The organism is Cellulomonas sp. P4_D11 (assembly GCF_056401915.1).
Window position 1 is genome coordinate 225,362 of record NZ_JBFUIK010000001.1, and the last position, 108,507, is coordinate 333,868.

At 72.3% G+C, this 108,507-nt stretch carries 86 protein-coding genes and 1 rRNA gene (1 of these 87 running past the window's edge); 35 read left to right on the forward strand and 52 right to left on the reverse strand.

What is annotated here, in order from left to right; genetic code table 11:
* The 3 genes in view from AC1DT4_RS01040 to AC1DT4_RS01050 are tightly spaced (at most 42 nt apart) and all read left to right on the forward strand, a layout consistent with a single transcriptional unit that may run on beyond the window.
* Window positions 1-158, forward strand: partial view of a DEAD/DEAH box helicase gene (locus AC1DT4_RS01040; RefSeq protein ID WP_477087901.1) — the 3' end only. The gene continues 2,413 nt to the left of window position 1, outside the view; the window shows 158 of its 2,571 coding nt (coding positions 2,414-2,571); the start codon falls outside the window, past its left edge; its stop codon occupies window positions 156-158.
* Window positions 159-161: 3 nt separating this feature from the next.
* Complete coding sequence (locus AC1DT4_RS01045; RefSeq protein ID WP_477087902.1) at window positions 162-554, forward strand: MmcQ/YjbR family DNA-binding protein; 393 nt, start codon at window positions 162-164, stop codon at window positions 552-554.
* A 42-nt stretch (window positions 555-596) separates the two neighbouring features.
* On the forward strand, window positions 597-869 hold the full coding sequence (locus AC1DT4_RS01050; RefSeq protein ID WP_477087903.1) for a hypothetical protein: 273 nt from the start codon (window positions 597-599) through the stop codon (window positions 867-869).
* 3 nt (window positions 870-872) lie between these two features.
* Here AC1DT4_RS01050 and AC1DT4_RS01055 read toward each other — a convergent pair whose 3' ends face one another.
* Window positions 873-1,271: a YccF domain-containing protein gene (locus AC1DT4_RS01055; RefSeq protein ID WP_477087904.1), complete on the reverse strand. Its 399-nt coding sequence runs from the start codon at window positions 1,269-1,271 to the stop codon at window positions 873-875.
* Window positions 1,272-1,343: 72 nt separating this feature from the next.
* Between AC1DT4_RS01055 and ybaK the strand changes: the two genes are divergently transcribed.
* The 7 genes from ybaK (at window position 1,344) to AC1DT4_RS01090 (ending at window position 4,990) form a co-directional block, all read left to right on the forward strand.
* A complete protein-coding gene (gene ybaK / locus AC1DT4_RS01060) occupies window positions 1,344-1,841 on the forward strand; it encodes a Cys-tRNA(Pro) deacylase (protein WP_477087905.1) in 498 nt (165 codons plus the stop codon).
* 20 nt (window positions 1,842-1,861) lie between these two features.
* Window positions 1,862-2,593, forward strand: a complete 732-nt coding sequence (locus tag AC1DT4_RS01065) for a YggS family pyridoxal phosphate-dependent enzyme (protein ID WP_477087906.1) — start codon at window positions 1,862-1,864, stop codon at window positions 2,591-2,593.
* 265 nt (window positions 2,594-2,858) lie between these two features.
* Window positions 2,859-3,665, forward strand: a complete 807-nt coding sequence (locus tag AC1DT4_RS01070) for a CPBP family intramembrane glutamic endopeptidase (protein WP_477087907.1) — start codon at window positions 2,859-2,861, stop codon at window positions 3,663-3,665.
* Entirely contained in the window at window positions 3,662-3,856 is a 195-nt protein-coding gene (locus tag AC1DT4_RS01075) for a helix-turn-helix transcriptional regulator (RefSeq protein WP_477087908.1), read from the forward strand. The genes AC1DT4_RS01070 and AC1DT4_RS01075 overlap by 4 nt, the downstream gene beginning before the upstream one ends.
* Entirely contained in the window at window positions 3,843-4,298 is a 456-nt protein-coding gene (locus AC1DT4_RS01080; protein ID WP_477087909.1) for a hypothetical protein, read from the forward strand. The genes AC1DT4_RS01075 and AC1DT4_RS01080 overlap by 14 nt, the downstream gene beginning before the upstream one ends.
* 15 nt (window positions 4,299-4,313) lie before the next feature.
* A complete protein-coding gene (locus tag AC1DT4_RS01085) occupies window positions 4,314-4,685 on the forward strand; it encodes a YidH family protein (protein WP_477087910.1) in 372 nt (123 codons plus the stop codon).
* Window positions 4,682-4,990 (forward strand): DUF202 domain-containing protein, encoded by a 309-nt coding sequence (locus tag AC1DT4_RS01090; protein WP_477087911.1) that lies wholly within the window; start codon window positions 4,682-4,684, stop codon window positions 4,988-4,990. The genes AC1DT4_RS01085 and AC1DT4_RS01090 overlap by 4 nt, the downstream gene beginning before the upstream one ends.
* 1 nt (window position 4,991) lies before the next feature.
* Here AC1DT4_RS01090 and AC1DT4_RS01095 read toward each other — a convergent pair whose 3' ends face one another.
* From AC1DT4_RS01095 to cimA, 3 genes are all read right to left on the reverse strand, one after another.
* The gene (locus AC1DT4_RS01095) at window positions 4,992-6,050 is read right to left on the reverse strand and encodes a lipoate--protein ligase family protein (RefSeq protein WP_477087912.1); all 1,059 of its coding nucleotides are present in this window, start codon (window positions 6,048-6,050) and stop codon (window positions 4,992-4,994) included.
* 39 nt (window positions 6,051-6,089) lie between these two features.
* Window positions 6,090-6,962, reverse strand: a complete 873-nt coding sequence (locus AC1DT4_RS01100; RefSeq protein WP_477087913.1) for a hypothetical protein — start codon at window positions 6,960-6,962, stop codon at window positions 6,090-6,092.
* Between the two features lie 87 nt (window positions 6,963-7,049).
* Window positions 7,050-8,672: a citramalate synthase gene (gene cimA / locus AC1DT4_RS01105; RefSeq protein WP_477087914.1), complete on the reverse strand. Its 1,623-nt coding sequence runs from the start codon at window positions 8,670-8,672 to the stop codon at window positions 7,050-7,052.
* Between the two features lie 369 nt (window positions 8,673-9,041).
* Between cimA and AC1DT4_RS01110 the strand changes: the two genes are divergently transcribed.
* Entirely contained in the window at window positions 9,042-9,668 is a 627-nt protein-coding gene (locus tag AC1DT4_RS01110) for a hypothetical protein (RefSeq protein ID WP_477087915.1), read from the forward strand.
* Between the two features lie 6 nt (window positions 9,669-9,674).
* Here the strand turns inward: AC1DT4_RS01110 and AC1DT4_RS01115 are convergent, their stop codons facing one another.
* The 11 genes from AC1DT4_RS01115 to AC1DT4_RS01165 all read right to left on the reverse strand — a co-directional run bounded on the left by AC1DT4_RS01115 (window position 9,675) and on the right by AC1DT4_RS01165 (window position 21,771).
* Window positions 9,675-10,679, reverse strand: a complete 1,005-nt coding sequence (locus AC1DT4_RS01115; protein ID WP_477087916.1) for a serine hydrolase domain-containing protein — start codon at window positions 10,677-10,679, stop codon at window positions 9,675-9,677.
* Window positions 10,679-11,800: a branched-chain amino acid aminotransferase gene (locus tag AC1DT4_RS01120; RefSeq protein WP_477087917.1), complete on the reverse strand. Its 1,122-nt coding sequence runs from the start codon at window positions 11,798-11,800 to the stop codon at window positions 10,679-10,681. Before AC1DT4_RS01120 ends, AC1DT4_RS01115 begins: the two co-directional genes overlap by 1 nt.
* Before the next feature lie 87 nt (window positions 11,801-11,887).
* Window positions 11,888-12,952, reverse strand: coding sequence for a 3-isopropylmalate dehydrogenase (locus tag AC1DT4_RS01125; protein WP_477087918.1), 1,065 nt, complete (start codon window positions 12,950-12,952; stop codon window positions 11,888-11,890).
* 53 nt (window positions 12,953-13,005) lie between these two features.
* Window positions 13,006-13,548 (reverse strand): ASCH domain-containing protein, encoded by a 543-nt coding sequence (locus AC1DT4_RS01130; RefSeq protein ID WP_477087919.1) that lies wholly within the window; start codon window positions 13,546-13,548, stop codon window positions 13,006-13,008.
* Between the two features lie 222 nt (window positions 13,549-13,770).
* Window positions 13,771-14,799, reverse strand: a complete 1,029-nt coding sequence (ilvC, locus tag AC1DT4_RS01135) for a ketol-acid reductoisomerase (protein ID WP_477087920.1) — start codon at window positions 14,797-14,799, stop codon at window positions 13,771-13,773.
* 44 nt (window positions 14,800-14,843) lie between these two features.
* Window positions 14,844-15,368 carry an acetolactate synthase small subunit gene (gene ilvN, locus AC1DT4_RS01140; protein ID WP_477087921.1) on the reverse strand — a complete coding sequence of 175 codons (525 nt, stop codon included), beginning with the start codon at window positions 15,366-15,368 and terminating at the stop codon, window positions 14,844-14,846.
* Window positions 15,369-15,371: 3 nt separating this feature from the next.
* Window positions 15,372-17,219 (reverse strand): acetolactate synthase large subunit, encoded by a 1,848-nt coding sequence (locus AC1DT4_RS01145; protein WP_477087922.1) that lies wholly within the window; start codon window positions 17,217-17,219, stop codon window positions 15,372-15,374.
* A gap of 248 nt (window positions 17,220-17,467) precedes the next feature.
* Window positions 17,468-18,049, reverse strand: a complete 582-nt coding sequence (locus tag AC1DT4_RS01150) for a pyridoxamine 5'-phosphate oxidase family protein (RefSeq protein ID WP_477087923.1) — start codon at window positions 18,047-18,049, stop codon at window positions 17,468-17,470.
* Window positions 18,050-18,057: 8 nt separating this feature from the next.
* Entirely contained in the window at window positions 18,058-18,816 is a 759-nt protein-coding gene (locus AC1DT4_RS01155; RefSeq protein ID WP_477087924.1) for a DUF2306 domain-containing protein, read from the reverse strand.
* A gap of 76 nt (window positions 18,817-18,892) precedes the next feature.
* Entirely contained in the window at window positions 18,893-20,605 is a 1,713-nt protein-coding gene (locus AC1DT4_RS01160; protein WP_477087925.1) for a glycoside hydrolase family 13 protein, read from the reverse strand.
* Complete coding sequence (locus AC1DT4_RS01165) at window positions 20,602-21,771, reverse strand: ROK family protein (protein WP_477087926.1); 1,170 nt, start codon at window positions 21,769-21,771, stop codon at window positions 20,602-20,604. Before AC1DT4_RS01165 ends, AC1DT4_RS01160 begins: the two co-directional genes overlap by 4 nt.
* 112 nt (window positions 21,772-21,883) lie before the next feature.
* On the opposite strand from AC1DT4_RS01165, the gene AC1DT4_RS01170 reads away from it, so the two are divergent.
* The 4 genes from AC1DT4_RS01170 to AC1DT4_RS01185 are packed head-to-tail and all read left to right on the forward strand — an operon-like array spanning window position 21,884 to window position 27,222.
* Complete coding sequence (locus AC1DT4_RS01170; protein WP_477087927.1) at window positions 21,884-24,055, forward strand: alpha-galactosidase; 2,172 nt, start codon at window positions 21,884-21,886, stop codon at window positions 24,053-24,055.
* A gap of 31 nt (window positions 24,056-24,086) precedes the next feature.
* The gene (locus AC1DT4_RS01175) at window positions 24,087-25,376 is read left to right on the forward strand and encodes an ABC transporter substrate-binding protein (protein ID WP_477087928.1); all 1,290 of its coding nucleotides are present in this window, start codon (window positions 24,087-24,089) and stop codon (window positions 25,374-25,376) included.
* Between the two features lie 2 nt (window positions 25,377-25,378).
* Window positions 25,379-26,314, forward strand: coding sequence for a carbohydrate ABC transporter permease (locus AC1DT4_RS01180; protein WP_477087929.1), 936 nt, complete (start codon window positions 25,379-25,381; stop codon window positions 26,312-26,314).
* Window positions 26,314-27,222 carry a carbohydrate ABC transporter permease gene (locus AC1DT4_RS01185; protein WP_477087930.1) on the forward strand — a complete coding sequence of 303 codons (909 nt, stop codon included), beginning with the start codon at window positions 26,314-26,316 and terminating at the stop codon, window positions 27,220-27,222. The genes AC1DT4_RS01180 and AC1DT4_RS01185 overlap by 1 nt, the downstream gene beginning before the upstream one ends.
* A gap of 68 nt (window positions 27,223-27,290) precedes the next feature.
* On the opposite strand, the gene ilvD is transcribed toward AC1DT4_RS01185, so the two are convergent.
* The 7 genes from ilvD to AC1DT4_RS01220 form a co-directional block, all read right to left on the reverse strand.
* The gene (gene ilvD / locus AC1DT4_RS01190; RefSeq protein WP_477087931.1) at window positions 27,291-29,021 is read right to left on the reverse strand and encodes a dihydroxy-acid dehydratase; all 1,731 of its coding nucleotides are present in this window, start codon (window positions 29,019-29,021) and stop codon (window positions 27,291-27,293) included.
* A gap of 75 nt (window positions 29,022-29,096) precedes the next feature.
* Complete coding sequence (locus tag AC1DT4_RS01195) at window positions 29,097-30,095, reverse strand: LacI family DNA-binding transcriptional regulator (RefSeq protein ID WP_477087932.1); 999 nt, start codon at window positions 30,093-30,095, stop codon at window positions 29,097-29,099.
* Between the two features lie 130 nt (window positions 30,096-30,225).
* Window positions 30,226-31,779 carry a glycoside hydrolase family 43 protein gene (locus AC1DT4_RS01200; RefSeq protein ID WP_477087933.1) on the reverse strand — a complete coding sequence of 518 codons (1,554 nt, stop codon included), beginning with the start codon at window positions 31,777-31,779 and terminating at the stop codon, window positions 30,226-30,228.
* A complete protein-coding gene (locus AC1DT4_RS01205; RefSeq protein ID WP_477087934.1) occupies window positions 31,776-34,223 on the reverse strand; it encodes a beta-xylosidase/alpha-l-arabinosidase in 2,448 nt (815 codons plus the stop codon). Before AC1DT4_RS01205 ends, AC1DT4_RS01200 begins: the two co-directional genes overlap by 4 nt.
* A 97-nt stretch (window positions 34,224-34,320) precedes the next feature.
* Window positions 34,321-35,208: a carbohydrate ABC transporter permease gene (locus tag AC1DT4_RS01210; protein ID WP_477087935.1), complete on the reverse strand. Its 888-nt coding sequence runs from the start codon at window positions 35,206-35,208 to the stop codon at window positions 34,321-34,323.
* Window positions 35,208-36,224 carry a carbohydrate ABC transporter permease gene (locus AC1DT4_RS01215; RefSeq protein ID WP_477087936.1) on the reverse strand — a complete coding sequence of 339 codons (1,017 nt, stop codon included), beginning with the start codon at window positions 36,222-36,224 and terminating at the stop codon, window positions 35,208-35,210. The genes AC1DT4_RS01210 and AC1DT4_RS01215 overlap by 1 nt, the downstream gene beginning before the upstream one ends.
* An 8-nt stretch (window positions 36,225-36,232) precedes the next feature.
* Window positions 36,233-37,528: an extracellular solute-binding protein gene (locus tag AC1DT4_RS01220; RefSeq protein ID WP_477087937.1), complete on the reverse strand. Its 1,296-nt coding sequence runs from the start codon at window positions 37,526-37,528 to the stop codon at window positions 36,233-36,235.
* Between the two features lie 503 nt (window positions 37,529-38,031).
* Between AC1DT4_RS01220 and AC1DT4_RS01225 the strand changes: the two genes are divergently transcribed.
* Window positions 38,032-42,537, forward strand: coding sequence for an endo-1,4-beta-xylanase (locus tag AC1DT4_RS01225; protein ID WP_477087938.1), 4,506 nt, complete (start codon window positions 38,032-38,034; stop codon window positions 42,535-42,537).
* Window positions 42,538-42,617: 80 nt separating this feature from the next.
* Here the strand turns inward: AC1DT4_RS01225 and AC1DT4_RS01230 are convergent, their stop codons facing one another.
* Window positions 42,618-43,280 carry a VOC family protein gene (locus tag AC1DT4_RS01230; RefSeq protein ID WP_477087939.1) on the reverse strand — a complete coding sequence of 221 codons (663 nt, stop codon included), beginning with the start codon at window positions 43,278-43,280 and terminating at the stop codon, window positions 42,618-42,620.
* A 40-nt stretch (window positions 43,281-43,320) separates the two neighbouring features.
* Entirely contained in the window at window positions 43,321-44,883 is a 1,563-nt protein-coding gene (locus AC1DT4_RS01235; RefSeq protein WP_477087940.1) for a peptide MFS transporter, read from the reverse strand.
* Between the two features lie 86 nt (window positions 44,884-44,969).
* Between AC1DT4_RS01235 and AC1DT4_RS01240 the strand changes: the two genes are divergently transcribed.
* A complete protein-coding gene (locus AC1DT4_RS01240; protein ID WP_477087941.1) occupies window positions 44,970-46,307 on the forward strand; it encodes a cryptochrome/photolyase family protein in 1,338 nt (445 codons plus the stop codon).
* Here the strand turns inward: AC1DT4_RS01240 and AC1DT4_RS01245 are convergent.
* Window positions 46,304-47,293 (reverse strand): sigma-70 family RNA polymerase sigma factor, encoded by a 990-nt coding sequence (locus tag AC1DT4_RS01245; RefSeq protein WP_477087942.1) that lies wholly within the window; start codon window positions 47,291-47,293, stop codon window positions 46,304-46,306. The genes AC1DT4_RS01240 and AC1DT4_RS01245 overlap by 4 nt on opposite strands.
* 149 nt (window positions 47,294-47,442) lie before the next feature.
* On the opposite strand from AC1DT4_RS01245, the gene AC1DT4_RS01250 reads away from it, so the two are divergent.
* Window positions 47,443-48,234: an SDR family NAD(P)-dependent oxidoreductase gene (locus tag AC1DT4_RS01250; protein ID WP_477087943.1), complete on the forward strand. Its 792-nt coding sequence runs from the start codon at window positions 47,443-47,445 to the stop codon at window positions 48,232-48,234.
* A gap of 93 nt (window positions 48,235-48,327) precedes the next feature.
* On the opposite strand, the gene AC1DT4_RS01255 is transcribed toward AC1DT4_RS01250, so the two are convergent.
* Window positions 48,328-49,344, reverse strand: a complete 1,017-nt coding sequence (locus AC1DT4_RS01255; RefSeq protein WP_477087944.1) for a hypothetical protein — start codon at window positions 49,342-49,344, stop codon at window positions 48,328-48,330.
* A gap of 103 nt (window positions 49,345-49,447) precedes the next feature.
* Between AC1DT4_RS01255 and AC1DT4_RS01260 the strand changes: the two genes are divergently transcribed.
* Complete coding sequence (locus AC1DT4_RS01260; RefSeq protein ID WP_477087945.1) at window positions 49,448-50,041, forward strand: TetR/AcrR family transcriptional regulator; 594 nt, start codon at window positions 49,448-49,450, stop codon at window positions 50,039-50,041.
* Between the two features lie 15 nt (window positions 50,042-50,056).
* Here AC1DT4_RS01260 and AC1DT4_RS01265 read toward each other — a convergent pair whose 3' ends face one another.
* The 11 genes from AC1DT4_RS01265 to AC1DT4_RS01315 form a co-directional block, all read right to left on the reverse strand.
* Complete coding sequence (locus tag AC1DT4_RS01265; RefSeq protein ID WP_477087946.1) at window positions 50,057-50,602, reverse strand: GNAT family N-acetyltransferase; 546 nt, start codon at window positions 50,600-50,602, stop codon at window positions 50,057-50,059.
* Window positions 50,603-50,754: 152 nt separating this feature from the next.
* Window positions 50,755-52,251 (reverse strand): Asp-tRNA(Asn)/Glu-tRNA(Gln) amidotransferase subunit GatB, encoded by a 1,497-nt coding sequence (gene gatB / locus AC1DT4_RS01270; RefSeq protein ID WP_477087947.1) that lies wholly within the window; start codon window positions 52,249-52,251, stop codon window positions 50,755-50,757.
* Entirely contained in the window at window positions 52,248-53,762 is a 1,515-nt protein-coding gene (gatA, locus tag AC1DT4_RS01275) for an Asp-tRNA(Asn)/Glu-tRNA(Gln) amidotransferase subunit GatA (protein WP_477087948.1), read from the reverse strand. The genes gatB and gatA overlap by 4 nt, the downstream gene beginning before the upstream one ends.
* Window positions 53,759-54,058, reverse strand: coding sequence for an Asp-tRNA(Asn)/Glu-tRNA(Gln) amidotransferase subunit GatC (gatC, locus tag AC1DT4_RS01280; protein WP_456846127.1), 300 nt, complete (start codon window positions 54,056-54,058; stop codon window positions 53,759-53,761). Before gatC ends, gatA begins: the two co-directional genes overlap by 4 nt.
* 80 nt (window positions 54,059-54,138) lie before the next feature.
* Window positions 54,139-54,552 carry a pilus assembly protein CpaE gene (locus tag AC1DT4_RS01285; RefSeq protein WP_477087949.1) on the reverse strand — a complete coding sequence of 138 codons (414 nt, stop codon included), beginning with the start codon at window positions 54,550-54,552 and terminating at the stop codon, window positions 54,139-54,141.
* Window positions 54,549-63,281: a hypothetical protein gene (locus tag AC1DT4_RS01290; RefSeq protein WP_477087950.1), complete on the reverse strand. Its 8,733-nt coding sequence runs from the start codon at window positions 63,279-63,281 to the stop codon at window positions 54,549-54,551. The genes AC1DT4_RS01285 and AC1DT4_RS01290 overlap by 4 nt, the downstream gene beginning before the upstream one ends.
* Before the next feature lie 90 nt (window positions 63,282-63,371).
* Entirely contained in the window at window positions 63,372-64,373 is a 1,002-nt protein-coding gene (locus tag AC1DT4_RS01295; RefSeq protein WP_477087951.1) for a sugar phosphate isomerase/epimerase family protein, read from the reverse strand.
* Window positions 64,374-64,375: 2 nt separating this feature from the next.
* On the reverse strand, window positions 64,376-65,521 hold the full coding sequence (locus tag AC1DT4_RS01300) for a Gfo/Idh/MocA family protein (RefSeq protein ID WP_477087992.1): 1,146 nt from the start codon (window positions 65,519-65,521) through the stop codon (window positions 64,376-64,378).
* 100 nt (window positions 65,522-65,621) lie between these two features.
* Window positions 65,622-66,686: a substrate-binding domain-containing protein gene (locus tag AC1DT4_RS01305; RefSeq protein ID WP_477087952.1), complete on the reverse strand. Its 1,065-nt coding sequence runs from the start codon at window positions 66,684-66,686 to the stop codon at window positions 65,622-65,624.
* 56 nt (window positions 66,687-66,742) lie between these two features.
* On the reverse strand, window positions 66,743-67,792 hold the full coding sequence (locus AC1DT4_RS01310) for an ABC transporter permease (RefSeq protein WP_477087953.1): 1,050 nt from the start codon (window positions 67,790-67,792) through the stop codon (window positions 66,743-66,745).
* Window positions 67,789-69,318, reverse strand: a complete 1,530-nt coding sequence (locus tag AC1DT4_RS01315; RefSeq protein WP_477087954.1) for a sugar ABC transporter ATP-binding protein — start codon at window positions 69,316-69,318, stop codon at window positions 67,789-67,791. Before AC1DT4_RS01315 ends, AC1DT4_RS01310 begins: the two co-directional genes overlap by 4 nt.
* 108 nt (window positions 69,319-69,426) lie before the next feature.
* Between AC1DT4_RS01315 and AC1DT4_RS01320 the strand changes: the two genes are divergently transcribed.
* Both AC1DT4_RS01320 and AC1DT4_RS01325 read left to right on the forward strand, forming a co-directional pair.
* Window positions 69,427-70,596 carry an ROK family protein gene (locus tag AC1DT4_RS01320; RefSeq protein WP_477087955.1) on the forward strand — a complete coding sequence of 390 codons (1,170 nt, stop codon included), beginning with the start codon at window positions 69,427-69,429 and terminating at the stop codon, window positions 70,594-70,596.
* Between the two features lie 11 nt (window positions 70,597-70,607).
* Window positions 70,608-71,264, forward strand: a complete 657-nt coding sequence (locus AC1DT4_RS01325; RefSeq protein ID WP_477087956.1) for a ThuA domain-containing protein — start codon at window positions 70,608-70,610, stop codon at window positions 71,262-71,264.
* Between the two features lie 39 nt (window positions 71,265-71,303).
* Here AC1DT4_RS01325 and AC1DT4_RS01330 read toward each other — a convergent pair whose 3' ends face one another.
* Complete coding sequence (locus AC1DT4_RS01330; RefSeq protein ID WP_477087957.1) at window positions 71,304-72,233, reverse strand: alpha/beta fold hydrolase; 930 nt, start codon at window positions 72,231-72,233, stop codon at window positions 71,304-71,306.
* 81 nt (window positions 72,234-72,314) lie between these two features.
* Here AC1DT4_RS01330 and AC1DT4_RS01335 point away from each other — a divergent pair, with 81 nt between their 5' ends.
* Window positions 72,315-73,001: a TetR/AcrR family transcriptional regulator gene (locus AC1DT4_RS01335; RefSeq protein ID WP_477087958.1), complete on the forward strand. Its 687-nt coding sequence runs from the start codon at window positions 72,315-72,317 to the stop codon at window positions 72,999-73,001.
* Window positions 73,002-73,015: 14 nt separating this feature from the next.
* Here AC1DT4_RS01335 and AC1DT4_RS01340 read toward each other — a convergent pair whose 3' ends face one another.
* Genes AC1DT4_RS01340 through AC1DT4_RS01365 form a run of 6 tightly spaced genes read right to left on the reverse strand, consistent with a single transcriptional unit; the run spans window position 73,016 to window position 80,216 of the window.
* A complete protein-coding gene (locus tag AC1DT4_RS01340) occupies window positions 73,016-74,314 on the reverse strand; it encodes a GNAT family N-acetyltransferase (RefSeq protein ID WP_477087959.1) in 1,299 nt (432 codons plus the stop codon).
* A 1-nt stretch (window position 74,315) separates the two neighbouring features.
* Window positions 74,316-76,493 (reverse strand): NAD-dependent DNA ligase LigA, encoded by a 2,178-nt coding sequence (gene ligA, locus AC1DT4_RS01345; RefSeq protein ID WP_477087960.1) that lies wholly within the window; start codon window positions 76,491-76,493, stop codon window positions 74,316-74,318.
* 39 nt (window positions 76,494-76,532) lie between these two features.
* Window positions 76,533-76,892: a hypothetical protein gene (locus AC1DT4_RS01350; RefSeq protein ID WP_477087961.1), complete on the reverse strand. Its 360-nt coding sequence runs from the start codon at window positions 76,890-76,892 to the stop codon at window positions 76,533-76,535.
* Between the two features lie 2 nt (window positions 76,893-76,894).
* Complete coding sequence (locus tag AC1DT4_RS01355; protein WP_477087962.1) at window positions 76,895-77,926, reverse strand: uroporphyrinogen decarboxylase/cobalamine-independent methonine synthase family protein; 1,032 nt, start codon at window positions 77,924-77,926, stop codon at window positions 76,895-76,897.
* A complete protein-coding gene (mnmA, locus tag AC1DT4_RS01360) occupies window positions 77,923-79,026 on the reverse strand; it encodes a tRNA 2-thiouridine(34) synthase MnmA (protein WP_477087963.1) in 1,104 nt (367 codons plus the stop codon). Before mnmA ends, AC1DT4_RS01355 begins: the two co-directional genes overlap by 4 nt.
* On the reverse strand, window positions 79,026-80,216 hold the full coding sequence (locus AC1DT4_RS01365) for a cysteine desulfurase family protein (RefSeq protein WP_477087964.1): 1,191 nt from the start codon (window positions 80,214-80,216) through the stop codon (window positions 79,026-79,028). The genes mnmA and AC1DT4_RS01365 overlap by 1 nt, the downstream gene beginning before the upstream one ends.
* Window positions 80,217-80,302: 86 nt before the next feature.
* Between AC1DT4_RS01365 and AC1DT4_RS01370 the strand changes: the two genes are divergently transcribed.
* Window positions 80,303-81,304, forward strand: a complete 1,002-nt coding sequence (locus AC1DT4_RS01370) for a phosphotransferase family protein (protein ID WP_477087965.1) — start codon at window positions 80,303-80,305, stop codon at window positions 81,302-81,304.
* Here the strand turns inward: AC1DT4_RS01370 and AC1DT4_RS01375 are convergent, their stop codons facing one another.
* The 4 genes from AC1DT4_RS01375 to AC1DT4_RS01390 form a co-directional block, all read right to left on the reverse strand.
* Window positions 81,305-81,691, reverse strand: coding sequence for a PLD nuclease N-terminal domain-containing protein (locus AC1DT4_RS01375; RefSeq protein WP_477087966.1), 387 nt, complete (start codon window positions 81,689-81,691; stop codon window positions 81,305-81,307).
* A 151-nt stretch (window positions 81,692-81,842) separates the two neighbouring features.
* Window positions 81,843-83,321 (reverse strand): outer membrane protein assembly factor BamB family protein, encoded by a 1,479-nt coding sequence (locus AC1DT4_RS01380; RefSeq protein ID WP_477087967.1) that lies wholly within the window; start codon window positions 83,319-83,321, stop codon window positions 81,843-81,845.
* Window positions 83,322-83,357: 36 nt separating this feature from the next.
* A complete protein-coding gene (locus AC1DT4_RS01385; protein ID WP_477087968.1) occupies window positions 83,358-84,338 on the reverse strand; it encodes an electron transfer flavoprotein subunit alpha/FixB family protein in 981 nt (326 codons plus the stop codon).
* 23 nt (window positions 84,339-84,361) lie between these two features.
* Window positions 84,362-85,150: an electron transfer flavoprotein subunit beta/FixA family protein gene (locus AC1DT4_RS01390; protein ID WP_477087969.1), complete on the reverse strand. Its 789-nt coding sequence runs from the start codon at window positions 85,148-85,150 to the stop codon at window positions 84,362-84,364.
* 132 nt (window positions 85,151-85,282) lie between these two features.
* On the opposite strand from AC1DT4_RS01390, the gene glgX reads away from it, so the two are divergent.
* Complete coding sequence (glgX, locus tag AC1DT4_RS01395) at window positions 85,283-87,469, forward strand: glycogen debranching protein GlgX (RefSeq protein ID WP_477087970.1); 2,187 nt, start codon at window positions 85,283-85,285, stop codon at window positions 87,467-87,469.
* Here the strand turns inward: glgX and AC1DT4_RS01400 are convergent.
* Window positions 87,454-87,879 (reverse strand): GNAT family N-acetyltransferase, encoded by a 426-nt coding sequence (locus AC1DT4_RS01400; protein WP_477087971.1) that lies wholly within the window; start codon window positions 87,877-87,879, stop codon window positions 87,454-87,456. The two genes, glgX and AC1DT4_RS01400, sit on opposite strands and share 16 nt — an antisense overlap.
* 52 nt (window positions 87,880-87,931) lie before the next feature.
* Between AC1DT4_RS01400 and AC1DT4_RS01405 the strand changes: the two genes are divergently transcribed.
* From AC1DT4_RS01405 to AC1DT4_RS01420, 4 genes are all read left to right on the forward strand, one after another.
* Window positions 87,932-89,578, forward strand: a complete 1,647-nt coding sequence (locus tag AC1DT4_RS01405) for an FAD-binding dehydrogenase (RefSeq protein WP_477087972.1) — start codon at window positions 87,932-87,934, stop codon at window positions 89,576-89,578.
* Window positions 89,579-89,728: 150 nt separating this feature from the next.
* Window positions 89,729-91,750 (forward strand): alpha-1,4-glucan--maltose-1-phosphate maltosyltransferase, encoded by a 2,022-nt coding sequence (locus AC1DT4_RS01410; protein WP_477087973.1) that lies wholly within the window; start codon window positions 89,729-89,731, stop codon window positions 91,748-91,750.
* Complete coding sequence (gene treS, locus AC1DT4_RS01415) at window positions 91,747-93,522, forward strand: maltose alpha-D-glucosyltransferase (RefSeq protein WP_477087974.1); 1,776 nt, start codon at window positions 91,747-91,749, stop codon at window positions 93,520-93,522. The genes AC1DT4_RS01410 and treS overlap by 4 nt, the downstream gene beginning before the upstream one ends.
* Window positions 93,519-94,790, forward strand: a complete 1,272-nt coding sequence (locus AC1DT4_RS01420) for a maltokinase N-terminal cap-like domain-containing protein (RefSeq protein WP_477087975.1) — start codon at window positions 93,519-93,521, stop codon at window positions 94,788-94,790. The genes treS and AC1DT4_RS01420 overlap by 4 nt, the downstream gene beginning before the upstream one ends.
* A 15-nt stretch (window positions 94,791-94,805) precedes the next feature.
* On the opposite strand, the gene AC1DT4_RS01425 is transcribed toward AC1DT4_RS01420, so the two are convergent.
* Window positions 94,806-96,047 (reverse strand): ROK family transcriptional regulator, encoded by a 1,242-nt coding sequence (locus AC1DT4_RS01425; RefSeq protein ID WP_477087976.1) that lies wholly within the window; start codon window positions 96,045-96,047, stop codon window positions 94,806-94,808.
* Between the two features lie 205 nt (window positions 96,048-96,252).
* On the opposite strand from AC1DT4_RS01425, the gene AC1DT4_RS01430 reads away from it, so the two are divergent.
* The 3 genes from AC1DT4_RS01430 (at window position 96,253) to AC1DT4_RS01440 (ending at window position 99,462) form a co-directional block, all read left to right on the forward strand.
* On the forward strand, window positions 96,253-97,584 hold the full coding sequence (locus AC1DT4_RS01430; protein WP_477087977.1) for an ABC transporter substrate-binding protein: 1,332 nt from the start codon (window positions 96,253-96,255) through the stop codon (window positions 97,582-97,584).
* 130 nt (window positions 97,585-97,714) lie between these two features.
* Window positions 97,715-98,644: a carbohydrate ABC transporter permease gene (locus tag AC1DT4_RS01435; RefSeq protein ID WP_477087978.1), complete on the forward strand. Its 930-nt coding sequence runs from the start codon at window positions 97,715-97,717 to the stop codon at window positions 98,642-98,644.
* Window positions 98,641-99,462, forward strand: coding sequence for a carbohydrate ABC transporter permease (locus tag AC1DT4_RS01440; RefSeq protein WP_477087979.1), 822 nt, complete (start codon window positions 98,641-98,643; stop codon window positions 99,460-99,462). The genes AC1DT4_RS01435 and AC1DT4_RS01440 overlap by 4 nt, the downstream gene beginning before the upstream one ends.
* A gap of 36 nt (window positions 99,463-99,498) precedes the next feature.
* Here AC1DT4_RS01440 and AC1DT4_RS01445 read toward each other — a convergent pair whose 3' ends face one another.
* Window positions 99,499-101,637, reverse strand: coding sequence for an alpha-galactosidase (locus AC1DT4_RS01445; RefSeq protein ID WP_477087980.1), 2,139 nt, complete (start codon window positions 101,635-101,637; stop codon window positions 99,499-99,501).
* A gap of 229 nt (window positions 101,638-101,866) precedes the next feature.
* On the opposite strand from AC1DT4_RS01445, the gene AC1DT4_RS01450 reads away from it, so the two are divergent.
* The 4 genes from AC1DT4_RS01450 (at window position 101,867) to AC1DT4_RS01465 (ending at window position 108,133) form a co-directional block, all read left to right on the forward strand.
* Window positions 101,867-104,392, forward strand: a complete 2,526-nt coding sequence (locus AC1DT4_RS01450; RefSeq protein WP_477087981.1) for a glycoside hydrolase family 2 protein — start codon at window positions 101,867-101,869, stop codon at window positions 104,390-104,392.
* An 82-nt stretch (window positions 104,393-104,474) separates the two neighbouring features.
* The gene (locus tag AC1DT4_RS01455) at window positions 104,475-105,329 is read left to right on the forward strand and encodes a LacI family DNA-binding transcriptional regulator (RefSeq protein WP_477087982.1); all 855 of its coding nucleotides are present in this window, start codon (window positions 104,475-104,477) and stop codon (window positions 105,327-105,329) included.
* Between the two features lie 60 nt (window positions 105,330-105,389).
* Window positions 105,390-107,570 (forward strand): 1,4-alpha-glucan branching protein GlgB, encoded by a 2,181-nt coding sequence (gene glgB / locus AC1DT4_RS01460; RefSeq protein ID WP_477087983.1) that lies wholly within the window; start codon window positions 105,390-105,392, stop codon window positions 107,568-107,570.
* A gap of 116 nt (window positions 107,571-107,686) precedes the next feature.
* Complete coding sequence (locus AC1DT4_RS01465; protein ID WP_477087984.1) at window positions 107,687-108,133, forward strand: AAA family ATPase; 447 nt, start codon at window positions 107,687-107,689, stop codon at window positions 108,131-108,133.
* Between the two features lie 175 nt (window positions 108,134-108,308).
* Here the strand turns inward: AC1DT4_RS01465 and rrf are convergent.
* Window positions 108,309-108,425, reverse strand: a 5S ribosomal RNA gene (gene rrf / locus AC1DT4_RS01470).
* Window positions 108,426-108,507: the final 82 nt, after the last annotated feature.

Sequence of the window (108,507 nt, forward strand, 5' to 3'; positions counted from 1 at the left end):
GCCGCGGCACGTGGCAGGTCCGCCAGCTGCTCGACGACCCCGAGGACGACCACGACTGGCGCATCGACGCGGTCGTCGACCTCGCGGGCTCGGACGAGACCGGCGAGGTCCAGCTCCGGATCACCGCCGTGGGTCCGCTGGGGGATCTGGCAGGCTGAACCATGGCCACGTGGGACGACGTGCGGCGCGAGGTCGCGGACCTGCCCGAGACCTCCGAGGGGCCGGGGCCGGGCTGGGGCGTGCGTGGCAAGCCGCTCGCCTGGGACCGGCCGCTGCGCGCGAAGGATCTCGAGGCGCTCGGCTCGTCGGCACCGCGGGGCCCGATCCTGTGCGCGCGCGTGCCCGGCCTGGAGGCCAAGGACGAGCTGATCGCCCGGCTGCCGGACGTCTACTTCACGACGCCGCACTTCCACGGCTACCCGGCGATCCTCGTGCGCCTCGACGTCATCGACGTGCCCGAGCTGCGCGACCTGCTGACGGAGGCGTGGCTGGCGCAGGCGCCGAAGCGGCTGGCCGCCCGGTGGCTCGCGGAGCATCCCGACGGTCCCGCCTGAGACGGCACCCGGCCGGCCCGGTGGGCGCGTTACCGTTCGCGCATGGCGACAGACCCGCAGGACCAGACGACCGAGCCGCCCGCGCGGCGGACCCGGTCGCCGCGCTTCGTCTTCCTCATCTGCCTGGTCGCAGCGCTCGCGTCGTCGTTCCTGCTGCAGAACCTGCTCGCGCTCGTGGTCGCCGTGGTCCTGGTCGTCACCGCGATGGTGCTCCAGGCTCGCGGCAAGAACCCCGCCACCTGGTTCGCCGCGGGCTCGGGCGTCGCGGCCGGGACGCTGATCTTCCTCGTCGCGATCTTCGTCCTCGGCCAGTAGGCCTCAGTGCCCGTAGGCCGCCATCATGCGGTCGGACGGCACGATCTGCTTGCCCAGCGGGAACAGCGAGATGGGCACCATCTTCCAGTTCGCCAGCGCCAGCGGGATGCCGATGATCGTGATCGCCTGCGCGATGCCGGTGACGATGTGCCCGAGCGCCAGCCACCAGCCCGCGACGATCACCCAGATGATGTTGCCGATCACCGAGAACGCGCCTGCCGTCGGCTTGTCGACGACCGTGCGCCCGAACGGCCACAGCGCGTAGCTCGCCATCCGGAACGACGCGATGCCGAACGGGATCGTGATGATGAGGATGCAGCAGATGATCCCGGCGACCACGTAGCCGAGGGCGAGCCAGAGCCCGGCGAGCACGAGCCAGATGAGGTTCAGCAGGGTCTTCACGACGCCAGCGTGCACCCTGCGCGACCGCGGGCGATATCCGGGACCACCCTGACCGGCCCCTAGGGTGGTTGCGTGGCGAAGAAGGAGCATGCCCCCACCGGCACCCAGGCGCTCGTCGCACTGACGGCGGCGGGCGTGCCGCACACGGCGCACGCGTACGAGCACGACCCCGCGAGCACCCTCGGGTACGGGCTCGAGGCCGCCGCCGCGCTCGGCGTGCCGGCCGAGCAGGTGTTCAAGACGCTCATGACCGTGGTGGACGGCACGCTCACGGTCGCGGTCGTGCCGGTCACCGGTCAGCTGGACCTCAAGGCGCTCGCGCACGCGGTCGGCGGCAAGAAGGCGTCCATGGCCGCGAAGCCCGAGGCGGAGCGCGCGACCGGGTACGTGGTCGGCGGCATCTCGCCGCTGGGCCAGCGCACGGCGCACCCGACCGTCGTGGACGAGACCGCCTGGCTGTTCGACACCGTCCTGGTCTCCGGCGGACGCCGCGGCCTCGACGTCGAGCTCGCGCCCGACGACCTGGTCCGGCTCACCGCGGCGACGGTCGCGGACATCGCGCGGAGCTGACCGCCGGTAGGTTCTGCGGCATGGGCGACGACGCGGCTGACCGGCTCACCCTCGCCGGCCGGCTGGCGGACGTGCGGCGGCGGGTGGCCTCCGCCGCGTCCGTGGCCGGCCGCGACCCGCACGACGTCCGGCTGCTCCTGGCGACCAAGACGCAGCCCGCGTCGCTGGTGCGGGCCGCGCTCGACGCGGACCGCGAGGCCCGCGCCGCCGACCCGACGCTGACCGCGGTGCTGGTCGGCGAGAACAGGGTGCAGGAGCTCGTCGCCAAGGGTCCGGAGCTCGCCGGGCTGGCGGGTCTCCACCTCATCGGGCCGCTGCAGTCCAACAAGGTCAACGCCGCCCTGCGCTGGGCGTCGTGCATCGAGTCGGTGGCCTCGCTTGACCTGGCGGAGCGGCTGTCGGCGCGCGCGACCGACCCGCTCGACGTCCATCTCCAGGTGAACGTGTCGGGCGAGGAGTCGAAGCACGGCGTGGCGCCGGGCGACGCCGTCGCGCTCGCGCACGGGGTCGCGGCACTGCCCAGGCTGCGCGTGGCGGGTCTGATGACCGTGGGCGCGCGGTCCGACGACGACGGCGTGGTCCGGGCCGGCTACGCGCTGCTGCGGTCGCTGCGGGACGAGATCGTCGCGGCGGGGACTCAGACGGCGACGGAGCTGTCCATGGGGATGAGCGGGGACCTCGAGCTCGCGATCGCCGAGGGCGCCACGCTGGTGCGGGTCGGGAGCGCGGTCTTCGGCGCGCGCCCGACGTGACCGCCGCGCAGCAGCACCACCTGCGCGGTCCGGACGGAGGCACGACGCCGGGTGCTCGCGAGCTCGCGGGCGTGCAGCACGGTGAGGCGGCGCAGCTGGCGGTCCAGATCGAGGTCCATGTCTCTCCTTCGTCGCGGGTCAGGAGCACGCGGCCGGTCGCCTGATACGTCCCGGGGTGACAAGTTCGCTTGACACGGTCGCCAATGTCAAGCACGCTTGTCACGTCAAGCACCCTTGACACCTGACGACGACGGAGGCGCGGCTCGTGACGGACACGCTCGACACCCTGCACACCCTGGACGTCCCCGCGGTGACCGCGGCTGTCCTCGTGCTCGCGGCGGCGACGCTCGTCGCCCTCGACCCGCTGCTCGGTCGACGCCAGCACCGGCGGCTCGTCGGCGACCTCGACGCCGCCGCGGACGATGCTGCGCGGGACGTGGTGCGGCGGCGCTTCTACCGGAGCTGGACGTGGCAGGGCTGGCTCGCGGGAGCGACCGCGATCGCCCTGGTGCTCGCGCTGCCGGGCGTCGGCATCGCTGACCTGGGGCTCCGCCTGCCCGACCTCGGCCGCCTGGTCCCGGGCGGTGCCTCCGACGACGCCGTGGCCATGCTGGTAGGTGCCGCGGTCGGGCTGGCGCTGTCGGCCGGCGCTCTCGCACTGATCCTGCGACGGTCCGCGGCCGGGCACCGTCCGACGGTCGCCACCGTCGAGGTCATGCTCCCGACCTCCCCGGCGGCCCGCCGCGGCTGGGCCGGCCTCGCCCTCTCCGCCGGCGTGACCGAGGAGATCACGTACCGCGGGCTGCTCGTGCTCGCCCTGGCCGTGGGCCTGCCGGCACTGGGTCACGGCGCGGTCGTCGCCGTCGCCGCGGCGCTCTTCGGGCTCGCCCACTGGTACCAGGGGCGCCTCGGCATGGTGGCCACGGGCGCGCTCGGCGCCGTGTTCGCCCAGCTGTACCTCGCGACGGGCAGCCTGCTGCTGCCGATCGTCCTGCACCTGCTGGTCGACCTCCGGCCGCTGCTGACCCGCGCCCCCGCCGTCGCGTCGCCCGTGTCCGTCGGCTCCCGATGAGGAACGACATCCGTCGGCTGCGCGAGGAGGCCGGCCTCTCCCAGGCCGCGCTCGCCGAGGCGCTCGCCGTCTCACGGCAGACCGTCAACTCGCTCGAGAACGGCCGCTACGACCCCTCCCTGCCGCTGGCGTTCGCCGTGGCCCGCTACTTCCGCACCACGATCGAGGAGATCTTCCATGACGACGTCTGAGCCCGAGAGCACCCGACGGACGCCACAGCGGACGCTGTCCGACCGCCGGTTCCTGGTCGCCTGCGCGTGCGGGCTCGTCGCCGTGGGCGTGCTCTGGCTGGTGTTCACGCTGGCCGGCCAGAGCGACACCGCCGCGGGCGCGCTCGTCGGCGGCGTCGCCGTGATCGCGCTCGCCGCCGTGGTGCGGTGGCGCGCGCGGCGCCGGGGACCGTCCGCCGACGGGGGCTTCGGCCGCACCGTCCTGGGGACCGCCGACGAGCGCGACCGGACGATCCTCACGGCCTCGCTCGCCTGGGTGGGCCTGGCCGCGTTCCTCGCCAACGCGCTCGGCCTCGCGGCAGTGGCGCTCGGTGCCGACGGGTCGACCGTGATCGGCGCCATCGAGGCCGCGCTCCTCGTCGTCCTCGTCACGGCGTTCCTGGTGCTCTCCCGCCGACTCTGACGAGAGGATGTGCCCATGGACGACGAGCGGGACGGCCGGTTCCCCCGGTGGGTGTACGGGGCGGGCACGGAACCCGACGCGCGGTTCTCCCTGGCGAACGAGCGGACGTTCCTCGCCTGGATCCGCACCTCGCTGGCCCTGCTCGCCGGCGGCGTGGCGCTCGAGGCCCTCGACCTGCCGGTCCAGCCCGACCTGCGGTTCGCGGCGGCCATGGTGCTCGTCGCGATCGGCGTCGTCGCGCCGGTGCTCGCCTGGTTCGGCTGGGCCCGCGCGGAGCGCTCCGTGCGCACCGGCACACCGCTGCCCGCACCGTCGGCCTTCGGCCTGCTGGTCATCGGGGTGTGCGTGGCGGGCGGGCTCGTGCTCGTCGGCCTGGCGCTGGCATGACCGACGCGGCGCCGACGACGCTGGCCGTCGAGCGCACGCACCTCGCGTGGCGTCGCACGTCGCTGGGGCTCTTCGGCGGCGGGATCGCGGCGGCCCACCTGCTCCAGCAGTACGTCGGCGCCTCGGCGTGGAGCATCGCGGGGATCGGGCTGGTCGCCGCCGTCGCGCTGGCCATCACCTCGCACCGACGCCATCTCGTCGGGCGTCACGTACCGCCGGGCGGCCGCCTCGTGACCGCGTGCGCGCTCTCGCTCGTCGTGATGGGGATCGCCGCCGTGGCGTTCGTGCTCCTCCACGGCGCCTGAGTCACGGCACCCGCGCGGTCCACCCCGGGTCGGCGAACTTGGTCCGCATCAGCTCGCCGGCCCGCTCCAGCTCCTCCGGGCGCAGCGTGCCGTCGACGGTCGGGTAGCGGCTGCGGAAGTGCGCGGCGAACGCGGCGATCACGGCCTCGCGCGGCAGCTGGGTCTGCGAGCGCACCGGGTCCACGCGCTTGTTCGCGCTCGTCGTCCCCTTGTCGGACAGCTTCTCGCGGCCGATCCGGAGCACCTCGAGCATCTTGTCGGCGTCGATGTCGTAGGACATGGTCACGTGGTGCAGCACCGCGCCGCCCACCATCCGCTTCTGCGCGGACCCCGCCAGCTTGCCCGCCGGTGAGGCGATGTCGTTCAGGCCGCTGGTGAAGGCCTGCACGCCGACGTCCGCGAGCGCTCCCAGCACCCACTGGTTGAGAAACCCGTAGGACTCCTCGAACGTCATGCCGTCCACCAGGGAGGCCGGGACCACCAGCGAGAACGTGATGCAGTTGCCCGCCTCCATGAACATCGCCCCGCCGCCGGAGATCCGCCGGACCACCGTGATGCCGTAGCGCTCGGTGGCCTCCAGGTCGACCTCGTTGCGCAGCGACTGGAACGACCCGATGATCACGGCCGGCTCCACCCACTCCCAGAACCGCAGCGTCGGGCCGCGCCGGCCGGCGGTCAGCTCCTCGGTCAGCACCTGGTCGAGCGCGGTGTGCAGCGCGGGCGGCAGCGGACCCGGATGGATCAGCTCGAACGTGTGGTCGGTCCAGGCGGTCGACAGCCCCAGCGCCCGCCGCACCGCCACGGCCACCGCGTGCGCGTCGAAGCCGACCATGGTGACCGGCTGCTCCTCGTGCGCGAGCGCCGAGGTCACGGCATCGGCCAACCGGCTGACCGGCGCGTCCCGGGGCAGACCGTCGAGCGCCGACGAGAGCACCTCGAGCGCCTCGTCTGGCTCGAGGAAGAAGTCCCCGCTCACGCTGACGCCGCTCAGCAGCCCGTCCACCACGTCGAGGTCGACCGCGACGAGCTTGCCGCCGGGAACCTTGTACTCACCGTGCACGGGCCCAGCGTAGGTGCATGGGCCAGGCCACGTGGGTCGTCAGCCCAGCGCCTGCACGGCCGACTGCGCCCGGCCCTGGACCATCGCCGAGAGGCTGGCCGGGTCGCCGAGCGTCGCCAGCGCCGCGTCCTGGTCGCCCGTCGCGAGCGACTCGGCGGTCCAGGTGACGATGGTGTTGCCGACGAGCATGTGGCCGCGGTACGTGGGCTGCGTCGTGCCCTCGGCGGCGTGCGTGATCTCCTGCACGATCGACGGATAGACGCCCTGGCCCTCGATGGCGGGCTCCGCGGTCCAGGTCGCGCCGTCGACGCCCGCGTTCACCTGGCTGTACTTGGGGCACGCGTCGACCGTGGTCACCAGCGCGCGGAACGCCTCGCGCGCGGCGGCCGGGTCGGGCAGCAGGACGATCTCCTGGTCGAACGTGAACGCGGTGTTCCCCCACATGCGGGTGTCGTACCAGGTGGGCGGCTGCTGAACGACCGTCACCGCGGTCACGCACTGCTCCGGCTCGATGTTCGATCCGACCGGGAGGCCCCAGGTCCCCGTGGTGATCAGCGGCTGCACTCCCGGCTTCGCGGCGGGGACGTCGGTGACGAGCTCCTCCGGCGTGACGAACAACCCGGTGGCCGTCGTGGCGTCGAAGACCGCGTCCGCACCGGGCGGCCCGACGGAGGCCGACGGTGGCGGTGTGCTCGGCGCCGTCGTCTCCGACGGCGTCACCGTGACGGTCTCGGTCGGCGTCGGCTCCGTCTCCACGGGCTGCCAGGGCTGCGCCACCAGGACGGTGACGACGGCGATCGCGAGCACCGCGACCAGCAGCCACCACCACCCGCGGCGCGACCGACCGGGTGCCCCTGCCGGCGGCTCGTCCCCGGGACCCGGGACCACGGGCTGCGGCACACTGCCGGACACGACCGCTCCTTCTCACGTCGGCGGCCGCACTGCAGCGGCCGTTGGTCCGAGGCTAAGCCGCTGCGGCCGACTGTGCAGGGATGAACTTCAGCGCGGCACGACGCCGCGGTTGCGCAACCCCCAGATGGCGGAGTCGGTGAGCGCCTCCCACGACGCCTCGAGCAGGTTGGGACCCACTCCGACGGTGCTCCACGACCGCTGGCCGTCGGTCATCTCGATGAGGACGCGGGTGACCGCGTCGGTCCCGTGCATCGAGTCGAGGATGCGCACCTTGAAGTCGATGAGCTCGAAGTCCTCGAGCTCCGGGTACACCCGGACCAGCGCGAGCCGCAGCGCGTGGTCGAGCGCGTTCACCGGGCCGTTGCCCTCGCCGGTGCTGACGATCCGCTCCCCGCCCGCGTGCAGCTTGACCGTGGCCTCCGCGGTCGCGGGGGTGCCCCGGCCGCCGCTGCGCTCGACGATGGTCCGCCACGACTCGACGCGGAAGTACTGCGGCCGCTGGCCGTCGATCTCCTCGAGCAGGAGCAGCTCGAAGGACGCGTCCGCCGCCTCGTAGGTGTAGCCGTTCGCCTCGGCGTCCTTGACCCGGTCCGTCACGCGGCCCAGGAGCTCCGGGCGGCCGGACAGGTCGAACCCGAGCTCGCGGCCCTTGAGCTCGATCGACGCGCGGCCGGCCATGTCGGAGATCAGCATGCGCATGTCGTTGCCGACGTTGGCCGGGTCCGTGTGCTGGTAGAGGTCGGGATCCACCTTGATGGCCGACGCGTGGATGCCGGCCTTGTGCGCGAACGCGCTGGCGCCCACGTACGGCGACCGGGCGAACGGCGAGATGTTCGTGATCTCGCTGATCGCGTGCGCGATGCGCGTGAGCTCGCCGAGCCCGCCCGGCAGGCCCTCGTCGACCTTGAGCACGGGCAGCCCGTACTTCAGCTGCAGGTTGGCGACGACCGCCAGCAGGTCGGCGTTGCCGGTGCGCTCGCCGTACCCGTTGACCGTCCCCTGCACGTGGGTGCAGCCGGCCTCGACGGCGGCCAGGGTGTTGGCGACAGCGCAGCCGGAGTCGTTGTGCGCGTGGATCCCCAGGACGGCGTCGGGCCCGACGGCGCCGCGGATCTCGTGCACGATCTCGGCCACCCACGTGGGCACCATGCCGCCGTTGGTGTCGCACAGCGCGACCACCTCGGCGCCGGCCTCGAAGCCGGCGAGGACGGCCGCGCGCGAGTACGCCGGGTCGAAGCGGTAGCCGTCGAAGAAGTGCTCCGCGTCCACCACCACCCGGCGGCCCTCGCGCACCAGGAACGCCACGGTGTCCGCGATCATCGCGATGTTCTCGTCGCCGGTGGTGCGCAGCGCCCGCTCCGCGTGCCGGAGGTCGTGCTTGGCGACGAGCGCGACGACGGGTGCCTCGGAGTCCACGAGCGCACGGACCTGCGGGTCGTCGACCGCGCGCGTCCCGGCCTTGCGGGTGCTGCCGAAGGCCGCCAGCTCGGCGTTGCGGAAGTCCAGCTCCTTGGCGGCCCGCTTGAAGAACTCCGTGTCCTTGGGCACCGCGCCCGGCCAGCCGCCCTCGATGAAGCCCACGCCGAGCTCGTCGAGCAGCGGGGCGATGGCCAGCTTGTCGGAGACGGAGAGGTTGATCCCCTCCTGCTGGGCACCGTCGCGCAGGGTCGTGTCGTAGACCTGGAACGGGGTGCTGACGGGGACGGACACGATGGGCTCTCTTCGGTGCTGGGACGGGCGACGTCATTACTGCGGAGAACGATCCGCCGGCGGGGGTGTGCCGGTGCAGTCGACGGTAGTCGGGGCGGGGGTGGTGCTCCGACCAACAAAAAGACCCCCCGGGGTACGGGAGGTCTGCGCGTCAGCTGGTGGGCCGACGCGCTACTCGATAATGAGGAAGGAGCGGGTCACCCGTGCATCGTGGCACACGTCACCATCCGTGGTCACGCGTTCCACGCCTTGGACACAGTGCCCACGGCGTGGCTGCCCGACCACGCGTGTCCGAGGTGTCCGGTTCGCTACCGTGGACACGTGCCGTCACCGGCGGCGTGCAGGTGGGTCGACCTACCAGGAGGCAGCATGTCCACCCCTACTCCCCCTCCGGAGCGCCAGTCCGCCTACCCGCACTCGACACCGGCCCCGCCGCCGGCACCGTCGCCCGCCCCGCCGCCGCCAGTGTCGGACCCCACGGTCGTCTTCCCGGCGGCGCTGCAGCCCGCGCAGGTCCCGCCTGCAGCCGCTCCCGCGCCCGCACCGGCCCCCGCACCGTCCCGCCCGGCAGGTCCGTCCGTGGACGCCGGGCGCTACTGGGCCGGGGTCGTCGCGACGGCCCTGGTGGCGGCGCTCGTCGGCCTGGTCGGGGTCGTGATCGTCGACCAGATCCTCTCCATCGAGCTGGCCGTGAAGGACATCTTCGGCACCAACTCCACCGGGGCCGCCTACGTGGTCGGCGCCGCCGTCTTCGCGGTGCTCGCCGGTGGGCTGCTGCACCTGCTGGTACTCACCACGCCGAAGCCCAAGGCGTTCTTCGGCTGGATCATGTTCCTCGGCACCCTCACGGCCGCGCTCCTGCCGCTCACCTGGACCGACGTCCTCGAGTCGTCGATCTCGGCGGGCATCGTGAACGCGCTCATCGGCATCGCGATCTGGTCGCTGCTCGTCGGCGTCCTGGGTCGGACGCTGCGCCCGGGGTCGTCGGTCGACTGACTCCCGTCAGCCGATCAGCTCGGCCGCGAGCGCCCGGACCACCGGCCACGCGGCGTCCGCCGTCGTGCCGACGACCGTCACGGTGAGCCCGTCGGCCGGGTCGTGCAGGCTCCGGAACGAGACTCCGGCGTCGTAGCCGTCGAGCTGGACCACGTCCTTGGTGGGGTGCACCCAGAACCCCAGGCCGTAGCGCCGGTCGTCCTCGGGCGCCTTGCTGCGGGGCCGGACCATCTCGGCGACCGACTCCTTGCTCACGATCGCGCCCGCGAAGAGCGCGGTCCAGAACCGGTGCACGTCCGCGCCCGTGGTGTAGATCCCCCCGTCCCCCGTACCGAGCACCGGCAGGTGAAACACGTTGGTCCGCCACTCGCCGTCCATCTCCACGTAGCCGAGGGCCGCACGGCCCGGCAGCGCGTCCGACCGCAGGAAGTCGGTGTCGGCCAGGCCGGCCGGCGCGCAGACGCGCTGCCGGACCAGGTCGTGGAACGGCACCCCGGAGGCACGCTCCGCCAGGAGGGCGAGCACGACGTACCCGCCGTTGCAGTAGAAGAACCGCTCCCCCGCGACGAACGACGTCGGGAAGCCGTCGAGGACCGCGAGGAACTGCTCCGTCGTCGCCAGCTCCTGCACCGGGACCGGCATCGCGTACGCGCTGATCGGGGTGTCGTCGTCCTCGTCGAGGTAGTCGCCGATGCCCGACCGGTGCGCGAGCAGGTGCTCGACCGTGACGTCGTCGGCGATCAGCGGCAGGTCGGTGCCGAGCAGCGAGCGCGCGGTCGTGCCCAGCGAGAGCGTGCCGTCCTCGACGAGGCTCATCACGGCGAGCGCGGTCATGGCCTTGGACCCGCTCGCGATCGCCACCTGGGAGTCCGGCGTCATGGCGATGCCGTGCCGCCGGTCCGCCAGGCCGTACGCGGCGGAGAGCTCCGTCGTGCCGGCGCGGTCGACCCGCACCACGCCCGCGAAGCCGGTCTCGGTCGCGATGCGGTCGACGTCCTCCTCGAGCGACATCAGACGAGGCGGTGCAGCCAACCGTGCCGGTCGGTGGCCCGCCCGTACTGGATGTCCGTCAGCTCCGCGCGGATGCGCGTGGTGACCGGTCCGGCCTCGCCGTCCCCGACCGTGAGGTCGAAGTCGTCGCTGGCCATGCGGCCGATGGGCGTCATGACGGCGGCCGTCCCGCACGCGAAGACCTCGCGCACCGAGCCGTCGGCCAGGCCCGCCTGGAGCTCGGCCAGCGGGATCGGGCGCTCCGACACCTCGTGCCCCGCGTCCGTCAGCAGCCGCAGGATCGACATGCGCGTCACGCCCTCGAGGATCGACCCCGAGACGGGCGGCGTGGCCACCGAGCCGTCCGCGTAGACGACGAAGACGTTCATCCCGCCGAGCTCCTCCAGCTGGGTGTTCGTCGACGCGTCGAGGAAGCAGACCTGCTCGAAGCCCTTGGCGTACGCCTCCTGCTGCGGGAGCAGGCTCGCGGCGTAGTTGCCGCCGCACTTGGCGGCACCGGTGCCCCCCGCGCCAGCGCGGTGGTACTCCTGGTCGACCCAGATGGACACCGGGCGCACGCCGCCCGCGAAGTACGGGCCCACGGGCGACGCGATGACGAGGAACTCCGCCTCCAGCGACGGCCGCACCCCGAGGAAGCTCTCCGACGCGTACATGAACGGGCGCAGGTAGAGGCTGGTCTCCTCGCCGGACGGCACCCACGCCCGGTCCGTCGCGACGAGCGCGTGGATGGCGCCGAGGAAGTCCGCCTCGGACAGCTCCGGCAGCGCCAGGCGTCGGGCCGACCGCGCGAACCGCGCGGCGTTGGCGCGCGGGCGGAACGTCCACACCGAGCCGTCGGCGTGCCGGTACGCCTTCATGCCCTCGAAGATCTCCTGCGCGTAGTGCAGGACCGCGGTCGCGGGGTCGAGCAGGAGGGGGCCGTACTTCTCGATGCGGCGACCGGTCCAGCCGCTCTCCTGCGAGTACGAGATGCGGGCCATGTGCTCGGTGAACACCGTGCCGAACTTCGGCGACGCCAGCGCGGCCTCGCGCTGCTCGTCGGGGACGGGGGTGTCCGTGCGCGTCACCTCGAAGAGGTCGGCAGAGGTGGGGGTGGTCGTGGGGTTCGTCGTAGTGCTCATCTGCGGGGGCCTTTCACCAGAGTCAGGTTTGACGGTACCGGTGAGGACGGCCGGGTGGATATCCGAGGGCTCTCCCCCGGACCTGGATCAGCCGGCGATGCGCGCGGCGAGGTCCTTGCCCACCTCGGCCGTCGACCGTACTCGCTCGGCCTGGCCGCGCTCCGCGATGTCGTCGGCGACCGCCTTCTCCACGCGCGCGGCCTCGTCGGCGAGGCCCAGGTGCTCGAGCAGGAGGGCGACCGACAGCACCGTGGCGGTCGGGTCGGCCTTGCCCTGGCCCGCGATGTCCGGGGCGGAGCCGTGCACGGGCTCGAACATGCTCGGCGCCGTGCGGTCCGGGTTGATGTTCGCCGAGGCCGCCAGGCCGATGCCGCCGGTGATCGCGGCGGCGAGGTCCGTGAGGATGTCGCCGAAGAGGTTGTCGGTGACGATCACGTCGAACCGCGACGGGTTGGTGACCAGGAAGATGGTCGCCGCGTCCACGTGCAGGTAGTCGACGGTCACGTCGGGGAACTCCGCGTTCACGGCCTCGACCGTGCGACGCCACAGGTGACCGGCGTGCACGAGCACGTTGTGCTTGTGCACCAGCGTGAGCTTCTTGCGCGGGCGGGCCGCGGCACGGGCGAACGCGTCGCGGACCACACGCTCGACGCCGAACGCCGTGTTCACGGACACCTCGTTGGCGACCTCGTGCGGGGTGCCGACGCGGATCGCGCCGCCGTTGCCGACGTACGGGCCCTCGGTGCCCTCGCGGACCACCACGAAGTCGATCTCGCCGGGGTTCGCCAGCGGAGAGGCGACGCCGGGGTACAGGCGGCTCGGGCGCAGGTTGACGTAGTGGTCCAGCGCGAAGCGCAGCTTGAGCAGCAGCCCGCGCTCGAGCACGCCCGACGGGACGCTCGGGTCGCCGATGGCGCCGAGCAGGATGGCGTCGTGCGCGCGGATCGCGTCGAGGTCGGTGTCCGTCAGCGTCTCGCCCGTGGCGTGCCAGCGGCGCGCGCCGAGGTCGAAGTCGGTCGTCGACACCGTGACGGACCCGCCGTGCAGAGCGGTGTCGAGGGCCAGCAGGCCCTGCTCGACGACCTCCGTGCCGATGCCGTCACCGGCGACGACAGCGAGGCGGATGTCCCTTGCGGAGGAGGTGTCGACCATGGATCGAGCCTAGACCCCGTCCCACCGCTCGGGACGGATGTCTCACAGTGCGGTCAGTCGACCGCGGGGGTCGGGCCGCTCGTCGGGTAGATCAGCTCGAAGCGCTCGAGGAGCACGTCGGTGCTCGGGGAGAACCCGTCCCCCAGCACCCGGCGCCACGACTCCTCGTGGTGCGTCCGCCAGAACTCCAGCGACCCGTCGCCCTCCGCCTCGGCGGCGGCGTGGTCCGCGTCGACCTGGTCGAACGGCACCACGGCGACCTCCGTCGTGCGCAGCAGCGCCCGGGGGGTTCCCGCGTCGTCCACCACGATCGACAGGTCACCCACGCGCGGGAGCTCCAGGCCGACCTGCTCGAGCTCGGCCACGGCCAACGCGTGCGCCGTGCGCCGGCCGTCGAGCACCCGGGCCAACAGCTCCGCCGCCTCGGCGTCGTCGCCGTACGACCACGACGGCGGGGGGACCACGTCCTCGGGCGACTCACCGAGCACGCTGTCCAGCTTGCCGAACCCCACGTGCCCTCGGGCCGCCTGCCAGAACGCGGCGATGCGCACGTCCTCGACCGCGCCCTCGACGCCCTCCACCTGCTCGTCGGTCATCGTCGTCCCTCCGTCGTCGTGCGCCCATCCTTGCGTACGCGCAGCCCAGCGGCACATCCCCGCCGCCGAGGGACGGCGCGCCGCGACACGGACGTGGGTCCGGCACACGACGACGCGAGCGCACGTCCTCGTGCTGAGCACACGTGCTCAGCAGCTCGGCCGGCGGCCGAACGCAGGACGGCACCCCCGGCCGGGGCCAGGGTGCCGTCCGGGGAGGTCGCGTCAGCGCGCCGCGCTGCCCTCGACGTAGTCGGTCTCCGACGGCTTCACCCAGGCGAACAGCTTGCGCAGCTCGCGGCCGACGGGCTCGATCGGGTGGTTCTGGCCCTTCTCGCGCAGGGCCTTGAACTCCGGCGCGCCGGCGTCCTGGTCGGTGATGAAGCGCTCGGCGAAGGCACCCGACTGGATGTCCCCGAGGACCGCCTGCATGTTCGCCTTCACGTCGGGCGTGATGACGCGCGGGCCGGACACGTAGTCGCCGTACTCGGCGGTGTCGGACACGGACCAGCGCTGCTTGGTGATGCCGCCCTCGAAGATGAGGTCGACGATCAGCTTGAGCTCGTGCAGGACCTCGAAGTACGCGACCTCGGGCTGGTAGCCGGCCTCGGTGAGGGTCTCGAAGCCGTACTGGATCAGCTGCGAGACGCCGCCGCACAGGACGGCCTGCTCGCCGAAGAGGTCGGTCTCGGTCTCCTCGGTGAACGTGGTCTTGATGCCGGCTGCGCGCAGGCCGCCGATCGCCTTGGCGTAGGACAGCGCCAGGTCCCAGGCGGAGCCCGAGGCGTCCTGCTCGACGGCGACGATGACCGGCACGCCGCGCCCGTCGACGTACTCGCGACGGACCAGGTGACCCGGGCCCTTGGGCGCGACCATGAGGACGTCGTGGCCCGCGGCGGGCTTGATGTAGCCGAAGCGGATGTTGAAGCCGTGTCCGAAGACGAGCGCGGCGCCATCCTTCAGGTTGGGCTCGATCTCCTCGCGGTACACGATGCGCTGGACCTGGTCGGGCGCCAGGATGACGACGACGTCGGCCTCGCGGACCGCGTCGGCCACCGAGGCGACCTTGAGGCCCTGGTTCTCGGCCTTGGCACGCGACGCGGAACCCTCGCGCAGGCCGACGGTCACGTCGACGCCGGAGTCGCGCAGGTTCAGGCTGTGCGCATGCCCCTGGCTGCCGTACCCGACGACGGCGACCTTCTTGGACTGGATGATCGACAGGTCGGCGTCGTCGTCGTAGAACAGCTCGGCCACGATGGGTCTCCTCGGTGTGTGTTTCTGCAGTGGTGAAAAGTCGGTCAGGCGGAGCGGTTGACGCGCTCGAGGGCGCGGTCGGTGATCGAGCGCGACCCGCGGCCGATGGCCACGGTGCCGGACTGCACGATCTCCCGGATGCCGAACGGCTCCAGGGCGGCGAGCAGGGCGTCGAGCTTGCCCGGTCCGCCGGTCGCCTCGATGACGACCGTGTCGGGCACGACGTCGACGACGTGCGCCCGGAACAGCTGGACGACCTCGAGGACGCTGGTGCGCTGCGTGGTGTCGGCCTTGACCTTCACCAGCACGAGCTCGCGCTGCACGGAGGCCGCGTCCTCGAGCTCGACGATCTTGATGACGTTGATCAGCTTGTTCAGCTGCTTGGTCACCTGCTCGAGCGGCAGGGCGTCGACGTCGACGACGACCGTGATGCGCGAGATCTCGTCGTGCTCGGTGGGACCGACCGCGAGCGAGTGGATGTTGAACGACCGCCGCGCGAACAGGCCGGCGACGCGCGTGAGCACGCCGGGCTTGTTCTCGACGAGGACCGACAAGGTGTGACGGGACATGGCTCAGTCCTCCCGGTCCCACGCCGGGGAGATGCCCCGGGCGTACTGGATGTCGTCGTTGCTGACGCCGGCCGCGACCATCGGCCAGACCATCGCGTCGCGCGACACGGTGAAGTCGATGACGACCGGCTGGTCGTTGATCTCGAGGGCGCGCTTGATCGTCGCGTCGACGTCACCGAGCGTCTCGCAGCGCAGGCCGGCGCAGCCGTAGGCGTCGGCGAGCTTGACGAAGTCGGGGATGCGCGCGGTGCCGTGCCCGGTGTTCAGGTCGGTGTTGGAGTAGCGGGACTCGTAGAAGAGCGTCTGCCACTGCCGCACCATGCCGAGCGACGAGTTGTTGATGATCGCGACCTTGATCGGGATCTCGTTGATCGTGCAGGTGGCCAGCTCCTGGTTGGTCATCTGGAAGCAGCCGTCGCCGTCGATCGCCCAGACGGTCCGCGACGGGTCGCCCACCTTCGCGCCCATCGCCGCCGGAACCGCGTAGCCCATGGTGCCCAGGCCGCCCGAGTTGAGCCAGGAGTTGGGCCGCTGGTACTTGATGAACTGCGCGGCCCACATCTGGTGCTGACCCACGCCCGCGGCGAAGATCGACTCCGGCCCGGACAGCTCACCGATCCGCTGGATGACGTGCTGCGGGGCCAGGTGGCCGTCGGCCGGCACGTCGAAGCCGAGCGGGAACGTCGAGCGCCAGTCGTCCAGCTGGCGCCACCACTCCTCGAGGTCCGGCCGGCCGTGCTGCGTGTGCTCGCGGGCGAGCTCGGGCAGCAGGTCGGCCATGACCTCCTTGAGGTCGCCGACGATGGGCACGTCGACGTGGCGGTTCTTGCCGATCTCGGCCGGGTCGATGTCCGCGTGCACGATCGTGGCGTTCGGCGCGAAGCTCGACAGCTGGCCGGTCACCCGGTCGTCGAACCGGGCTCCCAGGGCGACGATGAGGTCCGCCTTCTGCAGAGCCGCGACCGCGGGCACGGTGCCGTGCATGCCGGGCATGCCGACGTGCTGCGGGTGCGAGTCGGGCAGCGCGCCGCGGGCCATCAGCGTGGTCACCACCGGGGCGCCGGACGCCTCGGTGAGCGCGCGCAGCTCGGCCGCCGCGCGGGCCCGGATGACACCGCCGCCGACGTACAGGACGGGGCGCCGCGCGGTGGCCAGCAGCCGGGCCGCCTCGCGGATCTGCTTGGCGTGCGGCTTGGTGACCGGGTGGTAGCCCGGCAGCGTGAGCTCCTGCGGCCACGAGAACGTGGTCTGCGACTGCATCGCCGACTTCGCGATGTCGACGAGCACCGGTCCCGGGCGGCCCGTCGAGGCGATGTGGAAGGCCTCGGCGATGACGCGCGGGATGTCGTCCGGGTTGGTGACCAGGTAGTTGTGCTTGGTGACCGGCAGCGTGATGCCGACGATGTCGGCCTCCTGGAACGCGTCCGTGCCGATCATCGACGCCGAGACCTGCCCGGTGATCGCGACGAGCGGCACCGAGTCCATGTGGGCGTCGGCGATGGGGGTCACCAGGTTCGTCGCGCCCGGCCCGGAGGTCGCCATGCAGACCCCGACGCGACCGGTGGCGGCGGCGTAGCCGGCGGCCGCGTGGCCGCCGCCCTGCTCGTGCCGCACGAGGATGTGGCGGACCCGCGTGGAGTCCATCAGCGGGTCGTACGTCGGGAGGATCGCGCCGCCGGGGATGCCGAAGACGACCTCGACGCCGGCCTCCTCGAGCGAGCGGACGATCGACTTCGCGCCGGTGACCTGCTCGGGCCCGATCGCGCTCGTCGTCGCCGGGGCGGTGACGCGCGGGGTCGCAGACGTGGGCGTGGGCGTTCGCGGCGGTGCCGGGTGAGGGCCCTGGACCATCGATGTCTCCCTGACTTGCTGCTGGGGTGCTGCCTGGGTGGTGCGGTGCTCCGAACACAGAAAAGCCCCTCGAGCCACGTACGGGCTGGACGAGGGGCGAGCGCGCTGACGGGGCCTGTGCGGGAGGCCTCTAGCCGGCGCGCTCAGGAAGTACTACGAGGAGGATCGTCTGCACGCGTTGGACACTACGCCCACGTCTCCGATGTGTCACGCCACCACTCGTCCGTCTCACATCGTGGTTCACGGGATCAAGGGGCGGACGGCGCGCTGTCGGCGACGGGGTCCATGTCGAACGCCGGCAGCCCGTCGATGCTCGTGCGGTTCTTGAGCCGCCGGTAGTCGGCCTGGCCCTCGACGCCCTTGCGCTCCATGTACGGAGGCAGCAGGTCCCGCTCCCCCTCGAGAGCCATCAGCGGGACGCCGTAGCCGCACGAGTCGGAGACCCGGTCCACCTCGACCACGATCACGGCGCGGGCCCCGCGCGTCTCCGGGAACAGCGCGGCGAGCTCGTCGAAACCCTCGTCGTAGAGCGTGACGAACCGGCCGCGGCCGTAGAGGCGGACGATGTTCGGCGGACCCTGGAACGCGCAGAACATCAGGGTGATGCGGCCGTTGTCTCGCAGGTGGGCGATCGTCTCCGACCCGCTCGCCGTGAGGTCGATGTACGCGACGGTGTGCTCGTCGAGCACGACGAACGACCCGGCGATGCCCTTGGGCGACAGGTTCACGTGCCCGTCCGGACCGCTCGGGGCGGTCGCGACGAAGAACATCGGCTGCGCCTCGACGAACGCGCGCAACCGACCGTCGATGCTCTCGTGCACCTTGCCCACGCCTGCTCCTACCCCTCGCCGACCTCCCTCCGAGCGTAGCCATGGCCGACCGGGCGGTCGTCGACGATCCGCAGTGCGGGCAGCCCGCGGCGACGGACGAGGACCTCGGCGAGCACGAGGTTCGGGATCCAGGCGAGGAACGGGACGACGGCGTAGGCGTTGGTGAACGCGGCGTCGGCGTCGGCGCCCGTCACGATCCACGGCGACTGCGCCGCCACGAGCACCCCGGTCCAGAGGCGGAGCGTGACCGCCGCGTAGGTCAGGGAGAAGTTGCGGATCATCCACGCCTGGTGGCTGCGGACGTCGCCTGACCGGATCGCCCGGTACCCGCGCCACGCGGTCCCGATCCACAGCACGGCGAGGGTGCCGAAGCCCGCGAAGCCGACCATCCCCGCGGAGTTCACCGGAGCCAGCGCGAGCGACGCCACGCCGCCGACCAGCACCGCCACCAGATAGACGCGGCCGACCGCGCGGTGCACGACGCGAGCACGCTCGCGCAGCCACCGCCAGAACTGCAGCGGGCCGACCAGCAGCGCGACACCACCGCCGACGATGTGCACGTAGAAGGCGGCGTGCACCCACGCCGGCTGGTCCTCGTAGGCGCCCGCCAGGCCCACCGCGTCGCCTGCCAGCTCGTGCAGCGGCGTCGTGAGGTACGGGGTCACGGCGTAGACGGCGATCGCGAGCGACGACAGCGCGACCCACGTCCACCCGACGCGGGACCGTGGCCGGGTGCGGGGTCGGGGCGGCGCGTCGACGAGGCTCATGCCTCGACGCTAGGGAGCGCGGTACGCCCGGTCTGTCACGCCTGCCCACCGACGGACCCGGGGGCTCACCCCCGGCTCAGGACCGGTAGACCCGCGCCTCCCACGCCCGCAGCCGTATCCGGCCCCCGTCGCTGAGCGGGTCGGCGTCCGCGTAGTTGCCCAGCACGAGCTCGCCCTCGGCCCGCACCTCGGCCTGGTCGACCTCCTGCACGTCGCCCGAGAAGTTGCCCATGACCGTCAGCGTGACGTCCCCGAGCCGGCGCGTGAACGCGTACACGTGCTCGTGGTCGGGCAGGAGCATCGTGAAGTCGCCGAGCGCCACGACGGGGTCGTCGTGCCGCAGCGCGATGAGCGCCCGGTAGTAGTGGAAGACCGAGCCGGCGTCGGCGCGCTCGATCTCCGCGTTCAGCGAGGGGTAGTTCGCGTTCACCTCGATCCACGGCGTGCCCGTGGTGAACCCCGCGTGCGGCGAGCCGTCCCACTGCATCGGCGTGCGGGCGTTGTCGCGGCCCATGGCGGCGATCCCCGCGAGCAGGTCCTCGTCGGTCCCGTGCCCCTCGGTCCGGGCCACCGCGACGTGGTTGAGCGTCTCGATGTCGCGGTACTGGTCGAAGCGCGTGAAGTGCGCGTTCGTCATCCCGAGCTCCTCGCCCTGGTAGACGTACGGCGTGCCCCGGTGGAGGTGAAGAACGGTGGCGAGCATGGTCGCGGACTCTCGTCGGAACGCGCCGTCGTCCCCGAACCGCGACACCACGCGCGGCTGGTCATGGTTGTCCCAGTAGAGGCTGTTCCACCCGAGGTCCGCCAGGCCGGCCTGCCAGCGCCCGAACGACGCCTTGAGGTCGAGCAGCCGCAGCGGCCGGACGTCGAACTTGCCGCCCGGGCCGTGGTCGAGGCCGACGTGCTCGAACTGGAACACCATGTCGACCTCCTCCCGTGCCGGGTCGGTGAAGTCGCGCGCCTGCTCGACCGTGACGCCGGGCATCTCCCCCACCGTCAGCAGCCGGTCGGGCCGGCCGGCGAAGACCGCCTTGTGCATCTCCGCCAGGAACTCGTGGATGCGCGGCCCGCAGACGTAGAACGGCGAGCCGTCGGCGAGCAGCCCGTCGCTGACGATGCCGTCGGGCAGCGTGGTGTCCTTCGAGATGAGGTTGATGACGTCCATCCGGAAGCCGTCGACCCCACGGTCCAGCCACCAGCGCATCATCGCGTAGACGGCGTCGCGGACCTGCGGGTTCTCCCAGTTCAGGTCCGGCTGCTTGCGGCTGAACAGGTGCAGGAAGTACTCGCCGGAGCGCTCGTCGAGCTCCCACGCCGACCCCTCGAAGAACGAGCGCCAGTTGGTGGGCTCCGCCCCGGGGGCACCGGCCGCCATCCCGCCGCGCGGCGGCCGCCACCAGTACCAGTCCCGCTTCGGGCTCGCGGGGTCGCGGGACTCGACGAACCACGGGTGCTCGTCGGAGGTGTGGTTGACGACGAGGTCCATGACCAGCCTCATGCCGCGCGCGTGCAGCGCGGCCACCAGCTCGTCGAGGTCGGCGAGCGTGCCGAACACCGGGTCGACCGCCTGGTAGTCGCTGATGTCGTACCCGTTGTCGTCCTGCGGCGACGCGTAGATGGGCGACAGCCAGACCACGTCGACACCGAGCGCGACGAGGTGGTCGAGCCGCCCGAGGATGCCGCGCAGGTCGCCGATGCCGTCGCCGTCCGAGTCCGCGAACGAGCGCGGGTACACCTGGTACACGACGGCTCGGGTCCACCACGGGGCGTCCTGGGTCGTCCACGTCATGCGAGCGCTCCTCTCGTGGGGGCGGGGGTGGGCAGCAGCTCCTGGTCCACCTGGTCGAGGTCGATGCGGTCGACGGCGTCCTGGATGGCGACCGTCGCGGCTCCACGGGCCCACGCGGAGAAGCCGGACTCGTCGACGTACAGCCCGACGGGCTCGGCGCGCGGGTCGCGGTCGGCGGCGACGGCGGCCCGCACGCGCTCCTCGGCGACCGAGAACAGCCCGATGCCCTCGCCGGCGAGGACGGCCGCCGGCTGCAGGGTCAGGTTGACCGACAGGGCGACGAGGCGCCCGAGGGCGGCCGCGGCCTCGTCGACCACCGTCGTCGCCGCCGGGTCGCCGTCGCGGGCGAGACGCAGCACCTCGCCGTAGTCGACAGGTCTCTGCAGGGCGGCCGACACCTGGGCCGCGATCGACCCGGACGTCAGCATGGCCTCGGCGCACCCCCGGTGGCCCGCGTGGCAGACCGGCCCGGTCGTGCCGAGCGGGATGTGGCCGCCCAGGCCGACGCCCGCCTCCCGGGAGCGCACGACCTCGCCGTTCACCACCAGGGCGTACCCGATGCCGGCGCCGATGGTGATGACGACGAATCCCGGGATGCCGCGACCCAGACCGAACCAGCGCTCGGCCTCGGCGAGCGCGACCAGGTCGTTCTCGAGCGATGCGGGGACACCCAGCTCGGCCTCGACCAGCTGGGCGAAGGGCACGTCGGTCCAGTCGAGGAACGGGGCGAACTCCACGCGCCCGTCCCGCACGGCGCCGCCGAGCGACACCCCGACGCCCGCGATGCGGTCGACACCGAGGCCCCGGACCGCCCGCGCGATCTCCGCGGCGACACTGTCCGGGTCGTGGGTGCCCAGAGGGTGCTCCTCGTACGCAAGGAGCCCGGCACGCACGTCGGTCGCGACGACGTGCAGACAGTCGCCCGTGACCTTGACGCCAGCGAACTGGGCGAGTCCGGGCCGGACGTCGAGCGGACGGACGGGGCGGCCGACCGACCCGTCGGAGCGGTCGTCGAGCTCGACCAGGAGCCCGCGGTCGAGGAAGGGCTTCGCGAGGCGGGTGAGGCTGGGCGGCGACAGACCGAGCCGGCTGGTCAGCTCGCTGCGGGAGATCGGCCCATGGATCAGCACCGCGCGCGCGAGAGCCCGCTCGCTCTCGCTCAGCATGCGTTCGCTTCGTTCATTGATTCCATCATGGCATGAACGAGGCCCCAAACGACGGCGATCTCTCGATCCAGAGCACTTGTGTCAGTTGTTTCTTCCGTGTTAGAACTAAAGCATGCTCTTCCACGACGAGGTGACCGCCGGCGACCGGCACGCCGCGACCCTCACCGCGGGGCGGGTCCTGCACCTGCATCGCGGCGGCACGAGCGTCGTGATCGACGTCGATGCAACCCCGCACCCAGCGATCGTGCACTGGGGCGAGGAGCTGGTCGGCTCGAGCGAGCAGACGCTGCGCAGCCTTGCCGTGGCGGCACGACCGCAGCGCGTCTCCGGCGGTCTCGACGAGCCCGCGCGGGCGACTCTGGTCTCCTCGCAGGCCGGCGGATGGCTGGGCACCCCCGGCCTCGAAGGGCACCGCGACGGCGCCTCGTTCAGCGTCCGGCTGGAGCTCGTCGACGTGCAGGCCAACGACCACCGCGCCCAGCTGTCGCTCGTCGACCGTGAGGCTCGGCTCAGCGCGCAGCTCGAGCTGCGCGTCGGGACCTCCGGGCTCCTGCACCAGCGGATCACTGTGCGCAACGCCGGCGAGTCCCCCTACACCGTCCAGGCGCTGCACCTCGCGTTCCCCGTCCCGTGGGACGCCACCGAGATCCTCGACACCACGGGCCGCCACCTGCGGGAGAGGTCGCCGCAGCGGCATCCCTTCGCCTACGGGACGTACCTGCGCGAGAGCCGCCGGGGCCGACCGGGCGCGGACGCCACGCTGGTGCTCGCCGCCGGGCGCCCCGGGTTCGGCTTCGAGCGCGGTCGCGTCCACGCGGTCCACGTCGCGTGGAGCGGGAACCACCGCCTCCTCGCCGAGCGCTCGGTGTCGGGCGAGGCGTTCCTCGCGGGCGGAGAGCTGTTCGCGCCCGGCGAGGTCGTCCTGGCCCCCGGCGCGTCGCTCACGTCGCCCGAGGTCGTCGGGTCCTGGGGCGACGGGCTGAGCGAGCTCGCGCACCGCTTCCACGACGAGTGGCGCCGCCGCCCAGCGCACCCTCGCCGGCCGCGGCCGATCACCCTCAACACGTGGGAGGCGGTCTACTTCGACCACTCGCTCGAGCGCCTCACGGCGCTGGCGGACTCCGCCGCGTCGGTCGGCGTCGAGCGCTTCGTGCTCGACGACGGGTGGTTCGCCGGTCGGCGCGACGACACCGCGGGTCTGGGCGACTGGTACGTCGACGCGACGATCTGGCCCGACGGCCTGCACCCGCTCGTGGACCACGTCCTGGCCCGCGGGATGGAGTTCGGACTGTGGGTGGAGCCCGAGATGGTGAACCCGGACAGCGAGGTCGCCCGGCGGCACCCCGACTGGATCCTGCGGGGGCGGATGTCGCTGCCGCCCGCCGCCCGCCAGCAGCAGGTGCTCGACCTCGCGCACGAGGACGCCTACGCCTACGTCGCGGCCCGCCTGCGTGCGCTGCTCGACGAGTACCCGATCGCGTACCTCAAGTGGGACCACAACCGGGACCTGCTCGACGCCGGCAGCGGCCCCGAGGGGGTCGCACGGGTCCGTGAGCACACCCTGGCCCTCTACCGGCTGCTCGACGAGCTCAAGGCGGCGCACCCCCGCCTGGAGATCGAGAGCTGCGCCTCCGGTGGCGCTCGCGTCGACCTCGGCATCCTGGCGCGCACCGACCGGATCTGGACCAGCGACACCCTCGACCCGCTCGAGCGCCTCGTGAACCAGCGGTACACCGCGCTCGTGGTGCCCCCCGAGCTGATGGGCATGCACCTGACCAGCCCCGTCGTGCACTCGACCGGCCGGACCGTGGACCTCGACTTCAGCGCCGCGGTCGCCCTGTTCGGCCACTTCGGGATCGAGTGGGACCTGACCGCCACCGACGACGACACCCGGCGCCGGATCGCGGCGTGGGTGGAGTACGCCAAGCGCATCCGCCCGCTGGTCGCCACCGGCCGCACCGTCGACGTCGACGACACCGAGCCCGGGATCGACGTCCGCGGCGTCGTCGCCCCGGACGGCACGTCGGCCGTGTTCACCCTCACGCAGACCGACACGACCGCCGCGTACCCGCCGGGCCGGGTCCGGATCCCCGGGCTCGACCCCGCCCGGCGCTACACGCTCCGGCTCGTCGGGGGCGCGACGAACGCCGCCGCTCAGTCGGAGCTCCAGTGGCTGGACTACGACACCACGCTGACGGGTCGTGAGCTCGACGCCGTCGGCCTGCGCCCCCCTGTCCAGTACCCCCAGAGATCCACCGTCATCGAGCTGGTCGCTCAGGACTGAGCAGCCAGAACCCGGCGCAAGGAGGCGCACGATGAGACACCGAGACCCGCGACGAGTTCGCCTGGCAGCAGCGGCCGCAGCGGTCGTCCTGCTGGCCGCCATCAGCGGCTGCGCGAACGAACCGTCCGACGGCGTGACCACCCTGAACTTCTTCCAGTTCAAGGGTGAGGCGCTCGAGGACTTCGACACGATCATCGCCGACTTCGAGGCGGAGAACCCCGACATCCGCGTCGTGCAGAACCAGGTCGCCGATGCCGACACCGTCATCCGGACGCTCCTGGTCAAGAACAAGGCGCCCGACGTCATCACCCTCAACGCGAGCGGCAACTTCGGGCGCCTGGCGCAGGCCGGGGTGTTCTACGACTTCTCCGACGAGCCCGTGCTCGACACCATCAACCCGGCGGTGCAGGAGATCCTCAAGGACCTCGGCACGTACGGGGACGAGGTCAATGGCCTCGGCTACGTCAACAACGCCAACGGGATCATCTACAACCAGGAGATCTTCGCCGAGCAAGGCCTCGAGGTTCCCGAGACGTGGGACGAGCTGATCGCCGTGTGCGACGCGCTCAAGGGTGCGGGGATCACCCCGTTCTACGGCACCCTCGCCGACTCCTGGACCGGGCTGCCCTCGTTCAACGCGCTCGGCGCCTACCCGGCGCAGGACGGCTTCTTCGACAAGATGCGCGCCCAGGGCGAGAACACCGGACCGAACTCCGAGGTCTCGTTCCAGAAGAACTTCGCCGAGGCGATGGACCAGCAGGCCCAGCTGTTCGACTACATGCAGGACGGCTACCGAGGGGCGACCTACGACGACGGCAACGCCGCGTTCGCCAACGGCGACGTCGCGATGCTCCTGCAGGGCATCTGGGCGCTGAGCCCGATCAAGGGGATCAACCCCGACATCAAGGCCGGGATCTTCCCGTACCCGGCCACCGACGACCCCGCCGACCGCATGCTCGTCTCCGGCGTCGACGTCGCGGTCACCATGCCCAAGGACTCGAAGCACCCGGCGGAGGCGCTGCGGTTCATCAACTACCTGTTCGAGAAGGACGTCATCGAGGAGTTCGCCGCCTCGCAGAACATGGTTCCGTCGGTCAAGGGCGCCCAGCTCAGCGACGAACCCGCGATCCAGTCGGTCAAGCCGTACTTCGACGAGGGCCGCATCGCGGGCTTCATCGACCACCAGATCCCGCCCAGCATCCCGCTCGCCGCGATCGACCAGCAGTTCCTGTTCAGCGGCGACGCGGACGCCGCGCTCGCCACCCTCGACAGCGAGTGGAGCAAGGTCGCCGCTCGCACCATCCCCGTGACGGGAGAATGACGATGACGTCCTCCACGCAAGTCCTGCCCGCGGCGCCCGGGGCCGACCGCTCCGACCCGCCCGCGCTGCGCAAGGTCAAGGTCGGCCGGGCACAGTCCACCTTCTACTGGATGGTCTGGCCCGCGGTCATCGCCTTCGCGCTGTTCCACACCGTCCCGGTGCTGGTGGGCGTCTTCTACAGCCTGACGAACTACGCCGGCTACGGCGCCTGGAACTTCGTCGGCCTGTCCAACTACGTCAACCTGTTCAAGGACGACCGCGTCCTGGCCGCCTACGGGTTCTCGTTCCTGTTCGCCATCGCCGCGACCGTGCTCACCAACGCCATCTCGCTGGCCATCGCGATGGGCCTCAACGCCAAGATCATGGCGCGCAACTTCTGGCGCGGCGTGTACTTCGTGCCCTACGTCCTGGCGGCCCTGGTCATCGGCTACGTCTTCCAGTTCTTCTTCTCGAGCTCGCTGCCCAAGATCCTGGCGAGCATCCCGCTCTTCGCCGACAACATCCTCACCAACGAGACCTGGGCGTGGACCGCGATCGTCGCCCTGGCGGTCTGGCAGGCCTGCGCCTTCACGATCATCATCTACCTGTCCGGGCTCCAGACGATCCCGCGTGAGCTCTACGAGGCCGCGTCCCTGGACGGCGCCAAGGCGTGGCGGCAGTTCAAGTCGATCACCTTCCCGCTGATCAGCGCGTTCTTCACGATCAACATCGTGCTGAGCCTCAAGGGCTTCCTGCAGGTCTTCGACCAGATCGTCGCCCTGACCAACGGCGGGCCGGGCACGGCGACAGAGTCCGTCACCCTGCTCATCTTCCGCGGCGGGTTCTCCGGCGGGGAGTTCGCCTACCAGTCCGCGAACGCGGTGATCTTCTTCATCGTCATCACCGTGGTCTCACTGTTCCAGTTCAAGGTCCTTCAGCGCAGAGAGGCGGACTTCTGATGACCACCGCAGGAACCGCGCTCGGACAGGCCGAGGCCGTCCTTCCGGAGCCCCGGCGTCGACGCACCAAGGCCGTCGCCGACGACGACTCCCGCAAGATCAACTGGTGGGTGACCGCGCTGATCGCGGTGTGCTCGCTGACGATCCTCGTCCCGCTCTACCTCGCCGTCGTCGTCGCCCTCAAGACCCCCGACCAGCTCGCCGCCGGCACCGGCCTCGAGCTGCCGAGCCCGATCCGGTGGGAGAACTTCAGCGAGGCGTGGACGCGCACCGACTTCCCGCAGGCCTTGATGAACACGGCGATGATCACGGTCGGGTCGGTCGTGCTCACCCTGCTGACCAGCTCGGTCGTCGCGTACGCCATCGCGCGGAACATCCACCGGCCGTTCTTCAAGGGCGTGTTCTTCTACCTGCTCGCGGCCCTGTTCATCCCGTTCCCGATCATCATGCTTCCGCTGGTGAAGCAGACCGCGCTCCTGGGTCTCGACAACCAGGCCGGGATGATCCTGCTCTACACGATCTACGGGCTGTCCCTGAACATCTTCATCTACACCGCCTACATCCGCTCGATCCCCATCGAGCTCGAGGAGGCGGCGCGGGTCGACGGCGCGTCGACGTGGCGGGTGTTCCGGCAGATCATCTTCCCTCTGCTCACCCCGATGAACGCGACGGTCGGCATCCTGACCTGCGTGTGGGCGTGGAACGACTTCATCATGCCGCTCGTCGTGCTCACCGATCCCGGGGCGCGAACCCTGCCGCTCGCGCAGTACGTCTTCCAGGGCCAGTTCAACACCGACTACACCGTGGCGTTCGCGTCCTACCTCATGGCCATGGCGCCGCTGCTGGTCGTCTACGTCTTCAGCCAGCGCTGGGTCATCTCCGGGGTCACGCGGGGGTCGATCAAGTAGGCACGGCTCTCGACACCCGCGCGACGACGGGCCCGCTTCCCCCTCCGGAGCGGGCCCGTTGTCGTACGTCAGATCAGCACGGCACCCTTCGACGCCGACTGCACCAGCTTCGCGTACTTGGCCAGCACGCCGCGCGTATAGGTGGGGGGCAGCGGTGCCCAGCCGACCTTGCGGCCCTCGAGCTCCTCGTCCGAGACCAGCACGTCGAGGGTCTCGTTGGCGACGTCGAGCCGGATGCGGTCGCCGTCCTTGATGAACGCGATCGGCCCGCCGTCGACGGCCTCGGGCGCGACGTGCCCGACGCAGAGGCCGGTGGTGCCGCCCGAGAACCGGCCGTCCGTGAGCAGCAGGACGTCCTTGCCCAGGCCGGCGCCCTTGATCGCGCCGGTGATGGCAAGCATCTCGCGCATGCCTGGGCCGCCCTTGGGGCCCTCGTAGCGGATGACCACGACGTCGCCGGCGACGATCGTGCCGTCCTCCAGGGCGTCCATCGCGGCGCGCTCGCGCTCGAACACGCGGGCCGTGCCCTCGAAGACGTCGGAGTCGAAGCCGGCCGACTTCACCACGGCGCCGTCGGGCGCCAGGGAGCCGTGCAGGATCGTGATGCCGCCGGTCTTGTGGATCGGGTTGTTCATCGCCCGCAGGATCTTGCCGTCGGGGTCCGGCGGGTTCACGTCGGCCAGGTTCTCCGCGACCGTCTTGCCGGTGACCGTGAGGCAGTCGCCGTGCAGCAGACCCGCGTCCAGCAGCGCCTTCATGACGACCGGCACGCCGCCGATGCGGTCGATGTCGTTCATGACGTAGCGGCCGAACGGCTTGAGGTCGCCCAGGTGCGGCACCTTCGCGGCGACGCGCGAGAAGTCGGCGAGCGTCAGGTCGACCTCGGCCTCGTGCGCGATGGCCAGCAGGTGCAGGACCGCGTTGGTCGAGCCGCCGAACGCCATCACCACGGCGATGGCGTTCTCGAACGCCTCCTTGGTCATGATCTGGCGGGCGGTGATCCCCTGGCGGAGCATCTCGACGACGGCCTCGCCGGACTTGTGCGCGAACGCGTCGCGACGACGGTCGGCCGACGGCGGCGCGGCGGAGCCGGGGATCGACATGCCGATCGCCTCGGCCACCGACGCCATCGTGTTGGCCGTGTACATGCCGCCGCACGCACCCTCGCCCGGACAGATTGCGCGCTCGATGCGGTCGACGTCCTCGCGGCTCATGAGCCCCCGCGCGCAGGCGCCGACGGCCTCGAAGGCGTCGATGATCGTGACGTCCTTCTCGGTGCCGTCCTCGAGCTTGACCCAGCCGGGCGCGATCGAGCCGGCGTAGAGGAAGACGCTCGCCAGGTCGAGGCGCGCCGCCGCCATGAGCATGCCGGGCAGGGACTTGTCGCAGCCGGCCAGCAGCACGGACCCGTCGAGGCGCTCGGCCTGCATGACGGTCTCCACGGAGTCCGCGATGATGTCGCGGCTCACCAGCGAGAAGTGCATGCCCTCGTGGCCCATCGAGATGCCGTCGGACACCGAGATGGTGCCGAACTCGAGCGGGTAGCCGCCCGCCGCGTGCACGCCTGCCTTGGCCGCCTGGGCCAGCCGCTGCAGCGACAGGTTGCAGGGCGTGATCTCGTTCCAGGAGCTGGCGACGCCGATCTGGGGCTTCGCGAAGTCGTCGTCACCGAGGCCCACGGCGCGGAGCATGCCGCGCGAGGCCGTGGCCTCCAGGCCGTCGGTGACGGTGCGCGAGCGGGGCTTGATGTCGACGGTGGGAGCAGTGGAGCTGGGGGCGTTGTCCGACGTCACGGTCATGCTCGCGAGTGTATGACTGCGCTTCCCGGGCGCCACGGGAGGGTCACCCTGCGGACGACCGGCACCGGACGGGCGTCAGCGGGGCGGTGCCGTCGACCCGCGCTCGACGAGGGAGGTCACCAGCTGGATGTGGGTCCGCTCGACCGGCGCTCCGTCCATGAGCGTGATGAGCAGCGCGATGGCGGCCGCACCCATCTGCTGGATCGGCTGGTGGACGGTGCTCAGGGGCGGGTTCGTGAGCGCCGACTCCGGGATGTCGTCGAACCCGATGATCGAGAGCTGCGACGGGACGTCCAGGCCCAGCTCCTGGGCGATCTCGAGCGTGCCGATCGCGGAGAGGTCGTTGGCCGCGAAGATGGCGGTCGGGCGGTCCGCGAGGGTCAGCAGCTCGCGGGCGGGCTCGTGCGTCGAGTCCTTGCGGTAGTCGCCCTCCCGCATCAGGCCCGGGTCGACGGCGATGCCCGCGTCGGAAAGGGCCTTGCAGTACCCGGCCTCGCGCAGGCGCGAGGACTCGAGGTCCGAGCGACCGCCGATGAACCCGATCCGGCGGTGGCCGAGCCCGAGCAGGTGCTCGACGGCCTGCACGGCGCCGGTGAAGTTGTCGGAGTCCACGGTCGGCAGCCCCGAGGGCCCCGCGTGCGGGTCGATCGCGACCACGGGGATGCCGGCGTCGGCCTCCAGCACCGTCGGGGTGACCAGGACCGCGCCGTCGATCAGGGTGCCGCTGAGCCGGGAGAGGTATCTGCGCTCCCAGCCGACCCCGCCGGTGAGCTGGCCGCCCGTGTAGGCGAGCAGCGCGTAGCCGGAGTCACCGAGCCCGATCGACGCACCCTTGAGGATCTCCGCGCTGAACGGCTCGAACTCGGCGACGAGGATGCCGATGACATTCGTCTTGTGCGACCGCAGGCTGCGGGCCACGAGGCTGGACTCGTAGCCGAGCTCCGCGATCACCGCCTGCACGTGGGACGTCGTGCGGCTGGCTACGCCGTAGCGCTCGTTGATCACCTTGGAGACGGTCGCGGTGGAGACGCCCGCCTTCCGCGCGACATCCGTGATCGTCACCCGTGAGCCCATGAACGGAGCGTACTGCAACGAAATCGTTATCGATAACGTTTGCCATCGCGGGAATCCGCCCGGTCGTGCCCCGCGCGCCCACAGCCATGATAGCCGCAGGTGAGCACCCGCCCCCGGGTGGCGCGCGGCGTCAAGCCTGCGGCAGGTACTCGAACCGATCGACGTGCGCCACCGTGTCCGTCGGCCGCCCGTTGCTCGTGGCGTACACGCCGATCCACAGCCCCAGGAACCCGCCGGTCGTCACCGAGTCGAGCGTGCGACCGTCGACCGACGCGACCGTCGCCGCCTCACCGTCGCCGGCCGCGGCGCGCAGCTGGTAGTCCTGCCCGCGCGCCCGCACGGTCAGCGTCACAGGTCCGTCCGGCTCCGGCAGAGACAGCTCACCCAGCCGGGTATCGACACCCCGCCGGCGGTGGACCGCAACGACCTGCCGTCCGTGGCCCTGGGTGACGAACAGGCGCACGTGGTCGTCCTCCGACTGCCGCACCGCGAGCCCGCACTCCTCCCCCGGGCCGAGCGCGACGCGGACGGTCGCGCGCACGTCCACGTCGGCGTGCTGCTGACGCACCGCGACGAACGCCGGCGTGACCGGGTCGGTCAGCGTGCTCGGTCGCAGGCTCAGGTCCCACCCGTCGCCCCGCGCGGTCGCGAACCCTGCCGCGGGACCCCGCAGCGAGGTCCACCGCGGGTCGTCCGGCCGGATCGTCCCGGACTCGCTCCCCTGGGCCACGCCGGGGCGCGGCGGCCCAGCGAAGGGCACCTCCACCTGGGTGGTGACGCGGCCGACGCCGGGGGCGAAAACCGGCCAGCCGTTCTCCCAGGCGACGGGCACGAGGAACGTCTCGCGGCCCAGGTTGTAGTGGTAGCCACCGTACGGCCGCATCCCCAGCACGACGGCCCACCAGCTGCCGTCGGCCGCCTCCACCAGGTCGGCGTGCCCGACGCCGACGACGTCCGACACGGTCCCCAGGTGACGGTGGGTCAGCACCGGGTTGCCCTTGTTGCCCACGTACGGCCCGGTCACCGACTCGGCCCGCGCCACGGAGACGGCGTGGTGGAACTCGGTGCCGCCCTCCGCCGCGAGGAGGTAGTACCTGCCGTCGACCTTGTACAGGTGGGGCGCCTCGGCCCACACGACGTCGCGCAGGGCCCCGTTCCAGACCACATGCTCCGGACCCACCAGCGACCTCGTCGCCGGGTCGAGCTCGCGCACCCACACCTCGGTCTGGTCGTGCCACTGCGGCTCGCGGGCCAGCCGGGTGCCGTGCACCCACACCCGGCCGTCGTCGTCGAAGAAGATCGACGGGTCGATCCCGTCCTCGTCGAGCCACATCGGGTCCGACCACGGCCCGGCCGGGTCGGCCGCCGTCATGAGGAAGTTGCCGCCACGGGTCGCGTCCCGCTGGTCGACCAGCGTGCAGACCAGCCAGAACGTGCCGTCGTGGAACCGGAGCGTGGGCGCGTACAGGCCGCCGGACGAGGCGATCCCGTCGTAGTCGAGCTGGCCCGCCCGGTCGACGACGTGGCCGATCTGCTGCCAGCTGGCCAGGTCGGTGCTGTGGAAGACCGGTAGGCCGGGGAAGTACTCGAACGTCGACGTGACCAGGTAGAAGTCCTCCCCCACCCGGCAGATCGTCGGGTCGGGGTAGCAGCCCGGCAGCAGGGGGTTGCTGACGAGCGTCATGCGCCGACGATCTTGACTTCCACCGAGCGCGCGTCGGCGGTGGTGACCTCGTGGACGCCGCCGGTGATCGCCACCACGGCGCGGGCCGTGGCGGTCCCGGGGATCTCGCGCGACTCGGTCGCCCGGCCGTTGGAGATCACACCGCCGGTGGACTCCTTGACGTTCGTGCCGGCGAGCGAGGACGCCGCGTGCGAGCCCACCCACACCTCGACGTCGCCCGGCTCGACCACGCGGACCATGCGCCGGTCGGAGAACGCGAACCGGGTGGTGGGCACCGAGAACGTCACGCGGCTCGACGCGCCGGGCTCGAGCTCGACGCGGGCGTAGCCCAGCAGGGCCGCGACAGGCCGGGTGATCGAGCCCTGCACGTCGTGGCCGTAGAGCTGGACCGCGTCGGCGCCCGCGACGGAGCCCGTGTTGGTCACCGTCACGGCGGCGGTGAACGTGCCGCTCGACGCGACGGACGCGTCGACGACCAGGTCGGAGTACGCGAAGTCCGTGTAGGACAGCCCGAACCCGAAGGGGCGCACCGGCGTGGAGTCCGTCGAGGTGACGTCGGACGGCCCGCCGAGGATCGGCTGCAGGTAGGAGTACGGCTGCGCTCCGGTCGAGCGCGGCATCGAGACCGGGAGCCGGCCCGACGGGTTGACGGCGCCGGTGACCACGTCGGCGATGGCGAGGCCGCCACCCTCGCCCGGGAAGAAGGCCTGCAGGACGGCACCCGGCCGCGCGGCGGCGCCGTCGAGCGCCCACCCGATGGCGTAGGGCCGGCCGGTGAGCAGCACCATGACGACCGGCGTCCCCGTCGCGACGAGAGCCTCGACGAGCTGCCGCTGCACGCCCGGCAGGTCGAGCGACTCGGAGTCGTTGCCCTCGCCGACCGTCCCCCGGCCGAACAGTCCGGCCTGGTCGCCGACGACGACGACCGCGACGTCGGCACCCTGGGCGGCGGCGACGGCGTCGGCGAACCCGGAGGTGTCGTCGCCCTCGACGGTGCAGCCCTCCGCGAAGACGAGCACCGGCCGCGCCAGGCCGGCGCGGTCGAACGCGGTGTCGAACCCCTCGAGGACCGTGGGGATCTCGAAGCCCATCGGCAGCTCGGGGTGGTGCGCGAGCACGTGGTTGGCGAACGAGTAGCAGCCCATGAGGGCTTCCGCCCGGTGCGCGTTCGGGCCGACGACGGCGACACGCGCCGGCGGGGCGGCCCAGCCGTTGAGCGGGAGCACGCCGTCGTCGTTCGACAGCAGGACGACCGACTCCTCGGCGAGGCGGCGGGCCAGCTCCTGGTGCCGGGCCGAGTTGAGGTCCACGTCCGTCGGCGGCTCGTCCTCGAAGGCGTCGGGGTCGAGCAGACCGAGCTCCTCCTTCTGGGCGAGGGCGCGCAGCACGGCCCGGTCGACGAACGCCTCGTCGAAGGCGCCGGCGCGGACCCGGTCGGCCAGCGGCTGCAGGTAGGCGTCGCCCGTGGGCAGCTCGATGTCGATGCCGGCCTCGAGCGCGAGCGCGGCCGCCTCGCCCCGGTCGGCGGCGATGGCGTGCATGACCTGCAGGAACGCGACCGCGAAGTAGTCGGCCACGACGACGCCGTCGAAGCCCCACCGCTCCCGCAGCACCTCGGTCAGGTACTGCGTGCTCGACGCCAGGGGAACGCCGTCGATGTCGACGTAGGCGTTCATCACCGAGCGGGCCCCGCCGTCGAGGACGGCCATCTCGAACGGCGGCAGGTAGGTGTCGGCGATCTCGCGGGGACCCGCGCTGACCGGCGCATGGTTCCGGCCGGACCTCGAGCCCGAGTAGCCGACGAAGTGCTTGAGCGTGGCGTGCACCCCGGCCTCCTGGAGGCCCTGCACGTACGCGGTGCCGATGGTGCCGACGAGGTACGGGTCCTCGCCGATGCACTCGTCGACGCGCCCCCACCGCGGGTCCCGCACGACGTCGAGCACAGGCGCGAGGCCCTGGTGGATGCCCAGCTCCCGCATCGAGGCGCCGATCTCGCGCGCGGCCTCGTGGACGAGCTCCGGGTCGAACGCCGCGCCCCACGCCAGCGGCGTCGGATAGGTCGCGGCCCGCCACGCGGCCAGCCCGGTCAGGCACTCCTCGTGGACCAGCGCGGGGATGCCCAGACGTGTCTCACGCTTGAGGCGGCGCTGCTCGGCCCACAGCCAGGCGGCGCGCTCGGCCGGGTCCACCGGGCGGGTGCCGTATACCCGCGTGTAGTGGCCGATGCCGTCGCGGGTCACGTCCCCGAGGGCGCTGGAGGCCTTCTGCCCCGCGGCCATCTCGGACTGCATGGGCGCGACCGTGCCGTTCTGGTCGAGCCAGTAGCCCACGAGCTGGGCCAGCTTCTCCTCGAGAGTCATCTGCGCGTGCAGGGCGCGCACGCGCTCGGACACGTGAGGGATGGCAGGTACGGCGTCGACCACGGGGTCCTTCTCCTTCGTCATGACGTGGGGGTGCATCCGTCGGCGGACGGCACAGGCGGGGCGACCACGGTCGCGGCGCGCCGGCCGCGTCCGTCGTCGGACGCCGGTCCCTGCCCGGTCAGCCCTTGACCGCGCCGGTGAGGCCGCCGACGATGCGGCGCTCGAAGATCGTGAAGAACAGCAGGGCGGGGATCATCGACAGCGACGTGAACGCCAGCACTCGCGCCGTGTCCACCGAGTACTGCGAGGCGAACGCCTGCACACCGAGCGGGAGCGTGTAGCTGTCCTCGTTGTTGAGGATGAAGAGCGGGAGGATGTAGCTGTTCCAGCTCGCGATGAAGGCGAGGATCCCGACGGTCACCACGCCCGGGACCGACAGCGGGATGACCATCCGGAAGAAGAACCCGAGCCGGCTCGCGCCGTCGATCGACGCCGCCTCCTCGAGCTCCTTGGGGATCGCCCGGAGGAACGGCACGAGGATGATGACGGTCGCGGGGAGGGCGAAAGCGATCTGCGGGAGGATGATGCCCGCCAGGCTGTCGCTCAGGCCCAGGCCCCGGATCATGATGTAGAGCGGCGTGATGGCCACGGTGATCGGGAACATCAGCCCGGCGGCGAAGAGCGCGTACAGGGCGGCCCGACCCGAGAAGTTGTAGCGCGCGAGCACGAAGCTGGCCGCCACGCCGAGGACGACCACGCCGATCGTGGTGCCGAAGGCGCAGATCACTGAGTTGCCCAGCTGGCGCCAGAAGATCGGGCTGCTCAGGACCTCGGAGTAGTTGACCACCTGCCACTTCGTCGGGAAGCCCGACGGGTCGACCGTGATCTCGGCGTTCGTCCGGAAGCCACCGATGATGATGTAGAGCACCGGGGCGATGCACAGGCCGACGAGCGCCCACGCGACGACATAGGTCGCCCAGCCGGCGCGGGACAGGCTCGGCCGCTTGCGGCCCGCCAGCGGGCGCGGGGCCGTCGGGCTCAGCGGGGGCGCCGTGGTCGCCGTCATCACTTCTTTCCTTCCGTCAGGGCACCCTCGGTGTCGCGCCGCAGCACGAACCGCTGGTAGGTCAGGGCGACGGCGAGCGAGATCAGGAACAGGACCACCGCGACGGCGCTGCCGTAGCCGTAGTTCGCGGCGTTGCGTCCGTTGACCACCATGTAGGTCGCCATGGTCGAGGTCCCGGCCGTCGCGGCCACGTACTGGCCCCAGATGATGTAGACGAGGTCGAAGAGCTGGAGCGCCCCGATGATCGAGAGGAACGCCCAGATCCGGATGGTGGGGCCGAGCAGCGGCAGGGTGATCCGCCGCTGGGTTTGCCAGTAGCTCGCCCCGTCGATCGCCGCCGCTTCGAAGAGCTCCTCCGGGATGCTCTGCAGCCCGGCCAGGAACAGGATCACGGCGAAGCCGATGTACTTCCACGTGATGATGACCATCAGCGAGGCCATCGCAACCTTCGGGTCGGACAGCCAGTCCACCGTCCAGTTCGGGAACCCGATCTTGGTGAGCAGGTCGTTGACCGCGCCGTTGGTCTGGAGCATGAGGCTCCAGCCGGTGCCGACGATCACCTCGGAGATCACGTACGGGACGAAGATCAGCACCCGCACGAGCGAGCGGCCGCGCATCTTCTGGTTGAGCAGGAGCGCGAGCAGCACCGCCGCCGGGCCCTGGAGCACCAGGGACAGGATCACGATGACGAAGTTGTGCCGCACCGCGTCGTGGAACGTGGTGTCCTGCAGGATCGTCACGTAGTTCTGCAGGCCGACGAACTCGGTCGGCGGGCCGAAGCCCTTCCACTTGAAGAACCCGTAGTACGCGCCCAGGAGCACCGGGAAGATGACGAACGCCAGGAACATCAGGACGGCGGGCCCACCGAGCAGGAGGATCTCGAGGCGCTGCCGCCACGGTGACGTCCCGACCCGGTAGACCGGGGACGACGCCGCGTCGGCGCCGTCCCCGACCACCGAGGAACCCTCGGACGAGGAGGTCACGGCGAGATTGCCCTCGCCCGAAGAGTTGCTCATGGTGCCGATTACTCCTTCGCCGCCGCGTCCTCGACGCCCTTGACGATGGCCGCCGAGTCGCCCTGACCGGCGAGCAGGTTCACCACGCCGGTGTTCAGCGCGTTGCCCACGTTCTGGCCGTACAGCGTGTCGAGCCACAGCGAGACGTACGGCGCCTCGTTGTACGCCGCGAGGACGTCCTTCAGGGCCGGCTCGGTGACGACGCCCTGCGCCTCCTGGCTGGCAGGGAGCGTGTGGAACGCGTTCGCGTAGCCCTCCTGGTACTTCTTCTGCATCGCGAAGTTGAGGAACTTCGAGCACTCCGGCGGGGCGTCCTTGGAGCAGGAGAACCCGTCGAGGCCACCCATCATGGCGCCGGCCTCACCCTTGCCACCGCTGGTGGTCGGGAAGGGGAACCAGGCCAGGTCGGCCAGCGGCTTCTTGTCCGGGGTCAGGGACGCGATCACGCCCGGGTCCCAGGCGCCCATGAGCTCCATCGCCGCCTGGTGGTTGGCCACCAGTCCGGCCGACGAGCCGGCGCCCTGCTGGGCCGACGTGGTCAGGAAGCCCTCGTTGAACGGCGAGGTCTTCGAGAACGCCTCGAGGTCGTCGCCCGCCTTCTTCCAGCACGGGTCGTCGAACGTCATGTCCGCGGCGGCCTTGTCCAGGGTGTCCTTGGAGCAGGCGCGCAGCGCGAAGAAGTAGTACCAGTGCGCGGCGGGCCACGCGTCCTTGGCGCCCAGGGCGATCGGGGCGATCCCGGCGGCCTTGAGCTTGTCGACCGCAGCCTCGAGGTCCTCGATCGACTTCGGGGTGTCGGTGATGCCCGCCTGGGCGAACAGGTCCTTCGAGTAGTAGATGCCGCCCGGGAGGATCGACATCGGCATGCCGTAGACCTTGTCGTCGATGGTGAAGGCCTTGAACGCGGCGTCGCCGACCGCGGTCTTCGTGGCGTCGTCGACCTGGACCTCCTGCGCCTGCCCGGCCTCCACGACGTCGGCCAGCTTGCCGCCACCGCGCGCCATGAAGATGTCGGGTGCGTCGCCCGAGTTGAGGGCGGTCTGGAGCTTGCCGTCCATGTCCTCGTTCTGGATGGCCTGGATCTTGATGGTGACGCCGGGGTTCGCGGCCTCGAAGTCCTTGACGGTCGACTCCCAGTAGGCCTTGCCCTCACCGGTGGTGGAGTTGTGCCAGAAGGTCATCTGGGTGTCGCCGCCACTGGACGACCCGCCGTCGCCGCCGTCGTCGCCACCGCTACAGGCGGTGAGCCCAGCGGCACCCATCACCATGGCGGCTGAGACCGCCAGGAGCTTGCGAGCAATCATGAGATCTGTCCTCTTCGTCGAGTTACACAGAGTGGAAAGCTGGCCCCTTGCTGGGCGGACCGCCACTGCCACCAGAGCATCAGCCCGTGTCGGCCGTGCTGCCCGCACTGCTCGTCACCGCCGCAGGCCGGCATCCATGCCGGTTCTGCGCCCGCCTCGCAAGAGCGGCACCACCCGTCTGAGTGGTGCAGTCCCGTTCATCACACACACGCCCGGTCTCCGCTGACGGTGGGCGCAGTCGCCACTCTGGCAGTCGAGCCGCCGCACAGTCAAACGTTATCGATAACGTTTTACTAACGGTGGCTCCCGGCCGCCCGCCCATCCGTCCGGGACGTGACCGCGACGGGCCGGGCGGCCGCCGGCAACCGACCGGATCCGCGCGGTTGTCGAGGTCTCACGATTCGATAACGTTATCAATATCGATATCAGGATCCCTGGCGCATTCGTCCGGAAGATGCGTAACGTCCCGCCCGGAGTGGAGCCGATCGCGCAAAGGAGCGCTGATGAGACGTGCACGAGTCCTCACCGTGGTGGCCGCCGTGCTGGCGGCGGGTCTGACGACCCCGCCGGCACAGGCCGCTGAGCCCGGACCGACGGTGGTCCTGCAGAGCGACTTCGAGACGGCCGACCCGGCGCCGTGGGGTCCGCGCGGACCCGTCACCCTCGCGGTGACCTCGACCGACGCGCACTCCGGGTCGGGCAGCCTGCTGACCACCGGGCGGACCGGCGACTGGAACGGGCCCGCGACGGACGTCGCCGGGCTGTTCGACGCCGGCACCGTCTACACCGTCTCCGCCTGGGTGAGGCTCGCTCCGGGCACCACCGGCACCGCGCCCGTGCACCTCACCGTCAACCAGACGCCCGCGAGCAACGAGTACGCGTGGGTCGGGTCGCCGGTGGACGTCACGGCGGACGCGTGGGTGCAGGTCGGGGGCACGTACACCAAGGACGCGGGCGTCACCGCGGCCAGCCTCTACCTCGAGGCCGGCGCGATCGCGGGTGTCCACCCGAGCCTGCTGATGGACGACGTCGTGATCACCGCGCCGGCCGGCGGGACCGACCCCGACATCGTCCCCGGAGGCGCCGTGAACCCCACCCTGACGCCCGTCACCGCGGCCCGCGGCACGGGCGACGTCGCCGCGCTGACGTTCGACGACGGCCCCAACGGTGCCACCACCGGGGCGCTGCTCGACTTCCTCAAGGCGCAGGGCCTGCACGCCACGTTCTGCGTCATCGGCCAGAACATCCGGGCCGCCGGCGGGGCCGCGGTGCTGCAGCGCATCGTGAGCGAGGGCCACACGCTCTGCAACCACTCCACCAGCTACGCCGACATGGGCAGCTGGGCCCCCGAGCAGGTGCGCGCGGACCTCGTCGCCAACCTGCAGATCATCCGCGACGCCCTGGGCGACCCGAACGCGAAGGTCCCGTACTTCCGGGCCCCGAACGGCAGCTGGGGGCAGACCGCGGGGGTCGCGGTCTCCCTCGGCATGCAGCCGCTCGCGGTGATCAACACGATCAGCGACTGGGAGACGCAGGACGTCCCCACGCTCACCACCAACCTCCGCGCGGCCATGAAGCCCGGCGAGGTCGTGCTCACGCACGACGGCGGCGGCGACCGCTCGGGCACGCTCGCGGCGGTGCAGACCGTGGTCACCGAGCGGCTCGCGGACGGCTGGACGTTCACCCTGCCCGCGGGCGGCGCCGACGACACCGGCGTCCCCACCTCGTCGCTGTCCACCGGGTTCGAGGACGGGCTCGGGGTCTGGGGCGCGCGCGGCAACGGCACGGCGCCGACCGTGGCCACCACGACCGCGGAGGCGCACGCCGGCGCGCAGTCGGCGTCCGTCACCGGGCGCACCGACACCTGGCACGGTCTCGGGGCACCCGTCACGGGCGTCTTCCAGAGCGGCCGGACCTACCAGATCTCGGCGTGGGTCAAGCTCCCCGCGGGCGAGACCGGTCCCGCCGACGTGCGGGTCAGCGTGCAGCGCGACAACGCGGGGTCGTCGTCGTACGACACCGTCGGCACGGCGACCGGCGTGACGGCCGACGCCTGGGTGCACCTGCAGGCGTCGTACACGATGGCCGCAGCCGAGAGCGCGCTGCTCTACTTCGAGACCGCGTCCGGCACCCCGTCGTTCCTGGTGGACGACATCGTGGTCACCGGCTCCACCGCTCCCCCGGTCCAGCAGGACATCCCGTCGCTGCAGGACGTGCTCCCGTGGCCCGTGGGCGTCGCGATCGACGACCGCGAGACGGTCGGCACGGGCGAGCAGCTGGTCACCAAGCACTACGACCAGCTCACGCCCGAGAACTCGATGAAGCCCGAGGCCATCCAGCCGACCGAGGGCACGTTCACGTTCGACGCCGCGGACCACCTGGTCGACTTCGCGCTGGCGAACGGCATGCGCGTGCACGGCCACACCCTCGTCTGGCACAGCCAGACGCCCGCGTGGTTCTTCCAGCACGCCGACGGCACGCCGCTGACCGACAGCGCCGACGACCAGGCTCTGCTGCTCGCGCGCATGCGGACGCACATCGAGACCGTGGCGGACCACTACCGGACGAAGTACGGGGAGTTCGGCACCGCCGGCAACCCCATCGTCAGCTTCGACGTGGTCAACGAGGCGATCGCCGAGAGCGAGGGCGACGGCCTGCGCCGCAGCCCCTGGTACACGACGCTCGGCCCGGACTACATCAAGGACGCCTTCGAGATCGCCTCCGAGGCGTTCAACGGCGGCGACCCCGACGGCCCGGTCCAGCTGTTCATCAACGACTACAACACCGAGCTGCCCGCCAAGCGGCAGGCGCTCCTCACGGTCCTGCAGGGGCTGCTCGCCGACGGCGTGCCGGTCGACGGCGTCGGGCACCAGTTCCACATCAGCCTGTCGCAGTCGATCGACCAGCTGCGCACCACGCTCCAGACGTTCGCCCCCCTGGGGCTGGTCCAGGACGTGAGCGAGCTCGACGTGCAGATCGACGGCACGGTCACGGCCGAGAAGCTGGTGGAGCAGGGCTACTACTACGCGAGCCTGTTCTCGATGCTCCGGGAGTTCCCGGACCTGTTCGCCGTCACGCTGTGGGGACCGTACGACTCCCGCAGCTGGCGCACCGGCGCTCCCCTGCCGTTCGACGACGCCCTGCAGGCCAAGCCCGCGTACTGGGGCATCGTCGACCCGACGCAGCTGCCCACGCTGACCCGGCAGGCGAACGCGCCCGAGTCGGCGGACCCGGACGCGCTGCAGTGGAGCCTGTTGCCGCTGAACACCATCTCGGGCGGGACCGGGTTCCAGCTGCGCTGGTCCGGTGACCACCTCACGGCGTACGTCCACGTCGCCGACGCGACCGACGACGGCGCCGCGGACACCGTCACGCTGTTCGGCTTCGGGGCACCCGTGGTCGTCCCGCGGACCTCGGGGACGCCGACGGCCGACGGCTGGACCGCCGTGGCCGACCTGCCCCTGGCCGCGCCCGGCGCCGTCGGCACCACCGTGCCGTTCGACGTGCGGGTTGGCGATGGCAGCGGCGGCCTCGTCTCGTGGAACGACCTCGGCCACCACCAGGAGACCGGCGGCCCGCTCGGCGTCGTGACGCTGGTGGAGCCGGTCGGCTTCGTCGCCGTCCCGGAGACGACGACGCCGCCGACCATCGACGGCACCGTCGACCCCGCCTGGGCCGACGCGCCGGTCCTGCGGACCGACGTGCAGGTCGAGGGCACCCCGGGCGCCTCCGCAGAGGTGCGGCTGCTCTGGCACGACGACCGGATCGACGTGCTGGCCCAGGTCACGGACCCGTCGCTCGACGCAACGAGCACCAACGCCTGGGAGCAGGACTCCGTCGAGGTGTTCCTCGACCCGGTCAACGCCAAGTCCGGCGCCTACAACCCGGCGGACGGGCAGTACCGGATCAACTACCTCAACGCCGTGTCGATCAGCGGGGACCTCGCCGTCATCGGTGACCGGCTGACCAGCGCGACCGCGGTGGTCGACGGTGGGTACGTCGTCGAGGCGTCGCTCTCGCTCGGGCACACGGTCACCGCCGGCGACCTGGCGGGCATCGACTTCCAGGTCAACGACGGCACGGCCGGCGTGCGCGGCTCGGTGCGGACCTGGTCCGACCCGACCGGTCGCTCGTACCAGAACACGTCGCGGTGGGGCGTCGCCCAGCTGGTCGCGCCGGTGGTCGAGCCGTCCGCCCCGGTGGTCACGCAGCAGCCGACCAGCGTCACCGGCGACCTCGGCGGCGAGGTCACCCTCACCGCCGCGGCGACCGGGTTCCCCGAGCCGACGGTCCAGTGGCAGGTGCGAGGGAGGTTCCCGTGGCAGTGGACGGACGTCGCCGAGGCGACGTCGACCACCCTGACGCTGCCCGTCACGGCGCGGATCGACGGCTCCCGCTACCGGGCCGTCTTCACCAACACCGAGGGCACGGCCACCACCGACGTGGCCACCGTTCGGGTGGCCCGGGCGGCTCCGGTGATCACGACGCAGCCCGCGTCGGTGACCGGGCCGCTGGCGTCGAAGGTCACGCTGACCTCTGCGGCCAGCGGGTACCCGGAGCCGACCGTGCGCTGGCAGCGGCGGGCGGCGGGCGGTGACTGGCACTTCATCGCGGGGGCGACGGGCCCGACGCTCAAGGTCGCCGTCGGGGCGCAGCCCGTCGACTACCGGGCCGTGTTCGTCAACGACCTCGGCCGGGCGATCTCCGACGCGGCGCGCGTGTCACGCGCGCCGGTGGCGCCGCGGATCGTCGTCCAGCCCCGGGACGCCAGCGCGCGGTCCGGCAAGGTCGCCACGTTCACGGTCGGGGTCACGGGGCTGCCGACGCCCACCGTCCAGTGGTTCGAGCAGCGCGCGGGCTCGCACACCTGGACGGCCGTCGGCACCGGGAGCAGGCTCGCCGTCACGGCGACGAGCGCCCGGGACGGGGCGCGGTACCGGGCGGTCGCGACGAACGCGGTCGGCTCGGTCACGTCGCGCACCGTAAAGCTCGACGTGACGGGCCGCTGACCGGCCGCCACCACGAACGCCGAGGGCCCCGGATCAACCTCCACTCCGATCCGGGGCCCTCGGTCTGCCGCGGCACGGGATCAGCTCCCCGAGCGGCCCTGCCAGGTGCAGACGCACACCTCGTTGCCTTCGACGTCCGCCAGCACCCAGAACGCCGGCGCCCGCTCGTCGCTGACCAGGTGACCGCCCGCGGCGATCGCCGCGGCGACCCGCACCTCGGCCTCGTCGTGCGGGACGACGATGTCGAAGTGGATCCGGTTGCGCTGCGGACGGGGCGCATCCATCTGCTGGAACCAGATGGTCGGGCTGATGCCGGCGGGGTCCTTCACCTCGTCGTCGCCGCTCACCTCGTACCCCATGACGGCGGCCCAGAACGGCTTGACGGCGGGGATGTCGAGCGCGTCGACCGCGATCTCGAGGGTCTCGGTGCGGGGCACGTCGCCCGCCAGGCCCAGCTCGTCGGCGATCGCGCTCACGGTCGCGGCGAGGTCGACGTCGCGCTGCGTGAGCCCCCCGGCGTCGTGGCTCGACGTGGTGACCGTGACCTGGCCCCAGCGCAGGACGACGTCGGGGTGGTGGTTCGCCTCGTCGGCCGCCGCCGCGATCCGCGCGACGAACGCGGCCGCGGTGCTGAAGTCGGCGGCCGTGAACGTCGCCCGCAAGGTCTGCAGGAGCACCCGCCAGTGGCGCGCGTCGACGGCATCGGTGACGACGGAGTGGGGCAGCAGCGTGGTGTCGGTCATGGCGACCACCCTGCCACCCGGCCCCGACAGCGGCACCGGCTCAGCGCTGCAGCGCGGCCTCGGACTCGGAGTCGGCGCCCGCCTTGATGTGCCGGGTGACCCACGGCGCCAGGGCGAACATCCCGCCGGCGAAGACCAGCGCGATGACGCCGATCGTGCCGAAGTACACGGCAGCGGTCGCGTCCGGCGTGCCCTGGATGACCTGGGCGGCGATGGCGTTGCCGGCCGACGGCGCCAGGAACCACAACGCCATCGCCTGACCGCGGAAGGCTCGGGGTGCCAGCAGCGTCGTGGCGGCGAGGCCGACGGGCGACAGGCACAGCTCGCCGACCGTCTGGATGACGTAGACGATGATCAGCACCCACGCCGAGGTCTTCGCACCGTCGGCGAGCCATGAGGCGCCGGCCAGGAACACGAAGCTCAGGGCGGCGAAGGTCAGCCCCAGCGCGAACTTCACGGCGGTCGGCGGGCGGTCGTCGAGCCTGATCCACAGCCACGCGAACACGGGTGCGAGCAGGATGATCGCCGCGGGGTTGACCGACTGGAAGAACGCCGGCGAGATGGTCACGCCGAAGACCACGAGGTCGGTGTTGTCCTTCGCGTACGACGCGAGCGTGCTGGCCGCCTGCTCGAAGATCATCCAGAAGATCATCGCGGCGATGAAGAGCGGGATGTACGCCCGCAGCCGCGTGCGCTCGTGGGCGTTCACCTTGGGCGAGCGGAACATGACGATGAAGGTCGCGACGGGCGCCGCGAACGCCAGGTAGGAGACCGCGTCGATGAACGCCGGCAACCCGAAGCCGCCCTCGACGATCCAGCCGGCCGCGACCGCGAGCGCGACACCGAGCAGCACGATCACGACGAGGCGCACGACCGCCGGCCGGTCCTGCGGCGTCAGCGGGTTCGGGGGGACGTCACCTGCGCCCCCCAGGTACTTGCGGCCCGCGACGAAGAAGACCAGCGCGATCGCCATGCCGACCGCGGCCACCGCGAATCCCGCGTGGTAGCCGCCGGCGGTCTGGGCCGCCCCGACCAGGAACGGCGCGGCCAGGGACCCGATGTTGATGCCCATGTAGAAGATCGAGAAGCCCGAGTCGCGCCGCGGGTCGTCCCGGTCGTACAGCTCCCCCACCATGCTCGACACGTTCGGCTTGAGCAGGCCGGTGCCCAGCGCCACCAGCACGATGCCGATGTACGAGAACAATGCCTGCGGGACGGTGAGGAACACGTGGCCGGCGGCGATGATGATGCCGCCGTAGAGCACCGATCGGCGGGCGCCGATGATCCGGTCGGCCAGCCAGCCGCCGAGCACGGAGAGCAGGTACACCGAGGAGCCGTAGATGGCGACGAGCGCCTCGCCCGACGTCTGCTCGATCCCGAGGCCGCCCTTGGCCACCGTGTCGGTCAGGTAGTACAGGAGGATCGCGCGCATCCCGTAGTAGCTGAACCGCTCCCACAGCTCGGTACCGAAGAGCGTGAGCAGTCCGAGCGGCTGGCCGAAGAAGGCGCGATCGCTGGGGAGCGTGTCGACCTTGCGGCCGCTCGGCCCCGGGGTCGCCGAACCCCCCGAGCCCCCCACCTGCGCGTCTCCGGCGCCGCTCATAGGCCCATCGTGGCCTCGGACGTGGGGCCGCACCACCCCGGGGGACTCGACCGGCGGACCGGGCCGTCCGCGGATACCGTCGCGGCGTGCCCACGATCCACTGGTTCCGCCGCGACCTGCGGCTCGCGGACAACCCCGCGCTCGTCGCGGCGGTCGAGCAGGCGCGGGCCGCCGACGACGAGGTCGTCCCGCTGTTCGTCGTCGATCCCGCTCTCTGGCGGTCGTCCGGGGCACCCCGCCTCACCTACCTCGCGCGCAGCCTGCGCGCGCTGGACGAGGCGACCGGCGGCCGGCTGGTCGTCCGCCACGGCGACGCGGCCCGCGTCGTGCCCGAGGTGGTCCGCGAGGTCGGCGCGCCGGCCGTCCACGTGACCGCGGCGACCGAGCCGTACGGCCGGCGTCGCGACGACGCCGTGGAGCGGGCGCTCACCGTGCCGCTGGTCCGCACCGGCTCCCCGTACGCCGTCGGCCCCGGCCGCCTCACGACCCAGGGCGGGACGCCCTACCAGGTGTTCACCCCGTTCCGCGGCGCGTGGCTCGACCACGGCTGGGCAGCCCCCGCACCGGTTCCCGACCCCCCGTGGGCGACCCTGCGGTCGGGCAGCCTCCCCGACGAGCCCCGCACGGACGTCCGGCTGCCGCCCGCGGGCGAACGGGCGGCGCGGGACCGGTGGACCGCCTACCTGCACGGCGACCTCCAGGACTACGCGACGCTGCGCGACCGACCCGACCTCGACGCCACCTCGATGCTGTCGATCCCGCTCAAGTACGGAGAGCTGCACCCCCGGACGCTCCTGGCCAATCTCGCGGATGCACCGTTCGACGTCGCCACGTTCCGGTCCGAGCTCGCCTGGCGCGAGTTCCACGCCGACGTGCTCTGGCACCATCCCGGCGCCGCGCACCGGTCGCTGCGCACGGTGGTGCCACCGGACTCGTGGGACGACGGCGACACCTCGTTCGCGGCCTGGGCCGCCGGACGGACCGGCTACCCCTTCGTCGACGCCGGCATGCGGCAGCTGCGCGCGCTGGGCTGGATGCACAACCGGGTCCGCATGGTCGTCGCGTCGTTCCTGGTCAAGGACCTGCACGTGCGCTGGCAGCGCGGCGCCGCGCACTTCATGGAGTGGCTGGCGGACGGCGACGTGCCGCAGAACCAGCTCAACTGGCAGTGGGTCGCCGGCACCGGGCGCGACGCCGCGCCGTACTTCCGGGTCTTCAACCCCGTGACGCAGGGCGAGAAGTTCGACCCCGACGGCGCCTACGTCCGACAGTGGGTGCCCGAGCTGCGGGGCGTCCCCGGCCGGGCCGTGCACCAGCCCTGGACGCTCGGGCTCGAGGCGCCCGCGGACTACCCGGACCGGATCGTCGACCACGCCGCCGAGCGCAAGGTCGCCCTCGACGACTTCCACCGCGCCCGCGACTAGGCCGGCATCGACTCCGGCAGGCCGAACCCGGGCAGCACGGTGGCGTCGAAGCGCGTCAGGGCGCTGACCCCGTCGCCCGCGAGCGCGAGGACCAGCAGGCCCGTCCCCCGGCTCGAACCGTCGGGAGCCCGCAGGTACGTGCCGAACGCGGGCTGCCCGTTGGCCCTCGTCGGCACGAGGGCGAACTGCCGGCCAGGCGCGAGGATGCCCGCGCAGAAGCGAGCCGCGAGGTCCCGCCCGACGTACTCGTACGCCATCGGCGGCATCGAGATGAACACGTCGTCGGTCAGCAGGGCCACCAGGGCGACCACGTCGGAGGCCTCGTAGGCGCTGACGAACTTCGCGACGAGCCGGTCGGCGTCCCCGGACGTCGGCGGCTGCGCCGACCCCCGCACGTTCAGCGTCGCCCGTGCCCGCTTGAGCGCGCTGGTCACGGACTCGACGGTCGAGTCGAGCATCTCGGCCACCTCGCGGGCGGGAAAGCCCAGGACGTCGCGCAGGACGAGGACCGCGAGCTGACGCGGCGGCAGCACCTGCAGCGCGGTCACGAACGCCAACGAGATGGCCTCGGTCCGCTCGTAGCGCGCCTCGGGACCGAGCGGCGCCTCGCCGGCGCCGCCCAGGAGGGCGTCGGGGAACGGCTCGAGCCAGACCACCTCGCCGAGGCTGCTGGGCTCGACCAGCTCCACGCCGGGCACGTCCCAGGCCCGGGGCGGGCGGCGCGCGGCAGCCCGCCGGGCGTTGAGGCACCGGTTGGTGGCGATCCGGTACAGCCAGGTGCGCAGCGACGACCGCCCCTCGAATCCGCCGAGGCCCTGCCACGCGGCCAGGAGCACGTCCTGCAGGACGTCCTCCGCGTCGTGCAGCGACCCGAGCATCCGGTAGCAGTGGACCAGGAGCTCGCGCCGGTACGGCTCGGTCAGCTCGCGGAACGCGTCGTCGTCCCCCGCGCGCGCCCGCGCGACCCGGTCGGTCGTCTCGGTCATCCCGCCTCCAGAGGTCCCACTCTCCCGTACAGACACCGCCCCGCGCCCGAACTGGGCGGTCGGCGGCGCCCAGTTCTCGCCCACCCCGGTGTCTACCCCACCGACGGCACCGGCCGGGGCCGTCGCACCCACGCAGGAAGAGGTTCGACATGTTGCTGCAGGACAAGGTCGCGGTCGTCTACGGCGCCGGGGGCGCCATCGGCAGCGCCGTCGCCCGTGCCTTCGCGGGCGAGGGCGCGGCGGTCCACGTCACTGGGCGCGACCGGGCGGCGGTCGAGGTGGTCGCCAAGGAGATCGTCGCGGCCGGCTACCGCGCGGAGGCCGCGGAGGTCGACGCGCTCGACGAACGAGCCGTCGACGACCACCTCGAGCAGGTCGTCACCACGTCGGGCCGCCTCGACATCTCGTTCAACGCGATCGGCATCCCTGACGCGGACATCCTCGGTCTCCCGCTCACGGAGCTCGACCTCGCGCAGTTCACCCTGCCGCTCGCGGCCTACACGACCTCGTACTTCCTCACCGCGCGGCTGGCCGCCCGCCGCATGGTCGCCGCCGGGTCGGGGGTGATCATGACGGTCAGCGCGCTGCACTCCCGGACCGGCATCCCGCTCGTCGGCGGCTTCGGTCCGGCGCAGGCCGCCAAGGAGGCGCTCACCCGAGCGCTGTCCGCCGAGCTGGCGCCGCAGGGGGTCCGCGTGGTCGGCCTGCGCCCGCAGGCCGTCCCGACGACGCGCACGATCCGGCAGGCCTGGGAGCCCCGTGCCGCGGCGACCGGGATGACCTGGGAGCAGTGGCAGGACCTGCTCGCGTCACGGACGCACCCGCGCCGCCTGATGCTCATCGAGGAGGTGGCGAACGTCGCGGCGTTCCTGGCGTCGGACCTCGCCAGCGGGATGACCGGGACGACGGTCAACCTCACGATGGGCAGCCTGGACGACTGACGCTGCCCCTCGTGGGGCGACAGTGCGCGTGGTGCGGACGGGGCGCCACCGGCGCCTCGCCCGCACCAGGTGTGCGGCGGGCTCGGACGGGTGTCACACGGTGACGAGCTCCGAGGTGGCGTCCTCGGACGCCTCCTCGAGGGCCGCGTCGGTCGCGGCGCCCGTGTCCCGGTAGTGGCCGATCGTGGCGAGGAGCAGGCCGAGCAGCGCCCAGCAGGCCAGCGCGACCCAGAGCTGCGTGGTGTCGGCCCGCGCGAAGTACGACTCGTCGCGGAGCAGCGCGGCGGCCGCGCCCGGGGGCATCCACTGGCCGATCGCGCCCCACGGCGCCGGAAGCATCTGCCACGGCTGGGCGGCCGACGCGATCGGGTTGGCGACGAGCAGGAAGAGCACCGGGCCGATCGCGATCCCGGGGCGGCCGACGATCGACACGAACCCGACGATGACGCCGCCGACGGCCAGGATCGCGAGGCCGATGATCCCGGCGTTGACCCAGTAGGACCCGGCCAGCGCACCGAACCAGCCCTGCAGCACGCCCGCCACGGCGAGACCGCCGAGGGCCGAGTACGCGGTGACCGCGGTGACCCGGCGCCGCACGCCGACGACCAGCAGCGAGATGGCGATGCCGCCGATCATGCCGCCGATGACCAGCGGGAACGTGAGTGCGCCGAGGATCGCGCCGCGCGGGTCGCCCGCGTTCAGCGGCACGACGTCCGTGACCGGGACCGCCGAGCCCGTCTGCTGCGCCAGCACCGGCGCGAGCGCGGTGAGCTGCTGGGCGACGATCGGGCTGCCGCCCGACGCGACGAGGATCTCCGGCTGCGCGCCGAGGACGACGGCGCCGTAGACCTCGCGGGTCTCGATGAGGTCGACCGCCGCGGCGCGGTCCGCCGCGGGGACGACGTCGAATGCGCCCGGGGCGCGCGCGTCGAGACCCTGCGCGACGGGCGCCACGGCCGCGGCCGGTCCCGCGACGGCGACCGGCAGGTCCCGGGGCTCGGAGGTGACCGCGGGCCAGAGGAAGGCGAGCGCCAGGACGGTGAGGACGGCGGCCAGCCCGGCTCCGAGGCCGAGGAGGCGACGCCACGGGGTGTGCGGCTGCGTGTGCATGACTGATCCTCTCGAGTAAAAGCGAACGTTCGTTCTTCTAGAGAGATCGTCGTCCCGGGGCGCCGGAGTTGTCAAGAACGATCATTCGTTTTTATGCTGCCGTGTGCCCAAGGTCACCGAGGAGTACCGCGTCGCCCGCCGTGACGAGATCGCCGACGCCGCCCTGCGCGCCTTCCGGCGCAAGGGGTTCCAGGCCACCTCGATGGCCGACATCATCGGGGAGTCCGGGCTCTCGGCCGGCGCGATCTACGGGCACTACCCGAGCAAGGGCGCGATCGTCGTCGACGTCGCCTCCCGCGTCATCGGGTCGCGCATCCTCGACATCGAGCAGCTCTCGCGGGTCGAGCCGCTGCCCGCGCCGCCCGCCCTCCCGCGCGTGCTCGTCACGGGCATGATGCAGTCGCTGGGCAGTCCCGGGATCATGCTGCAGCTCTGGGGCGAGGGGATGTCCGACCCTGAGGTGCACGCCCTCACCTACGAGGTGATCATCCGCCTGCGTGACGCGCTGACTGCGTACGTGTCGCTCTGGCACCAGCGGACGCACGGCACCCCCGCCGACGAGGCGGAGGTCCTGGCGGTCGAGCAGGTGCCGCTGCTCATCTCCGCCGTGCAGGGCTACGTGGTCCAGGCGTCGATCGTGCCCGACTTCGACGGCGAGGCGTACCTGGCCAGCGTGGAGAAGTACCTGCCCCGCTGACCCTGGACCGTCCCGCTACGGGATCTGGCTCGCCCGGAACTCGTCCTCGAGCAGCGACATGATGATCGCGTCGCAGTAGCCGGGTCCGTCGCGGTAGGCGTCGCGCTTGCGACCCTCGACGCGGAACCCGAGGTTCTCGTACAGCGACTTGGCCCGGGCGTTGATGCTCAGCACGTCGAGCTCGACGCGGTGCAGCGCGAGCCCGTCGAAGGCCAGGCCGAGGATCAGCTGGATGGCCTCGGTGCCGTACCCGCGCCCGCGGTAGCCGGGCCGCATGGCGAGCCGGAGGTTGGCGGACCGCACCACCTCGTCGATCTCGTTGAGCACGATCTCGCCGAGGTACTCGTCCGAGGCCGTCGTCGTCACGGCCAGGTCGATCCGCCCGTCCACCTGCGAGATGGTCGCGCACCAGTCGTCGATCTGCTGCCGCGTGAACACCTGCGTCGTGCCGGTGAGCCGGTTGCCGTCGGCGTCGTTGACCGACTCCCACAGCCCGTCCGCGTCGCTCGCCCGGATGGGTCGGAGCACGATCATCTCGCCCTGGAGCGTGGGCTTCTCCATCGCTGCCTCCTGTCGCCGATCGGGAACGCTACGGCGTGGGTGTGCCAGGGACGTTACCGGCGGATCACGGCGCGCGTCCGCCGGAACACCGAACCACCGCGACGTCCGCACTCGAGCGGGCTCTGAGCCCCTCGAGTGCGGACGTTGGGGACTCAGGAGCCGATGCGCTCCAGCAGAAGCTCGCGGACGCGGCCGGCGTCGGCCTGCCCGCGGGTCGCCTTCATGACCGCGCCGATGATCGCACCGACCGGTCCGAGGTTGCCCGACCGGATCTTCTCGGCGATGTCCGGCTGCGCGGCCAGGGCTGCGTCGATGGCCTCGAGCAGCGGGCCGTCGTCGGACACGACCTCGAGCCCGCGCGCGACGAGCACCGTCTCCGGGTCGCCCTCGCCCGCGAGCACGCCCTCGAGCACCTGGCGCGCCAGCTTGTCGTTGATCCGGCCGTCGTCGACCAGCTTCTGCAGCTGCCCGACCTGGGTCGGCGTCACCGGCAGGTCCGCCAGCTCGACCTCCTGCTGCTTGGCCGTGCGGGCCAGCTCACCCATCCACCACTTGCGCGCGGCCGCCGGGCTGGCGCCAGCGGCGATCGTGGTCTCGATGAGCTCGACCGCCCCGGCGTTGACGACGTCGCGCATCTCGGCGTCGGCGTACTCCCACTCCGCCTGCAGCCGCCGACGTCGGGCGGCGGGCAGCTCGGGCAGGCCGGCGCGGATCTCCTCGACCCACGCGCGGTCCGGCGCGATCGGGACGAGGTCGGGCTCCGGGAAGTACCGGTAGTCCTCGGCGTCCGACTTCACGCGACCCGACGCCGTGGTGCCCGTGTCCTCGTGCCAGTGGCGCGTCTCCTGGATGATCGGCACCCCGGCGTCGAGCACGCCCGCCTGGCGGCTGACCTCGTAGCGGACCGCCCGCTCGACCGACCGGAACGAGTTGACGTTCTTGGTCTCGGTGCGGGTGCCGAGGGGCGATCCCGGCGTCGGGCGGATCGAGACGTTGACGTCGGCGCGCACGTTGCCGCGCTCCATCCGGGCCTCGGAGACCTCGAGCGCGCGGAAGATGTCGCGGAGCGTCTGCACGTAGGCGCGGGCCACCTCGGGCGCCCGCTCCCCCGCGCCGGTGATCGGCTTGGTGACGATCTCCACCAGCGGGATGCCCGCGCGGTTGTAGTCGACGAGCGAGTACTCGGCGCCGTGGATGCGCCCGTCGGAGCCACCGATGTGCGTGTTCTTGCCGGCGTCCTCCTCCATGTGCGCGCGCTCGATCTCGACCCGGAAGATGCTCCCGTCGTCCAGCTCGACGTCGACCCAGCCCTCGTAGGCGATGGGCTCGTCGTACTGCGAGGTCTGGAAGTTCTTGGGCACGTCCGGGTAGAAGTAGTTCTTCCGGGCGAACCGGCACGTCTCGGCGATCGAGCAGTTCAGCGCCAGCCCGATGCGGATCGCGTACTCGACGGCGACGGCGTTCACCGCGGGCAGCGCGCCCGGCAGCCCCAGCGAGACCGGCGTGACCTGCGTGTTCGGCTCCGCACCGAACGTGACCTCGGCGCCGTCGAACATCTTGGTGCGCGTGCCCAGCTCGACGTGCACCTCGATGCCGATGACCGTGTCGTAGCGCGCGACGGCGTCGTCGTAGTCCACCAGCGTGCTCATCGCGCGATCTCCAGCTCCGGGGCCTTGCGCAGCAGCGGCCCGCCCCACTCGTTCTCCAGCAGCGCCTCGAGCGCCGCACCCACGCGGTACAGCCGGTCGTCGGCCTTGGCCGGCGCCAGCACCTGGAACCCGACCGGCAGGCCGTCGTCGGACAGGCCGCTGGGCAGCGACAGCCCCGGCACGCCCGCGAGGTTGGCCGGGATGGTCGCGACGTCGTTGAGGTACATGGCCAGCGGGTCGTCCAGCTTCTCGCCCAGCTTGAACGCCGTGGTCGGCGCCGTCGGGGACACCAGCACGTCGGCGGCCCCGAACGCGGCCGTGAAGTCGCGCTGGATGAGCGTGCGGACCTTCTGCGCCGAGCCGTAGTAGGCGTCGTAGTAGCCCGCGGACAGGGCGTAGGTGCCGAGGATGATCCGGCGCTTGACCTCGTCGCCGAAGCCCTGGCCGCGCGTCGCGGCCATGACGCGCTCGGCCGTCGGGTTGTCGTCGGGGATGACACGCAGCCCGAAGCGCATGCCGTCGAACTTGGCCAGGTTGCTCGACGCCTCCGCCGGCAGGATCAGGTAGTACGCGGCGAGCGCGTACGTGAAGTGCGGGCAGGAGACCTCGACGATCTCCGCCCCGGCGCCGCGCAGCAGCTCGAGCGACTCCTCGAACCGCGCGAGCACGCCGGGCTGGTAGCCCTCGCCCTGCAGCTCGCGGATGACCCCGACGCGCACGCCCGACAGATCGCCGTCCGCGCCCTGGCGGGCGGCGGCGACGAGCGCCGGCAGCGGCTCGTCGATGGAGGTGGAGTCGCGCGGGTCGTGGCCGCCGATGAGCTCGTGCAACAGCGCCGAGTCGAGGACCGTGCGCGTCACGGGTCCGGCCTGGTCCAGGCTCGAGGCGAGCGCGATGAGTCCGTAGCGGGACACCCCGCCATACGTCGGCTTCACGCCGACCGTGCCGGTGACGGCGGCGGGCTGACGGATCGAGCCGCCGGTGTCCGTGCCGATCGCCAGCGGCGCCTCGTAGGCGGCGACCGCCGCGGCGGAACCGCCCCCGGACCCGCCGGGGATCCTGTCGAGGTCCCACGGGTTGTGCGTGTTGCCGTAGGCCGAGTGCTCGGTGGACGACCCCATGGCGAACTCGTCCATGTTGGTCTTGCCGAGGATGGGCAGGCCGGCGGCCTTGATCTTCTCCACCAGCGTCGCGTCGTAGGGCGGGATCCAGCCCTCGAGGATCCGCGAGCCAGCGGTGGTCTCCAGGCCCTTGGTGACGACGACGTCCTTGACCGCGATCGGCACGCCCGCGAGCGCGTGCAGCGACTCCCCGGCGGCCCGGCGGGCGTCGACGTCGGCCGCCGTGGCCAGGGCCGCGTCGCTGCTGACCTGCAGGAACGCGTGGATCGCGCCGTCGACGTCGGCGATGCGGTCGAGGTGCGCCTGCGTCGCCTCGACGCTCGACACCTCCTTCGCGGTCAGCTTCTCCGCGAGCGTGGCCGCCGAGAGGCGGACGAGGTCGGACGTCATGAGTCCTCCCCCAGGATCTGCGGCACGGCGAACTTGCCGTCGATCTGGGCGGGCGCGGACGCCAGCACCAGGTCCCGGTCGACCGGCGTGACGGGCACGTCGGGCCGGAACACGTTGGTCAGCGGCAGGGGGTGGCTGGTGGCCGGCACGTCGGGCGTGGCGATCTCGCTCACGCGGGCGACCGACTCGACGATGACGTCGAGCTCGCCCGCGAGGCGGTCGAGCTCCGCCGGTGTGAGGTCGATCCGTGCCAGGCCCGCCACGCGCGCGACCTCGTCGCGAGAGAGGGTGGACATGGCTCGGAGTCTAGACGTTTGGGCGCCCGCTCCCTCCGCTGGGCAGCATGGCCAGGAGTACGGGCGGAACGGGCGGTCGCCTAGACCCTGTCTGCCGCCGCGAGCACCAGCGCCAGGAGCGCCTGGGCGTAGGCGTCGGCCGCCTCGTCGGCGCTGAACACCTGCTCCGGTCGGCCCGCGACCTCGATCAGCACCTGGTAGCCGCCGTAGGTGGACCGGGCGAGGCTGCGGAAGGTGCCGCCGAGGAGGTCACGCAGCTGGTCCTCGCGCGGCAGCCACAGCGCGTCCTCCTGCGCCACCGAGTCGAGCGCCCACTCGGTCGTGCCGTTGAACCCCAGCACCGTGCCCGTCGGGTAGTCGTGCGGCTCGACCACCATGTCCGAGATCGTGAACACCTGGTCCTCGAGCGTGCGCACGGCGAACCGGTCGCCGGGGCGCGGGTGCCAGCGGAGCCCGGCCTCGTGGAGCGCCGCCGCGTGCGCGAGGGAGATCATCCGACCAGTATCTGCTGCTTGCGCCCACGTGTCCTGATGGTCACCAGGGCGGCGCCGCCCGTGAGCAGCAGGAGAGCCAGCATGGCCAGGGCCTGCGCGTCCGCACCCGTCGCTGCGACCGCCGCCGCCGGGACCACGACCGTCGCGTCGTCGGTCACCGGCAGGCAGTCCGGGCACGACTCGGGCGGCTGTCCGCCGCTCGCCGCGGCCACGTTGGTGAGCGACATGCTGGGCGGGGCCGTGAGGCTCGTCGCGAGCGTGATCGGCGGGGCCGCCTGGCCGACCGCGAGCTGGGCGGGGTACGTGCACGTCACCGTGTCCGCGAGCGCGCTGCAGGTCCAGCCGGCGCCGGACGCACTCACGAACGTCATGCCCTCGGGCAGGTCGTCGGTCATCACGACGGGGGCGGCGGTCACGTTCGGGCCGAGGTTGGTCACCACGACCTGGAAGACGGGCAGCAGGCCCGGGATCCCGACGACGTCCTTCGTGATCGCGAGCCTCGACAGCGGCAGCACGTCGACCGGGTCGGTCGCGGTGTTGTTGTCGAGGTCGACGTCCTCGCTGGGCGTCGTCACCGTGACGGCGTTCGTCACCGACGGGTACGCGTCCGCCTGCACGTCCACCACCAGCGTGATCGCGACCGGGGTGTCGATCTGGACGCCGTCCGCGAGCGCGCACGTGACGGTCTGGCCGGTCGCGTCGCACGTCACGCCGTCGCCTGTGGCCGAGACGTAGCTGACGCCCGGGGGCAGCGTGTCGGTGACGGTCACCGGGCCGGGGTCGGGCGTCGGGCCGGTGTTCGTGACCTCGATCGTCCACGTGCCGTCGCTGCCGACGACGAACGCGGCGTCGTGGGTCTTCGTCACCGCGAGGTCGACCTGCGCGGGCACGCCGACGTCGTCGGTGGCGGTGTTGTCCTCGCGGTTGTCGCCGTCGGTGATGGTCTCCACGACCGCGACGTTGCGCACGGTCGGGAAGGCCTCGGGCCCCACGGTGGTGACGAGGTCGATCGGCGGCGTGAACCCGGCGGGCGGGACCGGGACCGCGTAGGTGCATCGGACGATCTGCAGGAGGGCGGCGCAGGTCCAGTCGGTCCCGGCCGCCGCGACATAGGTCAACCCGTCCGGCAGCGTGTCCGTCACGACGACGTCGCGGGCCTCGGACGGCCCCACGTTGAAGACGCGGAGGTCGAACGTGACGTCGTCACCCACCCGCACGGCGCCGACGTGCGTCTTGGTGATCCGCACGTCCGCGTTCTGCGTCACGACCACGGGGTCGACGGCCGTGTTGTTCTCGGGCACCGGGTCGGTGGTCGGCGATACCGCGGTCGCAGTGTTGGGCAGCACGCCTTCGTCCACGGTGGGATCGACGAGCGCGGTGATCACCAGGTCCGGCGCCGTCGCGCCGGACGCGAGCGCCGTCACGCCGTCCAGGTCGCAGACGACCGTCGTGCCCGCGCCGTCCGGGGTGCAGGTCCACGGGCCCGAGGACGAGTCGAACGTCATGCCGGCCGGGAGCGTGTCGGTCACCTCGATCGGCGCGACGGCGTCGGACGGGCCGTTGTTGGTCACCCCGATCGTGAACGTCACGGTCTCCCCCGCGTTCACCAGTCCCGCCGGGTGCGTCTTCGTCACCGCGAGGTCGGCGACCGCGTCGACCGTGATCGTGGCGTCGGAGGTGTTGTCCGCCGGGTCGTCGCCGGGGCTGGACGTGGCGACGGTCGAGGTGTTGGTGAGGTCGGTGCCCTGCAGGACGTTGGCGTCGATCGCTGCGGTGACCGTGAGGACGCTCGTGGTCGGGGGGTCGCCGGCGGCGGGCGCCGGGAAGCTCGGCCGGTCGCAGAGGACCTCGTCCGGCGCGACCGTGCACGCCCAGCCGTCGCCCGCGGGGCCGGACGCCGTGAGCGCGGTCAGGCCCGCGGGAAGGTCGTCGACCACGTGGACGTCGTCGGCGTCCGACGGCCCGGCGTTGCCCACCGTCAAGGTGTAGGCGACCTGGTCGCCGGCGACGAACGGACCGGCACCGGAGACGTCCTTGACGATGCTCACGTCGGCGGAGTCGACCACGACGACGGCGTCGGAGTCGTCGTTGTTGGTGAGATCCGGGTCGGCCTGCGGGCCGTCGACCGACGCCTGGTTCAGCAGCAGGGACGGCCCGGCGTCGGCGGCGACGCGCACGGTCAGCGTGATGGGCGGCGCGAGCGCCGGCGTCGCGGGCGAGCCGCCGGCGATCCCCGCGGCGCTCGTGCAGGTCACCGTTCCCGCGTCCTCGCTGCAGACCCAGCCCGTCCCGGTGGCGGACACGTAGGTGACGTCGGCCGGCAGCCCGTCGGCGACCACGATCGGGCCGACGGTGGCGGACGGCCCGAGGTTGGACACCTGCAGCGTCCACTCGAACAGGTCACCCGCGGTCGCCGTGCCGGTGTGCGACTTGTCGAGGGCCAGGTCGGAGACGGACGTGAACGCGGTGTTGTCCGTGTCGGTGTTGTTGACCAGGTTCGGGTCCGGCGTCGGCGAGGACACCGTCGCCGTGTTCAGGAAGCTGCCCGCGCCGACGTCGGGGGCGACGCTCACGCTGATGCTCACCTGCGTCGACGCGCCGAGTTCGAGCGGCGCCGTGCTGGTGCACGTGACCGCCTGCCCGACGGCCGAGCAGCTCCAGGTGCCCGCCGGGTCGACGACCGCCACGAACGTCAGGCCGACCGGCAGCGTGTCGGTGATCGTGAGGTTGGCGGCCGCGGCGGAGGGCCCGTTGTTCACCACGTCGAAGGTGTAGGTGTTCGTCGTCCCGGCGACGAAGGTCCCGGTGTGCGTCTTCTGGATCGCGAGGTCCGCCGACGTGGTCACGGGGAACGTGTTCGTCGCGGTGTTGTTGGCCGGGTTGGAGTCCGGCGTCGTGCCCGCGACCACCGCGGTGTTCGTGAGGTTCCCCGTCACGCCGGGGTCGATGTGGGCCACGACGGCGATCTGCGGCGCCACACCGCCGGACGCCAGCACCGTCGACCGGGTGCACATGAACGTCTGGCCGGTCGCCGTCGCAGGGCACGTCCAGCCGATGCCGACCGCGGACACGTAGGTGGTCCCCGCGGGCAGCGTGTCCGTGACGGTGATGACCGGCTGGGAGTCGGACGGGCCGTTGTTCACGACGCCGATCGTCCACACCGTGTCGCCGCCCGCCACGCCGGGCCCGGCGTGGGCCTTCGTCACCGCGAGGTCGGCGTTCGTCGTCACCGTCGCCGCGTCGGTCGTCGCGTTGTTCGCCGCGTTCGGGTCGTACGTCCGCGCGCTGGCCGTGGCGGCGTTGGTGAAGGTCGTGCCGCTCGGCGTCGTCGCCGGGATCGACGTCACCACGGTGATCACGGGGAACGACGCCCCGGACGCGAGCGTTCCGGGCGAGGTCGTCCGGGCGCAGCTGACGACGCCCGAGACGGGCGCTCCGCAGGTCCAGCCCGTGCCCGTCGCCGAGACGAACCCCGTCCCCGCGGGCAGGGTGTCCGTGACGACGAACGGCCCCACGGCCGTGTTCGGCCCGTTGTTGCGCACCGTCACGGTCCAGGTCGCGCTGCTCCCGGCGACCACCGGGGTCACGTGCGTCTTGGTCACCTGCAGGTCCGCCGAGTCGATGCGCGTCTGCGCGGTCACCTGGCCGTTGTCGTAGTCGCCGTCGGCGTTCCCGGTCGCGCCCGTCGCGTCCTCACCCTGCACCCGTGCGCGGTTGACCTGCGGGATCGTCGACCCGACGCCCGGAGCCGTCACCACGGCCGCCGTGGGCCGGAGCTGGAAGGTCATGCTGGCCGTCTGGCCCGGGTGCAGGGTCCCCAGGTCCGACCACACCGCGATGCCCCCGCCGATGACGGGGTCGGCGTGCGGGACATTGGTGCCGACGGGCGACGTCAGCTGCGAGGTGCCCGGCACGTACTCCCAGCCGGTCGGCAGGACGTCGGTGATGTCGATGCCGAAGGCGGGTGCCGACCCGTCGTTCGTCGTCGAGACCCGCCAGGTGAAGGGCGACCCGATGTATGCGGGCGCGGCCGAGACCGCCGTCTTGGTGGTCTGCAGGTGCGGGAACGCGGGCGCGACCTGCGCGGTCGCCGTCGGGCCGACGTAGACGCGGCCGCCGGACTCGAGCGACTCGTAGTTGGTCACCTGCACCGAGTTGGTCAGCGCGGAGGTGTCGAGGATCTCGGACGGGGCGAGCGTCGCCTCGTAGGTCACCGTGACGTCCGCACCGGGCGGGTAAGCGATCGCCAGGCCGCGGGTGTCCCACGTGATCGTGCCGCCGCCGCGCACCGGGTCGTCGCCGGTCAGGACGCCGCCGAAGCTGATGCTGTCGGGGTCGACCACGACGCCGACCGGCACGGTATCGACCAGCACGCCGTTCCAGGAGTCGCTCGAGGTCGGGTCCGCGGAGTTGTGCGCGGTGATCGCGTACCCGAACCGGTCCGCCGGCCCGGGCGTCGGGTCGTCGACCGCCTTGTCGATGGTGACGTCGGGCTCGATCACCGTGAGGGTCGCGCTGGCGGAGCTGCCCGTCGTGTCGAAGGGCGAGTCGGCCGAGTCGGGGTCGCGGTTCGGGCTGTCCGGGCTGGTGTTCCACGCCGTGTGCACCGTGTTGGTGAGCGCCACGCCCGCGACATTCGCCGGCACGTCCGCGACGGTGCCGACGTACGTCACGGAGACGAGGCGCAGCTCGGGGCTACCCGTTAGGTCGCCGAAGTTCCAGGCGACGAGCGTCGATCCGTCGGGTCCGGCCGCGTCGTTCAGACGGACGGGCACCGCCGTGCACGGCACGGGTGGGACGGAGAGCTCCTCGCACGAGTAGTCCACGATCGTGGAGTCGGCGATGCCGGCCGGGAGCTGGTCGACGAAGGTGGCGTCGTAGAAGGCCGTGTTGGCGGGGATCACGACGCTCACGTTCCAGACGGCCCGCTGGCCGATGGTCGCACGGCTCGGCAGCACGATCTTGGTGACGCCCGTGCCGACGATCAGGACCGTCGCGCTCCCGGTGTCGGTGCCGGAGCGCTCGTCGGGGTTGTCCGGCGCCGTCGGGTCCGTCTTGCCGTCGTCGAGCGTCGAGCCCGAGAGCGTGACGTTGTTGGTGTACGACGTGCCCGCGACCGCGTCGACGGGGACCCGGGCCGAGTACGCACGCTCCGCGCTCGCACCGGGCTGCACCGTGCCGACGTCCCATACGAGGGCGGTAGTCCCCGTCGCGCACCCGTTGGCCGGCCCCCCGGCCGCCGGGGGCTCTCCCGGGTCGGCGCCGTAGGCGACGAACGTCATGCCCGCGGGCAGACAGTCGACCAGGAACGTGTCGTGCAGCGGGCTCCGGGCCGTCCCGCTGCCGTCCGTGTTCACGTTGCTGGCGACCACGCGGTAGTTCACGGTCGTCCCGCCGGGCACCGGGAGCACGGAGTCGTCGGTCTTGACGACCTCCAGCCGCGGCTGGCGCATGGTGATCGTCCACGACGCCGTCGCGGGCGGCAGGGCGGAGCCCCCTTGTGTGGCCAGACTGTCGAACCGCGCCGTGTTGATCGCCTCGAGGTTGTTCTGCGACGGGCTCATGGCGGCGGTGGTGACTCGAGCCGTCAGGACGACCTGGAAGCGCTGGTCGAACGCCGTCCCGTTGCTGTAGGTGGGCGGGAAGGTCACGGTGCCGGTGTCCGGGTCGATGGTGACGCCGGCCGGGACCGGCGCGGTCGCCGCGCTGTCCGCGTCGGGGTGGTAGGTCAAGGTCGCGTCACCGACCTGGACGAACCCCGTCGGCAGAGGGTCGCGCAGCACGCCGTCGAACGCGGCCGTGCCGGCCAGGATGCGGACGCCGTAGGTGTAGGTGACGAGCTCGCCGATGGTCGCCTGGTTCTCCAGGTCGTTGTTCGTCTCGACGATCGACGTCGTGGCGGACTTGTCGACCTCGGGCCCGGGCACCTGCACGTTCGAGGGGTCGGAGGCCGCCGGGGCGTCCCACTGGGTCGGCAGGACGGAGAGGTCCACGTTCTGCCGCGGGTAGAACGTCACGGTCCCCCCGCCGGGCACGTTGGTCAGCGCCTCGTAGCTCCGCACGTACGCGGTGTCCGTGTAGGTGGTGCCGACGCCGGCGGGGTCGGGGATCGTCGTGTCGTAGAGGACCGACTGCGTGGCGGCCGGCCCGATGCCCTGGCCCGAGAGGTCGGGCTGCGAGCCGTCGATCGGGAACACGACCTGCAGCAGGCTGAGGTCGGCCGCGCCGAGGAACGCCGGGCGCCCCGGGTCACCCGGGTCCGTGCAGGTCACGGTCGGCGCGGCGGCCGGGACGGGGTCGAACCGCACGTTGCCGATGTCGGCGCAGGTCAGCTGGACCGGGAGCTTGTCCCAGACGTTCAGCGCGCCCACCTCGTAGCCGTTCGCGGTCCCGGATACGCCGTCGTTGGTGACGTCGATCCGGAACGTGGCGACGGAGGTCGCGCGCACCTCGGACCCGTCGACGTTGCTGTTCACGCCGTTCGGCCCGCTGGAGGGAGCGTTCACCGACTCCACGCCCTTGACCACGCGGACCGGCGGGACGGGCGCCGTCTGGGCGATCAGGCTGTCGCGGAACGTCTGCGCGATGCCCGCGGAGTTCTCCGCGCGCAGCTTCATGAGGTTCGACCTGGTGAGCGCCGTGGTGCCGGGAGCGGCCGTGGTCACGTTCGCCTGGATCACCGCGGCGAAGACGGCACCCGCGTCGACGAACCGGTTGCCCGCCGGCCCTGCCGTCCCGATCAGGAACTGGACCGCCGTCGCGTTCGAGCTCACCGCGAACGGCGCACCCGCGTTGGTGCTCGCCGCCGTCGCGGAGCCGGCGACGTACGTCATGCCCGGCGGCAGGAAGTCGGTGACCTGCGGGTTGCGGGTCTCCGTGAGGTCGGAGAAGTCGACGGTCAGGGCGTAGCAGACCCGGTCGCCCTTGCGGAACTGCGTCTCCTCCGGGGGGAACGACGCCGGTTCGCCGTACAGGCTGACGTCGGTCGGGCATGCCCCGCCCGAGAGCGACCGCGGGGCGATGAGCTTGTCGATCGACTCCGAGCCCGTGGTCAGCGTCCACGAGGAGGTGTCCTCGACCTGGACCGTCCCCGTCTCGCCCGTGCCGGCGATCGGCGTCGTCGTCGCGGTGAGCGAGGCGTGGTTGGTGAAGGTGTCACCGGTCGCGGTCGCCTGCCCGATCAGCGCGCCGCCGAGGTACTCGGGCAGCATCGCCGCGGAGTAGGAGACGGTCGTCGTGGCGTCGGGACCCTCGGCGATCGGGGCGAACGTGATGTCGAAGGTGCCGTCGACGTTCTGCGCGGCCGTGGCCACCGGCACGGTGGGCGCCGGGGCACGGCCGCCGTCGCACGCCGGCAGGGAGCCGACCGAGTAGTTGGTGCCCGGCCCGCCCAGCGGGCACGTGCCGTTCGGGAGCGTGTCGGCCAGGACGATGTCGGCCGCGCTGACGTACTCGCTGGACTCGACCGTGAGCGTGTAGCGCACGGTCCCGCCGGACAGGAAGGTCGACCGGTCGGCGCTCTTGCGCATCCGGACGTCCTCGACCGACACCGTCTGCGTGTCCGAGGCCGTGACGGTCGACGGGGTGCCGGGGGCCGTCGCACCGGCGAAGGTGCCGGTGACCTGGGCGACGTTGGTGGCCGAGAGCTCGTTGGCTGTCTCCCGCGTGGACGGGCCGGTGTTGTTGTCCAGGTTGGCCACCTGCAGCAGGCCGCCCGGCGCGGGGTCGGGGAACAGGACGTTCTCGCGGAGCGGGACGCCCGCGGCGTACCGCAGCGTGAAGCTCCCCGACGCCGGGAGGTCGGGGATGGCCCACTCGACGCGCGTGTAGACGCCGGCCGGGTAGGTGGTGGACCCGTTCGGCGGCGGGTCCTGGACGGTGGTCACCGACGTCGGCGTCAGGCAGTCCGGCGGCACGGGCGTCGCGGTCAGCGACGGTGCGCCCGGGTACTCGAGGCCGGCCGAGTTGTCGACGGCGCCGCAGCCGAGGAACTCCAGCCGCGCCGGGAGGTAGTCCGTGACCACCAGGCCGCTGCTGCCGCCCGAGGGCGCGGCGTCGATGGTCAGCGAGTACACGGTCGTGTTGTCGTGCACGCCGCGCAGCAGCTCGCCCTCGGGACTCGGCTCCTCCTTGGTGATCTGCAGCGCGGAGATCACCGTCGTCGTCGGGTTGGAGGTCGCCGTCTCGGTCGCCGTGTCCGGCACCAGTGCGCCCGTCTCGTCGAACTCCGGTGCGACGAACGGGTCCGTGCTGGAGTAGACGTCGGCGACGTTCTCGACCGTCGAGCCCACCGGGTACAGCGCCGGGTCGGGCAGCGCCTGGAACGTCAGGACGAACGAGCCGTTGACGGACAGGTCCGAGACGTTGGTCCAGGTCAGCGTCGTCTGGTCGGTGTCGGGGTCGACCACCTGCGTCGGGTCGCCCGCCCCCGCCGGCGTCGTCGACCCACCGACGTACGACACCCCGGGCGGGATGACGTCGCGGAACCCGAGGTTGTACTCCGGCACCGCGTCGGGGTTGCTCGGCGGGTTGGTGACCGTGAGCGTGTAGGTGATCGGCTCCCCGGCGAGGACGTCGCCCGGCGCCTCCTTGGTGAGCTGAATCCCGGGCGACGCGACGGCCGCCGTGACGGGCCCGAACAGCACACCGACGAGCGCGAGGACGCTCACCACAGCAGCCGTGCGCATCCGTCGTGTACGCACGCCACGCACAGCGACGGTGCCGGCCATGGACGTATCGTGCCCGATTACCGATACTTCAGCCCGTTCTGCACGATCTTTCCGCGGTAGTGCACATTCGTCCCACCAGCCCCAGGCGTATCAGCGCGCGCTGAACGCCGCGTCGAACGCGGCCTCGGGCGGGTCGAACGCGTTGCGCCTCACGAACTCCAGTGCCTCGGGCGCGCCGAGCAAGCGGTCCATCCCGGCGTCCTCCCACTCGACCGAGATCGGGCCGTCGTAGCCGATGCTGTTCAGCGCCCGGAACGACGCCTCCCACGGCACGTCGCCGCGGCCGGTGGACACGAAGTCCCAGCCGCGCCGGAGGTCCGCCCAGGCCAGGTGCGAGCCGAGCCGGCCGTTGCGCCCGTTGCCCAGCCGGAGCTTCACGTCCTTGCAGTCCACGTGGTAGATCCGGTCCGCGAACTCGAGGATGAAGTCGACGGGGTCCAGCTGCTGCCAGATGAAGTGGCTCGGGTCCCAGTTGAGCCCGAACGCATCGCGGTGCCCGATGGCCTCGAGCGTGCGCACGCAGGTCCAGTAGTCGTAGGCGATCTCGCTGGGGTGCACCTCGTGCGCGAACCGCACGCCCACCTCGTCGAACACGTCGAGGATCGGGTTCCACCGGTCGGCGAAGTCCTGGTACCCGGCGTCGACGGCCTCCTGCGAGACCGGCGGGAACATGGCGACGTACTTCCAGATGCTCGACCCCGTGAACCCGACGACGGTCTTCACGCCGAGCTTCGCCGCCAGCCGCGCGGTGTGCTTCATCTCCTCGGCCGCGCGCTGCCGGACGCCCTCGGGGTCACCGTCGCCCCACACCTGGTCGGACAGGATGTCGCGATGGCGCTGGTCGATCGGGTCGTCGCACACGGCCTGACCCTTGAGGTGGTTCGAGATGGCATAGACCTTGAGGCCGTACTTCTCCAGGGTCGCGAGCTTGCCGGCCACGTACTCGTCGTCGTCCCAGCGCCAGGGGTCCAGATGGTCGCCCCAGCACGCGATCTCGAGCCCGTCGTAGCCCCACCCGGACGCGAGGCGTGCGACCTCCTCGAACGGCAGGTCCGCCCACTGCCCGGTGAACAGCGTGATCGGTCGGGTCATCGTCAGCTCTCCTCGTTCACGGGTGTCCAGGTGCTGTTGTCGGCGGCGGACCGCTCCACCGCGGCGAGCACGCGTTGCACGGCCAGGCCGTCGGCGAAGCTGGGTACCGGCTGGCGGCGCTCGGCGATCGCGGTGACCAGGTCGACCGCCTGGTGCGTGAACGCGTGCTCGTACCCGAGGCCGTGCCCCGCCGGCCACCACGCGGACACGTAGGCGTGCTCGGGCTCGGTGACGACGATCCGCCGGAAGCCCGCCTCGACGGCCGGCTGCGACGCGTCGAAGAAGTGCAGGACGTTCATGTCCTCGAAGTCGAACGCCAGCGAGCCGGCCGACCCGTTGATCTCGAGCCGGATGGCGTTCTTGCGGCCCCAGGCGAACCGGGTGGCCTCGAACGTGGCCAGGCCGCCACCGGACATCCGGCCGAGGAAGATCGCCGCGTCGTCCACCGTGACCGGGCCGGTCTCGGTGCTCGACGAGGTCCCGTGCAGGCCGCCGAACGACTCGGCGACCGGCCGCTCCTTCACGAACGTCTCCAGCACCGCGGACACGCCCGTGACCGACTCTCCCGTGACGAACTGCGCGAGGTCGATGATGTGCGCCCCGATGTCCCCCAGCGCGCCCGAGCCGGCCTTCTGCTTGTCCAGCCGCCACGACAGCGGCGCCTGCGGGTCCGCGATCCAGTCCTGCAGGTACTGCGCGCGCACGTGCCGGACGGTGCCGATGCGGCCGTCGGCGACGAGCGTGCGGGCCAGCTGGATCGCGGGGACGCGGCGGTACGTGAAGCCCACCATCGCCAGACCCGTGCTCGCCTCGGCGGCGCGGACCATGGCCTCCGCCTCCTCGACGGAGTTGGCCAGGGGCTTCTCGCACAGCACGTGCTTGCCCGCCGCGAGCGCCGCGATCGCGATCTCGGCGTGGGTGTCGCCCGGCGTGCAGATGTCGACCAGGTCGACGTCGTCGCGGGAGACGACCGCCTTCCAGTCCGTCTCCGTGCTCGACCAGCCGAGCTTGGCGGCCGCGGCCTCGACGCCCTGCCGGTCGCGGCCGGCGACGACCGCCATGTCGGGGTGCAGCGGCAGGTCGAAGAACCGCGGCGCGTTGCGCCAGGCCTGCGAGTGCGCGATCCCCATGAACGCGTACCCGATCATGCCCACGCCCAGGCGCGGGGGTGCTTCTGTCACGGCTCCTCCTTCTGACGCCGGGCGGGTCCCCTGCGGAGAGGGACCCGCCCGGCTCGGTCAGGCTGGCTCAGGACTCGAAGGCCGTCGGCAGGTACTGGTCGACGTTGTCCTTCGTGACGACGGGCGCGTAGAGCTGGATCTTGCGGGGCACCTCGACCTCGACCAGGTCGCTCATCGACTTGCCCTGGACCAGCAGGCGAGCCAGCTTGATGCCGTCGGCCGCCTGCGTCGACGGGTAGATGACCGTCGCCTTGAGCACCGTGTTGTCGGCCTTGATGGCCTCCATGACGTTCTTCGAGCCGGCGCCGCCGACCATGAAGAACTCGTCGCGGCCGGCGTTGTCGATGGCCGCGAGGACGCCGACGCCCTGGTCGTCGTCGTGGTTCCAGATCGCGTCGAGCTGCGGAGCGGCCTGGAGCAGGTTGGCCGCTGCGGCCTCGCCGCCCTGGACCGTGAAGTCCGCCGCCACGCGGTTGCTGACCTTGAGGCCGCACTCGGCGAGCGAGTCCTTGAAGCCGCGGCTGCGGTCCTGCGTCAGGGGCAGGGAGTCGATGCCGGCGATCTCGGCGACCTTGGCGTCGGGCTTGCCGCCCAGCTCCCCGCAGATGTACGCGCCGGCGCTCACGCCCATGCCGTAGTTGTCGCCGAGCACCGTGGTGCGGGCGGCGTTCGGGTCGTCGAACTCGCGGTCGACGTTGATGACGACGATCCCGGCGTCCATCGCCTTGGTCGCGACCTCGGTGAGCGCGGCGCCGTCGAACGGCAGCAGCACGATGGCGTCCACCTTGTCGTTGATGAACTGCTCGATCTGGCTGATCTGCACGTTCACGTCGTTGGTGCCCTCGGCCTGGACCAGCTTCACGTCCGAGTACTTGGCGGCCTCGTCGACGGCCGACTTCGTGATCGAGCCCATCCACCCGTGGTCGGCGGCCGGGGCCGAGAAGCCGATGACGACCTCGTCGCCCGGCTCGTCGTTGCCCGTGGCAGCGGCGGCGGGAGGTGCCGCGGCGTCCGTGCTGGTGTCCTCGGGGGTGTTGGACGTGCAGCCGGTGACGACGAGCGCCAGGAGTGCAGTGGTGGCTGCGAGCGCGGTCCAGCGTGAACGCTGTCGGCGCAGGGGTGCTGCGGACATGACGATCCTCCTTGATCGAACGGGCATGACTGAGACGGGGACAGCAGGTGGTGGGGTCAGGTTCCGGCGCGGCTGCGCTCGGCGATGCGCTGCTGGAGCAGCACGGCGACGACGATGATCACGCCCTTGGCGATGTTCTGCGCCGAGATGGACAGGTTGTTCTGCGTGAACACGTTGGTGAGCGTGGTGAAGATCAGCACGCCCAGGACGGTGCCGACGATGGTGCCGCGGCCGCCGATGAGCAGGGTGCCGCCGACGACCACGGCGGCGATGGCGTCGAGCTCGTAGAACTGGCCGTTGGTCGAGCTGCCGGCCGTCGTGCGGCCGAGCATCATCAGGCCGCCGATGCCCGCGGTCAGACCGCACAGGGCGTACAGGTACATCGTGTGGCGCTTCACCTTGATGCCCGCGAGCCGGGCGGCCTCGGGGTTGCCGCCGACGGCGATGGTGCGGCGCCCGAAGGTGGTCCGGTTGAGCAGGATCCAGCCGGCGACCGCGACGACCACGAAGATCCAGACCAGCATCGGGATACCGAGGAAGTCGTCGCGGAAGAAGTCGAGGAAGCCCTGGACCTTGACCACCTGCGTCTGGCGGTTGGCGATGATCTCCGCCAACCCCCGCGCGGCGACGAGCATGGCGAGGGTCGCGATGAACGCGACGACCTTGCCGTAGGCGATGAGCACGCCGTTGACGAGCCCCGCGCCCAGGCCGACCAGGAGCGCGCACCCGACCATGACGATCCAGTGCGAGTTCTGCGCCATGGTCTGCGTGGCCAGCGTGGACGCCCAGACCGAGGCGAGGCCGATCACCGAGCCGACGGAGAGGTCGATGCCACCGCCCGTGATGACGAACGTCATCCCGATGCTGATCACGCCGAGCACCGCCGCGAGCCGGAGGATCGTCAGCAGGTTGTCGATGCTCGCGAACCGCTCCCCCGCGGTGATCACCCCGAACGCGCAGATCGCGACCAGGGCGATGACCAGGCCGAGGTTGCGGCCCGCGGCGCCCGAGAGGAGGCCGCCGCGCTTCGAGGTCGAGGCAACCTTCTCGACCCGGGAGCTCTCGTCGGCGGCCGGTACGGCTGCCGTGATGTCCTGCTCGCTCACGCGGCACTTCCTTCCATGACGAGGTCGAGCACGCGGTGCTCGTCGATGCCGGACGCCGGTCCCTCGTGGACCACACGCCCTTCGGAGATGACCAGGACGCGGTCGGCCAGGCCGAGCACCTCCGGGATCTCGCTGGACACGACCACCACGGCCGCACCGAGGGCGGCCAGGTCGGCGATCAGGGCGTAGATCTCTGCACGGGCGCCGACGTCGACGCCGCGCGTGGGCTCGTCGAGCAGCAGCACCCGGCAGCCGTGCACGAGCCAGCGGGCCAGCAGGACCTTCTGCTGGTTGCCGCCCGAGAGGGTGCGGGCGCTGCGCTCGGGGTCGGCCGGCCGCACGTCGAGGGCGTGGATCTGCTCCTGGGCAACGCGCCGCTCGGCGCCCTCGTCGAGGAACGACGCCGTGGAGTTGCGCGTGAACGTCGAGAGCGTGATGTTCCGGTAGACCGGCTCGTCGAGGATGAGGCCCTGGCTCTTGCGCTCCTCGGGGCAGAGCCCGATGCCCGCCTTCACCGCGTCGCTCACCGACCCGGCGCGCAGGGCGCGGTCGCCCACCCGCACCGTTCCGGCGGTGGCGCGGCGGGCGCCGAAGACGGTCTCGAGGATCTCGGTGCGGCCCGAGCCGACGAGGCCCGCGAGGCCGACGACCTCGCCCGCGCGCACCTCGAACGACACGTCGCTGAACGCCCCGCGCAGCGCGAGGCCGTCGACGCTTAGCACCGTGGCGGCGTCCTCGGCGACCGGGGGGCGCGGCGCGATGGCGAACTCGACGTTGCGGCCGGTCATCAGCTTGATCAGCTCCGCGGTCGGCGTCTGCGCGGCCGGCAGGCCCGTCGCGACCGTCCGGCCGTCCTTGAGCACGGTGATCCGGTCGCCGATCTGGCGGATCTCGTCCAGCCGGTGCGAGATGTACACGACCGCGACGCCGGACGCCGTGAGCTCGCGCACGACGCGGAAGAGGTTGGTGACCTCCTCCGCGTCGAGCACCGCCGACGGCTCGTCCATGACGATCACGCGCGCGTCGTGGGACAGCGCCCGGGCCATGCTGACGATCTGCTTGCCCGCGGCGGACAGCCGGCCGACCTCGCGGTGCGGGGAGATGTCGGGGTGTCCGAGGCGCTTGAGCAGCGCCCGGGTCCGGGCCGTCGCCGCGCGCCGCTGCGAGAACCCGCCGGTGGCCAGCTCGTGCCCGAGGTAGATGTTCTCCGCGACCGACAGACCGTCGACGACGTCGAGCTCCTGGTACATCGTCGCGACGCCGAGGCGCAGGCCGACGACCGGGTCGGAGATCGTGACCGGGCTTCCGTCGAGGAGGATCTCGCCCTCGTCGGGCTGGTGCGCGCCGGCCAGGACCTTGATCAGCGTGGACTTGCCCGCGCCGTTCTGGCCCAGGAGGCAGTGCACCTCGCCGGCCCGGATCTCCAGGTCGACGCCGTCCAGCGCCCGGGCTCCCGGGAACTGCTTCACGATGCCGCGCATCTGCAGGAGCGGTGCTCCGTCGTGCACGGGGTCTTCGTTGACCATGGGCAGAACGTAGAACGCACTTCTGTCGCTGGTCAAGCAAAAGTCGCCACAGATGTGTCATGGTTACGTGAACGTGACCTACACAAGGCGGAATGGTTCACTGTGCGCATGGACGAGCTCCTCAAGTTCGCCCCCAAGCCGACGGGCGCTGGGGAGATGTTCCAGCTCCTGAGGGACGGGCAGCCCCGGACCCGGTCGGACCTGGCCACCCTCACGGGGCAAGCGCGTTCCACCATCGCCGCCCGCGTCGACCTGCTCCTCTCGTCCGGCCTCGTCGCACCGGCGGGCGAGGCCAGCTCGACCGGCGGCCGCCCGCCCGCGACCTTCGCCTTCAACCCGGCCGCCCGCGTCGTGCTCGCCGTGGACCTCGGCGCCACCCACTCCCGGCTCGCGCTCACCGACCTGGTCGGCACCGTGCTGGCGGAGCACCACGAACCCATCGCGATCTCCGAGGGCCCCGTGCCCGTGCTCGACCGCGTGGTGGAGCTCGGCATGGACCTGCTGGCCGCCGCCGGGCGCCCGGTGAGCGACCTGGTCAGCGTCGGCGTCGGCCTGCCCGGCCCCGTCGAGCACTCGACCGGTCGACCCATCAACCCACCGATCATGCCGGGCTGGGACGACGCCGACGTGCCCGGGCTCCTCTCGCGCAAGCTGCGCGTGCCGGTGCTGGTGGACAACGACGTCAACGTCATGGCCCTGGGCGAGCACACGTCGCAGTGGCCGGAGGTCGACCACCTCCTGTTCGTCAAGGTCGCCACGGGCATCGGCGCCGGGATCATCTCCGACGGCCAGATCCGTCGCGGCGCCCAGGGTGCCGCCGGCGACCTGGGGCACATCGCGGTGCCGGGCGGCCTCGACCTGCCCTGCCGCTGCGGGAACACCGGCTGCCTCGAGGCCGTGGCCAGCGGCCCGGCCATCGCGAGCGCGCTGACCAACGCCGCCACCAGCGCCGACGTCGTCGCACTCGTGCGCGCGGGCGACCTCGACGCCAGCCGCGAGGTGCGGGAGGCCGGTCGGCACATCGGCGAGGTCCTCGCCGCGTGCGTGAGCATGCTCAACCCGTCGGTCATCGTCATCGGCGGCGAGGTCGCCGAGGCGGGCGAGAGTCTGCTGGCCGGCATCCGCGAGGTGGTCTACCGGCGCTCCCTGCCGCTGGCCACCCAGCACCTGCGCATCGTCGCGTCCCGCACCAAGGGCCGCGCCGGGGTCCTCGGCGCCTCGGCCATGGCCTCCGAGCACGTGCTGTCCGCCGCCGCCATCGACGCCCTGATCAGCTAGGAGACGCCGCCGTGACCGAGCAACGCCGAGCCCTCGTCGTCCGTGGCGGGTGGGACGGGCACGCGCCCGAGGAAGCCGCCGACCTGTTCGTGCCGTTCCTGCGCGAGCACGACTTCGACGTCGTCGTCGAGGGCTCGCTCGAGGCCTACGCCGACGCCGAGCTCATGGCCGCCACCGACCTCGTGGTCCAGTGCTGGACCATGGGCGACATCCTCGCCGACGAGCTGCGCGGCCTGCGGACCGCCGTCGCGGCCGGCACCGGGTTCGCCGGCTGGCACGGCGGGATCATCGACTCGTTCCGGATCGCGACCGACTACCTGCAGCTGGTGGGCGCCCAGTTCACGGCGCACCCCGGTGGTCCGCTGGTCGAGCACACCATCAACGTCACGGGCACCCACCCGATCGTCGAGGGCATCCACGACTTCACGCTGCGCTCCGAGCAGTACTGGCTCCTTACCGACCCCCTGAACGACGTGCTCGCGACGACGACCATCACCCCGGGTCCCGACGACCCGTGGCACGCACCGGTCACGTCCCCGGCCGTCTGGACGCGCCGCTGGGGTGCCGGCCGCGTGTTCGTCTGCGCGCCCGGCCACCAGCTGGCCGACCTCGAGGTGCCCGCCGTCCGCACGATCATCGAGCGCGGCCTGCTCTGGGCGAGCCGGTGACTCCGCGGCTCCGGGCCGCCCGCCCCGCCGGCTGAGCGGTCACGCCACCGCTGCCTCGGCCCGCCTCGCCAGGTCGCCGACCTCACGTGCCACCGCCGGCCACAGCTGTGCCGGCAGGTCGTGCCCGACACCGGGGAACGTGACGAGCCGAGCACCGTCGATGCCCTTCGCTGTCGCCCGGGCCGCCGTCACACGCAGTATCGGGTCGGCCTCGCCGTGCAGCACGAGCGCCGGCTGGTGCAGGTCGCGCAGCCGCGCGCCGTGCCACTGCGCCCCGATCTGGCGACTCTGCGCCTTGGTGTCCCGCGGGCCGCTGTCGACCTCGCGCTCGATCCACTCCCGCGCGGCGTCCTCGTCGAACGGGTACGCGGGCGATGCCACCCCGCGCGCAACCGCGAGGTTGGCCTGCACGTCCCCCTCGCGACCCGCCGGGAACCTGGTCCGGGCAAGCTTCGCCAGGAGGCCTACGCGCAGGTAGCGCGCGACGCCGAGGCCGGACACGTCGCTCGGCAGTGCCGCGGAGGACACGACGGACACGACGCGGTCGGGGTGGCGCAGGGCGATCCGCTGGGCGACCGCTCCGCCCAGGGAATGGCCGAAGACGTGCGCCTGCGCCCAGCCCAGCTCGTCGAGCACCGCGACCGCGTCGTCGGTCATGTCCTCCGCGGTGTACGCGGCGCCCTTCCTGCCGAACAGCGCCCGGAACGGGTTCGACTCGGCCACGTCGGGCATCCGCGTCGACTCGCCGGCGTCCCGCTGGTCGTAGCGGGCCACCGCGAAGCCCTCCGCCGCGAACGCCTCGCACAGACCCGTGGGCCACCAGAACCGCGAAGTCGCCAGGCCCATGACGAGCAGCAGCGGCATCCCGTCCGATCCCGCGAGCCGGTCGAAGGCGACGTCGACCTCGCCGTTGCGGGCGTGCTGCGTGGGTGTCCAGGCGCTCTCGCCGGTGCGCGTCGGGTGGGTCATCGTCAGGCTCCTCGTTAATTGCGATCCGTGTTCGCTATTCTAGGCCATGGCGCCGAACGGGCCGTGAGGGAGGCTGTGCCGGTGGAGATCGAGCAGATGAGCATCTGGATGCGGCCCGAGCGCGGGAGTCGGGGTCGAGCCCCGGAGCACACCCGCGAGGGCATCGCCGCCGTCGCGGTCGGGCTGGCAGACTCCCACGGGCTGCCGGCGGTCACCATGCGCTCCGTGGCGCAGCTGCTCGGGGGCGGCCCGGCCTCGCTCTACCGCTACGTGCAGTCCCGGGACGAGCTGGTGGCACTCATGGTCGACCAGGTCAACGGCGAGATCGACTACGACGCACTCGCCGGCACCGACTGGCTCGACGACCTCCTGGTGCTCGCTCGCGAGAGCCGCGCGGTGTACGTGCGGCACCCCTGGCTCACCGACGTCCCGACGACCGTCGACCTCGGTCCGCGCGCCGTCGACTACCTGGAACGGGCCCTCGGCGCGATGCGGGGCCTCGAGGTCGACGGCCACCGCAAGCTCGAGGCCATCGGCGTCTTCAGCGCCGTGGTCCGGCTCCTCGCGCGCACCCAGATCGAACGGCGCGGCGCCGACCCGGCGGAGCGCCGCCGCCAGCTCGCCGCCGCGCAGCACCTGGCCGCCGTCACAGGCGACGGCACCCACCCGTACCTCGCCGCCGCGCTGTCGTCCCTACCGGCGGCGACCGACGAGGGCCAGGTCGACCGCGTGCTGACCCGCCTCTTGCGTGGGCTGCTGACGGGCTAGCCGTTCCGGCCTGCCTACGGGCGCAGCTCCCGGTACACGTACCGCTCGGCGGGCTGGAACCCGAGGCCCGCATACAGCGCTCCCGCAGCCGTGTTCTGCGCCTCGACCTGCAGGAACGCGCGACGGGCACCGCGCTCGGCCGCCTCGTCGAGCGCCCGCACCGTGAGCGCGCGCCCGAGCCCGCGCCGCCGGGCCGACGGAGCGACGACGAGGCACGAGAGCGCGACCCAGTCCTCCGCGAAGGCGGCGCGGATCACCCCGACCGGGCCGGTGTGGTCAGTGGCCGTCAGGTAGATCGCGGGGGCACCGCCGAGCACCGTGCGGGCCAGTCGCAGGCTCGCGCCGTCGTCGTCGTGGGCCGTCCCCGTGGCGTGCAGCCGCGCCTTGGAGCCCGACCAGGCCGCGAGCCAGGCGTCGTCGGGGCGCTCCGCGACGGACACCCGCACCCGGGCCGACGGCGCACGCACGGGATCCGCGCGATCGTCGGCGATCTCGCGGACGAGGACGTCCGTGTGCGAGATGGCCGCGTACCCGCGCGCCTCGAGCAGGTCGTCCAGCCCCGGCGCTGCCGCCCGGCACACCCGCACGATCGACGGCTGCCCGGCCTCGGCGTACAGCGCCTCGACCCGGTCGAGCGCCGCACCCGGGTCGGCCGGAGCGCCGAGGGGCAGCACGCTGTTCGCGCGCCGGGTGAGCCCGCCGGACAGGCCGACCCGCCAGCCGTCGACGTCCACCACCCGCGCGGGCGGCCACGTCGCCGCCTCGACCAGGGCGCCGGGCGCATCGGGCGGCGTCCAGGTGTGCACGCGCAGGTGGACCTCGACGTGACCCCAGTCGCGTTCGGGCACCGCGACGAACCCCAGCCGCTTGTACAGGCGCTGCGCGGCCTCCATCGAGTCGAGCGTCGAGAGCACCACGCGCCTGGCCCCACCGGCGACGGCCTCGCGCAGCGCCGCGGTCACCAGCAGCTCGGCGATCCCCCGCCGCCTCGCCTCGGGTGCGACCGCGAGCATCCGGATCTCGAGCTCGCCGGGCTCGGCGACCTCGGCGTACGACGTGCCGTACGGCGCGAGCGTCACGGTGCCGACCACCACGAGGTCGTCCCGCTCGGCGTCGCCGCCGTCGCCCTCGCCCGGCGGCAGCAGCGCGACCAGCAGCGTCGCCTCGCGCGCCCGACGCTCGGCGTCCCGCAGCTCGTCCGCGTACGAGTCGGTCGCGTCGACCAGCCGGTCGGCCAGGTACGCCTCGGCGGTCAGCGCCCCGGCGTCGGCCACGTGGCCACCGCGGGCGACCCGGACCACAGCGCTGGTCACGTCAGGCGTCCTCAGCGACGGGAGCCACGTCTCCGACGCCCGCCGGCCCCTGCGACAGCAACGCCTCGAACCCGGCCTCGTCCAGGATGCGCAGCCCGAGCTCGCGCGCCCTGGCCTCCTTGGACCCGGCGTTCTCGCCGACCACGACGTAGTCCGTCTTCTTCGAGACGCTGCCCGCCGACTTGCCGCCGCGCGCCAGGATCGCCTCCTTGGCGCCGTCGCGGCTGAACCGTTCGAGCCCGCCGGTGACCACGACCGTGAGCCCCTCGAGCGTCCGCGGCGCCGACTCGTCGCGCTCCTCGGTCATCCGCACGCCGGCGGCGGCCCACTTCTCGACGATCGCCGCGTGCCACTTGTCGTCCTCACCCGGCTGCTCGAACCACGCCACGACGGCGGCCGCGATGGTCGGCCCGACCCCCTCGGCCGCGGCGATCTCCTCCTCGGACGCCGTCGCGATCGCCGGAACCGACGCGAAGTGCTGCGCCAGGGCCCGCGCGGCGGTCGGCCCGACGTGCCGGATCGACAGCGCGACGATGACCCGCCACAGCGCGGCCTGCTTGGCCTTCTCCAGGTTGCCCAGCAGCGCAGTGCCCGTGGCGTTCAGGTCGCCGGCCTCGCGGACGACCCCGCCGACCTTCGAGCTGGTGGAGAGCGTGAACAGCGGCACCTGGCGCAGCGCGTCGGCGTCCAGCGCGAAGAGGTCGCCCTCGTCGGTCACCACGCCGGCGGTGAGCAGCGCGTTGGCCGCCTCCCAGCCGAGCGCCTCGATGTCGAACGCCCCGCGGGACGCGACGTGGAACAGCCGCTCGCGCAGCTGGGACGGGCACGACCGCTGGTTGGGGCAGCGGATGTCGACGTCGCCCTCCTTGGCGGGCGCCAGAGGCGTGCCGCAGGACGGGCACTCGGTCGGCATGACGAACGCGCGCTCGGTCCCGTCGCGCAGGTCCACCACCGGCCCGACGATCTCGGGGATCACGTCGCCGGCCTTGCGCAGCACCACGGTGTCGCCGATGAGCACGCCCTTGCGCGCCACCTCGCTCGCGTTGTGCAGCGTCGCCATCTCGACGGTCGACCCCGACACGAACACCGGCTCCATCACCCCGAACGGCGTCACGCGCCCGGTGCGGCCGACGTTCACCCGGATGTCGAGGAGCTTGGTGTTGACCTCCTCGGGCGGGTACTTGTACGCGATCGCCCACCGCGGCGCGCGGCTGGTCGAGCCGAGCCGGCGCTGCAGCGCGATCTCGTCGACCTTCATGACGATGCCGTCGATCTCGTGCTCGACGTCGTGCCGGTGCTCGCCGTAGTAGGCGATCATCTCCCGCACGCCGTCCAGGCCCTCGACGATCCGCGTGTGCCCGGAGACCGGCACGCCCCACGACGCGAGCAGGTCGTACACCTGCGACTGCCGCTCGATCCCGGTCCCCCGCCCGGCGCCCCAGACGAGCGCGCCGACGCCGTGCGCGTACATCCGCAGGTCCCGGGACGCGGTCACCCGCGGGTCCTTCTGCCGCAGAGAGCCGGCCGCCGCGTTGCGCGGGTTGGCGAAGGGGCTCTTGCCCGCCTCGACCTGCGATGCGTTGAGCTCGGCGAACGCGGCGACCGGCAGGAACACCTCGCCGCGGATCTCGATCCGCTCGGGGTGGGTGGCCGGGTCGCCGCCGAGCACGGCCGGGATGGTCGAGATGGTGCGCACGTTGAGCGTGACGTCCTCGCCCGTCCGCCCGTCGCCGCGCGTGGCGGCCCGCACGAGCCGGCCCTTCTCGTACAGCAGCGCGATGGCCAGCCCGTCGATCTTGAGCTCGCAGAGGTAGTGCAGGGTCGCGTCCGACTCGAGGTCCCGGTGCAGGCGGCCCGCCCAGGTCGCGATGTCCTCGTCGGAGAACGCGTTGTCCAGCGACAGCATCCGCTCGACGTGCTCGACGGAGGCGAACTCCGTGGAGAACGTGCCGCCCACCCGCTGCGTCGGCGAGTCGGGGGTGCGCAGGCCCGGGTGCTCGTCCTCCAGGGCCTGCAGCTCGCGCAGCCGCTCGTCGTACTGCTTGTCCGACGACACCGGGGCGTCGCGGATGTAGTACGCGAACTGGTCGGCCTCGATCAGGGCGGCCAGCTCGGTCCAGCGGTGCCGGGCCTCGGCGGGGATCTCACGGGCAGCGGCGGCGTCGATCTCGTTGCTCACAGACCCATCATGGCGCCCCGCACCCACACCCGCCGCGACCTACCGACGACGGCGCGAGGCGACGAGCACCCCCACGCTGACCAGCACCCCGCCGACCGCCAGCACCGCCCCGGCAGCGAACAGGGCGGGCGGTGCGGAGGCCACGACGACCTCCGTCGGTTCCCCGGCGACGTCCCATGTGCAGATGGCCCTGGGCGGCACGATCGTGTACCGCACGCTCGCGTCGTCGGTCCCGGCGGCGTAGGCCTGCACGCACGGGTCGGGGTCGTCCTTGGACGTGGTCAGGGTGGTCACCCCGATGCCCGTGTAGCAGACGACGAGCAGGACCAGCCCCACGATCGCCGCCCCGGACCCCAGGAGCAGCGCCAGGGCGCGCCCCACGCTCGGCTGTGCCGCCACTCTCAGTCCTCCGCTCGTTCCGCGACGATCCGCGCCGCGCGCACCAGCCCGGCCAGCACGGCGCGGGCGTCGTCGGGGCTGCCGCGCCCCGTCACGTCTCCGGCCAGCAGGACCACGTCCCGCAGGCCCGCCATGGACAGGCCGACGGACCGCCACGGTCGGATGAGCGTGTCGGCCTGGCCGGTGACGTCCGGGCCCGCGCACTGCGACGACGCCTGCGGCGCCAGCTCCGGCCAGAACGCGAGGCCGCCCTCGACCACCTCCGCGACCCGCTCCCAGCTGCGCTCGTCGAGCGCGTCCACGGCGAGCCCGAACCCGTCGACGCGCGCCGCGCGGATGGCACCGAGAGAGGTCCACGCGGTGCCGCCGTGGACGACGACGCGGGCGCCCTCGAGCAGGCGCACGCCGGCCGCGACCTCGGAGATGCGCTCGGCCGCCACCGGCCCCGGCACCGACCGCAGCGCGGAGTACCCCGAGAACGACGGCAGGACGCCGGCCATGACCTGCGCGAGCAGCGGTTCGTGCAGCAGCACGGTCGGCTGAGCACCGGGCACGGACCGCCGGATCGCGGCGAGGTGCTCGGCCAGACCGGCGGCCAGCGAGGCGGCGAGCTCGCGGACGGCGCCCGGGTCGGACACCACGCGGTCGCCGCGCGCGAGGTAGAGGGAGGCCGCGAGCGTCATCGGCCCGAGCACCGGCACCACCAGCGGCCCGGTGAACCCGTGGCCGGCGACCGCGAGCGCGTCGACGTCCTCGCGCACGTAGGCCTGCGCGCGGGCGAGGTCCCGGCTCGGCCGGTCCGCCAGCTTCCAGCCGTGCGGGCCCAGCTCGGTGGGCAGCTCGGCCAGGAGCGCCGCCGCGCGTCCGGTGCGGTCGCCCCACGGTCCGCGCTCGGCCAGCAGCACCGTGAACGGCAGGCCGGCCACCTCGGAGGGGGTGTCGACGAGGTCGCCGACGACCACGGTCTGCGCCTCGAGCACGTCGAGACCCGGCCACGGCCCGGTGCCCGTGACGGACGGTCGCCCGCCGCTCACCCGGCGACGCCTGCGACGGCCCGCCGAGCCGCGGTCACCGTCGCCTGGCCGAGCACCCGCGTGCCGTCGTACAGGACCGCGGACTGACCGGGCGCGACGCCGCGCAACGAGGTGTCCCCGAGGGTCACCTCGACCACACCGTCGCGCACGGTCGCCCGGGCGGGCACCGGGGTGCCGTGCGCCCGGACCTGCAGCGTGCAGTCGAACGACGACGCCGTGCCGTCGACGAACCACACGGCACGGTCCGCCTCGACGGTCCCGACGACGAGGTCGTCCACGGACCCGACGACCACCCGGTTGTTCACGGGCTCGATCGAGAGCACGTACCGCGGCTTCCCGTCGGCGGCCGGCGTCCCGATCGACAGGCCGCGCCGCTGCCCGACCGTGTACGCGTAGGCGCCGTCGTGCTCGCCCAGGACGGCGCCGGACGCGTCGACGATCTCGCCCGGCTGCGACCCGAGGCGCGAGCGCAGGAAGCCCTGCGTGTCCCCGTCGGCGACGAAGCAGATGTCGTACGAGTCGGGCTTGGCGGAGACCGACAGTCCGCGCGCGGCCGCCTCGGCGCGGGTCTGCTCCTTCGAGGCGACGTCCCCGAGCGGGAACATCGAGCGCGCGAGCCGCTCCGGGCCCATCACCGCGAGCACGTACGACTGGTCCTTGGCCAGGTCCCGGGCGCGGTGCAGCTCACGCGTGCCGTCGACGCGCGTCTCGATGCGGGCGTAGTGACCGGTGCAGACGGCGTCGAACCCGAGCGCCACCGCCTTGTCCAGCAGCGTCGCGAACTTGATGTGCTCGTTGCAGCGCACGCACGGGTTGGGGGTCCGGCCGGCCTCGTACTCGGCGACGAAGTCGGCCACGACCGTCTCCTCGAACCGCTCGGACAGGTCCCAGACGTAGTACGGGATGCCCAGCACGTCCGCGGCCCGGCGCGCGTCGCCCGCGTCCTCGATCGAGCAGCAGCCCCGCGAGCCGGTGCGGAACTGGTCCCGCGTCCGCGAGAGAGCCATGTGCACGCCGACGACGTCGTGCCCCGCGTCCACCGCGCGCGCCGCGGCGACCGCGGAGTCGACGCCGCCGGACAGCGCGGCCAGCACGCGCATCAGGACACCGCCCCGACGGTCGCCAGGCCGGCCGCGCGGGCGCGGTCGACGACGCCCGGCAGCGCGGCGAGCAGCGCGTCGACGTCGTCGGCGGTCGAGGTGTGACCCAGGCTGAAGCGGAGCGCGCCGCGCGCCGCGACCTCGTCGACCCCCATGGCCAGCAGCACGTGGCTCGGGCGCGGGACGCCGGCCTGGCAGGCCGACCCCGTCGAGGCCTCGATCCCCGCCGAGTCGAGCAGGTACAGCAACGAGTCGCCCTCGCAGCCGGGGAACGTGAAGTGGGCGTTGGCGGGCAGGCGGAGCGACGTGTCCCGCGGGCCGCGGAGCACGGCGTCGGGCACGACCGCCTCGACGCCCGCCACCAGGGCATCGCGGAGCGCTCCCACGCGGTCCGCGAACGCCTCGCGGCCGGCGACGGCGACGTCGACCGCGACCCCGAACGACGCGAGGAGCGGCGCGTCGAGCGTGCCCGACCGCACCCCCCGCTCCTGGCCGCCGCCGTGCAGCACCGGCGTGAGGTCCAGCCCACGGCGGGCCAGGAGCGCGCCCGCGCCGCCCGGGCCGCCGACCTTGTGGCCGGTGACGGTCATCGCGTCGAGCCCGGACGCCCCGAAGTCGACGGGCACCTGGCCGACGGCCTGCACCGCGTCGGCGTGCACGGGCACCCCGAACCGGCGGCCCAGCGCGACCACCTCGTCGAGGGGCTGCAGGGCGCCGACCTCGTTGTTCGCCCACATCACGGAGATCAGCGCCGCCTGCTCGCCGCTGCGCTCGAGCTCCTCGCGCAGCGCGTCGACCTCCAGCACGCCGTCGCGGTCGACCGGCAGCAGCACCAGCTCGGCCCCCGCGTGCTCGGCCATCCAGAACGCCGGGTCCAGCACGGCGTGGTGCTCGACGGCGGACACGAGCAGGCGTCGCCGGCCGGGATCCTGGGTCCGTCGCGCCCAGAAGAGGCCCTTCACCGCGAGGTTGTCGGCCTCGGTGCCGCCGGAGGTCCAGACGACCTCGCTCGGGCGCGCGCCCAGGGCAGCCGCCAGCTGCTCGCGCGACTCCTCCACCACGCGTCGGGCGGCGCGGCCGGACGCGTGCAGCGAGGACGGGTTGCCGGGGCGCGCGAGCTGCTCGGTGAGCACCCGCGTGGCCTCCGGGATCATGGGCGTGGTCGCCGCATGGTCGAGATACACGCTCATCGGGACCATCCTACGAACCGGGCGAGCGCACGTTGACCGCACAGCCCGTGGGATCACCCTCCGACGGCCGCGCATCTCCTGGCAGGATGTCCGGCGTGAGTGCCGACGACGTCATCGCCCTCCCGCTCGCCTTCAGCGGCCAGCGGCTGGACTGGCGCGACCTCCCGCGACCCGTCCGGGCGCGGATCGCCGAGCTCGCCGGCTCCCAGGTCACCGCGGAGATCAGCGCGACCAGCGGCTTCAGCCCCGGCTTCGCGGCCGTCCTCGAGCTCGCCGACGGGCGCGGCGTCTTCGTCAAGGCCGTCTCCGCCGAGCAGAACCCCGTCTCGCCGCACCTCGCGCGCGCCGAGATCCGGGTCTCGCGGGCCCTCCCGCCGCAGGTTCCCGCGCCGCAGCTGCTGTGGTCGTCGGACGACGACGACTGGGTCATCCTCGGCTTCGAGGTGGTGCACGGCCGCTCCCCCGAGCTCCCGTGGAAGCCGGACGACCTGCGGGCCGTCGCCGACGCGCTGGGAGCGCTCGCAGACGCCGAGCCCCTGCCCGGCCACCAGCTGCCGCGCACCGACGACCAGCTGGTCGACGACTTCACCGGCTGGCGCAAGCTGCACGCCCTGGACGCCGAGTCCCAGGCGCGCTACGCCGACCTGGCCGGCGAGGCGGGCCGGTGGGCGCTCGCGAACCTCGAGCAGCTGGTCCGCTGGGAGCAGGACGCCCTGCGCGTCTGCGCGGGCGACGCGCTGGTGCACGGCGACCTGCGCGCCGACAACATCCTCATCGACCCCGACCACCAGCACCGCGTCTGGATCATCGACTGGCCGCACGCCAGCGTCGGCGCGCCGTGGCTCGACCTCGCGTTCATGCTGCCCAGCGTCGCGCTGCAGGGAGGCGGGGACCCGGCGACCAACTTCCGCACGCACGCGGTGTCGGACGGCGTCCACGACGACGACCTGCGCGCGGGTCTGGCGGGCCTCTCGGGCTACTTCGCGTGGAGCTCGTTCCAGCCGGCGCCGCTCGGCATCCCCAACCTGCGCCGGTTCCAGGCCGCGCAGGGCCTGGCCACCGTCCGCTGGCTGCGCGACCTGTCCTGATCAGCCGAGCGGCGGCTCGTCCGCCTTGAGCCGCTGCTCCCGCTCGCGCAGCTGCGCCTCCCAGTCCTTGAGCATCTGCTCGTGGGTCTGGTCCGACCGGTTCATGCCGGCGAGGAACGCGGCGTCGTCGTCGGGGTTCGAGCGGCGCGGCCGCTCGTACTCGGGGAAGCCGGCGGTCCGCGTCGACGGCCACGGCACGTTCCGCGCCGGCCGGTGCTCCGGGCGCCCGGCGACGAGCCACGCGATCCCGCCGACGAGCGGGACGATGATGATGACGAACACCCAGGTCGTCTTGGAGAGGTTGCGCGGCACGTCGGTCTGGATGCAGTCGATCAGGCAGAACACCAGCAGCCCCAGCTCGATCAGGAACGGCAGGTAGCGGATCACGGTCTCTCCTCGGGCACCCCTGCCCGGCGCACGGACGGCCGGGACCGACGCGCACGCTAGCGAACCGTCGAGCCCGCTGTCCGGCGATCCGTTGCCCGGCCCATCCGATCACCCGGACGGCTCACAGGCGGCGCACCGGCGGCACGACGGCTCAGCCCAGGATCGCCGCCGTGGACCCCCAGCCGAGCAGGCTGTGACCCACGGAGCCGATGCCGAGCAGGGTCCCGGGCAGGTCGACGCGCCACACCTCCCCGCCGTCGCCGAACCGGTACGCGACCAGCTCGCCCACCCCGGGCCAGTCGTTCAGCGCCGTGACGTCGCCGGGCTCGTCGGGCCGCATCTGGCCGCTGAGCAGGTGGCGCCCGTCCGTGACGAGGTCGCCCATCGTCCGGCCCGCGCGGACCGGAGCCCGCCAGAGCTCGTCACCGGTGCGGCCGTCGACGGCCACGACTCCGTCCGGGGTGCTCAGGTAGACGCGTCCGCGCGCCACGACCGCGGACCCCGAGAGGCCGTGCCCGACGCTCCACCGCTCGCGCCCCGTGGACCGGTCGTACGCGCGGATGCGCGAGTCCGCCGCGAGCACCAGGCCGGGGAGGCTGCCGTCGTCCGCCGAGACCGACGCCACTCGGCCGTCCAGCACGAGCGAGGGACCATCACCCATGACCGTCGTCGTCTCGCGGCCCCGGTCGTCCTGCGCGAAGGCGGTCACGGTGCCCCGTCGCTGGTCGGCCTCGAACCCGTTGGTCGCGTCGACGGTCGCGCGCGTCTGGCTGCCCGCGCTGTCGAGCAGGGTGATCCGGCGGCCGGCGGTGACGACCGCGAGCCCGTCCGCCGTGGGGTAGATAGCGGTCGACCGGTCGACGAAGCCACCCTCGTCCGCCTCCGCGGTCGTCGACGGTACCGCGGACTGCCACCTCTGACGTCCGGTGAGCAGGTCGGTGGCCGTGACGACGAGCGCGCCGTCCGCGCCCGGCGTCCCGACCGCGACCGCCCCGTCGGGGAGGGCGGCGAACGCCGTCGCGCCCGGCGCCGGCCGGTCGGCGAGCACGGAGCCGTCGGCGAGGTCCACGACCACCATTCGGCTCAGGTCTGACGGGACCAGGACGTTCTCGTCCTCCCGGTAGGCCATGACGGCGTCGCTGACCAGGCACACCGCCCTGCCCTCGTCGCCCGGGTCGCCCACGCACCCCCCGATCGAGCTGAACCCTTGGTCGTCGTCGCGGGCCACCTCGTGCGCGTCGGCGAGCGGCGTGCTCCAGACCTGCTCGCCCGTGACCTCGTCGACGGCGACGAGCGCCTGCGACCCGTCGCTMTCGCGCTGCAGGCCCACGAGGGCGCCGCCGCCCGTGAGGCCGGACCAGAGCACGGACTCGGCGCCCGCCGCGGGCTGCCACCGGATCGCCACGTGCTGGTCGACGGGCCGGACGACGCCCGGCACCCGCGCCAGCGCGGCGAACGCGGMACGCTCGCGGACCTGGACGACGCCCTGCACGGCGACGAGCGCGACCGCGGCGAGCGCGGGGACCAGCAGCCACCGCCTCGACCGGCGCGGCGGGGCGGGCTCGTCCGGGCGCCCGGATGCGTCGTCGTGCTCGACGAGCTCGACCTCGTCCATGCCCACGCGCCGCATGGGCGCGATTATCCGCCCACGCGGCGCCTCGGCGGGTCAGCCCTTGAGGCGCCGGATCTCCGCGACGGCCTGCGGGAGGACGGTGAACAGGTCGCCGACGACGCCGAAGTCCGCGATCTCGAAGATCGGGGCGTCGGGGTCCGAGTTCACGGCGACGATCGTGCCGGACGCCTGCATGCCGCCCCGGTGGTGCACCGCGCCGGAGACGCCGACGCCGATGTAGAGGCGCGGCGCGATGGTGACGCCGGTCTGCCCGATCTGCGCGTCGTGGCCGATCCAGCCCTCGTCCGTGGCCACGCGCGTGGCGCCCACCGCCCCGCCCAGCACGTCCGCCAGCTCCTCCACCACGGAGAAGTCCCCCTCGGTCCCGCGGCCGCCGGCGACGACGATGCTGGCGCTGCCGAGGTCGGGCCGGCCGCTCGCGGGCCGCTCCGTGCGCTCGACCAGCGTCACGCGCCGGGCCTTGTCGCTCACCTCGACGACGTGCTCGCCGACCTGCGGAGTCACCCCGTCCACGGTCGTCGCCTGCACGGAGTTCGGCTTGACCGTGACGACGGCCAGCGGTGCGGTGATCGCGCAGGCCGTGGTCCAGGTGCCCGCGAACACGGTCTTCGAGGCGACGTACCGGCCGTCGACGAGCGCGAGCCCGTCGGCGTCCGTGACGACGCCCGCGCCGGTGCTCACCGCGAGGCGCGCGGCGACCTCCTTGTTCTCGAACGACGACACCGTCAGCAGCAGGCCCGCGCCCGTGGCGTCGAGGAGCGATGCGAGCGCCTCCGCGAGCACGGCCGACAGGTGCAGGTCGGCGTCCGCGACGACGCGGTGCACGTGGGTGGCGCCCAGCGCCGCGAGCTCGGCGACGACCTCGGCCGACGGTTCGACGCCGTCCACGGCCCACGCGGCGTGCACGCCGGCGGGGCCCGCGAGCTCGCGCGCGAGCGTGAGGAGCTCGCGCACGGGGGCGCGGACGACGCCGGCCTCGGTGTGGTCGACGAGGACGAGGACGGGTGCGGTCACGGCGGCGATCCTTCGTTCGGGAGTCAGACGAGCTGGTTGTCGACGAGGTAGGCGGCGAGCCGCACGCCGGCGTCCCCCGTGTCCTGCACCAGCACCCGGTCCTCGCGGGGCGGGCGCGCGGCCGCCTCGAGCACCTCGGTGCGGGCGCCCACGGCACCCACGCGGGAGGCGTCGACCTCGAGGTCGGCCAGCGTCAGGGTGGTGATCGGCTTCTTGCGGGCCGCCATGATGCCCTTGAAGTTGGGGTAGCGCGGCTCGTTCGCCTGGTCCGTCACGGACACCAGCGCCGGGAGCGTGGCCTCGAGCACCTCCGAGGCGTGGTCGAGGTTGCGACGCACCCGCACCGTGCTGCCGTCGACCGTGAGCTCGGCGGCGAGCGGCAGCGCAGGCAGGTCGAGCAGCTCCGCGAGCGCGGTGGGCAGCAGCGAGGTGAGGCCGTCCAGGCCGGCCATGCCCGTGATGACCAGGTCCACCGGCGCCTGGGCGTCGAGGTACCGGATCGCGGCGGCCAGGACCCGGGCGGTGCCGACGACGTCCGAGCCGGCGACGGCGTCGTCGACGACGTGCACCGCTTCCTCGGCGCCCAGCTGCAGCCCGCGGCGCACGGCGTCCGCGGCGTCGTCGGGACCCACGGTCAGGGCAACCACGGACCCCTCGTGCGCCTCGACCAGGGCGAGCGCGGCCTCGAGGGCGTTCTCGTCCAGCTCGTTGATCGTGCCGTCCCCGCCGTCGCGGACCACGCGACCGTCGGGGCCCAGGGCCCGCTCGGACTGGATGTCAGGGACATGCTTCACGCAGACGACGATCCTCACCCGCGGAACGTTACCGCCCGCTCCGGACGCCGCGGGCACCCGTCCCACCGACGGAGGACCACAGGGCGTCGGAGGACCGGCCGGGGTGCCGCCACCCGACACGTGTGGGCTTGCGTCCCCCACAATGTCCGGGTGACCCCGCCCTCCCCGCGCCGCCGCGCGCCCCGCCTCGGTGTGCACGTCACCGACGAGGGCGTCGACGTCGCCGTCTTCGCGGCGCACGCGACCGGCGTCGATCTCTGCCTCTTCGACGGGACGGACGAGCGCCGGATCCGGCTGGACGGGCCCGTGCACGGCGTGTTCAGCGCGTCCGTGCCGGGCGTGCGTGCCGGCCAGCGGTACGGGTTCCGGGCGCACGGCCCGTGGGAGCCCGCGGCGGGTCACCGGTACAACCCCGCCAAGCTGCTGGTCGACCCCTACGCGCGCGGGCTGGACGGCGTCGTCGCGCACACGCCGCAGACCTACGGCCACCTCGTCGGACCGGACCTGGTGGGCGACCCCTACGGCCCGGCCGACCCCCGCGACTCCGCGGGCCACGTCCCCTACTCGGTCGTCGTCGACACCCGGGACCTGCCGGGGCCCGACCCGGCGAGCAACCGCCCGTGGACGCCGTGGGCGCAGACCGTGGTCTACGAGGCGCACGTCCGGGGCCTGACGCTCCTCGCCGACAAGCTGCCCGAGGAGCTGCGCGGCACCTACGCGGGCCTGGCGCACCCGTTCGTCATCGACCACCTGCTGGGCCTGGGCGTCACGGCTGTCGAGCTGCTCCCGGTGCACGCGTTCGCCGACGAGCCGCACCTCGTCGAGAAGGGCCTGACCAACTATTGGGGCTACAGCACCCTCGGCTTCTTCGCCCCTCACGCCGCGTTCGCCACCGCCGCCGCGCAGGCCGCGGGACCCGCCGCGGTGCTCGCCGAGCTGCGCGGTGCGGTGCACGCCCTGCACGAGGCCGGCCTCGAGGTCCTGCTCGACGTCGTCTACAACCACACGTGCGAGGGCGGGCTGCCCGGGCAGCACCTGTCGTGGCGCGGACTGGACAGCGCGACGTACTACCTGCACGACGGCGGCGCGCCCGCGGCGCTCATCGACGTCACGGGCACCGGCAACACGCTCGACTTCCGCCGCACCGAGGTGGTGCGGCTCACGATGGACTCGCTGCGGTACTGGGCCGAGGTCGTCGGTGTGGACGGCTTCCGGTTCGACCTCGCGGTGACGCTCGGGCGCGACCCGGGCGGCTTCTCCCCCGACCACCCGACGTTCGTCGCCATGGCCACCGAGCCCGCGCTGCACGGCCTCAAGCTCGTCGCCGAGCCGTGGGACGTCGGCCCCGGGGGCTGGCGCACCGGCCAGTTCCCGATCCCGTTCGCCGAGTGGAACGACCGGTTCCGCAACGCCGCCCGGTCGTTCTGGCTGGCCGACCCCGGCCGCGCGGCGCACGGTCTGCCCGGGCACCGCGTGCGCGACCTCGCGACGCGGCTGTCCGGCTCCGTCGACCTCTTCGGTCACAGCGACCCCCCTCTGACCCGCGGCCCGGTCGCGTCCGCCAACTACATCACCGCGCACGACGGGTTCACGCTCGCGGACCTCGTGGCGTACGAGCACAAGCACAACGCGGCGAACGGCGAGCAGAACCGCGACGGCTCCGACGACAACCGCTCGTGGAACCACGGGATCGAGGGGCCGGTCGAGCACGACTCCCCGGCGGTCGACATCGTGCCCCTGCGCCGGCGCTCGATCCGCAACCTGTTCGCCACCCTGGTGCTCGCCGCGGGCACGCCGATGATCACCGCGGGCGACGAGCTGGGCCGGTCGCAGGGCGGCAACAACAACGCGTACTGCCAGGACAACGAGATCTCGTGGATGCGCTGGGACCTGTCGCCGTGGCGCAGGGACCTGCTGGCGACGGCCCGCTGGCTGCTCCTGCTGCGCCGCGAGCACCCCGCCCTGCGCACGGAACGGTTCTACTCGGGCCGGCCGTACGTGCCCGGCAAGCGCCCGGACCTCGCGTGGTTCGACGCCCTCGGGCTGCCGTTCGACCACGACCGGTGGCACGACCCGTCCATCCGCACGATCCAGATGGTCCGCACCGCGCCGCCGCCCGAGCAGGACACCGTGCTGCTCGTCATCAACGGCTCGCTCGACGCGGTGCACCTGATCCTGGCCGACGACCACGGCGGCCGGTGGCGCCTCGCGTGGGACTCCGTCTGGGAGAGCCCCGCGGAGGAGCGCGCCGCGGCCATCGAGGGCGGCCTGCACGCGGAGCCCGGCGAGGCCACCGTGGTCGAGGCGCTGAGCATGCGGGTCTACGTGCTGGCCTGAGCGTTCCGGCTCGGCCGCACCATCGCCGTCGGCCCCGGCTCGTCGAAGCCGTAGTCGCGGTACAGGCCGTGGGCGTCGCGGGTGAACAGGGTCCAGCGGAACGCCGCGCCAGGACCCTCGTCGATCATCGCCGTCAGGAGCCGCCGGCCGAGGCCGTCCCCGCGGTGGGTGGCGTCGATGATCACGTCGGCCAGGTAGGCGAAGTCGACGCCGTCCGAGACCGCGCGCGCGAACCCGACCTGCTCGCCCGTGCCCTCGACGTAGATGCCGACCACCCGCCACGCGCTGTCGATCTGCCGCTCGACGTCGTCGCGGCTGCGCCACCGGCCCCAGTACGCCTCGGTCGAGAGCAGGCGCCAGACGGCGTCGCGGTCGAGACGTTCTCGGGCATCGCTGAGCACATAGGTCACGACACGGATCGTAGAGTTCTGGACAAGCGTCCAGACGCGTACCGTACGGGGCATGACGCACTCCGATGTCGTGGTCGTCGGCGCGGGCCTGGCCGGCCTGGTCGCCACCGCCGAGCTGGTCGCCGCCGGTCGCCGGGTCACGCTGCTCGACGCCGAGCCCGCCGCGAGCCTGGGCGGCCAGGCCTTCTGGTCGTTCGGCGGCCTGTTCCTCGTCGACTCCCCCGAGCAGCGGCGCCTGGGCGTCAAGGACTCCGCGGAGCTCGCGCTCGCCGACTGGATGGGGTCTGCCGACTTCTCCACCGACGGCTCCGACCGCTGGGGCCGCGCGTGGGCCGAGGGGTTCGTCGACTTCGCCGCAGGCGACCTGCGGCCGTGGCTCTACGCCAAGGGCGTCCGCTGGTTCCCCCTCGTGCAGTGGGCCGAGCGAGGGGGCTACCTGGCCGAGGGCCACGGCAACTCCGTCCCGCGGTTCCACGTCACGTGGGGCACCGGTCCCGGGATCCTCGAGCCGTTCGTCCGCGCGCTGCTCGACGCGCGTCGCGACGGGCTGGTCGACGTGCGGTTCCGGCACCGCGTGACCGACCTGGTGACCACGGACGGCCGCGTGACGGGCGTCCGCGGCGACGTGCTGGTCCCGGACGCCGCGGAGCGGGCCGTGCCGAGCTCCCGCGCGGTGAAGGAACCGTTTGAGATCTCGGCGGCGGCGGTCGTCGTCGCCACCGGCGGCATCGGCGCGAACCACGACCTCGTCCGCAGCACGTGGCCCGCGAGCGCGGGCCGGCTCCCCCAGCGCATGCTGTCGGGGGTCCCCGACCACGTCGACGGCTCCGGCATCGCCGCCGCGAAGGCGTCGGGGGCGGCCGTCGTGCACGAGGACCGCATGTGGCACTACCCCGAGGGCATCACCAACCACTCGCCCGTGTGGTCGCAGCACGGCATCCGGATCCTGCCGGGGCCCAGCAGCCTGTGGCTCGACGCCGACGGGAACCGCCTCCCGGTCCCGCTGTTCCCCGGGTTCGACTCCCTCGGCGCGCTGCAGCACATCACCTCGCGCGGCGACGACCACTCGTGGTTCGTGCTCGACAAGACGATCCTCGGCCAGGAGTTCGCGCTGTCCGGGTCCGAGCAGAACCCGGACCTCACCGGCAAGGACATGAAGCTCCTGCTCGAGCGCGTGAAGCCCGGCGCGGTCGGGCCGGTCGAGGCGTTCGCGGAGAAGTCCGACGAGTTCCTCTGGGCCGACACGGCCGCCGAGCTGGCCGCGAAGATGAACGCCCTGTCCGGGTCCGACCGCATCGACGCCGACGCCCTGGAGCGGACGATCGTCGCGCGCGACCGGCAGGTGGAGACCGGCCTCGGCAAGGACCTGCAGGTGGTGGCCACCGCGATGGCGCGTCGGTACATCGTCGACAAGCTCATCCGCGTGGCCAAGCCGCACCGCCTGCTCGACCCCGAGCACGGCCCCCTTCTGGCCGTGCGGCTCTCCGTGCTCACGCGCAAGACCCTCGGCGGGCTGCACACCGACCTGGAGGGTCGCGTGCTGCGGCCCGACGGCTCCGTGCTGCCGGGCCTGTGGGCGGTCGGCGAGGCGTCCGGGTTCGGCGGCGGCGGCGTGCACGGCCACCGCGCGCTGGAGGGCACGTTCCTCGGCGGCTGCCTGTTCACGGGTCGGACGGTCGGCCGCGCTCTGGGCGGCTAGGGGAACCGCCGCGCGGCCGTGGCCGTGCTCACCTCGGGTGAGCGGCGCGCACTGTGCTCACCACCGCCGCGCGGCCGTGACCGTGCTCACCTCGGGTGAGCGGCGCGCTCCGGATGCCCCCGACCTGGACCTACGGATAGGTTCGGGAGCGTGACGACTCCCCCCGCGCCGCTCGGCACCTCCGTCGGCCGCATCCCGATCGTGGACGTCTCCCCCGTCGCCGAGGCCGGGCGGTTCCCGGCCAAGGCCGTGGTCGGTGAAGCCGTACCCGTGCAGGCCACCGTGTTCCGGGAGGGCCACGACGCCGTGGGCGCCACCGCGGTGCTCACGGACCCGTCGGGCGCGGACGTCGCGAGCGCGCGGATGGTCGACATCGCCCCCGGTCTCGACCGGTTCGAGGCACGCCTGGTGCCGACGAGCGTGGGGGACTGGACGTTCCGCGTCGAGGGCTGGTCGGACCCGTACGGCACGTGGGCGCACGACGCGGAGATCAAGGTCGAGGCGGGCGTCGACGTCGAGCTCATGCTCACCGAGGGCGCGCTGCTGCTCGAGCGGGCGGCGGGGCGCACGGGCAAGGAGGCGATGCCTCCGCACGGCGCGCGCGCGCTGCTCGACGCCGTCCAGGCGTTGCGCGACGTCCGGGACACGCCGCAGCAGCGGCTCGCCGCCGGACTGTCGGCGCCGGTGCACGCCGCGCTGGCGGAGACGCCGCTGCGGGACGTCGTGACCCGCTCGACCTCCTACCCGCTCACCGTCGACCGGCCGCTGGCCCTCGCGGGCGCCTGGTACGAGCTGTTCCCTCGCTCGCAGGGCGCCCGGTACGACAAGGACATCGGCGAGTGGGTCTCCGGCACGCTGCGCACCGCGGCGCTGGACCTGCCGCGCATCGCCGGCATGGGCTTCGACGTCGTCTACCTGACCCCCGTGCACCCGATCGGCTCGACGTTCCGCAAGGGCCGCAACAACTCGCTGTACGCGGACCAGGGCGATCCGGGCTCGCCGTACGCGATCGGCTCGCCCGTCGGCGGCCACGACGCCATCGAGCCCACGCTCGGAACGTTCGACGACTTCGACGACTTCGTCGCCGCCTCCCGCGCCCTGGGCATGGAGGTCGCGATCGACATCGCGCTGCAGTGCTCGCCGGACCACCCCTGGGTGACGGCGCACCCCGAGTGGTTCACCACGCGCGCGGACGGGACCATCGCGTACGCGGAGAACCCCCCGAAGAAGTACCAGGACATCTACCCGCTGAACTTCGACAACGACCCCGAAGGGATCTACACGGAGATCCGCCGGGTGCTCCAGGTGTGGATCGACCACGGAGTGACGTTGTTCCGCGTCGACAATCCCCACACCAAGCCGCTCGACTTCTGGGCGCGGCTGCTCGAGTCCGTGCGCGCCGACCACCCCGAGGTCATTTTCCTGTCCGAGGCGTTCACGCGGCCGGCCATGATGCAGACGCTGGCCAAGATCGGGTTCCACCAGTCGTACACGTACTTCACGTGGCGCAACACGAAGGACGAGATCACCGAGTACCTGGCGGAGGTCTCGGGCGAGCAGGGCGCGTGGATGCGACCCGCCTTCTGGCCCACGACGCACGACATCCTGCCGCCGTACCTGCAGGCCACGGGCGTGCGCGGGTTCGCGGTCCGGGCCGTGCTCGCCGCTCTGGGCTCCCCCACCTGGGGCATCTACTCGGGCTACGAGCTGGTCGAGGACGTGCCGCGGCCGGGCGTCGACGAGCAGATCGACAACGAGAAGTACGAGTTCAAGCCCCGCGACTGGGCGAAGGCCGACGCCATCGGCATCAACCTGCTGCTCGGCCGGCTCAACGAGCTCCGGCACACGCACCCCGCGCTGCAGCAGCTGCGGAACCTGCGCGTGCACCCGACGTCGAACGACGCGCTGGTCGCGTTCTCGAAGCACCTGGACGCCGAGCACTCCCCCACGGGCCGGGCCGACACCATCGTCGTCATCGTCAACCTCGACCCGTGGAACTCCCGGGAGGGCTCGGTGCAGCTCGACCTGCACGCGTTCGGGCTGGACACGGGCCGCCCGGTCGTGGCGCACGACATCCTGTCGGAGGAGACCTACGAGTGGGGGTCGTCGGTCTACGTCCGGCTCGACCCGATGATCCGCGCCGCCCACGTGGTCCACCTGGTGGCGCCGTGACGGAGTCGCCGACGACGCAGGGCACCGGGCGCCACGCCCGCGAGCCCGCGCCCACCACCGCGCAGATCGTGCTGCCGGGGCGTCGCAACCCCGCCCTCCCGCACCCCGCCCCGGAGGCCGCCGGCCTGTCGGACGACCCGGAGTGGTACCGCACCGCGGTGTTCTACGAGGTCATGCTGCGCACGTTCTCCGACTCCTCCGGCCAGGGCAGCGGCGACCTGCGCGGCCTCATCGACCGGCTCGACTACCTGCAGTGGCTGGGCATCGACTGCCTGTGGCTGCCGCCGTTCTACCCCAGCCCCCTGCGCGACGGCGGCTACGACGTCGCCGACTACACCGCGATCGCCGGCCAGTACGGCACCATGGCCGACTTCACCGAGCTGATCGAGCAGGTCCACGCCCGCGGCATGCGCATCGTCGTCGACCTGGTGATGAACCACACCAGCGACCAGCACCCGTGGTTCCAGGCGTCGCGCTCCGACCCCGAGGGTCCCTACGGCGACTTCTACGTGTGGAGCGACGACAACACGAAGTACCAGGACGCGCGCATCATCTTCGTCGACACCGAGACGTCCAACTGGACGTTCGACCCCGTCCGCCGGCAGTTCTTCTGGCACCGGTTCTTCGGGCACCAGCCCGACCTCAACTTCGAGAACCCGCGCGTGGTCGAGGCCATGCTCGACGTCGGGCGGTTCTGGCTGGGCATCGGCGTCGACGGCTTCCGGCTCGACGCGGTGCCGTACCTGTTCGAGGCCGAGGGCACCAACTGCGAGAACCTGCCCGAGACGCACGCGTTCCTGCGCAAGGTCCGCGCGATGATCGACGAGGAGTTCCCGGGCCGGATCATGCTGGCCGAGGCCAACCAGTGGCCCGAGGACGTCGTGCACTACTTCGGCACCGAGGAGGAGCCGGAGTGCCACATGTGCTTCCACTTCCCCGTGATGCCGCGGATCTACTACTCGATCCGGGACCAGCGGGCCACGCAGATCATCGACATCCTGGCCGACACGCCGCCCATCCCGAACAACGGCGCCCAGTGGAGCACGTTCCTGCGCAACCACGACGAGCTCACGCTCGAGATGGTCTCCACCGAGGAGCGCGCGTCGATGTACGGGTGGTACGCACCCGACTCGCGGATGCGCGCGAACGTCGGGATCCGGCGTCGGCTGGCGCCGCTGCTGGACAACTCGCGCAAGGAGATCGAGCTCGCGCACGCCCTCCTCCTGTCGCTGCCCGGCAGCCCGTGCCTGTACTACGGCGACGAGATCGGCATGGGCGACAACATCTGGCTGCCCGACCGCGACGCCGTCCGCACCCCGATGCAGTGGACGCCCGACCGGAACGCGGGCTTCTCCACCGCCGACCCGGGCAAGCTCTACCTCCCGCTCGTCCAGTCGCTGGTGCACCACTACAGCCACACCAACGTGGAGGCCCAGCTGGCCCAGCCGACGTCCCTGCTGCACTGGGTGCACGGCATGCTCAGCGTGCGCCGCCAGCACCCGGCCCTGGGCGCCGGCGAGTTCGAGGTCCTGCCGTGCGACAACGACTCGGTGCTGGCGTTCTGCCGGCACACGGCGGACGAGACGATCCTCGTGGTGGCCAACATGGCCTCGACCGCGCGCGCGGCCACCGTGCAGCTGCCCGACCGGGCCGGCTGGACGGCGCGCGACGTGTTCGGCGGCGCTCCGTTCGCGTCGATCAGGGCGGACGGGTCCGCGTCGTTCACGCTCGGGTCGCGCGACTTCTACTGGCTGGAGCTGACCCGCCCGTGAGCCTGACCGCCCGCACCTCGCCGGACGACGCGCGCCTGCTCGACGTCGTGCGGGACTGGCTGCCGACGAAGCGCTGGTTCCCGGCCAAGGGCCAGGCGACCGAGCTGTCGGTGGTGGCGTCGCTCGAGCTGCCGGGTGCCGACGAGGTGCGCATCCTGCTGGTCCGCGCCCGCGCGGGCTCGATCGACGCGGTGCTGCAGGTGCCGCTGGTGCTGACGGAGGACGCCGACGCCCAGGACGAGATCGGCCTGCTCGACGGCCGCAGCGTCGTCGACGGTGCGGGCCACCCGGCGTTCCTGCGGGCGTGGCTCGCCGCCGCCGAGGGGTCGGGCGCGGACGTCGACGTGTCCGCGGCCCGGGTGATCTCCGGCGAGCAGTCCAACACCTCCGTGGTCCTGCCGGGCGCCAGACCGGGCATCCTCAAGGTCCTGCGAGCGATCGCGCCGGGCGAGAACCCGGACGTCGACGTCCCCCGGCACCTGGTCGACGTCGGCTGGCAGCACGTCCCCGCGCCGCTCGCGTGGCTGCAGGCCGAGTGGCCGGGCCACGACGGCGAGCCCGTGACCGGCTACCTCGGCGTGCTCGCGGCGTTCGTCGACGCCGCCGAGGACGGCTTCGAGCTCGCGTGCGCGTACGCGGGCCGGGGCGAGTCGTTCGCTCCCCTGGCGGCGCAGCTGGGCGCGATCACCACGACGATGCACGACGCCCTCGTCGAGGCGTACGGCGTGGAGGTGGTCGACCAGGGACCCGAGGAGGTCGCCCGCGCGGTCGCCGCCCGGTTCTCGTGGGCGCTCTCCGCGGTCCCGGCGCTCACGCGCTTCGCCGACGGCGTCGCCGCGGTGGTCGCCGAGGTGCGCTCCCTGGCGTCGGCTCCCCCGCGGCAGCGCGTGCACGGCGACCTGCACCTCGGCCAGGTGCTCCGCTCGCACGACACCTGGTTCATCATGGACTTCGAGGGCGAGCCGCTGGCCCCCCTCGCACAGCGGACCCGGCCCGACCTGGCGCTGCGCGACGTGGCGGGGCTGCTGCGCTCGATCGACTACGCGGCGGCCGTCGGCGGCCTCACGGGTGCCGACGCCGTGGCCTGGACGAACGCCGCGCGCGACGGTCTGCTCGCCGGGTACGGCGCGACGTCGGACCGCACGGCCGCGACCCTGCTGCGCGCGCTCGAGCTCGACAAGACGCTCTACGAGGCCGTCTACGAGTCGCGCAACCGGCCGTCGTGGCTGCCGATCCCGCTGGCCGGCCTGGAGCGTGTGACGGGCTGATCAGGGGCCGGCGGCTCAGGCTCCCGCGGTGACCTCGAGCGTCAGCTCCAGCGGCATCCGCACGCCCGCCTGGCGCGGGGCGAGCTCGCTCTGCAGCACCAGCGCCGCCGCGCCCACGGCCGCGGCCTCGGGCGCGTTGGACGAGATGGTGACCCGCACGGCGTGGCTGCCGCGCGCGAAGAACGACTGGCCCAGGCGGCGCTCGATCTCGGGCAGGTACAGGGATCCTGCCAGCGCGAACGCGGGCCCGGTGAGGATCACGAGCTCGAGGTCGAGCACGTTGGCCAGCGTCTGCGCGGCGACCCCGAGGTACCGGGCGGACCGCTGCAGCAGCTGCATGGGCAGCTCCTCGCCGCGGCTGGCGGCGCGGGCGAGCGACCCGAAGTTCTCCGCGACGTTGCGGCCGGCCAGCTCGAGGCCCGCGTCGCGGGCGGCGGCGACGACGGCCGCGGGGCCGGCCAGCGCCTCGACGCACCCGACGCTGCCGCACCAGCACGGCGGCCCGTCGAGGTCGACGCAGATGTGCCCGACCTCCCCGGCGTTCGAGCTGGACCCGCGGTAGACCGTGCCGTCGACGATGATCCCGGCGCCGATGCCCGTGCCCATGTAGAGCGCCGCGAACGCGGAGCCGGTCGCGATCCCGCCGGACCAGTACTCCCCGATGGCCGCCGCGGTCGCGTCGTTGTCCAGCAGGACGGGCAGCCCGATGGCGTCCTCGAGGGCGTCGGCCAGCGGGAACTCCGCCCACGCCTGCATCACGGGCGGCGTGAGGGTCATGCCGGTGGACGTGGAGATCGGCCCGGGCGAGACCACGCCGAGGCCGAGGATCCGGGTGGGGTCGACGCCCACCCGCGTGATGGTCGTGCGGATCTCGGCCGCCATGCGGGCGACCACCTCGCGGGGGTCGTCGGACCCCGCACCGGGCCGCCGCCACCGGGCGACGATCGCACCGCCCAGGTTCGCGATGACGTACGTGATCCCGGCGTGGTCCAGGTGCACGCCGATGGCGTAGCGCGCCGATGGGTCGAGCTGCAGGAGCATACGGGGCTTGCCGCCCGTGGACTCGGCGCGGCCGACCTCGAGCACCAGGCCGTCGTCGATGAGCCGGCGCACGACCGTGGAGATGGTGGCGGCGGTCAGCCCGGTCGCGCGCGTGAGCTCGACGCGGCTGATCGTGCCGGCGGCCCGGATGAGGTCGAGGATCGCCGACCTGCTGCTGGCGTGCGCGGCGCCGAGACCCGGCTGCGAGCCGCTCACTGGTCCTCCTCCGTGGGGTGACCCCCTCGTCGCACACCATAACGATCCGGGATCGAGAGCCCATCCCCTCGACACGCCCGTTGACTTACTTTGTTCACTTGCCTAAGAATGCCACACGGGAGCACGGCCGCTCGATCCTGGGTTGCCCTGCCTCATCAGACCCCGGCCGGCACGCGGAGGTGCCGGCACGACGAGAGGATCAACGATGTTCCCTCAGAAGCGCCGGACCCGCCTGTGGGCGGTCGCGGCAGCCAGCACCGTGCTCGCCCTGACGGCCGCATGCTCGGGCAGCGGCGGCAGCAGCGACGACGCCACCGACGACGGCGCACCGTCCGGTGACATCACGTTCCTGACGTGGCGTACCGACCTCATCGAGGACGGCACGATGGACGAGTACAAGGCCAAGTTCGAAGAGGCGTACCCCGACGTCACCGTCGAGTTCGAAGGCATCACGGACTACGAGGGCGAGGTCAAGACCCGCATGAACACCGACGAGTACGGGGACGTCCTCGGCATCGTCGGCACGGTGACCCCGGGGCAGTTCGCGGACTTCTTCGAGCCGCTGGGCACGTACGACGACCTGTCCAAGGACTACCGCTTCATCCAGGACAAGACGTTCGAGGGCACCACCTACGGCATCCCGGTCGTCGGCAACACCCAGGGCATCGTCTACAACAAGACGATCTGGGAGGGCGCGGGCATCACCGACCCGCCCACCAGCTCCGAGGAGTTCCTCGACGACCTCAAGGCGATCAAGGCGAAGTACCCCGACACCGTCCCCCTGTACACCAACTACAAGGACGGCTGGCCGCTCACCCAGTGGGAGGGCCAGCGCGGCGGCATCTCCGGCGACGCGGACGCGGCCAACCACCTCACCGAGATCGACGCCCCGTGGGCCGAGGGTGAGGAGCACAACGTCATCGACTCCCTGCTGTGGGACGTCGTCGCGGACGGCTACACCGAGGCCGACCCGACGACCACCAACTGGGAGGAGTCGAAGAACATGATCGCCAAGGGCGACGTGTCCGCGATGGTCCTGGGCTCCTGGGCGATCGTGCAGATGCAGCAGGCCGCGGAGGCCGCCGGCAACGGCGCCGACACCATCGGCTACCTGCCCTTCCCCCACCAGGTCGACGGCAAGTTCGTGGCACCGGTCGGCGGCGACTACAACCTCGCCATCAACGTGCACTCCAAGCACAAGGCCGCGGCGCGCGCGTGGATCGACTGGTTCAACCACGAGTCGGGCTATGCCGAGTCGCAGGGCGGCCTCTCGCCGCTGAAGGGCAGCGAGGACCCGGCCAACCTGGCGGACTTCACCGCCATCGGCGTGGAGTACCTCGAGCTCAACCCCGCCCCGGCGGGCAAGGAGTCGCTGCTGTCGGACATCGACAACGGCTCCGAGATCGGACTGTCCCAGCCCGACTACCGCAAGCGGATCGTCGACGCCGCGCGTGGCGCCTCGGGTGAGACCAAGCAGGCGATCTTCGACGACCTCAACGCCAAGTGGAAGGCCTCGCGCGAGGCGAACGGCGGCTGATCCGGATCGTGCGCGGGTCCCCGAGCGCCCCGGAACAGGCCCGGGGGCCCGCGCACACCATCGGCACAGCTACCGCAGCAGACGGGCAGGAGATTGTCGTATGACGGGTGTGAGCGGCGTGACTCGGGCGATGCGAGCGCGAACTGTCCGCAAGGAGGTGTCCGAGACTGACGTCGGCCGCAGGACGCGCTCCGGCTGGGGCTGGCGCGGGACGCCGTACGTCTTCATCGCGGCGCCGGTGATCGTGCTGCTCGTGTTCACGTACATCCCGGTCGCGAACATGTTCTGGTACTCGCTCACGTCGTGGGACGGCCTGGACAAGACCAAGGAGTTCATCGGCCTCGACAACTACGTGGAGGTGTTCACGCGGCCGGACATCTTCCACGTGTTCTACGTGAGCCTCTACTACATGGCTGCCTCGGTCGTGCAGATCGGGCTCGCGCTCTACTTCGCGACGATCCTCAGCTTCAGCACCCGGTTCCGGAACCTGTTCAAGGGGATCATCTTCTTCCCCTTCCTCATCAACGGCGTCGCCATCGCGCTGATCTTCGTGTACTTCTTCCAGCCGGACGGCACGCTCGACTCGATCATCCGGCTGTTCAACCCGGACGCGGTGACGCCGCAGTGGCTGGGCAACCCCGACGTCGTGAACTTGTCGCTCGCCGGCACCTCGATCTGGCGGTACATGGGCCTGAACTTCGTGCTCTTCCTCGGCGCCATCCAGTCGATCCCGGGGCAGCTGTACGAGGCCGCCGAGCTCGACGGCGCGAACCGCTGGCACCAGTTCCGGTACATCATCGCCCCCGGGATCAAGCCGATCATCGGGCTCTCGTTCATCCTCGCGATCTCGGGCAGCCTCGCGGTCTTCGAGATCCCGTTCATCATGACCGGCGGCGCCAACGGCTCGGAGACGTTCGTCATCAAGACGGTGAACCTCGCGTTCAAGTTCTCGAAGGTAGGCCTGGCCTCCGCGATGGCGGTCGTCCTGCTGCTCATCGTCCTGATCGTCACTGCGATCCAGAGAAAGCTCGTACCCGAGGAGAAGGTGAACCTGACGTGACGTACGCGGCCAAGACCTTCAAGTACGTCACGCTGGTGCTGGCCAGCCTGATCACGATCCTGCCGATCCTCGTGATCGTGCTGGGCTCGTTCAAGACGGAGCAGGAGTTCTACTCGACGGGTCCGATCGACCTGCCGGCGAGCTTCACCTACGTGCAGAACTACGTCACGGCCTTCACCAAGGGCCAGATGCTCCAGGGGTTCGTCAACACGACGATCATCCTGGTCGTCTCCCTGGCGGGGACCATCCTCATCGGGACCATGACGGCCTACGCCATCGACCGGTTCGAGTTCCGGTTCAAGAAGACGATCATCGCCCTGTTCCTGCTCGCGACGCTGGTGCCCGGCGTGACCACCCAGGTGGCGACGTTCCAGGTGGTCAACGCGCTCGGGCTGTTCAACACCCGGTGGGCGGCGATCGTCCTGTTCATGGGCACGGACATCGTCTCGATCTACATCTTCGTGCAGTTCATGCGTGGCATCCCCAAGGAGCTCGACGAGGCGGCGACCCTGGACGGGGCCAACCACTTCGCCATCTACCGGCGCGTGATCCTGCCGCTGCTCAAGCCCGCCATCGCCACCGTGGTGATCATCAAGGGAATCGCGATCTACAACGAGTTCTACATCCCCTACCTCTACATGCCCGGCCGAGATCTCGGGGTCATCTCCACGTCGTTGTTCCGGTTCAAGGGACCGTTCGGTGCGCACTGGGAGGTCATCGCGGCCGGTGTCGTGATCGTCATCATCCCGACGCTGATCCTGTTCGTGATCCTCCAGCGCTACATCTACAACGGCTTCACCTCGGGCGCGACGAAGTAGGCGGTGACGGGGAGCGGCCGCACGGGCCGCTCCCCGTCACGCCCGCGTCGCCCGCACCAGAGCGATGTGCTCGGGCAGCTGCAGGGGCGCCTCGAGGCCCACGCCGGACAGCAGCCGGCCCGGCAGCCGCACGCCGTCGGGGGCCCACCACGCCGGCGCGTGGTCGACGCGGTCGCCCGGCGCCTGGGGGCGCACGTCGTAGAGCGCGTCGGGGTCGAGCCCGGGCAGCGTGACCCGCGGCAGCGCGGTGGCCGTCGACCGGCCCGTGAGCGCGACGGCGTACAACGCGTCCCCGCGGTCCTGCGCGACCACCCCGTGCACGGCCACGACCGGGTCCGGGACGTCGGCGTGCACGGAGGTCCCGCCGTGCAGCAGCGGCCGCACGTCCTTGTAGAGCGCGATCCACGCGGCGAGCTCGGCCAGCTGCGCGTCGTCGGCCTCCTGCAGGTCCCACTCGATCCCGAGATGCCCGAACAGCGCGGTCGCGGCGCGGAACGACAGGTCGTGCCGACGACCCGTGCTGTGCGCGGTCCCCGACCCGATGTGCGCACCGACGAGCTCGAGCGGGATCAGCAGGTTGGTCCAGCGCTGGATCTGCTGGCGCTCGAGGGCGTCGATGCAGTCGCTGGCCCACACCCGGTCGGTCCGCTGCAGGATCTCGAGGTCCACGCGCGCGCCACCCGACGAGCACGACTCGATCTCGACGTCCGGGTGCAGGGCCCGCAGCTGGTCGAGCAGCCGGTAGACCGCGACCGTCTGCCCGTGCACCCCGGGCGCTCCCCCGTGCCCGGCGTCGACCAGGTCGCGGTTGTGGTCCCACTTGAGGTACCCGATGGCGTACTCGGTCAGCAGCGCGTCCAGCCGCTCCAGGATGTAGGCGGAGGCCTCCGGGACGGCGAGGTCGAGCACCTGCTGGTGGCGGGCCTCGCGCGGCAGCCGGGACGGCACCCGCAGGATCCAGTCCGGGTGCGCGCGGGCCAGGTCGGAGTCGGCGTTGACCATCTCCGGCTCCACCCAGAGGCCGAACTGCAGCCCGAGGCCCGTGACGTGGTCGACCAGCGGCTGCAGCCCGTCGGGCCACACGTCGGCGGACACGTACCAGTCCCCCAGCGCCCGGGTGTCGTCGCGCCGGTCCCCGAACCAGCCGTCGTCGAGCACGAACCGCTCGGCGCCCACGGCCGCGGCGGCGTCGGCGAGGGCCGTGAGCCTGCCCAGGTCGTGCTGGAAGTAGACGGCCTCCCAGGTGTTGAGCGTGACCGGCCGAGGCGACGACGGATGCTGCGGGCGCGCCCGCATCCACGCGTGGAACCGCCCCGCGAGCGCGTCGAGCCCGACGCCGTAGGACCCGTAGACCCAGGGGCTGGTGTAGGACTCCCCGCGGGCCAGCCGCACCTCGCCAGACCCGAGCAGCTCGCCGCCGCCCAGCAGGCCGTGGTGGTAGTGGCTCCGCTCGGCCAGCGAGCGGTGGTTGCCCGACCAGGCCGTGTGCAGCCCCCAGACCTCGCCGGTGCGGTTGGCGAACCCGGCCGCGCCGGCCACCAGCACGAACGCCGAGTCGTAGCCCGTCCGGCCGCGGCGGTTCTCGCGCAACCGGGTGCCGTGGGTGAACGCCGTGCGCTGCGGGCTGCGCTCGCGCGCCCACCGGCCGGAGAAGTCGAGCAGCTCGGTCGCGACGGCCGGGACCGGCAGGGTCAGCAGCAGCCCGTCGAGCCCGTAGACCTCGTCGGCCTCGTTGGTCAGCGTGGCCCGCTGCCGGACCAGGCCCTGTGCTGTCAGCTCGAGCACGAGCGTGAGCGCCAGCCGCGCGGCGTCGTCGACGGCCTCGACCGTGAGCCGCTGCGTCCCGTCGTCGTCGGCGGCCACGTCGTGCGCCCGCACGGCGAACGCCGTCGAGAAGTCCTGGCCGTCCCGGCTCCCGACGAGGCCCGGCGTCCCGAGGAACCCGGCCGACTCCTGCGGCAGCACGGCGATCTCGACCTCCCCGTCGACCGGGAACCCGTGGGCCACCGGACGCCACGCGAGGCGTGCAGCGCTCAGCGCGGTGTCGTCGAGGTCCCCGAGGTCGCTCCCCCAGTGCAGGACCCGCGGGAGCGTGCCCCCCGTGAGGTCGACGACGACGCTGACGTCCGCCGCGCGCAGGTGGACGAGTCGGTCGGGGGTGGCGCTCTCGCTCACGGCGGGTGTCTCCTGATCCGGTACGGGCTGGCTGGTCGGGCGCGTGACGTGCCCCTGCACGCTACCGGCCGGACGCGTGCCGACCGGCTCATTGACTTACTTTATTCAGTTGTCTAACAATGATCACAGGGTACTTGCCAGATGTTCGGCTCCTTCCCGAGGTGCCGACGCTGCCCGCCGCACGGATGCGGCGGGCACACGCCGGACCCCCGGACCCAGGAGCTCGTCGATGAACACCCAGGACCTGTACGACGGCTGGTCGCTGACCGCCGTCGCCGGCCCCGTCCCGGCCGACCTCGTCGGCCGACGCATCCGCGCGCGGGTCCCCGGCACCAGCCACACGGCGCTGCTCGAGGCCGGGCTGATCCCCGACCCGTACGTCGACCGCCACGAGGAGGACCTCGCGTGGATGCGCCGTACCGACTGGGCCTACGAGCGCGACCTCGTCCTGGACCCCGCGGCACCCGACGAGCGCGTCGACCTGGTGTTCGACGGCATCGACACCGTCGCCACCCTGACGCTCGACGACACCGAGATCAGCCGCACCGCGAACCAGCACCGCTCCTACCGGTTCGACGTCCGCGACCTGGTCCGCCCCACCACGCAGCGGCTGCGCGTCCTGCTCTCGTCCGCTCTCGTGCACGCCGAGGCCGAGGCCGCGCGCCTGGGTCCGCGCCCGCTCGCCTACGACCAGCCGTTCAACATGGTCCGCAAGATGGCCTGCTCGTTCGGCTGGGACTGGGGACCGGACCTGCAGACGGCCGGCCTGTGGCGGCCGGTCCGCGTCGAGCGCTGGTCGGTCGCCCGCCTCGCCGCCGTCCGCCCGCTCGTCACCGTCGACCCCTCGGGCACCGGCCAGCTCGCCGTGCACGTCGACCTCGAGCGCTCGGGCCTGCCGGGCGGCGACGTCCCGCTCGTGGTCCGCGCCCACGTGGCCGGCGCCGACGTCTCGGTCGCCGTGCCCGGCACCCAGAGCGCGGCGGTGATCGAGCTCGAGGTCCCGCACGCTCCCCTGTGGTGGCCCGTCGGCCACGGTGCACAGCCGCTGTCCGAGCTCACGGTGCTGGTCACCGCCCCGGACGCCGGCGAGCCCCTGGACACCTGGACCCGCCGCATCGGCTTCCGCACCGTCGAGCTCGACACCAGCACCGACGACGACGGCACCGCCTTCACGTTCCGGATCAACGGCCGCCCGATCTTCGTCAAGGGCGCCAACTGGATCCCCGACGACCACCTGCTCACCCGGATCACCCGCGAGCGCCTGGCGCACCGCCTGGACCAGGCCGTCGACGCCCACCTCAACCTCGTGCGGGTCTGGGGCGGCGGCATCTACGAGTCCGAGGACTTCTACGAGCTCTGCGACGAGCGCGGCCTGCTGGTCTGGCAGGACTTCCTGCTCGCCTGCGCGGCCTACCCCGAGGAGCAGCCGCTCTGGGACGAGCTCGAGGCGGAGGCCCGCGAGCACGTCGCCCGCCTCACCCCGCACCCGTCGCTCGTGCTCTGGAACGGCGGCAACGAGAACCTGTGGGGCTTCCTCGACTGGGGCTGGCAGCAGGAGCTCCAGGGCCGGACCTGGGGCTTCCGGTACGCCACGGAGCTGCTGGCCGGTGTGGTCGCCGAGCTCGACCCCACGCGCCCGTACTCCGCCGGCAGCCCGTACTCCCCCGGCTTCGCGCTCGACGAGGTGCACCCCAACCACCCGGACCATGGCACCCACCACCAGTGGGAGGTCTGGAACCGGGTCGACTACCGCGCCTACGGCGACGAGGTGCCGCGCTTCTGCTCGGAGTTCGGCTTCCAGGGGCCACCCACCTGGGCCACCCTGACGCGTGCGGTGCACGCCGTCGACGGCGGGCCGCTGACCAAGGACGACCCGGCCTTCCTGCTCCACCAGAAGGCCGAGGACGGCAACGGCAAGCTCGACCGCGGCCTCGCACCGCACCTGGGCATCCCCGAGGACTTCGCCGACTGGCACTGGGCCACCCAGCTCAACCAGGCCCGCGCCGTCCGGTTCGCCGTCGAGCACTACCGCTCCTGGTGGCCGCGCACCGCCGGCGCGATCGTCTGGCAGCTCAACGACTGCTGGCCGGTGACCTCGTGGTCGGCGATCGACGGCGACGAGCGCGTGAAGCCCCTGTGGTACGCGCTCCGGGCGGCCTTCGGCCCGCGGCTGCTCACCGTGCAGCCGCGCGAGGGCCGTGAGGTGCTCGCGGTCGTCAACGAGACCCCTGCCATCTGGCAGGGCATCGTGCGCCTCTCGCGCCAGCTCCTCGACGGCACGGTGCTCGCGGAGGAGGACCTCGCGCTCGCCGTCGGCGCCTGGTCCGTCGGGCAGTTCACCGTGCCGACGACGGTCGCCACGCCCACCGACCCCACGCGGGAGGTCCTCGTCGCCCGCCTCGGCGAGCTCCAGACGGTGCACGCCTGGGCCGAGGACGTCGATCTCGCCCTGGACCCCGACCCGCTGCGCGCCGCGGTCACGCCGGTCCGGGACGGCTACCGCGTCGACGTCACCGCGACGTCGCTCGCCCGCGACGTGACCCTGCTCGTGGACCGGCTGGACCCCGACGCCGTGGTCGACACCGCCCTCGTCGACGTCCCGGCCGGCACCACGGTCTCGTTCCACGTGCGGACCCGTGGCGCGTTCGACCCCGCCGGCCTGACCCGCGCCCCGGTGCTCCGCTCCGCCAACGACGTCGTCGTCCCCCGCACCCCGCAACCCCGGGCCCGCGACCTCACCGAGTCCCCGGCCTGATCCGCGCGCACACGGATCGGCGGGCGTGACCTCACCCAGTCGCCCGCCTGATCGCGCGCACGCCGCAGGTACGCTCGCGACCATGACGCAAGGTCTCGACGCGGTCGGCCTGGTACTCGCTCGACCTGCCCGGATGCTCGGCTTCGAGCCCTTCTTCATGGAGCTGATCGGCGGCATCGAGGAGTCCCTGGCCGGCGAGAGCCGCTCCCTGCTCCTGCACGTCGTGCCGGACCACGAGGCGGAGATCCGGACCTACCGACGCTGGGGCGAGGGCAAGCTCGTCGACGCCGTCGTCGTGGTCAACGTGGCCCTCGAGGACGCGCGCCTGGACGTGCTGCGCGAGCTCGGCATCCCGACGGTGGTCGTCGGCGGCCCGCGCCCCGACCTCCCGTTCGCCAACGTCTGGATCGACAACGCGCAGGCGATGCGCACCGCGGTGTCACACCTCGTCGGCCTCGGTCACCGGCAGCTGGCCCGCGTCAGCGGCCCGCGCCACCTCGCGCACACGCAGGCCCGCACCGAGGCGTTCATGGACGAGTGCGCCCGGCTCGGCGCGCAGGGCACGGTGGTCGAGGGCGACTACGGCGAGGAGTCCGGCACGCGCGCCACCCGCGCCCTGCTCGGCCGCGGCGCGCCGCCGTCGGCGATCATCTACGACAACGACGTCATGGCCGTCGCCGGCCTGGGCGTCGCGCACGAGATGGACATCGCCGTGCCCGACCGGCTGTCCCTGCTCGCCTGGGACGACTCGGCGCTCTGCCGACTGTCGCACCCGGCTCTGTCCGCGATGAGCCTCGACGTGCACGCGATGGGCGTCCAGGTGGCCGACTGCGTGCTCAACCTGCTCGCCTCGGGCACGGTCCGCTCGTACACGGCGCCGCTCCCCCGCCTCGTGGCCCGGGGCACGACCACCACCGCGCCGCGCGACGACGGCTGAGATGCAGGTCACCCGGGCGACCGTCCTGCGCCGTGACCCCGCTGGTGGTTGGGTAGGGGCATGAGCCCGGCCGTTCCGTCCCCGGTCCCCGTCGATGTCGACACCCTCCGAACCGTCGCGCACGGAGCGTTCTACGCGCCGCACGACGTCCTCGGCCCCCACGTCGGGGGCAGCGGGCTGACGGTCCGGACGCTGCGACCGCTGGCCGAGTCCGTCGTCGTCGTGACCCGCGACTCTCGCATCCCCGCGCGGCACGAGCAGGACGGCATCTGGGTCGCCGTGCTGCCCGGCACCGAGGTCCCCGACTACCGGATCGAGGTCACGTACGACGGCCACGCCTCCGTCGTCGACGACCCCTACCGCTTCTTGCCCACCGTGCAGGAGCTCGACCGCCACCTCGTCCGCGAGGGCCGGCACGAACAGCTCTGGACGGTGCTCGGCGCCAACGTCCGCACGTACCCCGGCGAGCTCGGCGAGGTGACGGGCACGTCGTTCGCCGTCTGGGCCCCCAACGCCCGCGCCGTGCGCGTGGTCGGCGACTTCAACTACTGGCAGGGCGCCTCCCACGCCATGCGCTCGCTGGGCGACAGCGGCGTCTGGGAGGTCTTCGCCCCGGGCGTCGGCGCGGGTGCGCGCTACAAGTTCGAGGTCCTGGGCAACGACGGGTCCTGGCGTCAGAAGGCCGACCCGCTGGCGCAGGGCACCGAGGTCCCGCCGGCGACGGCCTCCGTCGTGGTCGAGTCCCGCTATCAGTGGTCCGACGACGCCTGGCTGACCGCGCGCAGCGCTCGTGACCCGCACACCGCCCCCATGAGCGTCTACGAGGTGCACCTCGGCTCCTGGCGCGTCGGCCTGTCCTACCGGGACCTCGCGCACCAGCTGACCGAGCACGTCGTCTCCCTCGGCTTCACCCACGTCGAGATGCTCCCCGTCGCCGAGCACCCGTTCGGCGGCTCGTGGGGCTACCAGGTGTCGTCCTACTTCGCGCCGACGTCCCGGTTCGGCCACCCCGACGACTTCCGCTACCTCGTCGACACCCTGCACCGCGCCGGCATCGGCGTCATCGTCGACTGGGTGCCCGCCCACTTCCCCAAGGACGAGTGGTCGCTCGCGCAGTTCGACGGCACGGCCCTGTACGAGCACCCCGACCCGCTGCTCGGCGAGCACCCTGACTGGGGCACGTACGTCTTCAACTTCGGCCGCTCCGAGGTCCGCAACTTCCTCGTCGCCAACGCCACGTACTGGCTCGAGGAGTTCCACGTCGACGGCCTCCGCGTCGACGCCGTCGCCTCGATGCTCTACCTCGACTACTCCCGCAAGCCGGGGCAGTGGCGGCCCAACCAGTACGGCGGCCGCGAGAACCTGGACGCCATCTCGTTCCTGCAGGAGGCCAACGCGACGGCCTACCGCCGCACCCCCGGCATCATGATGATTGCCGAGGAGTCGACGGCCTGGCCGGGCGTCACCGCCCCGACCGACGGCAACGGCCTCGGGTTCGGCCTGAAATGGAACATGGGCTGGATGAACGACACCCTCCGCTACATGGCCGAGGAGCCCGTCCACCGGCGCTACCACCACAACGAGATCACCTTCTCGATGGTCTACGCCTACTCCGAGCGGTTCGTGCTGCCCATCAGCCACGACGAGGTCGTGCACGGCAAGGGCTCGCTCTACGAGCGCATGCCCGGCGACCACTGGCAGAAGCTCGCCGGCGTCCGCCTGCTGCTCGGCTACCAGTGGACGCACCCGGGCAAGCAGCTGCTCTTCATGGGCAGCGAGTTCGCGCAGCAGACCGAGTGGGCGGAGTCCCGCTCGCTCGACTGGCACGCGCTCGACGACCCCGCCCACCAGGGCGTCCTGCGCTCCGTGGCGGACCTCAACCGCGTCTACAAGGACACCCCGGCCCTCTGGCAGCTCGACCACACGCCCGACGGCTTCGAGTGGATCGACTCGGACGACGCCTTCCGCAACACACTCGCGTACCTGCGCAAGGGCTATGACGCCCCGCCGGTCGCCGTCGTCATCAACTTCGCCGGCATCCCCCACGAGGGCTACCGCCTGGCACTCCCCCGCGGCGGCCGCTGGCGCGAGATCTACAACTCCGACTCCGAGGCCTACGGCGGCTCCGGCGTGGGCAACCTGGGCGAGATCGAAGCCCTGCCCGAGCCCCACTACGGCCGCCCGTACTCCGCCTCGATCCGCGTCCCCCCGCTGGGAGTCGTCGTCTTCGAGGCCGGCTGACCGATCCCGTCGTACGCACAGCGAAGGGGAGCCCACCGGGCTCCCCTTCGTCGTCACGCATCCACCACGCTCCGGCGCAGCGGTCCCCGACGACCGGGACGACTACGGTCGACGCCATGTCCAGAGTGCTGGTGACCGGGATGTCGGGCGCGGGAAAGTCGACGCTCCTGCGGGCGCTGCACGACCGCGGGCACCTCACGGTCGACACCGACGACGCGGGCTGGCAGCTGCCCGACGGCACCTGGGACGAGGCGCGCATGACCGCCCTGCTTACCGCCCACCCGGACCTCGTCGTCTCGGGCACGGTGGAGAACCAGGTCCGCTTCTACGACCGCTTCGCCCACGTCGTCCTGCTCAGCGCGCCGCTCCACGTCCTGCTCGAGCGCGTGTCGCAGAGAACGACCAACCCCTACGGGAAGTCGCCGGCCCAACGCGCGGAGATCATCTACTACGTCGACACGGTCGAACCCCTCCTGCGCCGGGGCGCCACGGTCGAGCTGGACAGCCGCGCCCCGGTCGACGAGCTCGCCGCCGCAGTCGAAGCACTCCTCGCGGACCACTGACCGACAACTCACCGGTCGGCGTACGCGGCGATGGCCGTCCGCACGAACAATGCACCGGAAACGGGCTCGCAACGCAGAAGAGCCACCCCCGAAGGAATGGCTCTGACATGCACGGAACGGCCTTTGGAAACAGAAGAAGCCACCCCTGGTTGGGGGGTGGCTTCTTCTGAATGATGTCCGGCGGCGTCCTACTCTCCCACACCCTGGCGAGTGCAGTACCATCGGCGCTGAAGGGCTTAGCTTCCGGGTTCGGAATGGGACCGGGCGTTTCCCCTTCGCTATGACCGCCGTAACGTTGTCGAGTTGTCAAACGGGTTCCCGTTCGTCTCTCGGGAACCGCACAGTGGACGCGTAGCAAATCAATGAATGAGTGG

Coding starts and splice junctions, on each gene's coding strand:
- AC1DT4_RS01045 (WP_477087902.1), top strand. CDS start 162: ATGGCCACGTGGGACGACGTGCGGCGCGAGGTCGCGGACCTGCCCGAG.
- AC1DT4_RS01050 (WP_477087903.1), top strand. CDS start 597: ATGGCGACAGACCCGCAGGACCAGACGACCGAGCCGCCCGCGCGGCGG.
- AC1DT4_RS01065 (WP_477087906.1), top strand. CDS start 1,862: ATGGGCGACGACGCGGCTGACCGGCTCACCCTCGCCGGCCGGCTGGCG.
- AC1DT4_RS01075 (WP_477087908.1), top strand. CDS start 3,662: ATGAGGAACGACATCCGTCGGCTGCGCGAGGAGGCCGGCCTCTCCCAG.
- AC1DT4_RS01080 (WP_477087909.1), top strand. CDS start 3,843: ATGACGACGTCTGAGCCCGAGAGCACCCGACGGACGCCACAGCGGACG.
- AC1DT4_RS01085 (WP_477087910.1), top strand. CDS start 4,314: ATGGACGACGAGCGGGACGGCCGGTTCCCCCGGTGGGTGTACGGGGCG.
- AC1DT4_RS01090 (WP_477087911.1), top strand. CDS start 4,682: ATGACCGACGCGGCGCCGACGACGCTGGCCGTCGAGCGCACGCACCTC.
- AC1DT4_RS01110 (WP_477087915.1), top strand. CDS start 9,042: ATGTCCACCCCTACTCCCCCTCCGGAGCGCCAGTCCGCCTACCCGCAC.
- AC1DT4_RS01115 (WP_477087916.1), bottom strand. CDS start 10,679: ATGTCGCTCGAGGAGGACGTCGACCGCATCGCGACCGAGACCGGCTTC.
- AC1DT4_RS01120 (WP_477087917.1), bottom strand. CDS start 11,800: ATGAGCACTACGACGAACCCCACGACCACCCCCACCTCTGCCGACCTC.
- AC1DT4_RS01125 (WP_477087918.1), bottom strand. CDS start 12,952: ATGGTCGACACCTCCTCCGCAAGGGACATCCGCCTCGCTGTCGTCGCC.
- AC1DT4_RS01130 (WP_477087919.1), bottom strand. CDS start 13,548: ATGACCGACGAGCAGGTGGAGGGCGTCGAGGGCGCGGTCGAGGACGTG.
- ilvN (WP_477087921.1), bottom strand. CDS start 15,368: ATGTCCCGTCACACCTTGTCGGTCCTCGTCGAGAACAAGCCCGGCGTG.
- AC1DT4_RS01145 (WP_477087922.1), bottom strand. CDS start 17,219: ATGGTCCAGGGCCCTCACCCGGCACCGCCGCGAACGCCCACGCCCACG.
- AC1DT4_RS01155 (WP_477087924.1), bottom strand. CDS start 18,816: ATGAGCCTCGTCGACGCGCCGCCCCGACCCCGCACCCGGCCACGGTCC.
- AC1DT4_RS01160 (WP_477087925.1), bottom strand. CDS start 20,605: ATGACGTGGACGACCCAGGACGCCCCGTGGTGGACCCGAGCCGTCGTG.
- AC1DT4_RS01165 (WP_477087926.1), bottom strand. CDS start 21,771: ATGCTGAGCGAGAGCGAGCGGGCTCTCGCGCGCGCGGTGCTGATCCAT.
- AC1DT4_RS01170 (WP_477087927.1), top strand. CDS start 21,884: ATGCTCTTCCACGACGAGGTGACCGCCGGCGACCGGCACGCCGCGACC.
- AC1DT4_RS01175 (WP_477087928.1), top strand. CDS start 24,087: ATGAGACACCGAGACCCGCGACGAGTTCGCCTGGCAGCAGCGGCCGCA.
- AC1DT4_RS01180 (WP_477087929.1), top strand. CDS start 25,379: ATGACGTCCTCCACGCAAGTCCTGCCCGCGGCGCCCGGGGCCGACCGC.
- AC1DT4_RS01185 (WP_477087930.1), top strand. CDS start 26,314: ATGACCACCGCAGGAACCGCGCTCGGACAGGCCGAGGCCGTCCTTCCG.
- ilvD (WP_477087931.1), bottom strand. CDS start 29,021: ATGACCGTGACGTCGGACAACGCCCCCAGCTCCACTGCTCCCACCGTC.
- AC1DT4_RS01195 (WP_477087932.1), bottom strand. CDS start 30,095: ATGGGCTCACGGGTGACGATCACGGATGTCGCGCGGAAGGCGGGCGTC.
- AC1DT4_RS01200 (WP_477087933.1), bottom strand. CDS start 31,779: ATGACGCTCGTCAGCAACCCCCTGCTGCCGGGCTGCTACCCCGACCCG.
- AC1DT4_RS01205 (WP_477087934.1), bottom strand. CDS start 34,223: ATGACGAAGGAGAAGGACCCCGTGGTCGACGCCGTACCTGCCATCCCT.
- AC1DT4_RS01210 (WP_477087935.1), bottom strand. CDS start 35,208: ATGACGGCGACCACGGCGCCCCCGCTGAGCCCGACGGCCCCGCGCCCG.
- AC1DT4_RS01215 (WP_477087936.1), bottom strand. CDS start 36,224: ATGAGCAACTCTTCGGGCGAGGGCAATCTCGCCGTGACCTCCTCGTCC.
- AC1DT4_RS01220 (WP_477087937.1), bottom strand. CDS start 37,528: ATGATTGCTCGCAAGCTCCTGGCGGTCTCAGCCGCCATGGTGATGGGT.
- AC1DT4_RS01225 (WP_477087938.1), top strand. CDS start 38,032: ATGAGACGTGCACGAGTCCTCACCGTGGTGGCCGCCGTGCTGGCGGCG.
- AC1DT4_RS01230 (WP_477087939.1), bottom strand. CDS start 43,280: ATGACCGACACCACGCTGCTGCCCCACTCCGTCGTCACCGATGCCGTC.
- AC1DT4_RS01235 (WP_477087940.1), bottom strand. CDS start 44,883: ATGAGCGGCGCCGGAGACGCGCAGGTGGGGGGCTCGGGGGGTTCGGCG.
- AC1DT4_RS01245 (WP_477087942.1), bottom strand. CDS start 47,293: ATGACCGAGACGACCGACCGGGTCGCGCGGGCGCGCGCGGGGGACGAC.
- AC1DT4_RS01250 (WP_477087943.1), top strand. CDS start 47,443: ATGTTGCTGCAGGACAAGGTCGCGGTCGTCTACGGCGCCGGGGGCGCC.
- AC1DT4_RS01255 (WP_477087944.1), bottom strand. CDS start 49,344: ATGCACACGCAGCCGCACACCCCGTGGCGTCGCCTCCTCGGCCTCGGA.
- AC1DT4_RS01265 (WP_477087946.1), bottom strand. CDS start 50,602: ATGGAGAAGCCCACGCTCCAGGGCGAGATGATCGTGCTCCGACCCATC.
- gatB (WP_477087947.1), bottom strand. CDS start 52,251: ATGAGCACGCTGGTGGACTACGACGACGCCGTCGCGCGCTACGACACG.
- gatA (WP_477087948.1), bottom strand. CDS start 53,762: ATGACGTCCGACCTCGTCCGCCTCTCGGCGGCCACGCTCGCGGAGAAG.
- gatC (WP_456846127.1), bottom strand. CDS start 54,058: ATGTCCACCCTCTCTCGCGACGAGGTCGCGCGCGTGGCGGGCCTGGCA.
- AC1DT4_RS01285 (WP_477087949.1), bottom strand. CDS start 54,552: ATGATCTCCCTCGCGCACGCGGCGGCGCTCCACGAGGCCGGGCTCCGC.
- AC1DT4_RS01290 (WP_477087950.1), bottom strand. CDS start 63,281: ATGGCCGGCACCGTCGCTGTGCGTGGCGTGCGTACACGACGGATGCGC.
- AC1DT4_RS01295 (WP_477087951.1), bottom strand. CDS start 64,373: ATGACCCGACCGATCACGCTGTTCACCGGGCAGTGGGCGGACCTGCCG.
- AC1DT4_RS01300 (WP_477087992.1), bottom strand. CDS start 65,521: ATGATCGGGTACGCGTTCATGGGGATCGCGCACTCGCAGGCCTGGCGC.
- AC1DT4_RS01305 (WP_477087952.1), bottom strand. CDS start 66,686: ATGTCCGCAGCACCCCTGCGCCGACAGCGTTCACGCTGGACCGCGCTC.
- AC1DT4_RS01315 (WP_477087954.1), bottom strand. CDS start 69,318: ATGGTCAACGAAGACCCCGTGCACGACGGAGCACCGCTCCTGCAGATG.
- AC1DT4_RS01320 (WP_477087955.1), top strand. CDS start 69,427: ATGGACGAGCTCCTCAAGTTCGCCCCCAAGCCGACGGGCGCTGGGGAG.
- AC1DT4_RS01330 (WP_477087957.1), bottom strand. CDS start 72,233: ATGACCCACCCGACGCGCACCGGCGAGAGCGCCTGGACACCCACGCAG.
- mnmA (WP_477087963.1), bottom strand. CDS start 79,026: ATGCGCGTGCTGGCCGCGCTGTCCGGCGGCGTCGACTCCGCGGTCGCC.
- AC1DT4_RS01365 (WP_477087964.1), bottom strand. CDS start 80,216: ATGAGCGTGTATCTCGACCATGCGGCGACCACGCCCATGATCCCGGAG.
- AC1DT4_RS01370 (WP_477087965.1), top strand. CDS start 80,303: ATGTCCGGCGTGAGTGCCGACGACGTCATCGCCCTCCCGCTCGCCTTC.
- AC1DT4_RS01405 (WP_477087972.1), top strand. CDS start 87,932: ATGACGCACTCCGATGTCGTGGTCGTCGGCGCGGGCCTGGCCGGCCTG.
- AC1DT4_RS01430 (WP_477087977.1), top strand. CDS start 96,253: ATGTTCCCTCAGAAGCGCCGGACCCGCCTGTGGGCGGTCGCGGCAGCC.
- AC1DT4_RS01435 (WP_477087978.1), top strand. CDS start 97,715: ATGCGAGCGCGAACTGTCCGCAAGGAGGTGTCCGAGACTGACGTCGGC.
- AC1DT4_RS01450 (WP_477087981.1), top strand. CDS start 101,867: ATGAACACCCAGGACCTGTACGACGGCTGGTCGCTGACCGCCGTCGCC.
- AC1DT4_RS01455 (WP_477087982.1), top strand. CDS start 104,475: ATGACGCAAGGTCTCGACGCGGTCGGCCTGGTACTCGCTCGACCTGCC.
- glgB (WP_477087983.1), top strand. CDS start 105,390: ATGAGCCCGGCCGTTCCGTCCCCGGTCCCCGTCGATGTCGACACCCTC.
- AC1DT4_RS01465 (WP_477087984.1), top strand. CDS start 107,687: ATGTCCAGAGTGCTGGTGACCGGGATGTCGGGCGCGGGAAAGTCGACG.